Origin of the sequence: Streptomyces sp. NPDC092369 (assembly GCF_044755245.1) — a bacterium.
In the GTDB taxonomy this organism is placed as follows: domain Bacteria; phylum Actinomycetota; class Actinomycetes; order Streptomycetales; family Streptomycetaceae; genus Streptomyces.
Genome location: NZ_JBIVQP010000003.1, coordinates 1430147 through 1514520 on the forward strand (window position 1 = coordinate 1430147; position 84374 = coordinate 1514520).

Here is an 84374-nt window from a genome sequence, read left to right on the forward strand (position 1 = left end):
CCACGATACGGGCCCCGGTCGCCGCGAAGGGATGGCCGGTGGCCAGCGACGACCCGGCCACGTTCAGCCGGCTCCGGTCGACCGGCGCGAGACCCCGCTTCTCCCAGGCCGCGAGGGTCGCCAGCACCTGGGACGCGAACGCCTCGTGCACCTCGACGAGGTCGAAGTCCGCCATGGTCAGCCCCGCGCGCTCCAGCATCCGCGGGACCGCGTACGCCGGTGCCATCAGCAACCCGTCCTCGCCGCCCACGACATCGCCCGCCACGAAGTCCACGGCCGCCGTCTCATACGCCGTGAGATAGGCCAGCGGCTCCAGACCGCGCGCCCGCGCCCACTCCTCGGACGCCAGCAGCACGGTCGCCGCCCCGTCGGTCAGCGGGGTCGAATTGCCCGCGGTCATGGTCGGGTCGGGCGCGTCGAGGCCGAACACCGGCTTCAGGGACGCCAGTTTCTCCACCGTCGAGCCCGGCCGCAGATTCTGATCCCGCGCGAGCTCCCGGAAGGGGACCACCAGGTCCTGGAAGAAACCCCGTTCGTACGCCGCCGCCAGCCGCTGATGGCTGGTCGCCGCCAGCTCGTCCTGCGCCTCGCGCGCGACGCCCCACGCCCGTGCGGTCACCGCCGCGTGCTCGCCCATCGACAGGCCCGTGCGCGGCTCGGCGTTGCGCGGGATGTCGGGGACCAGATGGCTCGGGCGGATCCGGGACAGGGCCCGCAGCCGGGCGCCGGCCGACTTCGCGCGCCGGGTCTCCAGCAGGATCCGGCGCAGCGCGTCGTTGACACCGAGGGGCGCGTCGCTCGCGGTGTCGGCGCCGCCCGCGATCGCCGACTCGGTCTGCCCGAGGGTGATCTTGTTGGCGGCGGCGATCACCGCCTGCAGCCCGGTGCCGCAGGCCTGCTGGATGTCGTACGCGGGAGTGCGGGCGTCCAGCCGGGAGCCGAGGACCGTCTCGCGCGCGAGGTTGAAGTCCCGGGCGTGCTTGAGCACCGCGCCGGCCACGAACTCGCCGACGGCACCCGGCTCTTCGAGCCCGTACCGGTCGACCAGGGCGTCCACGGTCGCGGTCAGCATCTCCTGGTTCGACGCGGTGGCGTAGGGGCCGTCGGAGCGCGCGAACGGGATCCGGGCACCGCCGATGATCGCCACGCGGCGCGTCCGCGGGGGTGCGAAGGGCTGCGCGAGGGGCTGCTCAACGGGAGTCATCTCGACCGGTTCCTCACCTGTGACGTAGGCTTACCTACGGTAACATTACTCCAGAGTAAGCAGTGTGGACCTGAGCGTGGACGTGACAGTGGACCGAGTGCGGTCCCGAGTGGGGAGATGGACATGGCGGACCGCTATCTGAGCTTCACCGGCACCGCGCCCGGCCGCTTCCTGACCCGCCGCCTCGGGCTGCCGCAACCGGCTCCCCTACGACGCTGGTCCCCCGCGACCCCCACCCTGGCCGGCGGCCTGCGCCACCTCACGGCCGGAAAGTCCGACCTGGATCTCGAACCGGTCCTCGCCCGTACGGAGCCCGCGACCGGGGCCACCGACGAACCGGCCGCCGTCGTCCTGGACGCCACCGGGGTACGGGACATCGAGACCCTCGCCGAGGTGCACGCGGCCCTGCACCCCGTCGTCCGGTCGGTCGCGAGCAGCGGCCGAATCGTCGTGCTGGGCGCGCCCCTGGACGCCGGCGACCACCACCAGGCCGCCGTCCAGCAGGCGTTGGAGGGTTTCGTGCGCTCGCTCGGCAAGGAGATCGGGCGGGGCAGGACCGTGAACCTCGTCCGCCTCACCGACGCCTCCGCCGCCGAGTCGACCCTCCACTTCCTCCTCTCCCCCAGGTCCGCGTACGTCAGCGGCCAGGTGATCGCCGTCGACGCGCGCCCGGTGACCCAACCGGCGGACGCGCAGCGGCCGTTGGGCGGACGCACCGCACTGGTCACCGGCGGCGCGCGCGGGATCGGCGAGGCGGTCGCCGAGACGCTGGCCGAGAGCGGCGCCGAGGTCGTCGTCCTCGACGTGCCGCAGGCCGAGCGGGACGCGCGGCGCGTGGCCCAGCGGCTCGGCGGCAGCGCGCTTCTCCTCGACATCACGGCGCCGGACGCGGGCGAGCGGATCGCCGAGGCACTGCCCGACGGGCTTGACGTCCTCGTCCACAACGCGGGCATCACGCGGGACCGGCGACTGGTCAACATGCCCGCGGAGAGGTGGAGTTCGGTGCTCGACGTCAATCTGGCGAGCGTGCTGCGAACGACGGACGCGCTGCTCGCGGCGGGCACCCTGCGCGAGGGCGGCCGTATCGTCGCCACCGCGTCGATCGCAGGGCTCGCGGGCAACGCGGGCCAGACGAACTACGGCGCCAGCAAGGCGGGCATCGTCGGCCTGGTCCGCTCCCTCGCGCCGCGCGCGCTCGCCGAGCACGGGGTGACCGTCAACGCGGTCGCGCCGGGTTTCATCGAGACGAAGATGACGGCCGCCGTCCCCCTCTTCATCCGGGAGGCGGGTCGCCGCATGAACTCCCTCGCCCAGGGCGGCCTGCCCGTCGACGTCGCCCGGACCACGGCCTGGCTCGCCCACCCGGCCTCCGGCGCGGTCAACGGACAGGTCGTACGGGTCTGCGGCCAGAGCCTGTTGGGGGCGTGATGTCGGTCGTCCTCGCGCAATCCCCCGCGCTCGGTCCCCTGCTGGCCCGGGGTGCCCTGCTCTCCCCCTTCAAACGGCCGCGCCCGGACGCGGAGTTCCCCCACGACCGGCTCGTGCTGGCCGCCCCACGCATCGACTTCGCCCGGCTCGCGGCCTACGAGCGCGTGTGCGGCTTCGCGACCGGCGACGACGCGCTCCCTCTCACGTATCCGCACGTACTCGGCTTCCCCCTGGCCATGCGCCTGATGAGCCGCCGGGACTTCCCGCTGCCGCTGCTCGGCCTCGTCCACACGTCGATCGACATCACCCGCCCCGGACCCCTCCCTGCCACCGGTGAGTACGAACTCGGCGTCCGCGTCGAGGGGTTGGCCCCCCACCGCCGCGGTACCGAGGCGACGGTGGTGACGGAGTTGCGGGGTGGCGGGGCGTTGGTGTGGGAGTCGCGGAGCACGTATCTGGCCCGGCACCGGCCCTCGGGAGAAGCGGGGTTGGAGGGTTCGGCACCGGAGGGGGTGGAGTCGGCCCCCGGCCAGCCACACCACGCGCCGTTGCCCGCCGTCGCCGAGTGGCAGCTCGCCGGGGATGTCGGCCGCCGCTACGGAGCCGTCTCCGGTGACCGCAACCCGATCCACCTCCACCCGCTCACCGCCCGCCTGTTCGGCTTCCCTCGCGCCATCGCGCACGGCATGTGGACGGTGGCCCGGTGCCTGGCCGCGCACGGGACGCCGGACGCGGTACGGATGCGGGCCGAGTTCCGGGCGCCGGTGCTGTTGCCGGGGACGGTGACGTACGCGGCGGAGGGCGGGCGGTTCGAGTTGCGGGGCACCGAGGGGCGGGTGCACGTGTCGGGGACGGTGACGCCGCTCGGGCCGTGAGCGAACGGGACTACTGAGCCGTGGAGCCGGCCGGCGGCTGCCACGGCCGCCCCTCCATCAGGTTGCCCAGACCCGCCCACGCGAAGTTCATCAGCGTGGCCGCGGCCTGGCGGGCCGTGACGCCGGGGGTGGCGTTGGCCCAGGCGGCGAGGGACTCGGCGGCGCCGACGAGGGCCTCCGCGAGACCGGCGACCTCGCGTTCGGGCAGGTCCGGGTCGCGGTGCGCCTCGCGGGCGGCGACGACGATGAGCTGGGTGACGAAGACGACGATCTCCTCGCGCATCGCCGAGACCTCGGCCGCGAACGGCTCACCGTGGGTGCGGGCCTGCAGATGCAGCACCGACCAGCCGTCCGGGTTCTGCGCGGTGTGGGTGAAGAACGCCCGCAGCCCCTCCCAGAGTTGGCGGTCGGCGGGCAGCTCGCGCCGCACTCCGGCCCGTACCGCCTCCACCAGCGCCTTCGCCTCCCGGCGGATGCACGCGGTGAACAGGTCTTCCTTCGAGTTCAGGTAGAGATACACCAACGGTTTGGAGACGCCCGCCAGTTCGGCGATCTCGTCCATCGACGCGGCCATGTACCCGCGCTGCCCGAAGGTCCGAACGGCGGCGTCCAGCATCTGCTGCTCGCGGACCGCTCGCGGCATCCGCTTGGTCTTCACGGCACCCATGCATCACACACTAGTTGGCCGCGACGCCGGGCAACCCTCCCGCGCGCCCCACAACAAGACCTACGAGGTCTGCGGCGCCTGCCCCTGCGCCCCCTGCGCCGGCGCGGAGTCGTCCTCGACGTCCTCCTGGCTGCGGTTCGCGTCCAGGTTGGCCTTCATCCGGTCCACGCGCTGGACGACCTGGATGGAGGCGCGGTCCCGTTCCTTGCGCAGCACCACGAAACTGATCGGGGCCGAGACGAGCAGGGCGAGCAGGACGACCCACATGCCGTTGGACTCGCCGAGCCCGCGCGGGAAGACGCCGAAGTAGACGAGGCCCCAGACGACCACGAGGCAGCCCGCGAAGACTCCGAGGCGCATCAACGTGTAGCGGAACATCTCAATCCACTCTTCCGATTCGAACTGTCCGAACGTCCCAAAGGGGCACCATTCAGTGAAGCACGCCCCCGGGGCGATCTTGCAGGGGGTGGGGCTCCCGCTCAGACCCGCATCGGCTGCGGCGACTCCCGACGCGCCGGGTCCGGACCGTCGTACTCGCGGATGATCTCGTAGCGCGTGTTCCGCTCCACCGGCCGGAAGCCCGCGTCGCGGATCAGGTCCAGCAGGTCCTCGCGGGTCAGCTTGTTCGGCGTGCCGTAGTTGTCGGCGTCGTGCGTGATCTTGTACTCGACGACCGAGCCGTCCATGTCGTCCGCGCCGTGCTGGAGGGCGAGTTGGGCGGTCTGGACGCCGTGCATGACCCAGAAGACCTTGACGTGCGGGACGTTGTCGAAGAGCAGCCGCGACACCGCGAAGGTCTTCAGGGCCTCGGCACCGGTCGCCATCTGCGTCCGCGCCTGCAGCCGGTTCCGTACCTTCCCGTCCTTCATGTCCACGAAGTCGTGCTGGTAGCGCAGCGGGATGAAGACCTGGAAACCGCCGGTCTCGTCCTGGAGTTCACGCAGCCGCAGCACGTGGTCGACCCGGTGGCGCGGCTCCTCGATGTGGCCGTAGAGCATGGTGCACGGGGTCTTGAGCCCCTTCTCGTGCGCCAGCCGGTGGATCCGCGACCAGTCCTCCCAGTGCGTGCGGTGGTCCACGATGTGCTGGCGGACCTCCCAGTCGAAGATCTCCGCGCCGCCGCCGGTCAGGGACTCCAGGCCCGCGTCGATCAGCTCGTCGAGGATCTCGGAGGCCGACAGACCGCTGATCGTCTCGAAGTGGTGGATCTCCGTCGCCGTGAACGCCTTGAGCGACACCTCCGGCAGCGCGGCCTTCAACTCCCGCAGGGAGCGCGGGTAGTAGCGCCACGGCAGGTTCGGGTGCAGGCCGTTGACGATGTGCAGCTCGGTGAGGTTCTCGCCCTCCATCGACTTGGCGAGCTTCACCGCCTCCTCGATGCGCATCGTGTACGCGTCCTTCTCGCCCGGCTTGCGCTGGAAGGAGCAGTAGGCGCAGGACGCCGTGCACACGTTGGTCATGTTGAGGTGGCGGTTGACGTTGAAGTGGACGACATCGCCGTTCTTCCGCGTCCGCACCTCGTGCGCGAGGCCGCCCAGCCATGCCAGGTCGTCCGACTCGTACAGCGCGATGCCGTCCTCGCGGGACAGCCGCTCGCCGGAGCGGACCTTCTCCTCCAGCTCGCGCTTGAGCCCGACGTCCATACCCACACCTTTCTCGGAATCCCGAACCAACCGTACGCCCACCCCGATCACACCCTCGCTCACACCTCTTCGGGCAGCTCTCCGACCCGGTTCTCCCACTTGGTGGAGAGCACGATGGTGGTACGGGTGCGGGAGACGCCCTTGGTCCCGCTGAGCCGACGGATGGTCTTCTCCAGGCCGTCCACGTTGGTGGAGCGCACCTTGAGCATGAACGAGTCGTCGCCCGCGATGAACCAGCAGTCCTCGATCTCGGAGAGGTCCTTCAGCCGCCGGGCCACGTCCTCGTGGTCGGCCGCGTCGGACAGCGAGATGCCGATCAGCGCGATCACGCCGAGGCCGAGCGAGGCGGCGTCGACGGTGGCGCGGTAGCCGGTGATGACGCCGGCCGCCTCCAGCCGGTTGATGCGGTCGGTGACGCTGGGTCCCGACAGTCCGACGAGGCGCCCCAGCTCCGCGTACGAGGCCCGGCCGTTCTCCCTCAGGGCCTGGATGAGCTGCCTGTCCACCGCGTCCATGCGATCGAAGCCTTCCACTGAAAAGTTCCTGAAGTGATGAGAGGTACTGCCACGTGCGCGCCGCGGGTCGCTCAGCCGGTACGGCCCCCGCCGCCCAGCTCGCCTTCCCAACGGCGGTACAGCTCGTGTCCGACGCCCGCCGCGTCGAGCACCCGTCCGGCCACGAAGTCCACCAGATCCTGGATGTGGGTGGCGCCCGCGTAGAAGGCGGGCGAGGTGGGGACCACGACGGCGCCCAGGTCGTCCAGGGTCACCAGATGACGCAGGGTCTGCCCGCCGAGAGGAGTCTCCCGTACGGCGACGACGAGCCGCCTGCGCTCCTTCAGCGTGACGCTCGCCGCCCGCTGGAGCAGGTCCTTGGACAGCCCCAGCGCGACGCCGGCGACGCACGCGGTGGAGGCCGGCACGATGAGCATCCCCTTGACCGGGTACGAGCCCGAGGAGGGCCCGGCGGCGAGGTCCCCGGCGGGCCAGTACCGCACCGCGTCCAGATCGACCGCGAAGGTGTCCGGCTTCCCGTCGGCGCCACGCGCCAGCCATTCCCGCAGGTCGTCCCGCCAGTGCGCGTCCCGGAAGGCGATCTGGGTCTCGTCCAGGAGCGTGAGCCGCGAGGCCCGGCTGACCACCAGGTCGACGCTCTCGCCGGCCGCGAGGAGCGCGCGCAGCACGGACGCGGCATACGGGGTGCCGGAGGCGCCGGACACCCCTACGATCCAAGGCGTACGCGGCGCTTCTCCTGGCTTGGCTGGGTTCACACCCCCGAGCCTATCCGGCACCGCGGGCCGGGAACCGGCCAAGGGGGGTGGGGCGTTGTTCTGTGGGGACGAGCGGACCGTGGGGGTGCCATGTCCGGTACGGAGTCGGGGTGGTCGCGGGGCGACCGCGCGAAGACCGCGGCCAAGCTGATGGTGGGCTGGGTCGCGCTGTTGTGGCTGCTGGAAGTGGTGGACGTGGCGTCCGGCCACGCTCTCGACAGCCTCGGGATCGTGCCGCGCGAGCCCTCCCAGCTGATCGACGTCGTGCCGGCCGCGTTCATCCACTTCGGCTTCGCCCACGTGGCGGCGAACAGTGTGCCGCTGCTCGTCTTCGGCTTCCTCGCCGCACTGGGCGGCCTGCGCCGGTTCGCCGCGATCTGCGCGGTGATCATCGTGGCCGACGGCCTGGGCGTCTGGCTGGTGGCCCCGGCCCACACCAACACCGCGGGCGCCTCCGGCCTCATATTCGGCCTCTTCGGCTTCCTGCTGGTCACCGGCTTCGTGGAGCGCAAGCCCCTGGGTATCCTGGTCGGCCTCGTCATCGGCGCGATCTGGGGCACGTCGATCCTGCTGGGCCTGGCCCCGACCCAGTCGGGGGTCAGCTGGCAGGCGCACCTGATCGGGCTGGTGTCGGGGGTGGGCACGGCGTTCTGGCTGGGCCGCCGCACAGCGGGGAAGACGCTTCAGGTGCGCTGACGCGCCTTCGAGTCCACGGGACGGCGGGTTGTCGGGATCGTCAACTTGCCCAGCGGGGATTCGACGACGACGTCAGTGCCGTACGGGATGGTGTCGCGGCCCAGGTAGCCGTCGGGGCAGGGGTTCCACATGGTGACAGCGTGGCCCTTCAGCGGATCGAAGACCAGGTAGTGGGGAATTGCCCTCGACGATCTCCGTCCGAAAGCCCGGAAACAGATCCTCGAAGCGGGCGAGCTGTGCGTGCAGTCGGTCCACGCACCGGACCGTACCTATACCGTCAGCCCCCTGACCAGCAGATCCAGCAGCGCACACACGAACAGGGCGATCCCGATGAACCCGTTGACGCTGAAGAACGCCCTGTTCAGACGGGACAGGTCGTGCGGGCGCACGATCGAGTGCTCGTAGACGAAGGCGCCGGCGACGATCATCAAGCCGATCCAGAAGAACGCGCCGGCGTCGGTGGCGACGGCGTACCAGATGAGGAGGCCGGTCGTGAGGGCGTGGCAGACGCGGGCGCCGTGGATCGCGGCCGGGATGCCGAAGCGGGCCGGGACCGACATCACGCCGATCTCGCGGTCGGTCTCGACGTCCTGGCAGGCGTAGATCAGGTCGAAGCCGCCGATCCAGATGCCGACGGCGAGACCCAGGATCACCGCGTCCCAGGACCACTCGCCGGTGATCGCGAGCCAGCCGCCGATCGGGCCCATGGCCTGGGCGAGTCCGAGGATGGCCTGCGGGAAGTTCGTGAACCGCTTGCCGTAGGGGTAGATCACCATCGGCACGACCGCGATGGGGGCGAGGGCCAGGCACAGGGGGTTGAGGAGCGCGGCCGAGCCCAGGAAGACGACGACCGCGACCAGCGCGCCCGTCCACGCGTGCTTCACCGACATCGCACCGGTCACCAGCTCGCGGTGCGCCGTACGCGGGTTCCGGGCGTCGATCTCCCGGTCGATGATCCGGTTCACCGCCATCGCGAAGGTCCGCAGACCCACCATGCAGATGGTCACAAGGAGCAGCCGGCCCCAGTGGATGTTGCCGTCCATCTCGAACATCGCGGTGAGCGCGGCGATGTAGGCGAAGGGCAGGGCGAAGACCGAGTGCTCGATCATCACCAGCCGCAGAAAGGCCTTCGTGCGTCCTGGCTGCGGGATGGCTGCGGATGCGCTGCTCAAAGCCCGTACTCCTTCCACCGGCGGTCGACCGTCGCCGCCGTCTCGGGGTCGGACACCACCATCTCGGGCCAACCCCCGTCGCGCGTGTAGCCCTCCTCGGGCCACTTCCTGGTCGCGTCGATCCCCGCCTTGCCGCCCCAGAACTGCTGGTAGGAGGCGTGGTCGAGGTGGTCGACGGGGCCTTCCACGACCGAGAGGTCGCGGGCGTAGTCCGTGTTGCCGAGAGCTCGCCAGGCGACCTCGTGCAGGTCGTGGACGTCGCAGTCGGAGTCCACGACCACGATCAGCTTGGTCAGGGACATCATGTGGGCGCCCCAGACAGCGTGCATCACCTTTTGGGCGTGCTTGGGGTATTTCTTGTCGATCGAGACGATCGCACAGTTGTGGAAACCGCCCGCTTCCGGCAGGTGGTAGTCCACGATGTCCGGCACGATGATCTTGAGGAGGGGGAGGAAGAAGCGCTCCGTGGCGCGCCCCAGCGGTCCGTCCTCCGTCGGAGGGCGGCCTACGACGATCGACTGAAGGAGCGGGCGCTTCCGCATCGTCACGCAGTCGATCGTCAGCGCGGGGAAGGGTTCCTGCGGGGTGTAGAACCCGGTGTGGTCGCCGAACGGCCCCTCCGGCAGCATCTCCCCCGGCTCCAGCCAGCCCTCGATCACGACCTCCGCCTGCGCCGGCACCTGCAGCGGCACGGTCTTGCAGTCGACCATCTCGATCCGCTTGCCCGCGATGAACCCGGCGAAGAGGTACTCGTCGATGTCACCGGGCAGCGGGGCCGTGGAGGCGTACGTGACGGCCGGCGGGCAGCCGAAGGCGATCGCGACCGGCAGCCGCTCGCCGCGCCGGGCCGCCACCTGGTAGTGGTTGCGGCTGTCCTTGTGGATCTGCCAGTGCATGCCGATGGTGCGCTTGTCGTGGCGCTGGAGGCGGTACAGGCCGAGGTTGCGGATCCCGGACTCGGGGTCCTTGGTGTGGGTGAGCCCGAGGTTGAAGAAGGAGCCGCCGTCCTGCGGCCAGGTGAAGAGGGCGGGGAGCCGGTCGAGGTCCACGTCGTCCCCGGTCAGGACGGTTTCCTGCACCGGCGCGTCCTTCACCTTCTTCGGCGGTACGTGCGTCATCGCGCCGAGCTTCCCGAAGGCCTCGCGCACCCCGACGAACCCGTGCGGCAGTTCGGGCCGCAGCAGTCCGCCGATCCTGTCGCTGATCTCTCCGTACGACTTCAGCCCGAGCGCCTTCAGGAGGCGCCGGTCCGTCCCGAAGACGTTCATCGCGAGGGGCAGGTCGGAGCCCTTCACGTTCTCGAAGAGCAGGGCGGGGCCGCCCGCCTTCTGCACCCGGTCGACGATCTCCCCGACCTCCAGATACGGGTCGACCTCGACCTTGACGCGCTTGAGGTCACCCTCGCGTTCCAGTGCCCTGAGCAGGGAGCGAAGATCGTCGTAAGCCATGCGTCCCAGTATCGGCCACCCGCTACCCTGACCCCGTCACCGGGGCCGCCCCACCCGTAGGGAGAACGCTCGAACATGCTCAGGTATCTGCCCTTCCTGCTGGTCCTGGCGCTGTGGATCTACGCCTTCATCGACTGCCTGAACACGCCCGAGGACCAGGTGCGCAAGCCGCTGCCGAAGGTCGCGTGGGTGATCATCATTCTGCTCTTCGGCGAGGTCCTGGTCGGCCCGGTCGCCTGGCTGGTGGCCGGCAAGAAGCGCACCGCGCCGGGCGGCGCCGGACCCGGCCAGGGCCGCTGGGTGGCCCCGGACGACAACCCCGACTTCCTGAAGTCGCTCGGCGAGGACGACCACAAGAAGCTCGACGAGGACGACCGCAAGCAGGACTGACCGGCGACCGCGACCCACAGGTCGGCCGACCTACAGGTTGTACGCCGCCGAGCCCCTCGAAGCGGACAATGCGCCCCTGTGCCCGGACCGGTCGGAACCGGACACTTACCTCGCATGACGACAGCACCCGCCGACTCCACCGGCACCCTCGCCCCCGAATACGGTGACAAGGTCATCGCCGTCGAGACGGCGGGCTCCGAGCCGATCCCCGACGCCGAACGGCACGGCAGCCCGCTCCAGTTGCTGTGGACCTGGGCCTCCCCGAACATCGAGTTCGCGACGGTCTACATCGGCGTGATCGCGGTCCTCTTCTTCGGGCTGAGCTTCTGGCAGGCCACCGGCGCGATCGTGCTCGGCACCGCGCTCGGCGCGATCACGCAGGGGTACCTCTCCCTGGACGGGCCGCGGTTCGGCGTACCCCAGATGGTGATCGGCCGCTTCTCCTTCGGCTTCCGCGGCAACATCCTGCCGTCGGCGGCCAACGGTCTGGTCGCGGGCGTGGGCTGGTTCGCGGTGAACAGCGTGAGCGCGGCCTTCGCGCTCAACACCCTCACCGGACTGCGCCCGTTGCCCTCCCTCCTGCTCGTGGTCGTCGCCGAGATCCTGATCGGCTTCATCGGCCACAACTTCGTGCACACCTTCGAGAAGTACGCCTTCCCGGCGCTGGCCCTGATCTTCCTGCTCGCGGGCGTGTGGACCTTCAAGGACGCGGACCTCACCGGGGGCGGCACGGGCGGCGGCATCGGCGGCTTCCTGCTCGCGTTCAGCGCCGCCTGGGGCTACGCGGCCGGCTGGAACCCGTACGCCACCGACTACTCCCGCTACCTCCCGCGCACGGCGAACAAGCTGAAGACGGTCCTCTACCCGGCCGTCGGCCTCTTCGTCTCCGTCACCCTCGTCGCGGTGATCGGCGCGGCCTCGGCCACCCTGATCGCCCCGAAGGACGCCACCCCGACGGCCGCGTTCACCGGTCATCTCCCGGGCTGGCTCGGCGACTTGGTGCTGATCGCCATCATCCTCGGCGCGGTCTCGGCCAACGCCCTCAACGTCTACTCCGGTGCGATCTCCATCACCGCGCTGGGCCTGAACCTCCCGCCGTGGCTGAGCCGCAGCGTCCTGGTCGTGGTCTCCGGCATCGCCGGTACGGCGGCCGCGTGGGCGTCGCTGTCGGACGCGGGGGCGGCCTACGAGGCGTTCCTGCTGGTCATCGCCTACTGGGTGGCGCCCTGGCTGGGTGTGGTCCTGGTCGAGCGCCGACTGCGCGCCGGCACCCCGGACGCCGAACTGGCCCCCCGCCTGACCGACCGCTCCTTCACCAACTGGCCCGGTGTGGCAGCCCTGTTGATCGGCGTGGCGGTGTCCGTCCCGCTCTTCTCCAACCAGGAGGACTACGTCGGCTACGTACCGAAGCACTGGCCGTCCTTCGGTGACATCACGCCGGTCGTCGGCTTCGTACTGAGCGCGGCGGTGTACGCCGGGCTGTGCGCGGTGCTGCGGCGGCCGAAGTCTCAGACGGTGTCGGTCAGTTCGGCCTGATCCACGTACTCGACCCTGATGTGGCGGGCGTCCCACTCCCCGTACGCCTTCTTGAGGATCGGCTCGGCCTTGTCGGGGTCGTCCACCCCGACGACGACGAACCCCCGTTCGTCCGGGCCGACTTCGCGCAGATCGAAGGAGCCTTCCCAGCGCTTCATGTCGTCGACGATACGGTCGGAGAGATTGATCAGCCTCCCCTCGTTGACGTCGGTGTCGTGCAACCGGAGGGTCACCCCCTTCACGGCCGCCTCGCAGACCGCGGTGTCGAAGGCCTCGGACGGGATGCGCCAGATGTCGGCGGCGGAGCCGTCCTCGTCGACCGAGAGACCGGTGTAGACGGCGGCGTACCGCTTCTCCACGAGTTCGTCGACGTGCACGACGACCCGCATCAACGGCGTGCCGTCGTCCCGGTCCGGAAGGCTGTCGACGGGTCGGTCGCCCACGCACACGGTGAGGTCGCCGGTCTCCGGCGCCGTCGAGACCCGCAGCCCCTCGCCGCCGCAGGCCGCGACCGCGCCCAGCACCAGCACGGCGGCCACGCCCGCCCCCACACGATTCCTCATGCCCTGTCCCCCTCCGTCCGACTCCGTCCGGCTCGCCACTGTGACGCCGGACGGGGGCGGGAGGTTCAGACCTGCCGGAGGTCGGCGCGCAGCACCGGCGTGACCAGGGCCGTCGGGACCCGGACTCCGTCGGGATGGGTGTGCTCCCTCTTGGTGTTCACCCTTCATCGAGTGGTCTCCGTCGAGAAGGGGTGTGGCATGCGCGCGGTCGAGATCCAGGAGTACGGCGGTCCCGAGGTGTTGAAGACCGTCGAGGCGGACGCGCCCGGGCCCGGACACGGCCAGGTGAGCATCGATGTGGCGTACGCCGGCATCAACTTCGCCGACCTCAAGGCACGGGAGACGGGGTACCGGGTGCCGTCGCTGCCCTTCCGGCCGGGCATCGAGGTCTCCGGGCGGGTACGGGCGGTCGGCGCGGGTGTCACGGACCTCGCCGTCGGCCAGGAGGTGACGGCCCTGACCGAGGGCGGCGCCTACGCGGACGTGGCCGTCGCCAACGCGGTGACCGTCTTCCCGCTCCCGTCGGGCGTCGACCTGCGGACGGCGGCCACGCTCCCGACCGTGCTGCCGACGGCGTACGCCCTCGTGCACACGGTCGGCCGGCTCCAGCCCGGTGAGACGGTGCTCGTGCAGGGCGCGGCGGGCGGAATCGGCACGGTGGTGGGGCAGTTGGCGAGGGCGGCGGGCGCCGGAGCGGTGTACGGCGTGGTGTCGAGCGCGGCGAAGTCGGCGTACGCGCGGGAGTACGGCTACGACGAGGTGTTCGTCGGCGACTTCGAGGCGGCCGTGCGGGAGGCGACCGGCGGACGCGGGATCGACCTCGCGCTGGACCCCGTCGGCGGCGCCACTCTCCGCTCCTCCCTGGCCTCGCTCGCGGTCTTCGGCCGCCTGGTCTCCTTCGGCAACGCGGGCGGCGAGCCGGCCTGGACGGTCGGGCAGCCCGAGCTGTATCCACGCGGCCTTTCGGTCGCGGGTTTCTCGATCCTCACCCTCGCGCAGACCGACCCGGCGGCGCTGCGGGAGCTGACCGGGCGGGCCTTCGCGAAGGTGGCGGACGGGACGGTCGTGCTGCCGGTCACCGCCGAGTTCGGTCTGGAGGAGGCGGCGGAGGCGCACCGCCTGATGGGGACGCGGACCAGCACGGGCAAGCTGCTGCTGCGGGTGGCCGACTGAACACCCTCCACCCGAGGCCCGGTCAGCGCAGTCGCGAGGACGACAGGATCGACAGCAGGTGGGCCGGGACCATCACCCAGGTGATGACGGCGAGCGCGCCCAGGGCCCAGCGGGTGGGTTCGATGCCGTCGGTCAGGGTGTCCGCGACCGCCGCCACGAGCAGGACCAGGGACGCCTCGATGCCGTTGGTCACGCGGTGGATCTTGAAGGCGGCGGCGAGCCGGCGGACGGTCGCCACGCCCTCGGAGCGGGGGCGGGTGGACTCGTCGTCGACGACACCGAGACCGCGGCGGGCGCGGGCGACGTCCACCAGGTCGGTGGAGGCCTTCAGCAGCACGACACCCAGCGCGGTGGCGATGCCGATCGACAGCCAGCCGCCGACACCGGACTCGGCGGCGCGGTAACCGGCCCCGGCCATCAGCGCCGCGTCCGCCAGATACGCGCCGAGCCGGTCGACGTAGATGCCGGCCGCGCTGTTCTGCCCCTTCCAGCGGGCGACTTCACCGTCGACGCAGTCGAAGAGCAGGAACAACTGCATGAGAATCACGGCGAGTACGGCACCGGTCAGACCCGGGATCATCAGCGCGGCCCCGGAGGCCACCCCGCACACCACCATCGTCCAGGTCAGCTGGTCGGGCGTGACCGGCGTGCGCACCAGCTGCCGGGTGAACCGCAGCGAGACGCTCCGCATGTACAGCCGGCCCGCCCAGTGTTCGCCGTTGCGGCTAGCCAGCTTGGTCTGCGGCTGGCAGACCTCCCGCAGCTCCTCCAGCACCGGAGCAGCAACCATGACCGTTCCTCCACACCACACCAGGGGTTCAACTGCCGCACACGCGACGGTGATCGGCACAGGTTAGTCGCCCGCCGGGCCGTCGCCGGCCTCCGGCCCCCCGACCATGCCTACCCCCTGGACATTTCGCACCGAATTTTGGCAGCGTGACGCGACATGCCCCTCGACTTCCACGCCACCCACAGCACCTTCTCCGACCCCGTCGAACTGGCCCACCTCTACGCCGACCTACCGCACGACCCCGCCGAACTCGCCCGCATATCCCGGGACTTGGTGATCCACCGCATGGAGGGCGACCTCTTCGCCCACACCCACCCCACCGACCGCCTGCACAACGACGCCGAGACCCGCTATGTCGACGACATCCTGCGGATCATCGTCGAGCGCGACAGTGCTCCCCTCGGCCAACGGCGCGCGCCCGGTGACCGGTTCGTCGGAACCTGCCGGGACTTCTCCCTCCTGCACTGCTCGTTCCTGCGGCACTTCGGCGTCCCCGCCCGCATCCGCTCCGGCTTCGCCGACTACTTCGACCCGAACGGCCCGAGCGCCTTCCACAACGACCACGTCGTCACCGAGTACTGGGACGAGCAGCGCGGCTGGCTACTGGCCGACGCCGAACTGGCCGACCCCTTCGTCACCGACCACTGGAAGATCGACTTCGACCCGATGGACGTGCCCCGCGACCGTTTCCTCGTCGCGGGCGAGGCATGGCAGGCGATCCGAAAGGGCAGGGCCGACCAGGAGACCTTCGGCCTCCACCCCCCGCACGAAGGCCCCTTCTGGGGCGAGTGGTTCGTCGCCGGCAACATCCGCCTCGACCTGGCCGCGCTCAACAAGGTGGAGACACTGCTGTGGGACGTATGGGGCGAGGAAGAAGAAGGCGGCAAACCTGGAGGTCAACTCCCGGAAGCCGCCCGGCAGTTCTACGACCGTGTCGCCCCGGTCGTCAGCGGCGAGGTCTCCTTCACCGCCGCCCGCGACCTGTTCACCAAGGACGACACCCTGCGCACCCCCGACACGGTGATGTCGTACGCCCCGTTCAACGGCCCGAGCCGGGTCACCCTGCGTTGAACCGCCGTCGGGCCGCCGTCAGGCGACGGTCCGCAGCCCCCGCACCTCCCCGGCCCCCATCCCCCGCACCACCCGATGCGCGCAGGCCCCCGCCAGCAACTCCCCCAGCAGGTCGGGGTCGTCGATCTCCAGGCCGAGCAACGACTCGATGCGTTCCAGGCGTTGGTAGAGGGACTGGCGGCCGATGTGGAGGAGCGCTGCCGTGCGGGTCGGGGAGCAGCCGTGGCGGAGGTGGACCTCCAGGGTGCGGACGAGGTCGCTGGGATGGGCCGCCTCCCAGGCCAGGAGGGGGCCCAGGGTGTGCTGGACCAGGTGGGCGAGGCGGTCGCGGTTGGCGTCGACGCCGCCGCGGGTCAGCTCCCGTTCCAGGGCGAGCGCGCGGGCGGAGGTGACCAGCGGGCCGTCGGGCACGCCGGGCTCGGCGGCCGGCACGGTGAGGGCCAGCTCCAGCGTCGTACGGGCCGCGCGCAGCGTGTCGCTCCAGCGCAGCCAGCCGCTGCCGCCCGCGACCGCGTGCCCGACGGCGACGGTGAGCCCCGGTTCGGCGGCCGTGCGGAAGGCGTCCTGGACGGCGCGGATGGGGTCGCCGGCGCGGGTGTCGGGGAGGGCGAGCAGGGCCAGCACGTCACCGGGGAACGCGGCCCGCAGCGACCCCGCCCCGCCCAGCAGCCGTACGGCCCGGTCCACCGCCCCCACCTCGCGCGTCCCGTGCAGCGATACGCCGATCAGCCGCGCCCCCGGCCCCGGATGGAACCCGGCGAGCGCGGACCGCGCCTCCACCTCGGGCTGGTTCAGCGCGGCCCGGTCGGCCAGGTCGGCGAGCAGGGCCGCCGTATGGTCGTCGCCCCACGGGCGCAGCACCGACCGCCCGGACAGACCGCGCGCCACGATCGCCCGGTTGGCGGCCTCCGTGATGCGCACGAAGGGCACGACCCGGCGCATGGCCAGCAGGGGCAGGCCCAGGCGGCGGGCCTCGTCGGTCACCTCGGGCGGCATGCTCGGCAGGGAGCGGCCGATCTCCACCGCGAGCCCGGCCGCGCCGCGGGCGGCCACCTCACGGACGTAGCGCCGCCGGGTCTCCTCGTCGGCGTCCATCAGGCCGAAACCGTTGGTGAGCAGCAGTTCGCCGCCGTCCAGGAAGTTGGCGCCCTCGTAGACCTCACTCGAATGCACCCAGCGCACCGGGCGGTCCAGGGCGCTCTCGCCGGCCAGCAGCTCGGGCTCGGCGGCCCGTACGGGATCGAGGTCCAGGACCTCACGGAGGGTGAGTGCGGGCACGGGCTCCTCCAGGGGCGTGGACAGTTCGTCCGGGGGCGGGATGTCCGGAGAGTACTTTCCGCACGTTGCCCTCGTGTTTCGGCCACTGGAGAGTGAGAACCATGGAGCTCATGGATCAGGCACAGGCGCGGGCCTGGCTCGCCACCGCCGTCGAGGAGGCCCGCGCGGGCCTCGCCGAGGGCGGCATCCCGATCGGCGCCGCGCTCTACGGAGCCGACGGCACCCTTCTCGGACGCGGCCACAACCTGCGCGTCCAGGACGACGACCCCTCGATGCACGCGGAGACGGCGGCCTTCCGGGCGGCGGGCCGGCAGCGGTCGTACCGGAACACCACCATGGTCACGACCCTCTCGCCGTGCTGGTACTGCAGCGGTCTGGTCCGCCAGTTCGGCATCTCGCGGGTCGTGGTCGGCGAGGCGGCCACCTTCCACGGCGGCCATGACTGGCTGGCCGAGCACGGCGTGGAGATCGTCGTCCTCGACGACACCGAGTGCGTCTCGCTGATGCGCGACTTCATCAAGGACAACCCGGAACTCTGGAACGAGGACATCGGTGAGTGACACCTCCGCCCCGCGCATCCCGACCATCGACCTGCGCCCCTGGCTCGACGGCGACGAGCGGACCCGCAAGGACATCGCCCGTACCGTCGACGACGCGCTCCAGACCGCCGGGTTCCTGCTGGTCACCGGGCATGGCGTGGATCCCGGTCTGCGGTCCCGGATCCGGGAGGCCGCGCGGGCCTTCTTCGCCCTTCCCGTCGACGTCAAGGAGCCCTACTCCGCCAAGGTCGGCGGGCGGGGCTGGCTCGGGCCAGGGGCCGAGGCCAACGGGTACTCGGAGGGCACCGAGACCCCGCCGGACCTGAAGGAGTCGCTGACCTTCGCCACGCACCGGCCCTTTGCGGACCCGGTGGTCAACGCGGAGTGGTACGCGCCCAATGTGTGGCCGAGTGAGGTGCCGGGGTTGCGGGCGCTGTGCGAGGAGTACCTCGACCGGATGGGCGAGCTGGAGAAGCAGCTGCTGGTGCTGCTCGGCGACGCGCTCGGGCTCGAACCCGACTTCTTCTCCCGGCACATGGACCATCCGACGTACGGCTTCAACATCAACTGGTATCCGGGAGTGGAGGTCGTCGGGGAGCCGGAACCCGGGCAGTTCCGGATCGGGCCGCACACCGACTTCGGGACGGTGACGATCCTCGACCGGCAGGCGGGCAAGGGCGGCCTGCAGGTGTTCACCGACGAGGGCGGATGGGAGGACGCGCCGTTCGATCCCGAGGCGTTCACCATCAACATCGGTGATCTGATGGCCCGTTGGACCGGCGACCGGTGGCGTTCGGGCCGGCACCGCGTGCTGCCGCCGCCCGCGGACGCGCCGGCCGAGGAGCTGATGTCCCTCGTCTACTTCGGAGAGTGCACCCCGGGGACTCTGGTGGAGTCCGTGCCCGCGCCGGTGGGGCGGGTCGCGTACGAGGCCGTGGACTCGCACGTCTACCTGCGGGAGAAGCTGGACTCGATCACCGTCGACTGAGCCGGCGGGGTCCAGCGGGTGACCGGCCGCCACTTTTTGTGACCCAACGGTCACCATGCGATCTAGTCCGAACCAACTCACCCTCCTTACTCTTGAGTTGGGGACACCTCCGGGGGGAGCGGTGCGGTGGGCAGACGGTTGCACGGGCGTGGCGCGCTCTTCGACGCCGATCCGGCCGGTCTGGCTCCGCGGCTCGTGGGTCTGCGCCCGCACCAGCACCGCACCACGCCGTACGAACATCGGCGCGAGCTTCCCTTCGTCCTGCTCACCGGCGCCCGCGGCCTCGGCAAGACCGCGGTCCTGGACGAGTTACGGGCCGCCTACAAGGGGCACACCCCGGTCGCGCTGATCGACTGCGCGGCCGGCGAGTTCACGACGCCGTCGGGCGGGCGGCCCGCCGAGGCCTGGTCGCCGGTGTCGCAGGCGCTGCTGGTGATCGCGGAGCAGCTGGCCGAGCCGGTGACCGGTGCGGGCCGGATCGTCTTCCCGCGGCTGATGTCGGGTCTGGTCGCGGTGGCCGCCGGGGGCTGGAGCGACGCCGACTCGGAGCGGATCCGGCGCGAGGTGGAGCGGATCCTGCTGCTGAACGAGGGCGGGTCGTGGATCGCCGGGTTCGCCGGGCGGTGGGCGGGGCGGGTCGCCGCCAACGTGGTCGCCGCCGCGACCGGCACCGGGCCGCTGGTCTCCGCGTCCATCGAGGCGACCCTGGAGTCCATCTCCGACAGCTTCGTGCACCGGCGGCACGCCAAGGCCGCCACCTGGTACCGCGACTACCCGAACGCCTCCGGCAACGCCCGGCGCGGACTCATGCTGCTCTCCGGCCACTTCAGGGCCGGCGGCACCTCCCGCGAACACGCCGAGCGGCACCTCGTGCGCGCCCTGCTCGCCGACCTCACCGAGGCGTACGCCGGGATGCTGCCGCGGATGCAGCGCCTGGGCCGGCCGCTGGTGCTGCTCGACAACGCCCAGTCCGCGCCCGGTCCCGGGCTCACCGACGCCGTCCTGCGCGACCGCGCCGACGGCATCGCCGACCAGGTCGTCTTCATCGGTGCCCTGCGCGGCGACGGCCGCCCGGCCCTGCGCAACGCGGTGCGCAGGGCCCTGCCCGAGGTGACCCGGCGCAGCGGCTGGACGCCCGATCCGGCGGCCCCCACCTCGCGGGCCCTGCTGGTCGCGCTGCCGCCGCTCAGCCCCGACGACACCCTGCACATCGTCGGCGCGGCCTGCGCGGACCTCCCGGTGCCGCCCCAACTCCCGCACGCCACCCACCGCTTGACCGGCGGCAACCCGCTCGGCATCACGCTCCTCGCCGAGTCGGCCGCGCAGAACCTCCCCGAGGCCGCCTCCCTCGGCGAGCTGCTCACCGCGGACGTCCGCCCGCACGAGGAGAGCGACGGCGCGCCGACCTACCTGGAGCTGCTCGCCCGGCTCGTACCCGCCGACCGGCGCGAGGAGTTGACGGTGCTGGCCGCCGCCCACGACCACGACTCCGCGGTCGCCCTGGCCGAGGCCCTGCTCCCGGACGACTTCGGCCCGGCGGACATCCGCGCCCTGCAGACCCGCCTCGCCCGCGAGGGACTGCCCGAAGTGCCGGGCCAGTTCGTCGGCGACGCCTTCGTCCGCACCCTGCTGCTGCTCGCCCTGCACCACCGCGACGCGGACCACGGCCAGTGGCGTACGGCGCACGAGACGCTGATCGCGCACTACGCGCCGCCCGAGGACGGCGTCGACGGCGGGGACGACGGCGGTGACGATCCCGTCCGCGCCCGCTACCGGCTGCATCACGAACTCGCCCTGGGCGACGCCGAGTCGGCGGTCGCCTACCTGCGGGACACCTTCCCCTCCCTGCCCGCCGCGACCTGGCTGCGCTCCCTGCGCTTCATCGCCTCGGCGCCCTACTTCCACGCGCACGACGCCGAGGGCCACGACTTCACCGGCCGGCACGACCGCCGCGCCGACGTGGCCCTCGGCCGCACCGACGCCGGACACCCGCCGCCGGCCGGCGTGGACGGCGTACTGCATCTGCGGGTACGGCGGTTGCTGCACGCCGTGTGGCGGCTGACCGACCCGCTCGCCCTGCCCGACCCGAAGGTGGCCGATCGGCTGCGGTTCGAGCTGGAGCAGCTGTCCAACCTGCGCCCGGCGGGCAACGCGCTGCTGTGGCGGGCCTCGCGGGACTGGGCGCAGGACGCGGCGGCGGGCCGGGCCCTGCGGGTGCCGGACGACGACGAGGACGAGGCCGACGACGAGGGGGTGGCGTGATGGCCGGCGGAGGCTTCGGGACATGGCTGCGGGAAGGCGTGTGGGCGATTCCGCTGCGCCGCTATCTGGCCGTGGTGGTGAGCGCCGCAATGGTGGTGGGCCTGGTCCTCGCCGTCCGGGCGCTCACGCACGACGACCGGGCGTGCGCCCCGGGGGTGGTCCACCCGGAGGGCAGCGACGACTGCGTCGGTGTCTCGACGACGGCGTACGACTTCGGGCGGCCCCAACTCCGGGACGCGGTGCGGGCGATCGACCGGGAGAACGACTCGCTCAAGGCGGGCGCCTATGTCACCGTCGCCGTGATGCTGCCGTACACGGCGTCCACCCCGTCCACCCTGAGCGACATCCAACACGAGCTGCAGGGCGCCTACTTGGCGCAGTGGGAGGCCAATCACGCCGCCAACGGACAGTCCCCGTCGATCCGGTTGGTGCTCGCCAACCCGGGGGCGACCAGTGATCACTGGAAGCAGTTGGTGGACCAGCTGGAGCCGATGACGAGGAGTGCCGACCGGCTGCGGGCGGTCGCCGGGGTCGGCATGAGCACCGACAACAACAAGAAGGCCGTGGCGGAGTTGACCCGGCGGGGCATCCCGGTGGTCGGCTCGTCGATCACCGCGGACGACCTCGCGAACGGGCAGGGCGGCAAGGACCCGTTCCCCGGGCTGGCCCGGGTCTCCCCGACCAACACGGACGAGGCCCGCGCCCTCGCCTCCTTCGCCAAGGTCAGTGCCGGGCGGGCGCTGCTGGTGTACGACAAGCCGGGCGACCCCTACACCCGCACGCTCCAGGCCTCGTTCGCGAAGCTGATCAAGGGTTCGCCGTACGAACCACAGCCGTTCACCCCGCCCGCCGACCGCACCCAGGAGGGCACGACCGCCAACACCTTCCGGCAGATCACCCACCTCGTGTGCGACACCTCGAAGGAGACGGACACGATCCTGTTCGCCGGACGCCACACCCAGCTGCGGCAGTTCATCAACGCGCTGGGCGGACGCGGCTGCCAGGACCGGAAGTTCACGCTGCTGACCGGCGACGAGGGCTCCTACCTGACCGGCGAGAAGGCCCTGGACCGCGGTGCCCTCCGGCACAACCTCTCGGTCCGCTACACCTCCCTCGCGCACCCGGACGCCTGGGCGAAGGACCCCGTGAAGACGGGCGGTTCGGCGCGGGACGCCAAGGTGCTGAGCGATCTGCTGGCCAGGAGCGAGCGTGCGCCGGTCGGGCCGATCGGCTCGGTCGCCCTGGACGACGGCCAGTTGATCATCGGCTATGACGCCATGACCCTGGTGGTGCACGGCATCCGCGAGGCGACGCCGGACGGGCGGACAGCACCGCCGCTCGCGGACGTGGGCCTTCAGTGGCCGCAGGTCAAGGGCTCGCTACGGGTGAGCGGGGCGAGCGGCTGGATCTGCCTGGACGTGCACGGCAACCCGTACGACAAGGCCGTGCCGATCGTGGAACTCACGCCCGAGGGCGACTCACGCTTCGTCCGGATCGCCTGGCCCGAGGGCAAGCCTCCCGGCAAGGAGTGCCTGCCCCCGTCCTGACCGCTCCCCGGCTCACACCCCCGCGTACGAGTGCTTGCCGGAGACGAAGATGTTGACGCCGTAGTAGTTGAACAGCCAGCAGCCGAACGCGATCAGCGCGAGGTAGGCGGCCTTGCGGCCCTTCCAGCCGGCGGTGGCGCGGGCGTGCAGGTAGCAGGCGTAGGCGACCCATGTGATGAACGCCCAGGTCTCCTTCGGGTCCCAGCCCCAGTAGCGGCCCCACGCGGACTCGGCCCAGATCGCGCCCGCGATGATCGTGAACGTCCACAGCGGGAAGACGGCCGCGTTGACGCGGTAGGAGAACTTGTCCAGGGACGAGGACGCGGGCAGCCGCTCCATGACGGAGGTGGCGAAGGTGCCGGGCCTGCCGCCGTTCTCCAGCTTGGTCTCGTAGGAGTCCTTGAACAGGTAGAGGACCGTGCCGACCGCACCCACGTAGAAGACCGCGCCGCACAGGATCGCGGTCGAGACGTGGATGTACAGCCAGTACGAGTGAAGGGCGGGAACCAACTGGTCACTGGCGGTGTACAAGACAGTGACGGCGATGCCGAGATCGAGGAGGACCGTCGTGATCAGGAACAGGCCGAGCCAGCGGACGTTCTTCTTCAGCGCGAGCAGCGTGAGGTACACGGCGACGGCGACGGTGGAGAACGTGATGTTGAACTCGTACATGTTGCCCCACGGCGCCCGCTCCACCGAGGCCGCGCGGGCGATCACCCCGGCGAGCTGGATGAGGAACGCGAGCACGGTGAGCGACACGGCGATACGACCGTAGAGATCACCCTGCGCGTCCCCGCCGTGCGCCCCGGGCCCGTCCGGCACGTCCCGCGCACCCGCGGCGGAGCGTACGACGACGGTGGGCCTCTCCAGCACGGCGGTACCGCCGGCCTGCTGCACGGTCACGGCCGGGCGGCCCTTGGCGGCGGCCTTGGCCTCCGGCGTGAGCGCGGCGGCCGTGCGGCCGACCCGGCTGCGGCTGCCGAAGAGCCATTCGGCGATGTACGCGAAGAAGGCCAGGGTGTAGACGGCCATCGCGGAGTAGATCAGCGTGTTGCTGATGTTCGCGAGGTGTTCGTTGGTCGCGGTGGCCAACTCGGTTCCGGCGGCGAGAGTCACGTCTCAGCCCCTTCGGCAGGTACGGCTTCGGGTTCGGGGGTGGTGGGGTCTTGGTCTGCGGAGTCGGCGGCGGCACGGTCGCCGTCGCCGGACGCGGGTTCGGGCGGCCCCGGCGTCCGGTCGTACAGGATCCCGGCGAGGTCGCCGAGTTCCTCGGGCAGCTTGGCGGACTCGCTGCGGCCGAGGCCGGCCATCTCGACGACGGTGACGCCGTCGGGGCCCTGGGCCGCCCGCACCCAGACCCGGCGGCGCTGGATGAACAGGGAGGCGGCGAGGCCGAAGATCGCGGTGAGGGCGGCGGCGAGCGCCCAGTCGGTGCCGGGCTGCTGGACGACCTGGAAGTTGGCCCACTGCTTGGTGCCGGTGTAGGTGATCGACCCGGCGCCGTCCGGGAGTTGCATGGTCTCGCCGGGCTTCAGGTTCTCCCTGACCTGGGCGCCCTTGGCGTCCTTGAACTCCTTCACGTGCGACTTGTCGAGCTGGTACACGCTCTGCGGGATGCCGGAGTCGATGCCGAGGTCGCCGTGGTACGGCGTGAGGTTCAGCACCGGGTTCCTCAGCGCCGGGAAGGTCGAGGCGGTCTCGTTGCCCTTGGTGTAGGTGGGCAGGAAGAAGGCCGAGACGCCGAGCTGTTCGGTGACGCCCTTGGCGTTCTTGTAGCCGTCGAGGACCTTGATCACACCGGTGGAGGTGACGTTGGAGTCGAGCGGGAGCATGGCCACGGCGTCGTTGTAGACGACCTTGCCCTTGCCGTCGCGGACGGTGATGACGGGCGCGTAGCCGTGCGCGGTGAGGTAGACCTTCGCGTCCCCGATGGTCAGCGGTTCGTTGACCTTGACGAGGGTCTTCCGGTCCTTGCCGTAGGCGCCCTTGCTGTAGGTGATGGCCGCTTGATAGAGGCGCGGGGTGCCCTTGTTGGGGCCGGTGGCCTCGTAGGTGCCGGTGAACTTGTCCAGGTTGAAGCTGAACGGCACCAGGTCGTCGGAGCTGAAGAGGTTGCCGGACTTGAAGTCGTCGTAGGAGATGAGGGTGTTGGAGAAGCCGTCGCCCTCGACGACGAGTTTGTTGCCCTCGGACTTGAAGAGCTGGCCCCAGGCGAAGGCGGTCAGCATCACGATGAGGGCGACGTGGAAGGCGAGGTTGCCGACCTCGCGCAGATAGCCCTTCTCGGCGGCGACGGCGTCACCGGCGAGGTGGGCGCGGAAGCGGCGCTTCTTCAGCAGCGTGAGCGCGGCCTCGCGGACCTGCTCGGGCTCGGCCCCGGTGCGCCAGGTGGTGTAGGCGGGCAGCCGGGTCAGCCGCTTGGGCGCGCCCGGCGGCCGGCCGCGCAGCTGGCCGACGAACTGCCACGTGCGCGGGATGATGCAGCCGATGAGGGAGACGAACAGCAGGATGTAGATCGCGGAGAACCACACCGAGCTGTAGACGTGGAAGAGCCCGAGCTTGTCGTAGATCGGCGCGACGAAGGTGTGCGTCTTGCGGAAGTCGGCGACCTTCGTCTCGTCGATGCCGCTCTGCGGGATCAGCGAGCCGGGGATCGCGCCGAGCGACACCAGCAGGAGCAGCAGCAGCGCGACCCGCATCGAGGTGAGCTGGCGCCAGAACCAGCGGGCCCAGCCGATGACGCCGAGGGAGGGCAGGTTGGGCAGCTCCTCCTTGGGCGCGGTGGACAGCTGGGAGCCGGCGGCGCCGAGGTCCTCGTCGGGGCGCTCGGAGCTCGCGCCGGACCGGGTCTTGGAAGGCGTGCTCATCGATCAGATCCCCACAGTGAAGCCGGCGGACCAGGACTGCATGTCCTGCACGAGACTGTCCCAGACGCCGGTGACCAGCAGCAGACCGGTCACGATCATCATCGTGCCGCCGATCCGCAGCACCCAGACATAGTGGCGCTTGACCCAGCCGAAGGCACCGAGCGCCTTGCGGAAGGCGACCGCGGCGAGCACGAAGGGCACGCCGAGGCCGAGACAGTAGGCGACGGTCAGTATGGCGCCACGGCCGGCGCTCGACTGCTGCGAGGACAGCGCGAGCACGGAGGCGAGGGTCGGACCGATGCAGGGCGTCCAGCCGATGCCGAACAGCGCGCCGAGAACCGGGGCGCCGGCCAGACCGGCCACGGGCCGCCGGTGGAAGCGGAACTCGCGCTGGGTCATCCACGGCATCAGGCCCATGAAGAAGACGCCCATGAGGATCATGAGCGAGCCCAACACCTTCGACAGGACGCCCTTGTTGTCCTGGAGGGTGTCGCCGAAGTAGCCGAACAGGGCGCCGCTGGAGACGAACACGGCGGTGAAGCCGAGGACGAAGAGCGAGGCGCCGGCGACCATCCGGCCGCGTCTGGCCTCGGCGAGGTCGGTGCCGGTGACGCCGGTGACGTAGGACAGATAACCGGGGACCAGCGGCAGGACGCACGGCGAGAAGAAGGAGACGAGGCCACCGAGCAGGGCGACGGGCAGGGCGACCAGGAGGGCGCCGTTGAGGACCGTGCCGTTGTACCCGGTCGCGGCGAGCGTGGTGACCGCGCTCGCGCCCGAGGTGACCGCGCTCACGTCACTTCTCCGCGAGGACCGGGTCGATCATCTTGCGCAGCTTGTCCTCGCTGAGCGCGGCCAGCGAGCGGGCGGCGATCTTCCCTTCCCGGTCGAGGACGAGCGTGGAGGGAATGGCCTGCGGGTTGAGCGTGCCCTTCTTGAAGCGCAGCATCAGCTTGCCCGTCGGGTCGTACAGGCTGGGGAAGGTGACGCCCTGCTGCTTCTCGAAGGCGGCGGCGCTGGAGGTCTTGGTGTCCCGGGTGTTGATGCCGACGAACTGGACGCCCTGGGCCTTGAGGTCCTGGTAGACCTTCTCCAGGTTGGGCGCCTCGGCGCGGCAGGGGGCGCACCAGGAGCCCCACACGTTCAGTACGACGATCTTGCCCTTGTAGGAGGCGACGTCGAGCTGCTTGCCGTCGACGGTCTTGCCGGACAGGTCGGGCGCGGCGGCCCGCTTGCCCTGCTCGGCGGTGGAGATGCCGTCCTTGCCCATGACGAAGTTGGTGTCACCGCCTCCGCCGGAGGTGCCGCCGGAACCGCACGCGGACAGGGTCAGCGCGGCAGCTGCGGCCACAGCGCCGATCGCGGTGGCACGGCTACGGTTCGAGCACTGGGGGACGCGGCTGGCGGCACTCATGTGAAAAGTTTCGCATGCCCGTTCCGGGGATCTTGCCCGCCCCCCTCACAGGCGCCTTGCGGGCGGAAACCCGCATTTCAGGCGGCCTTGTGCGAGGCGGGGGTGCCCGAGGGGCTGGTGATGAAGTTCTTCCAGCCACCGGCCGGCGCCTGCCCGACGTCGAGGGTGCGCAACTGCTCAAGCACCTCGGGCTTCTGCACGTCCATCCAGTCGGCGAACTGCCGGAAGGAGACGAGCCGTACGTCCTCGCCCTTCTCCTTCTCCCGGGCGATGTGCTTGAAGGCCTCCTCGACGGCGTCCATGTAGATGCCGCCGTTCCACTGCTCGAAGTGGTTGCCGATGAAGAAGGGCGCGCGGTTGCTCTCGTAGGCCCGCCTGAAGCCCGATATGTACGCCTGCGCGGCCTGGGTGCGCCAGCCCGGGTAGTTGTAGGCGGGCGCGTTGGTGGAGTTGACGGACTGGTTGGCGAGCATGTTGTAGTCCATCGACAGGACCTCGAAGCTGTGCCCCGGGAACGGGACGGCCTGCAGCGGCAGGTCCCAGACGCCCTGCTTCTTCGTGGGCCAGACCTGCCGGCCGCCGGGCGAGGAGGCGTCGTAGCGCCAGCCGAGTTCCCTGGCGGTGGGCAGCAGGTTGTCCTGCCCGAGCAGACAGGGCGTACGACCGCCGACGAGCTCCTTCTCGTAGTCGAAGGGCAGGCTCGGCAGGTCGGTCCACCCGCTGTTGGTGCGCCACTCCTTCACGAACGACTTCGCCTGCTGGATCTCGCTCTTCCACTGCTGGGGCGTCCAGTTGCCGACGGTGCCGTTGCCGCCGCAGAAGTGGCCGTTGAAGTGGGTGCCGATCTCGTGCCCTTCGAGCCAGGCGCGCCGGACGTTGGTCAGCGTGGCCTTGATGTGCTCGTCGGTGAGGTAGCCGATGTCGGAGGCGCCCTGCGGGTTGTTCGGCGGGTTGTAGAGGCGCTTCTTCGACTCGGGCAGCAGATAGAGGCCGGACAGGAAGAAGGTCATGGAGGCGCCGTGCTGCTTCGCCAGGTCGAGGAAGCGCGGGAAGAGGCCGTTGCCGACCTCGCCGGCGCCGTCCCAGGAGAAGATCACGAACTGGGGCGGGGTCTGGCCGGGCTCCAACGGCTCGGGCTTTCCCGGCTGGTGGGGCTGCTTGCCGGTGAAGGAGGTCGAGCCGTCACCGAGGGGCCGGACCGGGTGTGTCGTCGGCTTTTTGCCGCCCCCGCTGCCGGAACCCGCGTTTCCGGAACCTCCTGCGTGGCTGGATCCGCCCGACCCCGTCAGGTTCCCGCACCCCGCGAGTCCGGCGGCGGCCACCGCGCCCGCACCGGCTCCGAGCACTCCCCGTCGCGTGAGATTCCGCATTGCTTCCCCATCCGTCGCGTCCTCTGTGGTCAACCTGTGAGAGGACGCGCCGGACGGGAAAGTTCGTCAGGAAAGTTCTGCGTTCGGAGACAAACGTCACGGAACCGTCTCGCCGCCGGGGGCTCGCCCCGGCGGCCGAGAGACCCGTTTCCGTCCCGATCGGGCGGATTGTCAGGCGCCGAAGGCCTTGCTCTTCCCCTTCACCGGCTTGGCGCCGGCGAGGAGATGGGCCGGGACGAGGTCGCGGGCCGGCTCGGTGTAGCCGACGGACACGATCTTGTCGCCCCGGTAGGTGAAGGTCGTCAGCGAGGCGAGCGTGCACTGCCGCTTGCGCGGGTCGTGCCACAACCGCCGCTTCTCGACGTACGACCGCACGGTCCAGATCGGCAGCTGATGGCTGACGACGACGGCCTCGTGCCCGCGCGCCCGGTCCTTGGCGGCGTCCAGCGCGCCCATCATCCGCACCACCTGGTCGACGTAGGGCTCACCCCACGACGGCCGGAACGGGTTGACGAGGTGCTTCCAGTTCTCGGGCTTCCGCAGCGCCCCGTCCCCGACCCCGAACGTCTTGCCTTGAAAAACGTTGTCGGCCTCGATGAGCCGCTCGTCGGTCGCGAGGTCGAGCCCGTGCGACTTGGCGATCGGCGTCGCCGTCTCCTGCGCCCGCTCCAACGGCGAGGCGACGACGTACGTCACATCGCGCGGCGCGAGATGCTCGGCGACCCGGTCGGCCATCTGCCGGCCGAGCTCGGACAGGTGGTACCCGGCCAGTCGCCCGTAGAGCACCCCGTCCGGGTTGGCGACCTCGCCGTGCCGCATCAGGTGTACGACGGTGAGGTCGTCGCCGGCCGTGTTGTTGCTGTCGCTCATGCTGAGGTGGCCTCCGCCGCCGCTCGGGCCGCCGCCGGGAGGGCGTCGGCGATGCGCTGCACGGCCCGCTCGTCGTGAGCCGTGGACACGAACCAGGACTCGAAGGACGAGGGCGGGAGATAGACGCCCTGCGCCAGCATCGAGTGGAAGAAGGCGGTGAAGCGGAAGGACTCCTGCGCCTTGGCGTCCTCGTAGTCGCGCACCGAACGGTCCACGAAGAAGACGGAGAACATGTTGGAGGCGTTCTGCACGCGGTGGGCAACGCCTTCCTTGCTGAGCGCCTCGGTCACGAGCGCCTGGATCTGCTCGGACACGGCGTCGACCTTGACGTAGGCCGCGTCGTCGAGGAGCCGCAGCTGCGCGAGGCCGGCCGCGGTGGCGACGGGATTACCGGAGAGGGTGCCGGCCTGGTAGACGGGCCCGGCGGGCGCGAGCCGCGCCATGACGTCCTCCCGCCCCCCGAAGGCGGCGGCGGGGAACCCACCGCCCATCACCTTCCCGAAGGTCATGAGGTCGGGCCGAACCCCGTCGATCCCGTACCACCCGCTCCGACTGGTGCGGAACCCGGTCATGACCTCGTCGGAGATGAACAGCGCGCCGTTCTTGGCGCACGCGTCCTTGAGCCCCTGGTTGAACCCGGGCTTCGGCGGGACCACGCCCATGTTGCCGGGCGAGGCTTCGGTGATCACACAGGCGATCTCGCCGGGGTGGCGGTGGAAGGCCTCGTTGACGGCTTCGAGATCGTTGTACGGCAGCACGATCGTGTCGGCGGCCTGGGCACCGGTGACGCCGGGAGTGTCGGGCAGGGCGAACGTGGCCACGCCACTCCCGGCCGAGGCGAGCAGCGAGTCGACGTGACCGTGATAACACCCGGCGAACTTGATCACCTTGGCCCGCTGGGTGAACCCGCGGGCGAGCCGGATGGCGCTCATGGTGGCCTCGGTCCCGCTGCTGACGAGCCGCACCTGCTCCACCGGCTCCACCCGGGCGACGATCTCCTCGGCGAGCGCGACCTCGCCCTCACCGGGCGTGCCGAAGGAGGTGCCGCGCGAGACGGCCTCCTGCACGGCGGCGATCACCTCGGGGTGCGAGTGCCCGAGGATCATCGGCCCCCAGGAGCACACGAGGTCGACGTACTCCCGCCCGTCCGCGTCCGTGAGGTACGGACCGGTACCGGACACCATGAACCGGGGCGTGCCGCCGACGGCGCGGAAGGCGCGCACCGGCGAGTTCACGCCGCCCGGCGTGACGACGGACGCACGGTCGAACAGGGCCTGCGAGACAGGCGCTTCGTATGAATAGGGCAGTTCGCTCATGACCTGCGACTTCTCCGACCTTCTCCGTCTTTCTCCGACTTCACGGACTCCGCTTGCCTGTGACCTCCTCAGGGTAGGCCAGGGGGCGTGGGGCCTCGGGGGCGCGCCCGCGCACCGCGGGCCGGTCCACCTGATCAACGATCCGCTCCCCCGCCCCTGGGCCACTATTCGGCCATCGGCAGGCCATGCCCCGACCATCGGCAGGCCACCGCCCCCGGGCGATCTGCGAGACTGGACCGTGATACACACAGCTCACAGAGGCCGTCGTGTACGGGGGCTGCGAAGATCCTGCGGACAGGTGTTTCAACGCACGTTTCGGCGAGCGGCCGTGGGGGAGGTCACTGACACGATGATCGGGTTGCGCGGCGGGGGCCACGCGTCCTAGAAAAGCAGTCGGGTGGAGATATGCATCGCGGTGGCGGACTGGGCGAGGGGACCGACGACCTGGGTCCTCGACGTGCCCGAGGGGGAAAGCACCGACGCGAGGCGGAGGATTCGAACGAAGCACGTCTGCCGGACGCACGTCAGGCACACAGTGAGCGCCTCAGGGCGGGGAGCAGGAATGGTGGTCGGGTGGGGGTGACGTACAAGTACTTCGGCGCGCCGGACGGTGCGACCGCGGCCCGTGTCCCGATCTCGATGCGCCCCGAGGAGCTGGGCGGCGACGAGCTCGGGATGAACGGCATGTTCACCAAGATCAAGCCGGAGACGATGGCGGCGATGGTCCTGACCGGCATCGAGGGCGTCCCCCTCCACAAGGTGCCGCCGCTGGAACTGGTCGTCCTCCACCCCGACTACGCCGTGGTCAAACTCCCCATGACGGTCGTCGACCCCCTGCGCGGCATAGGCGAGGAAGCGGTCGGCGCGGCGGCCTTCATCTGGTCGACGGTCCCGGACCGGGGCGGTCCGCGGGACGCGTTCAACGTCTACCAACTGCTGCACGAGTGGCAGGACTTCAGCCATCGGTTGCATGAGGCGGGGCATCAGCCGTACTGCCTGGTGTGGCCCTGACCGAGGGTTTCACGGTGTGCGGGCGGGGTTCTCGAACCCCGCCTTTGTCATGTGGTGAGCGCGGTGGCCGGCCCTGCGAAACCGGTTGGCGGACAACGGCGGCGCCTGCTAATTTCCCTGTGGCCGTGCGAGAGAACGAGGAGGTGGTACCCGTGATCACAGTATCGACGTGGGTGCTCTCCTCCGGGGTCACGGTCGGGCGATAGGTCGTCCGGGAGCGCCGTTTTGCGCACTCCCGAAAGGGCACGACCATGCATTTCGCTCTGCACTTCGCTTCCGCACGACGCCTCGAAGACGGCGTCCTGGAACGCGACTTCACCCTCGGCGAGATCCCCGGCACCCTATGGACACCTGCCTCCGCATCGGCATCCACACCGGCACCGTTGATCCTGCTCGGCCACCCCGGCGGACTGCCCAAGATGTACTCCCGCTTGGTGGCACGCGCCCGGCACTCCGCGGCCCAGGGCTACGCCTCGGCCACCATCGAACTCCCGGGAAGCGGTGACCGACCCCGCCTCCCCGCCGCCGAACAGGCCCGCGCCGACCTGCGCCGGGCGCTGCAGGCCGGCGACCCGGTGAGCGACGACATCGTGGACCGCCTCGTCCTGCCGCTGGTCGAACAGGCGGTCCCGGAATGGCGAACCACCCTGGACGCGCTGCTTGCACTGCCCGGCATCGGCGGCCCGGTCGGGTACTCGGGGGGAGTCATCGCCATCGGCACTCGGCTGGCGGTGGTGGAACCACGCATCTCGGCGGCGGTCCTCTTCGCGGGCAGTTTCGTACCGCGGCTCATCCTTGAGGAGGCCCGCCAGGTCACCATCCCGCTCCACGTCCTGCTCCAGTGGGACGACGAGGGGAACGACCGGCAACGGGCCCTGGACCTGTTCGACGCGTTCGGCTCGAAGGAGAAGACGTTGAACGCGAATATGGGCGGGCACACGGGCGTTCCGGGGTTCGCGGGGGATGCGGCGGCGGAGTTCTTCGGGCGGCATCTGAGCTAGGGGCGGACGGCCAGGCTGCCACTCATCGAGGCCGGGCCCCGGCTCCCCTCGATGAGTGGCAGTCCCCTACGGGTAGCCGACGCCTACTTCCGATCCCTGTATCCCTCTACCTGCTCGGCGATGTCCTCCAGAGCCTCCGCGCCGATGGCCTTCTCCAGGGAGTCGCCCACGAATTCTCGGGCTCGGGCCAGTCGTGCGGGGAGGCCGTGGTCCACCACGTACGCGAGGAGGATGCCGGGGTCTTCTCCTGCTCCGATGCGTGACAGCACGCGGTCCAGAGAGACGACGTACTCCTCCAAGTCCCGGAACAAATCGGTGAACCCCGTCAGCTCCACTGGGATGCTGTGACTCATGTCCGTCACCTTTTCACCATCGCCGGATCGCATCTCGTCGACGCCTCGGCATCATCGTCCGTCATCGGCTCGGCCGGTGATCTCCGGCCCGTCGCGGCTCCCCGACTTCCTCCGGGCCGTCCTGTGAAGCCCGTCGGCATCATCGGAGTCGGTGAGATCGGTCGGGCCCTCGTGACGGGTCTGGGCGAGGGGGAAGGCGAGGCGCCCGCGGTTTTCCTCTCGCCCCGCGGCGCCCGTACCGCCGCCGAACTGGCCGCGCGCTACGACGGCGTACACGTCTGCGCCGACAACCAACAAGTCGTCGACTCCTCCGAGTTGCTGATCATCGCCGTGCGGCGGCAGGACCGACACGAGGCGCTCGCCGGTCTGCGGGTGGGCGGGGACAAGGTCGTGGTCAATGTGATGGCGGGCGTCGGCAATGACGACCTGCGACGGACGCTGGCGGCCACCGACGCCGCCTTCGTACGGGCCATCCCCCTGCCCGCCGTACGCGAACGCCGTTCCGTCACGGTGACGTATCCCTCGCACCCGGCGGTGGACTCCCTGTTCGAGCACCTCGGTGGGGTTCTCCCCGTCGCGGACGAGGCGGCCTTCAACGTCCTCTCCGCGCTTACGGGGACCCTGACCACCCACTACTCGTATCTCGCCACGCTCACGTCATGGGCCGTCGATCACGGGATTCCCTCCGATGACGCGGACCGATACATCCGCGGTCTCTTCCAGGGAGTTGGTCGCTCCCTGAGCGATCCGACCCGTACCCTGCACCAACTCGCCGCCGACCACGAGACGCCGAAGGGAAGCAACGAACGTATTCGTACGACCTGGTTCGACCGGGCCAACGTCGACGCCCTCAACAGGGCTCTCGACGGCCTGCTGACCGACCTCGGCGGCCCCGACGACCCCGACGACCTCAACTAGGCAGGTTCCTCCGGGGTGTTTCCACCTGCGCCACCGGCAGGCCGCGGGTACGACGCCAAGCCGCCCGCGCCCGTGGGTGGTAGCGGCGTTCGAACGGGACCAGATGCCAGCCGAGCGCGATCGCGCGGCCCAGCAGCCACAGGGCGACGGCGCTTCGGCGGGACCAGCGGTAGCCGAGGCGTGCCCGGATCGTCGGCGGGTACATCCCGACGGTCAGCCAGATCATGGGGCGGGTCACCGGGACGCGCAGCACTTTCCACAGGGCGTCCGGCAGTCGGCGTAGGGTGGGAGGTTTCACTATGTGGCGGATGTCCAGGACCGCGCGGGTCGGCCAGTTGTCCTCAAGGACCTCGGCGCACATCCGGTCGAAGTAGGCACAGAAGTCGGGCCAGTTGGCGGGGGCGGGGCGGTCGCTGACGCCGTACAGGCGGTACCACTGGAGGCTCTCGGCGTAGAGCTGTTCCTTCTGTTCCGTCGTCAGAGGGCGGCCGAAGTACTGGCACACGAGCACCGGGATCATGACGAAGGTCGCGTGCGCCCAGAAGAAGGTGTCGGGGTCGAGTGCGTGGTAAGGGCGGCCGTGGCGGTCGACTCCCTTGACGCCTAGGTGGTAGTCGCGGACCTGGCGGGCGGTACGGGCCGCGTCCGGGCCGTCGTAGACCACCCCGGCGATCGGGTAGAGCGAGCGGAACAGCCGCTGCCAGCGCTCCTCGAAGAAGTGTGAGTGCTCCTGGACGCCCGCGCCGAGACCGGGGTGCATGTTCTGCATCGACCCGGCCCACAGGCTCAGCAGCAGGCTCCGCCAGTCGCTGAAGTACCGCCACACCAGCGACGACGGTCCCAGCGGCTCGGGTGGAGCGGGTGGAGGGGGTGAAACGGGTGGAACCGGCGGATCGAGCGGTTCGAGCGGATCGGGGATCACTGGAGGTGCCCGTGGTTCATCCGCCCAGCCTCTCGCGCACAACGGGCCCGCACAATGCGCCTGCCGGACCCGGACATGGAGACGCCAGGCCCTGTGGACCACGGAGACGCCGGGCCCCGTGGACCAGGACCCGGCACTCTCCTCACCCCCCGCCGCGCTCCGCGGTCACCCGCACCGCGTACCACCGGCCGCCCCCGCAACGGCGCACGGCACCTGGGCGGTACCCGTGCCCTCCATCCGGACGCCGAGGCCGGAGCCGGGGATCGTCAGGGCGATCCCCATCAGTACCGCCGCGGCCAGCAGGGCGGCCAGTGCCCCGGCCGTGGTCACGGACGGTCGCTCCGGGCGCACTCAGCTCGCCGTCCCGCCCGGCGTCTGCTTGATCCCGTCCACGACCGCGCGCTGCGTGATCGCGCTGGTGAAGATGACGGTGCCGGCCTTGAACTCGCTGTCCGCCAGCGGCTCGACCACCACGACGCGCTCGCCGAGCAGCCGCAGGCTCTTCTTGTCGAAGATCCACTCGGTGCGCTCGCCGGTGTTGTCCTGCCGTGCGATCGCGATCCCGTGGCGCCCCTCGGCGTCGACCGCGTCGTTCACCGCGACGACCCCCGGGATCTTGGCGGCGGCCTTGTAGAGGGTGGCGGCGACGTCCGCCGGCGGGTAGCTCTCGGTCAGCAGGTCGCCGATGGCGACGAACGCCGCCTGGTCGCGCGGGACTTCGTGGTCCCGGACGGCGTCCGACTCCTTGTAGATCCGCCGCAGCAGCACGTCGGGGTCGGTGGGCAGCTTGACCAGGGCGTCGTACGCACCGCTCAGCGGGACGTTGCTGTCCAGGGTGATGCCGTCCTTGCTCGTCTGGCCCGCTTCGATCAGCCAGCCCTTGCTCCCGTCCGGAGACACCCAGGTCTGCCGGTCGTGCAGTTCCTCGCTGACGATCGAGTCCTTGCCGTCGACGGACTTGGGGTAGGTGCTGGCCACCTTCGAGGCGATGTAGACGAACTGGTCGTCGTGCACCGCGGTTTCCGAGGTGTCGGCGGCGGCGAGCGAGATGCGGTCGAGCAGCGCGGGGGCGCCCTTGGCGTCGGCGGTGCCGATCGTGGTGGTCAGCGCGGGACCGGTGGCGAGGGGGATCTTGCCGTCACCGTTTCCGCCGGACAGGGCGATACCGCCGACGACCGCGCCGGCCACCGCGCAGGCCATGCCGGGCAGCAGGATCGCGCGGCGCAGGAACGGGTTGCGGCGCTGCGGGGTGGCCGTCGGGGCGGCGGGGTGGGCGCCGGCAGAGGTACGGAGGTCTTCGTGGATCTGGGCCATCATCTGCTCCTTGTGGAACTGGTGGCGGCCCGCCGGCAGATCCCGTTCGACGGAGGGCAGGAGGTCCTGGGTCTCCGTCCACTCAGCCGGGTGCGGCTGGGAGGGGCTGGCGTTCATCGGTTTCCTTCCTGTGCGGACCGGACCGCGTATCCGCGATCACCTGTTATCTGCCGGTTCGTGGAGACGGGTTCCCGATTCCTTCCGCTCTTTCTTCTCAGCTCGGCGTCCGCGAGCTTGCGCAGCTTGCCGCGGGCGCGGGACAGGCGGGAGCGGACGGTGCCGATCGGGATGCCGAGGGCGCGGGCCGCGTCGGCGTACTCCATGCCCTCCCACAGGCACAGCACCAGCACCTCGCGTTCGGGGCGTCTGAGGGAGCTGAGGGCGGTCAGCGTGGCGGTGATCCGGTGCCGGTCGTCCAGCCGCCCTGCGGTCTCCTCCGCATGGTCGGCGACCTGCGTCTCCCCCACGCCCGCCTCCGCGGCGGCGGTGGCCGCGGCCCGGTAGCGCCGGTTGCTGCGGTAGTGGGAGCGGGAGACGTTGGTCGCGATGCCCAGCAACCACGGCCGCAGGGAACCCCCTTCGGCCTCGATCGACGCGTGGCGCCGCCAAGCCTCCATGAATGTCGCCGACATGACGTCCTCGGCCACGGACCAGTCGGCGGTCAGCCGAAAGGCGTGGTTGTACACCGCGCGGGCACAGTCGTCGAAGAGTTCCGCGAAGGCGTCCGGATCTCCGGCCCGTATCCGGGTTCGCATATCTGAGGTCACGTTCTCAACTGACCGCCCAGAGCCCCGAGTTCCCGTGATGCGCGTCACACACGACTACGACGGCCACGGTTATCACGACGGCCACGACATTCACGACAGTCACGGTGGCCCCGCCGCCAACTCAGGCCGCTCCCAGCCACGTTGCCCCGGCCACTCCCAAACCTGTTGTCCCCGCCGCTCCCAACCCCGTTACCCCAGCCGCCCCGAACACCCGCCCCTTCACCCCGACCCGCTCATACACCCCGACCGCGCCCGCCCATCACCTCGTAAGACCCGTCGGTCCCCTCGTCCCGCCCGCCCATCACCTCGTAGGACCCGTCGGCCCCCCACCCACCGTGAACCCGATCACCGACCCCCCGCCCTCCCGCCGGTAGGCGAACGGTGCGCCCGCGTGGGCCATCGCCACCTCTCGGACGATGGAGAGGCCGAGGCCGGAGCCGGGGAGGGAGCGGGCGTCGGCGGCTCGGTAGAAGCGGTCGAAGATGCGGATGAGGTCGGCTTCCGCGACGCCCGGGCCGCGGTCGAGGATCTCGACGCGGACCGTGCCGGGGCGTGCGGGGCCGGCGACGTTGATCTCGATCGGTTCCGTGCCGTCGCGGTCGAACTTCGCCGCGTTCTCCGCGAGGTTGGAGATCGCGCGGGTCAGCGCGCCGGGGCGGCCGTCGGTCGTCGTGTCGCCGCTCGCGCGGACCGTGATCTCGCGGCCGGTGCGCCGCCGGGCCAGGACCGCGACGTCCTCGGCGATGTCGGCGAGGTCCACCCGCTGCGGCGGCTCCGTGTCGGACTGGCCGGCCGCGAGGTCGACGAGCTCGTTGACGAGGTCGGTCAGCTCGCGCGCCTCCTGGGAGAGGTCGGCAACGAGTTCGAGGCGGGTGGCGGGGGGCAGTTCGTCGATGCGGCGGAGCAGGGAGATGTTCGTACGGAGAGAGGTGAGGGGGGTGCGGAGTTCGTGGCCCGCGTCCTGGACCAGGCGGCGCTGGTCCTCCTCGGACTGGGCCAGGCGGCCCAGCATGCGGTCGAAGGCGCGGCCGAGGCGGCCCACCTCGTCGTATCCGGCGACGGGTACGACGATGCCGAGCCGGCGCGTACGGGCCACGTCCTCCGCGGCGGAGGTGAGGATGATCAGCCGGCGGGTGATGCGCCGGGCCAGCCACCAGCCGACCAGACCCGCGCCGGTCACCACCGCGGCCATCAGGATGAGCGTCCGCTGCTGCAACGCCCGCAACAGGTCCTCGGTGTCGCTGAACTCCTGCGCCACCTGCACCGCACCCCGCCCGGCGCCCAGCGAGACGGTCGCCACGCGGTAGACGTCGGCGCCGACGTCGACCTCCTTGTGCTCGGCGATCGTCCCGGCCGCCCGGTCGGCCGCGATCGCCCGGTCGGCGGCCGTGACCGGCAGCACCGGGCTGCCGGAGTCGACGACCGAACCGTCCGGCCCCAGCACCTGCACATCGGTCCGGGCCGGCCGCACGATGTCGTGCCCCGGCGCCGAGGAGGAGAAGTCGCCGGGGGTCATCGCCTGGTGGCGCACCTCGTCCCGCAGATCCTGCACGACCTGGTCGAACACCGACTCCTGGTCGACGCGCACCAGCCGCGCGGCGGCGCTGTAGGACAGCACACCGACCAGCACGGTGACGGCCGCGGTCACCGCCGCGAAGGACACCGCGAACGTGGTGCGCAGCGAGACCAGGCCGGGCCGCCGTCTGACCAGCAGGCGCCGCAGCCGCCCCACTCAGTCCTCCCGCAGCACGTAACCCACACCGCGCACCGTGTGGATCAGCGCCGGCGCCCCCGGGTCATCGAGCTTGCGGCGCAGGTAGCCGACGTACACGGCCAGGTTCTTGGAACCGGGCCCGAAGTCGTAGCCCCAGATCCGGTCGTAGATCGTGGAGTGGTCGAGGACGATCCCCGCGTTGCGGACCAGCAGCTCCAGCAGCTCGAACTCGGTCCGCGTCAGCTCCAGCTCACGCCCGCCCCGCCAGGCCCGCCGCGCCTGCATGTCCATCCGCAGCCCCGCCGCCTCGATCTGCCGGTCGGTGTGCTGCGGTTCCTTCGGTACGTCGACCAGGGCGCCGTTGCCCGAACCGGTCCGGCGCAGCAGCGCGCGCAGGCGGGCGAAGACCTCCTCGACGTCGAACGGCTTGACCACGTAGTCGTCGGCGCCCGCGTCGAGCCCGGCGATCCGGTCCGCGGTCTCGACGAGGGCGGTGAGCATGAGGATCGGGGTGCGGTCGCCCTCGGCGCGCAGCACCCGGCAGACCTGGAGGCCGTCGATGCCGGGCATCATCACGTCCAGCACCAGCACGTCCGGCGGGGTGCGGTGGGCCTGCGCCAGCGCCTCCACGCCGTCGGCGACCGCCGTGACCTGGTAGCCCTCCAGGCTCAGGGCGCGCTCCAGGGCGTGACGGATGGCGCGGTCGTCTTCGGCGAGCAGCACAGTTGGGGACACGCCGCCCAGTCTGCCAATGCCTCCGGCGGATCGGCGGCGTCTGTGGGTCTACGATCAGCCTTTTTACCCGGATCTCACCCTTGGGGAGCCGTCCTCCGGGGGTCGCCGCCCCCAGACCCCCGCGGTCTGCCTGGACGGCCTCGTCCTCAGACGCCGGACGGGCTGGGACGCGAGAGAGCCGCCAATTGATCTGCGAAGGGAACGACCTCGAAGTCGTCCGGCTTCGCCTTCGCCGCCGGCTTCGTCGCCGTCAGGCCCGTCATCAGCGCCGCCAGCTCATCCGCCGCCCGCTCGATCCGCTCCGGCAGGCCCTCCGCGCCCCAGTCCTCCGAGGCCGCGTAGACGCCGGTCGGGACGACCACCGCCCGCAGGTAGGCGAACAACGGGCGCAGCGCGTGCTCCAGGACCAGCGAGTGCCGCGCACTGCCGCCCGTCGCCGCGATCAGGACCGGCTTTCCGGCCAGCGCGTCCTTCTCCAGGACGTCGAAGAACGACTTGAACAGTCCGCTGTACGACGCCGAGAACACCGGCGTCACCACGATCAGCCCGTCCGCCTCCGTCACCGCGTCCAGCGCGGCGGCGAGTGAGCGCCCGGGAAAACCGTTGGTGAAGTTGTGCGCGATCTCGACAGCGAGGTCGCGCAGCTCCACCACCTGTATCTCCGCCGACGTACGGCCCGCCGTGGCCGCCGCCAGCCGGTCCGCCAGCAACCTCGTGGACGACGGCACACTCAGCCCCGCCGAGACGACTACGAGCTTCATGCCACGGTCTCCTTCTCCGTAGTCGGGTTCTGCGCGGCCGCGAGCAGGGACGCGTGCGTCGGCGCCTCCGGGACATCCGCCGGACGGCCCTTCGCGAACTCCTCGCGCAGCACCGGCACGACCTCCTCGCCGAGCAGGTCGAGCTGCTCCAGGACGGTCTTCAGCGGCAGCCCCGCGTGGTCCAGCAGGAACAGCTGGCGCTGGTAGTCACCGGCGTAGTCGCGGAAGGCGAGGGTCTTCTCGATGACCTCCTGCGGGGAGCCGACGGTCAGCGGGGTCTGGTCGGTGAAGTCCTCCAGGGAGGGCCCGTGGCCGTAGACCGGCGCGTTGTCGAAGTACGGGCGGAACTCACGCACCGCGTCCTGCGAGTTCTTCCGCATGAAGACCTGGCCGCCGAGGCCGACGATCGCCTGCTCGGGCGTGCCGTGCCCGTAGTGGGCGTACCGCGCCCGGTACAGCTCGACCATCCGCTTGGTGTGGTCGGCCGGCCAGAAGATGTTGTTGTGGAAGAAGCCGTCGCCGTAGTACGCGGCCTGCTCGGCGATCTCCGGCGAGCGGATCGAACCGTGCCAGACGAAGGGCGGTACGTCGTCCAGCGGGCGGGGCGTGGACGTGAAGCTCTGCAGGGGGGTGCGGAACTTGCCCTCCCAGTCCACGACGTCCTCGCGCCACAGCCGGTGCAGCAGGGCGTAGTTCTCGATGGCGAGGTTGATGCCCTGGCGGATGTCCTGGCCGAACCAGGGGTAGACCGGGCCGGTGTTGCCGCGGCCCATCATCAGGTCGACGCGGCCGTCGGCCAGCTGCTGGAGCATCGCGAAGTCCTCCGCGATCTTCACCGGGTCGTTCGTGGTGATGAGCGTGGTGGACGTGGAGAGGATCAGCTTCTCCGTCCGCGCGGCGATGAAGCCGAGCATCGTCGTCGGGGACGACGGCACGAAGGGCGGGTTGTGGTGCTCGCCGGTCGCGAAGACGTCGAGGCCGACCTCCTCGGCCTTCAGCGCGATGGCGACCATGGCCTTGATGCGCTCGCGCTCGGTCGGCGTCCGGCCCGTCGTCGGGTCGGGCGTGACGTCGCCGACGCTGAAGATCCCGAACTGCATGGTCGCTCATCCTCCATGTTGTTGACTGTTCAACTATACCTGGAGAACGGTCGGCCCCGTACGGCTATTCCCGTCAGTGTTCCGGGGTGGCGCCCTTCGGCGAACCGATCCCGACCGCGTTCTGGACGGACCTTCGCGAGGAGGATCCGATCGCACCGGACGCGCCGGTACCGACCGCCTGACGCCGGGACCGGGCAACGGCGCCGGGCAACGGGAGTGGGCAACTGGACCGGGCAGGGCGCCGGGGGCTCTCCTACCCTGCGACAGAACCCCCGCCCCACCCCGGCTCCCACCCCGGCTCCCGCCCCGTCCCCGCCAGCAACCGCTCGAACGCCGACGCCCCCTCCGCCGCCCGCACCGGCTCCCCGAAGACGCCCATCTTCTGAGCCGTCGGTGCCAGCTCGGCCACCGTCTCCGCCAGCTGGGCCACGATCGCGTCGTCGGCGTCCGCGTACTCCTGACCCGTCGCCCGCGCCAGATCCCACACATGCACGGTCAGATCGAGCAGCGCCATCGAGCCGACCAGCCGCGCGGGCATGTCCATCACGCCCGTGGTGCCCTCCTCGGCGCCGGGCGCGGACCAGGCCGCCACCAACCCGTCCGCCTCGCCCGCGAACCGCTCGCGCCAGTCCGGCCCCGCCCCGACCCGGTCGGGCGTCTCGCCGAAGTCCGACGCCTCCTTCGCGGCCAGCCGCTGGAACTGCACCATCACCTGGAAGAGGTGATTGACCAGGGCCTTCACGTCGTACTCCGCGCAGGGCGTGGGCGCGACGAGCGCCGCGTCGGAAATACCGGCCACCACCGGCACCGCCCGCTCACGCGCCATGGCCAGCAGCTCACCGATGCCGTACGCCGTCCCGCTGTGCGTCGTCCCGCTCTGACTCGTCCCGCTGTGCGCCGTCCCGCTCTGCCTCGTCCCGCTGTTCGTGTCCATACCTCGACCGTACGGACGCCCGGGCCGACCCTTCTTGAAGAAACGCGACGTACGATCCGGCCATGGCCGCCCCCCGCCGCCGCGACACCCGCGGGATCGTCGACCCCTCCGGGCTGCTGACCCGGGTGAGGTTCCGCCGTCACGAGCCCGCCGAGCCGCTGCGCCGGTACGTCGAGCGGTACTGGTTCATCGACTGGGACCTGCCCGCGCCCTACGCCTCCCACGTCGTCGCGCATCCCTCCGTCAACCTCACCTTCCAATGGGACGGCATCGACACGGAGGACACCCCGCCCTACGCGGAACTGACCGGCATCCCCCACGGCCTCTACACCAGGAAGATCACCGGCAAGGGGCGGGTGTGCGGGGTGAAGTTCCGGCCCGGCGGTTTCCGGCCGTACGTCCCCGAGCTGCCCGCCTCGCACTGGACGGGCCGCGCGCTCGACGCCCGGGACGTGTTCGCACAGGCCTCGCCGGACACCACCCGCGCCCTTGTGAGCCCCGCCGACGACACCGCCCGTATCGCCGCGCTCGACGCCTTCCTGATCCCCCTCCGCCCGGCCCCCGACCCCCAGGCCGACCTCGCCGTGGACCTCGTCGAACACGCCCGCACCGACCGCGCGATCCGCCGCGTGGACGACTACGCCCAGGCCGCGGGCCTCTCCGTACGGGCATTGCAGCGACTCTTCTCGGCGTACGTCGGTGTCGCCCCGAAGTGGGTCATCCTCCGCTACCGCATCCACGAGGCCCTCGAACTCGCCGGCACCCGCCACGAGGTCGACTGGGCCGCCCTCGCCGCCGACCTCGGCTACGCCGACCAGGCCCACCTGGTGCGGGACTTCACGGCGACGGTGGGCGTCCCGCCGAAGACGTACACACAGACGACGGACGCCCGACCGCCGACCTGATCGACACCCCAGACCCCGGACGCCAGGCCCCCGACTCAGTACCCCGCACCCCGCACCCCCTTACGGGACCAGCACCAACCGCCCACGCACCCCGCCCTCCGCGAGCCGGGCGTGCGCCTTGGCGGCCTCGGCCAGTGGGAACGTCTCGGCCACCCGCAGGGTCAGCGCCCCCGCGTCCACGAGCCCCACCAACTCCGCGAGCCGCGTCCCGTCGGCGGCCACCTCCACGGCCGTGGTCCGCACCCCGCGCACGGACGCCGGCTGCCCGCCGGGCCGGAAACCGACGTAGGTACCCCCGTCCCGCACCCATGCCAACGTCGTCTCACCGAGAATCGCCGCATCCAGTACGGCATCGAAGCTCGCGTCCTGGACGGACCCGCTCGTGAACTGCGCGGCACCCAGCCCCCGTACGAGCTCCTCGTCACCGGCACGCGCCAGCGCCGTCACCAACACCCCGCGCTGGGTGGCGAGTTGGACGGCGTACCCGCCGACCGCCCCCGCCGCTCCGGTGACCAGGAGGGACTGGCCCGCCGCCAACTCCAGCAGATCCAGGGCCTGTACGGCGGTCAGGCCGTTCAGCGGCAGGGTCGCCGCGTGCACGGCGTCGACCGTCACCGGCGCCTTCGCGGTCGCGTCGGCCGCCACGACGACGTACTCGGCATGGGCACCGAGCGGCCGCACAAAACCCGGCGCCAGAGCGACCACCTCATCACCGACGCTCCAAGCACCGGCACCGGCACCGGCACCACCGCCGTCGCCGACCGCGTCCACCGTCCCGGCCACATCCCAGCCGAGCCCGATCCGCTCCCCCTCGCCCCCGAAGAAACCGCCCCGCACGCCCTCGTCCACCTGGTTCAGCGAGGCCGCCGCCACCTTGATCCGCACCTGCCCCGCTCCCGGCGCGGGCACGTCCGTCTCCACGACCTGGACGGCCTCGGGCCCACCAAAGCTGTTCACCACTACTGCACGCATGACGACTGTCTCCCTGTATCCGCCGGTCAGCTGGGGTATCCCCGCGGCTGTCTGCAACCCTAGGAAGAGCTACTATCGATTCGTAAGTAGTTACCTGAAAGTGCCTACCTACCCCGGAAGTGAGCGAGAGCGCGCCATGCCGACCACGACCGCAGCCCAGCGACGCGAGCAGGAACGCGTCAAGTACGACGCGTTCATCCGGTCCTGCCCCACCAACCAGCTCCTGGACCGGCTCAGCGACAAGTGGGTCAGCCTCGTCGTCGCCGCCCTCTCGAACGGCCCCATGCGCTACAGCGACCTCGGTCGCAAACTCGCCGGCGTCAGCCCCAAGATGCTCACCCAGACACTCCGCTCACTGGAGCGCGACGGCATCCTCACCCGAACCGTCACCCCGTCCGTCCCGGTCCGCGTGGACTACGAACTCACCGAACTGGGCGCCAGCCTGGCCCAGTTGATGACCGCGGTGAAGGCATGGGCGGAGACCCACATCGAGGAAGTGCACGAGGCCCGGGACCGCTACGACGCCGAGGCGGAGAGCCAGCCTCAGAAGTAGTACTCGTCCCCGCTGTCCAGCACGAGCACCCGCTGCTGGTCATTGGCCCGGTTGTGGTCCACCGCGCCCCCGCTCCAGACGGTGTCCAACTCCAGCAGCACCTCGCTCGGCGCCCCCCGCAGCCGTACCCGCATGCTGATCTGCGCCCCGAGATCGTCCGCGGCCAGTGCCCCCACCCGGCACAGCACCACCCGCGGCCCGGACCGCGCGCACCCGCCCGGCAGCACCTGCCCGTTGGCGAGCGGCGCCGACCACCGCAGCCGCACGGTCGCGTCCGGCACGTCCGAGGGCCCGTGATTGCGCGGGGTGAACCGGACGTCGACCCGCCCACCGGCCATGGAAGCGACCCCGTGATAGGCGAGATCGGCCTCGGGCCCACCCCCCTCACCCACCGCACCGGCGGGCACGACCCCCACCCCGACCGCCACCAGAGCGGCCATCCCCACCGAGAGAACTCTGCGCATACCCACTCCTCGCTCGCCACGGACGTACGCATGTATCCCCCGCCACGCGGGCGGCAGGCGCCGTCCAACAGGTGACAGCGCCCATGCCAAGCTGGCGGGCATGCTGATCGTCCGTTCCGCGGCCCTCTTCGTCGTCGCCGCCGTCTTCGAGATCGGCGGCGCCTGGCTGGTCTGGCAGGGCGTCCGCGAACACCGCGGCTGGCTGTGGATCACCGGCGGCATCCTCGCCCTCGGCGCCTACGGCTTCGTGGCCACCTTCCAGCCCGACGCCCACTTCGGCCGCATCCTCGCGGCATACGGCGGCATCTTCGTGGCGGGCTCCCTGGCATGGGGCGCGGTGGCGGACGGTTACCGCCCGGACCGCTGGGACATCACGGGGGCCCTGGTGTGCCTGGCAGGGATGGCCGTAATCATGTGGGCCCCTAGAAATTAGGGGCAAGGGAGCCAACCTGCTCTTAGGAGCGCGAGCCCCGCACCAAGCCCCACCTATCCTGACGAGGCCACGCAACCGCACGCCCAAGGAGCAGCCCATGCCCACCGCAGCCCTGTCGACGGCATCCCGAATCGCGATCGTCACCGGCGCGAGCAGCGGCATCGGCGCGGCCACCGCCAGGCAACTCGCGGCGGCCGGCTACCGCGTAGTCCTCACCGCCCGCCGCAAGGACCGCATCGAGGCACTGGCCGAGGAGATCACCGCGGCGGGCCACGCGGCAACGGCGTACCAGCTCGACGTGACGGACCGAGCCGCGGTGGACGAGTTCGCGACGGCCTTCAAGACGATCGGCGTGCTCGTCAACAACGCCGGCGGAGCCCTCGGCGCGGACCCCGTCGCCACCGGCGACCCCGCCGACTGGCGCACGATGTACGAGACCAACGTCATCGGCACCCTGAACCTCACCCAGGCCCTGCTCCCCAAGCTCGTCGCGAGCGGCGACGGCACGGTGGTCGTGGTCTCCTCCACCGCGGGCCACGGCACCTACGAGGGCGGCGGTGGCTATGTCGCCGCCAAGCACGGTTCCCACGTCCTCGCCGAGACCCTGCGTCTGGAGATCGTCGGCCAGCCGGTGCGCGTCATCGAGATCGCGCCCGGCATGGTCCGCACGGACGAGTTCGCGCTGACCCGCTTCAACGGCGACGAGGAGCGCGCGGCGAAGGTCTACCAGGGCGTCGCCGAACCCCTCACCGCGGACGACGTGGCGGAGACGATCACCTGGGCGGTCACCCGCCCCAGCCACGTCAACGTCGACCTCCTGGTCCTGCGCCCCCGCGCCCAGGCCTCCAACACCAAGGTCCACCGGGAACTGTGACGCGGGGTGGGGGCCCCCCCCCCCCCGGGGGGGCCCCCCCCCCCCCCCGGGGGGGGGCCCGCCCCCCCCCCCCCCCCCCCCCCCCCCCCCCCCCCCCCCCACCCCCGCGCGCCCCCCCCCGCCACGTAACTTGCTACTGGGTTTTGGGCCCGCCGGGCGCCCGCGCCGCAAACACATCGTTCCCGTGGGGGGTGGGCGGGGGGGGGCCCCCCCCCCCGCGGGGGGCGCCACCGCGCAGTTCAGCCTTGAGTCGCCGGCCCCGGACCTCCGGCCACCGGACCTACGGACCACCGGACCTCCGGCTCGTCAGCCCTTCACACACACGACCTGCTTCAGCTTCGCGACGACCTCCACGAGGTCCCGCTGCTGCTCGATGACCTGCTCGATCGGCTTGTAGGCGCCCGGGATCTCGTCGACGACGCCGGAGTCCTTACGGCACTCCACGCCCCGCGTCTGCTCCTCCAGGTCCTTCGTCGAGAACCGCCGCTTGGCCGCCGTACGGCTCATGCGCCGACCGGCGCCGTGGGACGCCGAGTTGAAGGCCTTCTCGTTGCCGAGGCCCTTCACGATGTACGAACCGGTGCCCATGGAGCCGGGGATGATCCCGAACTCGCCGGAGCCGGCCCGGATCGCGCCCTTGCGGGTGACGAGCAGGTCCATGCCCTCGTAGCGCTCCTCCGCCACATAGTTGTGGTGCGCGCTGATCTCGGGCTCGAAGGTCGGCTTCGCCTTCCGGAACTCCTTGTGGATCACGTCCTTCAGGAGCGCCATCATGATCGAGCGGTTGCGCTTGGCGTACTCCTGCGCCCAGAACAGGTCGTTGCGGTACGCCGCCATCTGCGGGGTGTCCGCGACGAAGACGGCGAGGTCGCGGTCGACCAGGCCCTGGTTGTGCGGGAGCTTCTGGGCGATGCCGATGTGGTGCTCGGCCAGCTCCTTGCCGATGTTCCGGGAACCGGAGTGCAGCATCAGCCAGACAGAGCTGGTCGTATCAGTGCAAACTTCCACAAAGTGGTTGCCCGATCCGAGCGTCCCCATCTGCTTTCCCGCACGCTCGTGACGGAACTTGACCGTTTCGGCAATTCCGTCGAACCGTCCCCAGAACTCGTCCCATCCCGCCGTCGCGAACCCGTGAAAGCTCCCGGGCTTGACGGGATCGTCGTGCATCCCGCGCCCCACCGGAATCGCCTGCTCGATCTTCGACCGCAGCCGCGACAGGTCCCCCGGCAGGTCGTTCGCCGTCAGCGAGGTCCTCACCGCCGACATCCCGCACCCGATGTCCACCCCGACCGCCGCCGGGCACACGGCGCCGTGCATCGCGATGACCGAACCGACCGTCGCACCCTTGCCGTAGTGGACGTCCGGCATGACCGCGAGGCCCTTGATCCACGGGAGGGTCGCGACGTTGCGCAGCTGCTGGAGCGCGCCCTCCTCGACCGACGCGGGGTCGGCCCACATACGGATGGGAACCTTCGCCCCCGGCAGCTCTACGTACGACATCTCGTCCTCATTCCCCCGGAACAGCAACAAAAGTAAGTGAAAATCCCGAAACGCATTAGCGGCGCCAGGTGGGCCAAAAGAGACAACGAACCGGCGCCCACGGCCATGCGTGCGATAAACATTGTCTCCAGGGGACGCCCCGGTGCGGCAAGCGATTAACCAGCGGGGACACTGGAAGACCTGGCATGTCTACGGCCACCGGGCCGCCGTCGAGAGGAGCCCGTCCGTGCAGCGGAAGGCATACGTACCCGGCGCCGCCGCGCTACTCGCGGCGCTGCTGGCCGGCTGCACCGGTGGGTCCGGGGACACGGGTGCGACGGACGACCCGAAACCGGGTGATGACGGCGTCTCGACCGTCTCCGCCCAGCCGGGCCGGTACAACAGCCTCCCGGAGGCCTGCGGCGCGGTCAGCCAGGGCAACCTCGACTCGCTGCTGCCCGGCGCCAAGGAGATCACCGACGAGGACCAGCGGACCAAGGTCTACGAGGGCACGGCCACCCAGACCTTCGACACCGACCGCAAGGTGGGCTGCCGTTGGAAGGTCGAGTCCGCGAACGCGACCGACCACCTGCACGTCGACTTCGAGCGGGTCGTCTCCTACGACAACGCCGTGAGCGACGACACAAACGCGAAGGAGGTCTTCGCGGGGAAGGAGGTCGCCGCCGACCTCCCGGAGCCGGCCACCTCCAGCCCGGGCGCCGAGGACAGCGGGAGCGACACCCCCTCTCCCACGGCGAGTTCCTCCGCCACCACCGCCGGCGCCGACCCCTCGGACTCCGCCTCGGGCTCACCCTCCAGCTCCGTCACCCCCTCCGATCTCCAGCCCCGCGTCCTGGACGGCCCTGGCGACGAGGCGTACCTCGACGACGCGTTGAGCGGCTCCGCCTCCGCCGCCCAGCCGCGCACGGTGACTGTGGTGTTCCGCACGTCCAACGTCATCGTGACGATCGAGTACGAGGAGCAGCCGGCCGGTGGCGGCGCCACCCCGGACAGCAAGGAAATGCAGGACAAGGCCCGGAAACTGGCCTCTCAACTGGCCGACACCCTGAGCGGTTGACCCCCTGCGGGCACCTCCGCGTGCCCGTTCGCAAAGCGGATGAAGCCGAACCGCACAGCTTCTTCACCGACTACCGTGGCCCCTCGGACCCGATCCGACGGCAGGAACCACGAGCGTCATGAGTGAAGGAACCATGCAGCGACCAGCACAGCCAGTCCGACGGAACGAGCGAGACCGACGGGGGAAGCGGCGCCACCGCGTCCTTGTCGGCGCGGCCGCCCTCCCCGCACTGCTGCTCGCCGCCGGCTGCTCCTCCGACTCCGGCTCCGACTCCGGTGACGGCGGCAGCGGCAGCGCGGCCGGGGGGGACGCCTCGGCCTCCGCGAGCGCGGCACCGACCGTGCAGGCGGCGGCGTACAAGAAGCTGCCGGACTCCTGCGACGTACTGTCGAAGAAGACGTTGACCTCGCTCGTGCCCAAGGGCGTGAAGTCCGGCAAGGAGGGCGCGTCGAACGACACGGGGACGCGTGCGAGCTGCTCCTGGAACAGCCTGGACAGCAACGGCGTGAAGGGCTCGCAGTTCCGCTGGCTGAACGTCTCGCTGCTGCGCTTCGAGTCGGACGTCACGCGCGGCGAGGGCGACAAGCTGGCGCAGACGTACTACGAGAAGCAGATCAAGGACGCGCAGGCGACACCGGGCGCGAAGAACACGAAGACGCAGCCGGTGACCGGGATCGGTGACGCGGCGACGCTCGTGCGCTACGACCTGAAGAAGAAGGAAGGCGCCTTCAGGCAGCAGACGATCGTGACGCGCGTCGAGAACGTCGTCGTCACGCTCGACTACAACGGCGCGGGTCTGGCCGGCGAGAAGACACCGAACGCGGACACGCTCGCCAAGCTGGCGCAGAAGGCGGCCACGGAGGCGGTCGGCGCGGTGTCTGCGGCCAACGGCGAGGGCACGGGCACGGGATCGGGCTCCGGTTCAGATTCCGGTTCTGCAACGACGACCCCGGCTCCCTCCAAGTCCGCGTCCACCTCGGCCTCTCCGTCCACCGCGAAGTCCGCATCCCCGTCCAAGTCGGCTGCGAAGAAGAGCTGACGGGGGCCACCGGCAACCCGTGCGCCGCACACATGTGCCACTCTGTTGCGCGCAACAACACGCACTGGGAGGGGAGTACGGGTGGCCGCGCCACTGCAGCTGACTCGGATGCACCGCGTTCTCATCGGCGTGGTCGTGACCGGCGCCGTGATCATCGCCGGCATCGGCTTCGCCGGTTCGTACGCGGCGGTCCGCGAGTTGGCACTCAAGAAGGGCTTCGGGAACTTCGCGTACGTGTTCCCGATCGGCATCGACGCGGGCATCTGCGTCCTGCTCGCCCTCGACCTCCTGCTGACCTGGATCCGCATACCGTTCCCGCTGCTGCGCCAGACGGCGTGGCTGCTGACGGTCGCCACGATCGCCTTCAACGGCGCCGCGGCCTGGCCCGACCCGCTGGGCGTGGGCATGCACGCGGTGATCCCCGTGCTGTTCGTCGTCTCGGTCGAGGCGGCCCGGCACGCGATCGGCCGCATCGCCGACATCACGGCCGACAAGCACATGGAGGGCGTCCGCCTCACCCGCTGGCTGCTCTCCCCCATCCCCACCTTCCTCCTGTGGCGCCGCATGAAGCTGTGGGAACTGCGTTCCTACGAGCAGGTCATCAAGCTGGAGCAGGACCGTCTCGTCTACCAGGCCCGCCTCAACTCCCGCTTCGGCCGCGCCTGGCGCCGCAAGGCCCCGGTCGAGTCCCTGATGCCCCTGCGCCTGGCCCGCTACGGCGTCCCGCTCGCCGAGACCGCCCCGGCCGGCCTGGCCGCCGCGGGCATCGAGCCCGTACTCCTGCCCCCGGCCCCGCAGTTGGAGGCCGCACCGGAGCCGACGGCCCCGACGGTCGTGCAGAGCACCCAGCCACCGGTACGCGAGGAACTCCCCGCACCCGAGCAGCCGCAACAGCAGGCCTACGCCGACCAGGTCGCCCCCGAGGAGCAGAACCCCTGGCTCCACTCCCGCGACCCCCAGTCCATCGCCTACCAGGGCGGCTACGACCCCAACTTCGACCCGGACACCGCGGACGCCCAGTGGTACGAGGAGCAGCAGCAGGCCGAACAGTTCGACGTCCAGCAGCAGTTCCAGTCCCAGCAGCAGTACGACGAGCAGCGGCGCTTCGAGGAGCAGCAGCGCTTCCAGGAACGCCGTCGCTTCGAGCAGCAGACGATCCCTCAGCAGTACGAGGAGCAGCCTGCTCCGGAGCCCTCTCCGGAAGACACCGGCACCTTCCCGATCCCGGCCGGTCCGGGCCGCACCCGTGAGATGGGCGCGGGGGGCGGCTCGGAGCCCGGCGAGGACGACTACTACCTCATCTTCAAGAAGTCGATAGACGGCAGCTACCCGACCGGCGGCCAGTTCCGCGGTGACGTGGAGGCCACGTACGGCATCACGCTCCCGCAGCGCGAGGCCGAGCGCATGGTCAACCGCTTCACCAACCGCCACACGGCGGAACTCCAGGAAGACCACATCGCGTAAGCCGCGGATCTTCTACGTCGATGGGGCCCCGGTGCTGATCAGCACCGGGGCCCCATCGACGTAGAACCTGCCTACTCCCCGAGCAGGGCCCGTACCCGCTCCTGTCCCACCGCCAGCAGCAGCGTCGGCAGGCGCGGACCCGTGTCGCGGCTGACGAGGAGCTGGTAGAGGAGGGCGAAGAAGGTGCGCTGGGCGGTCTTGATCTCGGCGGGCAGTTCCTTGGGCCCGGCGTCGGCGGAGAAGCCGGCCTGGACCTTGGGGACGCCGTAGACGAGGTGCGAGAGGCCGTCGAGCGACCAGTGCGACTCAAGACCGTCGAGCAGCAGCCGCAGCGACTGCTGGGAGGCCTCGTCGAGGGACTTCAGCAGCTCGGCGTCGGGCTCGGCGCGCACGATGGTCCGCTGGTCGGCGGGGACGTGCGTGTTGATCCAGGCCTCGGCCTTGTCGAGCCGGGGGCGGACCTCGTCGAGGTCGGACAGCGGGTTGGCCGGGTCCAGCTCGCTGAGGATGCGCAGCGTCTGGTCCTGGTTGCCGGCGGTGATGTCGGCGACGGACGCGAGCGTGCGGTACGGCAGTGGCCGGGGGGTGGCCGGCAGCTCACCGCCCGCGGTGCCCACCGCGCGGGAGTGCGCGGCGAGGTCGGCGGGCAGCGCGGAGCCGTCGGCGACCTTCGCGTCCAGCTTGTCCCACTCGTCGTAGAGCCGCTGGATCTCCTGGTCGAAGGCGATCTTGAAGGACTGGTTGGGCCGGCGGCGGGCGTAGAGCCAGCGCAGGATCTGCGGCTCCATGATCTTCAGAGCGTCACCGGGGGTGGGCACCCCGCCCCTGGACGACGACATCTTCGCCATCCCGGAGATGCCGACGAACGCGTACATCGGCCCGATCGGCTGCTTGCCGCCGAAGATCCCGACGATCTGCCCGCCGACCTGGAACGAGGACCCGGGCGAGGAGTGGTCCACCCCGCTGGGCTCGAAGACGACACCCTCGTAGGCCCAGCGCATCGGCCAGTCGACCTTCCAGACCAGCTTGCCGCGGTTGAACTCGCTGAGCCGGACGGTCTCGGAGAAGCCGCAGGCGGTGCAGGTGTAGGTCAGCTCGGTGGTCTCGTCGTCATAGGCGGTGACGGTGGTGAGGTCCTTGCCGCAGTCGCCGCAGTAGGGCTTGTACGGGAAGTAGCCGGCGGAGCCGGAGGCCCCGTCGTCCTCGCTCGCCGCGCCGGAGCCCTCGGCGGCCTCCAACTCGGCCTCGTCGACCGCCTTCTGGGACTGCTTGGCCGGCGCCTTCTTGGTCCGGTACTGGTCGAGGATCGCGTCGATGTCGCCGCGGTGCTTCATGGCGTGCAGGATCTGCTCGCGGTACACCCCGGAGGTGTACTGCGCGGTCTGGCTGATCCCGTCGAACTCCACACCCAGCTCGGCCAGCGCCTCGACCATCGCGGCCTTGAAGTGCTCGGCCCAGTTCGGGTACGCGGACCCCTTCGGCGCGGGCACGGACGTCAGCGGCTTGCCGATGTGCTCGGCCCAGGACGTGTCGACCCCCGCCACGCCGTTCGGCACCTTGCGGTAGCGGTCGTAGTCGTCCCACGAGATCAGGTGCCGGACCTCATGGCCCCGGCGCCGGATCTCGTCGGCGACCAGGTGGGGGGTCATGACCTCACGCAGGTTGCCCAGATGGATGGGCCCGGAGGGCGAGAGCCCGGACGCGACGACGACCGGTTTGCCCGGGGCCCGACGCTCCGACTCCTCGATGACCTCATCCGCGAAACGGGAGACCCAGTCGGTGGTCTCGGTGCTCTGAGCCACGATCGGCACGTCCTTCTTTCTGGCGCGGGGTAGCCGTACGGTCAACGGCTGACACCTACATTGTCCCAGACCTGATAGGTGGCGCAGCCGACTATCAGGGGCGCGGGGCTGTATCGATATGCGGCTCCGCCGCGGGGCGCGACCAGCCCCCACCGGCCCGCGGCCAAAAAAACCGCTTCGCCCCCCATGGGATACTGACCGTGTCTACCAAACCCACGAGGAGAACGGCTCCCACCCCATGACCCCGGTCACGTCGCTCACGGATCTCGTCCACCAGCGCCTCGCGAACGCCCTCTCGGCCACCCTGCCGGAGGCGGACGCGGACGCGGACCCTCTGCTGCGACGTAGCGACCGCGCCGACTTCCAGGCGAACGGCATCCTCGCCCTGGCGAAGAAGGCCAAGGCCAACCCCCGGGAGCTGGCGACGCAGGTAGTCGCCCAGGTGGTAGCCGGCGACGTGATCAAGGACATCGAGGTCTCCGGCCCCGGCTTCCTGAACATCACGATCACCGACCAGGCGATCACCGAGAACCTCGCGGCGCGCTACGCGGACGAGGCCCGCCTGGGCGTGCCCCTGGCGGAGCACCCCGGCACCACCGTGATCGACTACGCCCAGCCGAACGTGGCGAAGGAGATGCACGTAGGCCACCTGCGCTCCGCGGTGATCGGCGACGCGCTCGTCCACCTCCTGGAGTTCACCGGCGAGTCGGTGGTGCGCAGGCACCACATCGGTGACTGGGGAACGCAGTTCGGCATGCTGATCCAGTATCTGGACGAGCACCCCGGCGAGTTGGACCACGGCGACGCGGAGATCAGCGGTGAGGAGGCGATGTCGAACCTCGACCGTCTCTACAAGGCCGCGCGCAAACTCTTCGACTCCGACGAGGAGTTCAAGACGAGGGCCCGGCGCAGGGTGGTCGACCTCCAGGCGGGCGAGCCGAAGACGCTGGCCGCGTGGCAGAAGTTCGTGGACGAGTCGAAGATCTACTTCTTCTCCGTCTTCGAGAAGCTGGACATGGAGATCCGGGACGCGGACATCGTCGGCGAGTCGGGTTACAACGACATGCTGGACGAGACGTGCCGGCTCCTTGAGGAGTCCGGGGTCGCGGAGATCTCGGACGGCGCGCTGTGCGTGTTCTTCGACGACATCAAGGGCCCGGACGGCAAGCGGACCCCGCTGATCGTGCGCAAGTCGGACGGCGGCTACGGCTACGCGGCGACGGACCTGTCGGCGATCAGGGACAGGGTCTTCAACCTGAAGGCGACGTCACTCCTCTACGTGGTCGACGTCCGCCAGTCCCTGCACTTCAAGATGGTCTTCGAGACCGCGCGGCGGGCCGGCTGGCTCAACGACGACGTGTCGGCGTACCAGTTGGCCTTCGGCACGATCCTCGGCAAGGACGGCAAGCCGTTCAAGACGCGTGAGGGCGTGTCGGTGAAGCTGGAGGACCTGCTGGACGAGGCGGTCCAGCGCGCCACGGCGGTCGTCCGGGACAAGGCGGAAAAGGTCGGCCTGACGGAACAGGAGATCATCGACAACGGCCGGTACGTGGGCATCGGCGCGGTGAAGTACGCCGACCTGTCGACGTCCGCCGTGCGGGACTACAAGTTCGACCTGGACCAGATGGTCTCGCTGAGCGGCGACACGTCCGTGTACCTCCAGTACGCGTACGCCCGCATCCAGTCCATCCTCCGCAAGGCGGGCGAGGCCCGTCCGGTGGCCCACCCGGAACTGGAACTGGCCCCCGCGGAGCGGGCGTTGGGCCTGCACCTGGACCAGTTCAGCGAGGTCGTGGCGGAAGCGGCCAAGGAGTACGCCCCGCACAAGCTGACGGCGTACCTCTACCAACTGGCGTCCGTCCTGACGACGTTCTACGACCAGTGCCACGTGCTGTCGCCCGACAACTCCCCGGAGGTCGTGGAGAACCGCCTGTTCCTGGTGGACCTCACGGCACGGACGCTGCAGCGGGGTATGGGCCTGCTGGGCATCAGGACGCCCGAGAAGCTCTGACCGTGGGCCGGTTCGGCGGGCGGCCCGGTCTGCCCGCCGAACCCCCCTGCGTGGTGTTCAGGGACCCGACGACTCACCCGAGCTGCCATAGGACCCGGCCGCCTGGCGCCGCAGCCGCCGTGCCTCCTCCCGCACCCGGCGCACCACATCCCCCGCCCCCGTCGAGTCGTCCAGGCCGCCCGCCAGCAGCTGCGCGGCGAGCGTGTCGAAGTAGTGGGCGGTGAGCAGGACCCGGTCTGCCAGGTCGTAGACGGAACCCGTGTTCGTCGGCAGGACGTTGACCTCGTCGAGGACCCGGTTGATCTGTTGGGTGATCTCGTCCCGGGCGCCCTGTGCCAGGCTCACCGCCCTGCTCGTCTGGGCGAGGATCGAGTGGCAGGAGCGGCGGAGCTCCTCGACGAGGCGGTGGTCGCGGGTGGGTCTGGAGGTGAAGCCGCCGTCGTTGAAGCCGCCTTGGTAGCCGCCCTGGACGACCCTGCCGACCGCCGCGCCGAGTTCGAAGGGCCGTAGGACGACCGCGCTGTTGGCGCCGAGCGCCGCCCGGAAGCAGGGGTGGACGTGGAACTCCGTCTCGTGGAACTGCGCGGGCAGGTCGTCACCCCCGGCGAACACCACGTCGTTGCCGCGCCGCACCCCGAGAAAGCCCACCGCGTAGAGGACGTCGATGACACCGGGGACCGTCAACGCGTCGGCGTACGCGGGGAACAGCCGGTGCAGTGACTCGGCCGCCGCCTCGAAGCGACTGCCGAGGACAGCCCGGGTCACCACGTACCCGGTGTTCTGGAACAACGGAAACAGATGCTTGAGGAAGGGGTGCGCGACCAGGTACTCCAGCGCCAGGTCCTTCAACTTCCAGTCGGAGAACTGACGGCCCGCCTGCACGACGTCCGCCTCCGTGATCCGGTCCCGGCCATGGATCAACGACGCCGTCTCCTGGCAGAGGTTGAGGAACTGGATCGCGTCCCGCGGACGCGGCAGACAGCGGCGGAAGAGATACGCGGCCGTCTCCTCCCCCTCCACCTCCGCCGGGAACAGCTCGCCCCACAGCACCTCGGCCGTCAGCTCCGCCCCGGCGGACGCCCGCGCCCGGGCCAACGCCAGGTCCCGCAGGGCCTGTTCGGTCCAGGTGATCCGCAGTTCGTCGCCGCGGAACTTGTCGCCCTCCCCGAAGTGCAGCGAGTCGTAGATGTCGGCGCGCAGGAACAGCAGGACCCGCACGGCAGGACCGTAGAGACTCGCCGCGTGCTTGGCCGCCAACAGCAGCCCGATGACCATGGAGTTGCTGTCCGTCTCGGCCGACCACACGAGCTCCAGCTGGTCGACCATGAGCAGCAGCGGTCCGTGCCCCTCGCCGTCGTCGAGAGCGCCACCGGCGGGGTCACCGCAGCCGAGGTCGGCGAAGGCCTGTGCCACGCCCTGCTCGACGACGTCCAACTGCCGCGTGGCCTGCGCCCCTTCGGACAGCGGCGACTGCCCGACATCCAGACCGGCCTTGAACCCGAACGCCTCCAGGGACAGCGAGGTCTGCAACCCCCTTGCCGCCTGCGCGAGCCGGTCCCCGAACCGTCCCTCCGCCGACTCGCCGTTCTGCTTCAGGAAGCGTGCCAGCGTCTTCACCGAGTCGGGCCGGTACCCGTGCGCGTCCTTGGCGTGCGCCACCAAGTGCCGTGCCGCGTACACGGCGAAGAGGTACCGCCAGATCAGCGCCTTCGCCGAGTCCCCGGGCAGCCCCTGCAACTCGAAGCGCCGGATCTCCTCACCTGCGGTCTCGTCCGGCGGGATGAGTTCGGTCCCGGCGTAGTGGCCGGCGCCGTCCGCCTTGAGCTGCATGCAGATGGCGCTCTTGCCGGACCCCTTGCGCCCGATGATCAGCATCTTGCGCCCACTGAGCGCGCCTCGGTACGCGGCGTTGGGCAGAAACCCACCGCGCAGCAACAGGCCGTCCGTCACGTCCCGTTCGGCATCCTCGCGCCCGAAGTGCAGCTGTTCGAGCAAGGGCCCGTCGGCCATGACATCTCCCGTCCCCCTCGGTCATCCGCACCTCCACGGTATCGGGACGGACGGGTGCGGTAGGTAGCCCCGCGGACAGACAAGCGGCGGACAGACAAGCAGCAGACAGACAAGCAGGGGAACTCCCGCTCAGCCCGCGCACGCGAACTCGCACCACACCACCTTGCCGGGTCCCCGTTCCCCCACGCCCCACTTGTCCGACAGCGCGGCGACGAGGAACAGCCCCCGACCGCCCTCGTCCGGCTCGTCGGCGACCCTCGGGACACCGGTCCCGCTGTCGTGCACCTCGACTCTGAGCACGTCACCGTCGTACCGCACACGCAGCAGGAAGCCGCGGCCGGGCGGGGCGCCGTGCAGGACGGCGTTGGTGGCCAGTTCACTGACGCACAGCACGAGGTCGTCTGCGCGAGCCCAGGCGGCGAGTCCCCAGTGGACCAGGGACCAGCGCGCGAAGTGCCGGGCGGCGGGCACGGAGCGGCGATGGCGGGCGTAGAACTGGTCGCGCTGGTAGGGGAGTTCGGTTGCGGCATTCACGGGACGAATGTCGCGCAGAGTCACTAGCGTGGATCACTGCGTCAACCCGTACAGATTTTTTGTACGGGTTCGTGCGAGGTCGTGTACGAGCACGCAGGGGGAGTTGACCAGCATGAACTCCAGGAAACTGCCACGGAAGAAGAACCTCTCGGCGATGAAGATGCTCGGCGCGCAGGTGGGTGCGGCTCGCCGTGCGGCGGGCTTAACGCAGCGTGAGTTGGCGGCTCTGTTGGGGGTCGACGAGGAGACGATCGCGTCCATCGAGCAGGGGCGGCGGGCGCTGAAACCGGATCTGGCGGCGCTGCTGGAGGAAATCCTGGACGCGAAGGGCATGTTGGTCATCGGTCTTGAGAACCTGCCGGAGATCGACCAGTTCCCGATGTGGGCCGAGTTGTACGTGCAGCACGAGCGCGAGGCCATCGCTCTGTCCTGGTACGACGCCTTGGTCGTGCCCGGCCTGCTCCAGACCCAGGCCTACGCCCGCGCGCTGTTGGGCAGTCGCGTCCCGCCGTACGACTCCGACGAGCTGGACTTGAAGATCGGGGCCCGTCTCGGACGCCAGGAGATCCTGGAACGCAAGGTCCCGCCAACACTGAGCTTCGTCATCTGGGAACCGGCACTCCTCATGCCGACCGGAGGACGCACAACTCACATGGCCCAGCTGCGGTTCCTGCGCGAGCAGTCCGAACTCCCCAGCCTGTCCTTGCAGATCCTGCCGCTGAATCGCACGTCTCATGCCGGAGACTCCGGTGCGTTCATCCTGTTGGAGACGCCCGACCACCAGCACCTCGCCTACGCCGAGTCGCAGCAGGGCAGCCAGTGGGTCTCCGACCCAAATCAGGTGTCCATCCTGGCGCGCAAGTATGCGATGCTGCGGACGCAGGCCCTCACCGTGGAGGACTCCAGGAGCCTGTTGGACCGTCTGCTAGGAGAACAATGAGCGCCGCACTTCAGTGGTTCAAGTCGTCCTACAGCACCAGCGAAGGCGGCGCCTGCGTCGAGGTCGCCACCTCCCCCCACGCCATCCACATCCGCGACTCCAAGAACCCCGCGGACACCGGCCCCACCCTCCAACTCACCCCCACCGCCTGGGCCGCCTTCACCGCAGGATGCACCCCGCGCTGACCGCCCCCGCATCCGCAGGACGCCCAGTCGCACGATTCGGCCAGAACCGAAACCATCGCGACTCCCGCCCGGCCGACGGACCATGGACAGAGCGACCGGATTGCCTACGCGGCGAACAGGTCCGGTCGTCACGGGGGAACGGGGGAACACGGCAGACCGGTGCACGAGCCTTCACGCGCCGGTCTGCCGGAACCCGTTGCGCGGTCCGGTGATCTCCGGGCCCGTTGTCAGTGGCCGGCTCTAAAGTCGGGGGCATGGCGACACTTCCCAACCCGCTGCCGAGGCTCGCGTCCCTCGGTCTCGAACTCCCGCCCGGCCGACTGGTCGACGAGACCGACGAAGGGCCGTGGCACGAGCCGCTGTTGTGGCTCGCGGACGAGCGGGCGATACCGGGCACCTGGTCCGCACTGCGGCGCACGGCACCGGCGGCCGGTCTGCTCCCGGTCGTCCTCGACCTGGGCGGCGGCCAGGGCGGGCCGGAGAAGTGGGAGTTGGCGCCCGACGAGATGTCCTACCCCGGAGACCACGACGCCGACGAGGTGCTGGAGGAACTCTGGGAGGAGTACACGCAGGAGGGCGACGAGTGGCCCGGCCTCGCCGAGGCACTCACCCCGACCGCCGATCCCGACGAGCGGGCGGCCGAGATCGCCGACTCCCTGGCGGACGGCGAGCCTGTGCTCGACGGCGAGCCCCTGGTCGGGGAACCGCACCTCGCCCTGGTACCGGCCCGCCGCAGCGCCGACATCCCGGCGGCCATCGGCTGGATGGGCCCCGCCAACCACGAGAGCGACACGGCCCGGCTCTGTGCCGTCCTCCGCTCCTGGGAGGACCGCTTCGGCATCCGGCTCGTCGCCCTCGGCTTCGCCTCGCTCCTCGTGTCGGTGGCGGCTCCGCCCACGACCCTCGAAGAGGCCGAGGAGATCGCCGCCGAACACTTCGCCTTCTGCCCGGACGACATTGACGACACCGGCAACCTCAAGACGTACGCCCAGTCGCTGATCGACCGGCCGACCTGGCACTTCTGGTGGGACTGAGCTGAGCCACCAGCCGGGTCGGCTCAGTTCAGCAGCGTCATCCCGTCCGGCGCCTCGATCCCGAACTCCTCCGCCAGCAACCGCCGTGCGTCCCCCTCGTCCGTCACCTCCCGCTTGCTCACCTCGCCGTCGGCCCGCGTCTCGGTCAACAGGCTTCCGTGGAGCAGGAGATGGCGCTCGGGGGTGACCCGCTGGACGAAGAGGCGCTGGGTGAAGGGCGAGCGCGGATTCGTGGCGATGTGCCAGTTGATGACCTCGAAGTCGACGTGCTCGAAGGGCTCCAGGGTGAAGGCGTACTGCGCCTGCCAGGCATCGACCACGTACGCCTGGAGAGCCCACAGCTCCAGCGGCCCCCGGTGCGGCACGTGGACGAACCGGTGCCGGCGCCCGGCGTCGTGCGACTCCACGCCGACCGCCAGCTGCACCGGCTCAAGCAGCGCCCCGATCGCCCCGAAGCCGACGTCGGCGAGGTACGGCTGCGGGTCGCCGGGCACCTCCACCAGCAAGGTCATGTGGGTGCGCGGCCGGTCCTGGAACCGGCTCGCGCCCACGACCACCCGCGCCGTGAGGCGGGTCACTCCGAAGCCCAGTGCCTCCAGTGCGGCGGCGAGCAGCGTGTTCTGCTCGTAGCAGTAGCCACCGCGCCGGCCGTGCAGCAACTTGGCCGTCAGGTCGGGCAGTTCGAGCGAGGGAGCGGTACGCCGCAGCGCGTCCAGGTTCTCGAACGGGATGCCCCGCATGTGCGCGAGATGGACACCCCGCAGCGTCGCCAGGTCGGCCCGCCGCTCCCCCTCCCACCCGATGTGCGAGAGGTACCGGTCAAGGTCGAAGGCGCCGCTGTCGGACATGTCCCCAGCCTACGGAACCACCCGCCGGAACCCGATCACGACTGCACGGCCGGCTCCAGCGCCTCCACCGCCGCGGCCGCCGCCGACGAGTCCTGGCCGTAGAAGATGTCGATGTCGACCTCTTCGCCGCCCATGGTCAGGGTGTCCCAGGCGCCGCTGAGGACGAGCATGCGCAGCGTCTTGGACTCCAGGGTCTGCAGCCGTTCCAGGATCGCCTCGTCGTCCGGCATGCCGGGCAGGCGCGGGGCGAGCCGGTCGCGGATGGCGCTCATGCGCTCCAGCAGGGTCGCCGTGTCCGCCTCGCGGTCCGGTTCCTCGGAGATGCCGTCGATGCCGTGGTCGATGATGTCCTTGATCGCCCAGGTGACACCCTGGTCGTCGGTGGTGACCATCGCCTTCCAGGCGCGGCTCTTGTGCCGGTACTGGAGCATCGACATGGCGGCTTCGTGCCGCAGGAAGTCCGCGTCCCGGAAGGGCCTCCCGTTCCAGGCGCCGTTGAGCGACCGAGCCAGCGAAATGGCGGACGCGAGACCGCTGTTGAGGCCGCGGCCGGGCCAGAAGTGGATGGAGTTGGCCGCGTCCCCGAGCAGGAACCCGTAGGTGCCCGGTGTGTTGGTGGTCGGCGGCAGCAACTCCGCGGAGAAGCGCGGCCGTTGCACCATGTCGAGCCGGAAGCTGGTGACCGCGCTCAGGTCCCCGTCCTCGACGGCGAACAGCCGCAGCCCCTCGTGCACGCGCTTCCACAGGGCCGACCCCTTGACCAGGGCGGGCAGGAACAGCGTGCCGTGGGTGGCGCACTGGAAGTCGCCGTGCTCGTCGCGGTTCATCAGACACGGCCGGGAGGCGATGCACTCCTCGAAGACCCGGCGGACCGGGTCGATGCCGATGACCTCGGTCAACTCGGTGTCCGTGAGCCGCATGTTGAGGAAGCCCTCGCCGCGCAGCGAGTTGAGCAGGAAGCGGTTCTGCGCGACCGTGAGCAGGATCGCCATCGGGTCGGACAGGCGCGACTTCACGCGCAGACCGAGGACGACGTCCCGCAGATGGACACCGTCGAGGGAGTAGATGGACTCGTCGGCCTTGCCGAACCGGGCGGCGAAGTGGTCCCGGGTGCGCGAGCGTCCGCCGTCGCAGATCGCGAGCACGTGCTGGGTGGCCAGGGCCTCCTGCTGCTCCGCCGGGTCGAACCGGGCGGGTATCAGGCGGATGCGGTCCCGCTTCTCGTTGGCCAGTTCGAGCAGCGTGTCCTCGATGTAGGCGATCCGCATGTTGCGCGGGTGGTGGTCGCCGACCGAGTCCGGGCCCGACGGCCACATCTCGGTGTAGTGGTCCGGGACGAAGAGCCGGTCCTGGACCTCCTGCGGCCAGGCGAGGTACTGCCGGCTCTGCACGGTCACCACCTGCTGGCGCCGTACGTTGCCCTCCTCCTGGCCCTTCCACACGACGGTACGGCCCTGCTTGCGCCACCGGCCCTCGTAGACGGTGACCTGGACCATGGCCCCGAGGAAGTGTTCGAGCAGGAGGGCCATGGACAGGCCGACCGGGCCGCCGCCGACGACGGTGACCCGCAGGACGGACCCGTCGTTCTCCTCCGGATGCGTCACGGCCCGGGGCAGGTTGAGCGCCATGAGAGTCTGCATGGCGTCCGCGACCTCGAAGCGGAACTCCTGGTCGCCGATGGTGATCGCGTCACCGGGCTGCAGCAGCCGGGACTCCACCTCCTCGCCGTTGACCAGCGTGCCGTTGCTGCTGCCGAGGTCCCGCAGCACGTATCCGGAGTCCTGGTCGAAGACGATCTCCGCGTGGAAACGGGAGACACTCAGGCTGGAGATGACCACGGTGTTGCCCGAGTTGCGCCCGAAAGTGACGCGGGTGTCGAGTACCGGGATGCGCTCTCCCGCCAGCAGACCTTCGAGTCCAACGAGCACCGGTGCCACGGCACTTCCTTCCAAGGGTGGATGACATCGATATCGCTGCGGAAACAGCAAAACCCCTACGGAACGGCGTGTGCAACCCCCTGGCCGCCCGCATGGCCTCGCGAGTATATGTTTGCGTGATCAAATACATCCACTCGGCGTCACCCAGTACGAACGCGAGGCCCCGCGGCCCGGTTCAACGGCCGCGCCTCAGTCTTTCCGGCCCACCGCTCCGTACACGTTGATGTCGTCGTCCGTGACGTCATTGATGTCCCGGTAGCGGATCTTCTCGATGTCGTCGAGCCCCTCGAAGAACACGGGGTCGACGGCCGGCGGAGCGGGCGCCGGACTCGGGTGCCACTGGTGGACGGGCAGCACGCCGGGCTCCTCCAGGGTGATGCCGGGCGTCTCGGTGAAGAACCGCTCGACCTCGTCCTTGGTGCGGAACACGAAGGTGAAACCGCGCTCGGTGTACGTCCGTCGGACCGCCCGCGTCGGCTCGGGATGCATCTCGTCGGTGAGGTGGCTGATCACCAGGTGACTCCCGGCCGGCAGCGCCGCCACCAGGTCCCGCACCAGCGGGTAGGCCTCCTCGGCCTCGATGAAGTGCAGGATCGCCACCAGCACGAGGGCGATCGGCTGGTCGAAGTCCAGCGTCTTGGCGGCCTGTTCGAGGATCAGGGCCGGTTCGCGCAGATCGGCGTCGACATAGTCCGTACGCCCCTCGGGCCCGCTGGTGAGCAGCGCCCGCGCGTGCGTCAGCACCACCGGGTCGTTGTCGACGTACACGACCCGCGCGCCCGGATCGATCCCCTGGGCGATCTGGTGGACGTTCTCCCCGGTGGGCAGACCGGTGCCGATGTCCAGGAACTGCCGTACGCCCCGCTCCTCGACCAGGTGGGTCACCGCGCGCCGCAGGAAGTCGCGGTTGTGCCGTACGTCGAGGTAGCCACGCGGGTTGGCGGCGAGCGCGGCGGCCGCGGCGGCGCGGTCCACCTCGTAGTTGTCCTTGCCACCGAGGAAGACGTCGTAGACGCGGGCCGAGTGCGCCTTCGTGGTGTCGATCCTCCTTCTCAGCTCCGCGGGGTCCTGGCTGAGGGCGTCACCGGGCATGAGAGTCTCCAGTTGTCCAACACGTTCACGGACGGTCAGCGGTCAACAACCTAACTCGGCACGCCACTTGATGGTGCCCAGCACCGAATCCCGGCGGATCCCGCCGGTCCCCGCCGTCTCCCGCGTCCCGTACCGCATCGCCGGGACATGACATCCCCGCAGGTCAGCACACGTCCCGCCGTGCGGGCGTCCCGAGTTGCCCGTGGATCATGGCGTCGGAGGCCGATCACCGCGCAGTCTGGAGTTCCGCCCAGCCGACTCCCCCCGGCTGGGCGTTCAAGCCCGAGCTCACCACCCAGGAGGCCCGTACCGCCATGTCCGTCCGAGCCCACCGCACCCACCGCCTCGCCGCCACCGCCCTCGTGCTCACCGCGTTCACCGCGCTCACGCTGACGGGCTGCCGGGACGGCGAGGGCATCCGGGACGAGGGCCCGGCCAAGTCCCGCTCGGCCGAGCAGTCCTCCACAGGGCTGGACCCGGCCCCGCACACGCGAGAGGCCGCCCGGTCGATGAACCGGACGGCCTCTGGGCGCTGAGCGGGGATCAGACGGCGGCGTACCCCTGAGCGACTTCCTTCGGGTTCGGGCCGTACTGGTTGGGGCCCGGGGTGGAGTCCGAGACGGTGAAGACCAGCAGGACGATGGCGCCGGCGAGCGGCACGAGTCCGATCAGGATCCACCAGCCGGAGCGGCCGGTGTCGTGCAGCCGGCGCACGGCGACGGCCAGGCTGGGGATCAGGACACCGAGGTAGAAGAGACCCGCGAGGCCGAGAAGCGCTCCCTGCTTGGAGGCGAGGGCGATCACCAGCAGCACGACGTAGATGATGCCGACGAACAGCGCGAAGTTCCAGTACTCCTTGCGGCGCGCACGCCCGCTGAACACCGCGTACTTCTTCAGCGCCTCGATGAACCAACTCATTGCGTCCCCCTGGGATCGACGTCCGTGCCGTCCGAAATGGATCAGGCCAGGCGCAGAAGGTATGGAGGGCGTTGACTTCACGTCAATTCGGTTGATCGGCGTCGTCGGGGGGACGGAACAGGGGGCTCAACCCGCCCGACCCCCACTTTGGTTGACCGATTTCAGGACAGATCCATCGACAGCCCCGCCCCCGACCCCGGCCCGACATCCACCGGCCCCCGGACCGAGTTCCCGCCGTGTCCCAACCGAGCACATACCGTTGCCGGTCGGTCACCGATTCGAGGCCGGGACGATCTCGATCCGTTGCTCAACGCAGCTTTCGCGCCACCTCGGTGGCCCAGTACGTGAGGATGTTCTGCGCCCCGGCCCGCTTGATACCGGTCAGCGCCTCCAGGATGGCCTGGTCACGATCGATCCAGCCCCTCTCGGCGGCGGCCTCGATCATCGAGTACTCACCGGAGATCTGGTACGCGGCCACGGGCACGTCCACGGAGTCCGCGACCCGGGCGAGGATGTCGAGGTAGGGCCCGGCCGGCTTGACCATCACCATGTCGGCCCCTTCCTCCAGGTCCAGGGCCAACTCCCGCATCGAGTCACGCACGTTGGCGGGATCCTGCTGATACGTCTTCCGGTCACCCTTCAAGGACGACCCGACGGCTTCCCGGAAGGGCCCGAAGAAGGCGGAGGCGTACTTCACGGTGTAGGCGAGGATCGCGACGTCCTCACGCCCGATCTGGTCGAGCGCATCCCGGATGACCCCGATCTGCCCGTCCATCATGCCGCTGGGGCCCACCACATGAGCCCCGGCATCGGCCTGCACCTGAGCCATCTCGGCGTACCGCTCAAGGGTGGCGTCGTTGTCGACGCGCCCTTCGGCATCGAGCACCCCGCAGTGCCCGTGATCGGTGGTCTCATCGAGACAGAGGTCGGACATCACGAGCAACTCGTCGCCGACCTCGGCCCGCACGTCCCGCAGAGCAACCTGCAGAATCCCGTTCGGATCGGTCCCCGCGGTCCCGAGAGCGTCCTTCTTGCTCTCCTCCGGCACGCCGAAGAGCATGATCCCGGAGATCCCCGCCTCGACGGCCTCGGCGGCGGCCTTCTTCAGACTGTCCCGAGTGTGCTGCACGACCCCGGGCATGGCCCCGATCGGCACGGGCTCACTGACCCCCTCCCGCACGAACGCCGGAAGAATGAAGTCCGCAGGATGCAACCGAGTCTCAGCGACCATCCGACGCATGACGGGCGTAGTACGCAACCGCCGAGGACGGGCACCGGGAAAAGAGCCGTACTTCGTCATAGCTCCTACGCTACGCCGGGCTCAGGAGCACCTTTGCCAACGCCCAGTCGCCATCCGCACCGAACTGCGGGCAACGCCACCACCCACCCCACCCGCCCCAGCTGCGGGCAGTCGTGCCGCTGGGGCGGCACGGCGCTGCTCGGCGCAGGCCCGCAGAATCCAGCCCGTCCGGCGTTTGAGGACGAGGCCCCTTGAGGGCCGATGGGGGTGTGGGGGCGCAGCCCCCACGGACGCGCGCCCCCACTCACCTCAAGTCGTCCGACGACGCCTGGCCCCGGGCCGCCTCTCACTGGGCCGGGTAACAGGGTCCCCGGCCTCCAAAGCAGCCGCCCGACGACGCAACCCGAACTCCGCCAGAGCCTCCGCCAGCTTGTGCACGGACGGCTCAGGAGCCATCACATCCACCCGCAGCCCATGCTCCTCGGCAGTCTTGGCCGTCGCCGGCCCAATACAGGCGATCACCGTCACGTTGTGCGGCTTACCGGCGATACCGACCAGATTCCGCACAGTGGACGAGGACGTGAAGAGAACGGCATCGAAGCCACCCCCCTTGATCGCCTCCCGAGTCTCCGCCGGCGGCGGCGACGCCCGCACAGTGCGATACGCGGTCACGTCATCCACCTCCCACCCAAGCTCGATCAGCCCGGCGACAAGCGTCTCGGTGGCGATATCGGCACGCGGCAGGAAAACACGGTCGATCGGATCGAAGACCGGGTCATAAGGAGGCCAGTCCTCGAGCAACCCGGCAGCGGACTGCTCCCCACTGGGCACCAGATCCGGCTTGACGCCAAAAGCGACCAGCGCCTTGGCCGTCTGCTCCCCCACCGCGGCGACCTTGATCCCCGCGAAGGCCCGGGCATCGAGCCCGTACTCCTCGAACTTCTCCCGCACCGCCTTCACCGCGTTGACCGACGTGAACGCGATCCACTCGTACCGCCCGGTGACGAGCCCCTTCACGGCCCGCTCCATCTGCTGCGGCGTCCGCGGCGGCTCGACGGCGATCGTCGGCACCTCGTACGGCACGGCCCCGTACGACCTCAACTGGTCGGAGAGCGAAGCCGCCTGCTCCTTCGTCCGCGGCACGAGCACCTTCCAGCCGAACATCGGCTTGGACTCGAACCACGACAACTGGTCGCGCTGCGCGGCGGCGGACCGCTCACCGACCACGGCTATCACCGGCCGCCCGCCTTCGGGCGAGGGCAGCGCCTTGGCCTGCTTCAGCGTCTGCGCGATCGTCCCGAGGGTCGCGGACCAGGTCCGCTGCCGGGTGGTCGTACCGGCGATCGTGACCGTCATCGGGGTGTCCGGCTTACGGCCTGCGGACACCAGTTCGCCGGCCGCGGCGCCGACGGAGTCGAGCGTCGTCGACACGACCACGGTCCCGTCGGAGGCACCCACCTCCGTCCAGCACCGGTCGGAGGCGCTGCGGGCGTCCACGAACCGGACGTCCGCGCCCTCGGCGTCGCGCAGCGGGACACCGGCGTACGCGGGTACGCCGACGGCCGTCGCGACACCCGGCACGACCTCGAACGGAACACCGGCCGCGGCGCAGGCGAGCATTTCGGAGGCGGCGTACGTATCAAGTCCGGGGTCCCCGGACACCGCACGTACGACCCGCCTGCCGCCCCGTGCGGCCTCCATGACAAGATGTGCGGCATCCCGTACCGCGGGGACCCCAGCGGTTGTTGACGCACTGTCAACAACCGTGAGCTGAGGCGTGCCCGTGCCCGGCGACGGGTCCGACGAAGGACCCCCGTCCGTGTGCACTTCGGCCACGCCTTGCCTGGCGTGCGTGCGTACCACGGCCAGCACTTCGTGCTCGGCCACCAGGACGTCCGCGTGCGTCAGCGCCTCTACGGCGCGCAGAGTCAGCAGTCCCGGATCCCCGGGTCCGGCACCAAGGAAGGTGACGTGCCCGTGTTCCGGACCGGCGGGAAGAGTGGTGGGGCTCACTTGGCTTGCTCCCCCATGAGACCGGCCGCGCCCTGGGCAAGCATCTCGGCGGCGAGTTCGCGACCCAGCGCCAGTGCTTGGTCGTGCGTCTCGGGCACGGGACCGGTGGTGGACAGCTGCACCGTACGCGAACCGTCGGTCGTGCCGACTATCCCGCGCAGGCGCATTTCCTTGACAATCTGCCCGTCGGCCAGAAGGTCGGCCAACGCACCCACGGGTGCGCTGCAGCCGGCCTCCAGGGCGGCGAGCAGTGACCGCTCGGCCGTCACGGCGACCCGGGTGAACGGGTCGTCGAGCTCGCCGAGCGTCGCGACGAGGTCCGCGTTGTCCGCGGCACACTCGATCGCCAGTGCTCCCTGGCCGGGAGCGGGCAAAACCGTGTCTATCGAGAGGAAGTCGGTCACCTCGTCGATGCGGCCGATCCGGGTGAGCCCGGCGGCGGCCAGTACGACGGCGTCGAGTTCGCCGTCGTGCACGTATCGGATCCGCGTGTCCACGTTCCCGCGGATCGGCACGGTGTCGATGTCCAGTCCATGGCTGCGCGCGTACGCGTTCAGCTGCGCCATGCGACGCGGCGAACCGGTGCCGATGCGGGCCCCGCGGGGCAGGTCGGTGAACTTCAGCGCGTCCCGGGCGACGAGCACGTCACGCGGGTCCTCGCGCTCGGGTACGGCGGCCAGGACCAGGTCCGCGGGCTGCGCGGTCGGCAGGTCCTTGAGCGAATGAACGGCGAAGTCGATCTCGCCGCGCAGCAGCGCGTCCCGCAGGGCGGTCACGAAGACTCCCGTGCCGCCGATCTGCGCGAGGTGCTCGCGGGAGGTGTCGCCGTAGGTCGTGATCTCCACGAGTTCGACGGGCCGTCCGGTCACCTGGCTCACGGCGTCCGCAACCTGCCCGGACTGGGCCAGGGCGAGTCTGCTTCGCCTGGTCCCGAGCCTCAGTGCCTTGTCAGTCATGCTGGCCCTCGGTTCTTGCTGTACTGGGGGTCGTCGTCGGCGCCTTCGTCGGCGCGCTCGGCCCGGGAGACGGAGGCCACCGTCTCCTGGTCGAGGTCGAACAGGGTGCGCAGCGCGTCCGCGTACCCGGCGCCGCCGGGCTCGGCCGCGAGCTGCTTGACCCGCACGGTGGGCGCGTGCAGCAGCTTGTCGACGACCCGTTTCACGGTCTGGTTGATCTCGGCGCGGTGCCGCTCGTCGAGCCCGGGCAGCCGCCCTTCGAGCCGGGCGACCTCGCTCGCGACCACGTCGGCGGCCATGGTGCGCAGCGCGACCACGGTCGGCGTGATGTGCGCGGCCCGCAGCGCGGCGCCGAACGCCTCGACCTCGTCCGAAACGATCCGCCGCACCTGGTCGACGTCGGCCGCCATCGGCGCGTCCGCGGAGGCCTCGGCGAGCGACTCGATGTCGACCAGTCGCACCCCGGCCAGCCGGTGCGCGCCCGCGTCGATGTCACGGGGCATCGCGAGGTCGAGCAGAAAGAGCACGGGCGCGGGCCGCGGCGGCTCGACGACCGGTTCGGGCTTACGACGTTCAGGGATCCGCCCGACCAGCGCCGCCGTGGCCGCGAGCGCCGCGATGGCGTCGGCGTCCTGGGCGGGGTCGAGCGAGAGCCCCTGCGGACCGGAACTCGTCTGCGGCCGAGGCGCGTTGTCCACCCAGGCGGCGTGCTGCTCCAACTCGGCGGCGGCCATCCCTACGACGGCGGCTTCCCCGAGCACGGAGAACCCGGCGGTGGCCGGCACGGCGGGAAGATCAACCGGCGCACCGGAAAGATCGAGCGGACACCCGTCCTCGGCACCGAGGCTGGTGGGCGGAAGTCCGGAGGCGGCGAAGGCACCGGCGGAACCGGCCTCACCGGATCCACCCGACAGGCCGGTCCCGGCGTCACCGGCCGACGGACCGAACTCGGCGGAGACACCCGGCAGTTGGGACTCGCCGACGGCACCGGACACGCGGTGGGTCGAGCCGGAGACGCCCGACGGGCCGGACTCGGCGGGCGCGCCTGGCAGGCCGGTCGTGGGGGACGTGACCGACGGGCCACTCGCGGCGGGCCCGGCCGACACGGTCGTACCCCCGGATCCGGTACTCGCGGCGTGGCCCGCGGCCGACGATCCACCGTCCGTCGCACCCGGCGCACCGGCGCCCGACACCTCGTCCGCACTGAAAGGCAGCTCAGCGCCCGGCACGGCCATGCGACCCGCCACCGCCTCGGCCACCGTCTCGGTGTCCAGGACCAGGCCCGTCGCGCCCGTGCAGGACACCGTGACGTCGGCACGTGTCAGCTCGTCCGGCACCGAGTCCATCGGTACCGCGCGGGCCAGCACGTCCAGGTCGGGGGCCTCGGTGAGGATCTGCGCGAGGCGCTCGGCGCGCTCGGCGGTGCGGTTGGCGATGACGATCTCGGCGACTCCGGCGCGCGCGAGCGTCGCCGCGGCCAGGGAGGACATCGAGCCCGCGCCGATCACCAGGGCCCGTTTGCCGCGGGCCCATTCGCCGACCGAGCCGCCGTCACCGCCGGCGGCCAGTTGCTCCAGGCCGAAGGTGACCAGGGACTGGCCGGCGCGGTCGATGCCGGTCTCGGAGTGGGCGCGCTTGCCGACCCGCAGGGCCTGCTGGAAGAGGTCGTTGAGCAGCCGGCCCGCGGTGTGCAGGTCCTGCGCCTTGGCCAGCGAGTCCTTCATCTGGCCGAGGATCTGGCCCTCGCCGACGACCATCGAGTCCAGGCCGCAGGCCACCGAGAACAGATGGTGGACGGCCCGGTCCTCGTAGTGCACGTAGAGATAAGGAGTGAGCTCCTCCAGGCCGACCCCGCTGTGCTGGGCCAGCAGCGTGGACAGCTCGGCGACCCCCGCGTGGAACTTGTCGACGTCGGCGTACAGCTCGATGCGGTTGCAGGTCGCGAGGACCGCGGCCTCGGTGGCCGGCTCGGCGGCGACGGTGTCCTGCAGCAGCTTGATCTGCGCGTCGGCGTGCAGCGTGGCCCGCTCCAGGACGCTGACCGGCGCGCTGCGATGGCTCAGCCCGACGACGAGGAGACTCATGCCGGCATCACGGCGGGGACGTCCCCGTCGGGCCCCTGCTTCGCGGACTGCTTGCCGCGGGTGGCGGCGACCGGTCCGGCCTCCTGGGCCGCGCGTTCCTCGCCGGCCTTGCGCTGCTCGTGGAAGGCGAGGATCTGCAGCTCGATGGAGAGGTCGACCTTGCGCACGTCGACGCCGTCCGGGACGGTCAGCACGGTCGGCGCGAAGTTCAGGATGGAGGTGACCCCGGCGGCCACGAGCCGGTCGCACACCGGCTGGGCGGCACCGGCGGGGGTGGCGATCACCCCGATGGACACGCCGTTGTCCTCGACGATCTTCTCCAGCTCGTCCGCGTGCTGCACCGGGATGCCCGCGACGGGCTTGCCGGCCATCGCCGGATCGGCGTCGATCAGCGCGGCGACCCGGAACCCGCGGGAGGCGAACCCGCCGTAGTTGGCGAGCGCGGCACCGAGATTTCCGATGCCGACGATCACTACCGGCCAGTCCTGGGTGAGGCCCAGTTCACGGGAGATCTGGTAGACGAGATACTCGACGTCGTAGCCGACACCGCGCGTTCCGTAGGAGCCCAGGTAGGAGAAATCCTTGCGCAGCTTCGCGGAGTTGACCCCCGCGGCGGCCGCCAGCTCCTCGGAGGAGACCGTGGGTACCGAGCGCTCCGACAGTGCGGTCAGCGCTCGGAGGTACAGCGGAAGCCTGGCGACGGTGGCCTCGGGAATCCCTCGGCTTCGGGTCGCCGGTCGGTGAGTTCGGCCAGTTGCCACGGTGCTCCTGCGGGTAGAGCGGGGCTGTAGGCGGTCACGCGAACCCAGACCGCCCCGTCGAAAGCAGGCTATGTCTTTGTGAACGCGTGCACAAAGATGGTGTCCGATTTGCCCGGCCAACGTGACCGGCGTCACGCGCTTCTCTCTTGGAGGCAAAACAGCACACGCTCCTCGCTAATCCCGCCCCCAAGACCCGTTCGCCGTCGATCCTAAGCGACTTCGCGGGGCCTTTGGACTACTCGGTCAGTGCCTTGCGCAAACGTTCCTCGTTCACACGCCAGAACGTGTGCTGCGCGCCGTCGATCAGGACCACCGGAATCTGCTCCCAGTACCGGTCGTGCAGCTCCGGATCGGCCTCGATGCTCTTCGCCTCCCACGGCACGCCGAGTTCGCCGCAGACCTTCTCGACCACCACCTGTGCGTCATCACACAGATGACAGCCCGGCTTGCGGACAAGCGTGACGAAACGGTCGCCGGGATCGGCCTTGCGCCGGAAGAGGGGACTCATGTCGGCCATTGTGACCCCTCTTTAACGGACCGGTCGCGGAGAGTTCACAGCCAGCAAACCTCTCGACTCCGAAGCCACCGAACAAACTGGCTATGCTCACGCCATGGCCGCTCTCGGATGGCTCACTCCCCGTAGGCGCTCCGCCACGGCACGCAGCGTGTTGGCAGGCGAGGCCTCGGCGGAGGCAGCCCGCAAGTCCTCGCAGGAAGCCCAGCACGCTGAAGACGCCACCGACGCCGATCTCGCGGTGGAGGAGCCGGAGTTCCCGGTGCTCGGCGACGACAAGGCCGCCGCCTTCTTCGACCTCGACAACACCGTCATGCAGGGCGCGTCGATCTTCCACTTCGGCCGGGGCCTGTACAAGCGGAAGTTCTTCGAGACCCGCGACCTCGCCAGGTTCGCCTGGCAGCAGGCCTGGTTCAGGCTGGCGGGCTCCGAGGACCCCGAGCACATGCAGGACGCCCGCGACTCGGCCCTGTCGATCGTCAAGGGCCACCGCGTCGCCGAGCTGCAGTCGATCGGCGAGGAGATCTACGACGAGTACATGGCCGAGCGCATCTGGCCCGGCACCCGCGCGCTCGCCCAGGCCCACCTGGACGCGGGCCAGAAGGTGTGGCTGGTCACGGCGGCCCCGGTGGAGATCGCCACGGTGATCGCCCGCCGCCTCGGCCTGACCGGCGCTCTCGGCACGGTCGCCGAATCGGTAGACGGTGTCTATACGGGCAAGCTGGTCGGCGAACCGCTGCACGGCCCCGCGAAGGCGGAGGCGGTCAGGGCGCTCGCGGCGGCGGAGGGCCTGGACCTGTCCCGCTGCGCCGCCTACAGCGACTCGCACAACGACATCCCGATGCTCTCTCTGGTCGGCCACCCCTACGCCATCAACCCGGACAGCAAGCTGCGCAAGCACGCCCGCAAGCTGGACTGGCGGCTGCGCGACTACCGCACGGCCCGCAGGGCGGCGAAGGTCGGCATCCCGGCGGCGGCCGGCGTCGGTGCGGTGGCGGGCGGCACGGCGGCGGCGATCGCATTGAGCCGCCGACGCCGGTAGCAGGGCAAACGCAGCCAATCCCCGGGTCTTACCCGCGTAACCCGCTGTCCAGTCACGTTGGCTGCACACGGCCACAACACGCCCCGTTCCCTGACTGAATATGAACGCATTCGATCAACAACCGGTCACTCTGCGGTACTTGATCGTGCGTCAATCGGTTACAGAAGCGACGTAATCGATGATTTGAGCAACTGGGTGTAGCAGTGCCTGCACGAAGCGTTATTCTCCTCAGACGCAAACCGGTACCCCTCCGTCGCTACGACGGGTGAACGGTCCCGCACTGCACGTGATGGAAGCTCTGCCTCTGGGAGTCCCGTGTACCCACACGTCGGGGTTGACGCCTCGGGCCTGGCTACGCTGCGCGCAACGGTCCAAGACCTGTTGCGCGGCTTCGTCCCCACCGCGTACGCCGTCCCCGCCCTTGCCGTAGCCACCACCCCCGTCGGCCCGTGCTACGCACTGGCCGACGGCACCGCCGCCGTCGGAAGACGAGGGCGGACCACCGGCGCCACCACCGCGCGCCGCCCGGCCGCGGACAGTGACAGCGCCCGCATGATGGACCTCGTCGAGCGCGCCCAGGCCGGCGAGGCCGACGCCTTCGGGCGCCTCTACGACCAGTACAGCGACACCGTGTACCGGTACATCTATTACCGGGTGGGCGGAAAGGCCACCGCCGAGGACCTCACCAGTGAGACGTTCCTGCGCGCCCTGCGGCGCATCGGGACCTTCACCTGGCAGGGCCGCGACTTCGGCGCATGGCTGGTGACCATCGCCCGCAACCTGGTCGCCGACCACTTCAAGTCCAGCCGTTTCCGACTTGAGGTCACGACCGGCGAGATGCTCGACGCCAACGAGGTCGCGCGCTCCCCCGAGGACTCCGTCCTGGAGTCCCTCTCCAATGCCGCCCTGCTCGACGCGGTGCGACGGCTCAACCCTCAGCAGCAGGAGTGCGTGACGCTCCGGTTCCTCCAGGGGCTGTCCGTCGCCGAGACCGCCCGCGTCATGGGCAAGAACGAGGGCGCGATCAAGACCCTCCAGTACCGGGCGGTGCGCACGCTCGCCCGGCTCCTGCCGGACGACGCACGCTGAGTGCGCCACTCTCCGCCACACCCAACTCACGTTCAGTGAAAGTCCGTTGACTTCCCGATCCGATCATCCGTCGTCCGTAACCCAAGTGCCACGCCGCTCGTTGTGCGGGATGCAGGCTCCCTGTGGTCACGTCCGGGCCAAAGCCCGATCACTCGATCGTGTGGAAGCGATCGAGATGGGCAACCGTCCGGATCCCAGGGGAGTCGACCGTCATGACGAGAGGAGGTGCCGCCAGTGATCGCGAACGTATCGGCGCACCGGCGGGCGAACGCCTTCGCCCAGGCCCTGGAGGAGCAGTCCGACAGGGACCCTGCGGCCGAGCAGTCCGAAGGACCGGCCCCGGCTCCGGCTGCTGCGGAACAGACCGAACAGGGCCGCCTGATGGCCCTCACGGAGTGTCTCGGCGACCTGCCGAGGCCGATGCTGGACCCCGAGGTGAAGGTCGTCCAGCGGGCTCAGCTGGTGGCCGCGTTCGAGGCCATGCTCCAGGAGGGCGCGGGAGGCGCGGCGACGGACCCATCGGTACCGGAGCAGCGTTCCCACCGGGCCCGGGGCGCGCACCGGGCGAGCCCGCTGGGAAAACTGCGGCCGAGATCGCGACTCACCAAGGGGCTCGCCGCCGGCGGGCTCAGTGTCGGTGTCGCGGCGAGCGCGTTCGGCGGAGTCGCCGCTGCCAGCTCGGACGCGCTGCCCGGTGACTCGCTCTACGGCCTCAAGCGAGGCATCGAGGACTTCAAGCTCAACTACCTCTCCGAGGGGGACGACGAGCGTGGAGTCGCCTATCTCGACCAGGCCTCCAACCGGCTGAGCGAGGCCCGTCGGCTGATGGAGCGCGACCGCGGTGGCCCCCTGGACCACGAGTCGCTGGGCGAGATCCGACGTGCCCTGTCGGGCATGCGGCACGACGCGGCCGAGGGCCACCGACTGCTGCACGAGGCGTACGAGCGCGACCCGGACAAACTGGGCCCCATCCAGGCCCTCGACGCCTTCTCGCGCTCGCACCGCGAGGCCTGGGGCGCCCTCCGCGACCGCCTGCCGGTCCAGCTCGGCGACGTCAGCGACGAGGTGTCCTCGGTCTTCGACGCCATAGACGAAGAGGTCGCCCCGCTGCAGTCCCTGCTCCCCAAGCCCCCGGCCAAGGGCAGCACCAGCAGCGGCGGCAACCGCCAGAGCTCCGGTACGGGGTCCGGGGGCACGTCGTCCGGCACCGACCGCTCGACGAAGCCGAGCACGGGCACCGGCACCTCCGAGGGCAGCCACTCGTCCACCCCCAGCAAGTCGGCCGAGACCGGCGACGACGGCCTGCTCGGCGGCAACACGGGCGGCCTCCTCGACCCACCGGGCTCCACGAGCAGCGCTTCCCCGTCCCCGTCCAAGTCCACCGGCACAGCCCCGGACGTGACGATCCCGCCCCTCCTCCCCGGCCTCCTCCCCGGCCTGGGAATCGACGGCGAAAACGCCAACTAGCTCCACGGCTCAACAGCTCGATGGGGGCGCCCTTCTCAGAAGGGCGCCCCCATCGACGTATCCGAAAGCCAGTGGCTCAGAAGAAAACCGACCGCCGCTGTACGAGCAACTTGTACAGCGTGTGCTGGATCTGTTCCCGTACCTGGTCCGTCAGGTTGAACATCAGCATCGGGTCCTCCGCCGCCTCCGGCGGGTAGCCGTCCGTGGGGATCGGTTCGCCGAACTGGATCGTCCACTTCGTGGGGAGCGGGATCGCGCCCAGCGGGCCCAGCCAGGGGAAGGTCGGCGTGATCGGGAAGTAGGGGAAGCCCAGGACCCGGGCGAGGGTCTTGGAGTTGCCGATCATCGGGTAGATCTCCTCCGCACCCACGATCGAGCACGGGACGATCGGGGTGCCCTGACGCAGGGCCGTCGAGACGAAGCCGCCGCGCCCGAAGCGCTGGAGTTTGTAGCGCTCGCCGAACGGCTTGCCGATGCCCTTGAAGCCCTCCGGCATCACACCGACCAACTCACCGCGGGCCAGCAGCCGTTCGGCGTCCTCGGCGCAGGCGAGGGTGTGACCGGCCTTGCGCGCCAGCTCGTTGACCACCGGGAGCATGAAGACCAGGTCCGCCGCGAGCAGCCGCAGATGACGGCTCGCCGGGTGGTTGTCGTGGACGGCGATCTGCATCATCACGCCGTCCAGCGGAATCGTCCCGGAGTGGTTGGCGACGATCAGCGCCCCGCCCTCGGCCGGGATGTTCTCGATGCCCTTGACCTCGACCCGGAAGTATTTCTCGTACACCGGGCGCAACGCCGGCATCAGGACCTGGTCGGTCAGCTCCTCGTCGTAACCGAAGTCGTCGACCTCGTAGTCGCCGGTGAGCCGGCGGCGCAGGAAGGACAGTCCGCTCGCGATCCGGCGCTCCAGATCGCCGACGTCCTGGGGTCCCTCGGGCGGCTGTTCCTCATGCGTCACAGGAACATCATCCTGCGCCGGCGCCCTGCTGGGCAGGGGCTGTACCTCGTGGACCAGCGCGGGTTCCGCGGTCTTGCCGCGCCGGCTCCCCGCGCTCCGACGCCGCGCCGGCCGCGATACGGCACCCGAGCGGGACCGGTCGTCGTCGAACGGAATGACCTTGGCATCAGCCATCGTTGATGCGCTCCTCAGTTGGCGCTCTGCGTCGGGGGTTGGCCGCCGCCCAGGGCGGGCAGCGCGGCGAGCCGGTCGACGGCCCCCGCGAGGGCCTCCGGGGGCAGGAGTCCGGGACCCTGGCTGCGCGCGAAGTCCGCGAAGGTCTCCGCCGTCGTGTACTTCGGCCGGAACCCGAGCGTCTCGCGCATCTGGTCCGTCGCCACGACCCGGCCGTGGGTCAACAGCCGGATCTGCTCGGGCGAGAAGTCCGTCATGCCCAGCGTACGCACCAGCGATCCGGCCCAGGTGACCGCCGGCAGCAGCAACGGCACCGTCGGCCGCCCCAGCCGCCGCGAGCACTGGGACAGCAACAGGACGCCGTCCCCGGCGATGTTGAAGGTCCCGCTGTTGAGCGTGCCCCGCGCCGGCTCATGCGAGCCGATCCGCAGCACCTCGATCACGTCGTCCTCGTGCACGAACTGCAGCCGCGGGTCGTAACCGAACACCGTCGGCAGCACCGGCAACGAGAAGTACGAGGTCAGCGGGGTGTCCGAGGTCGGCCCGAGGATGTTGGCGAACCGCAGCACGCACACCGCCACATCCGGCCGCCGCCGCGCGAACCCGCGCACGTACCCCTCGACCTCCACCGTGTCCTTGGCGAAGCCGCCGCTGGGCAGCGACTTGGGCGGGGTCGTCTCGGTGAACACGGCCGGATCCCGGGGCGCCGACCCGTAGACGTTCGTACTGGACTTCACCACCAGCCGCTTCACCGTCGGCGACTTCTGACAGGCACCGAGCAGCTGCATCGTGCCGATGACGTTGGTCTCCTTGACCGTGGTCCGGCTGCCACTGCCCAGCGCCATCGCCGTCACATCGAGGTGTACGACGGTGTCGGCGCCCGTCTCGGCCAGGACCCGCGCGATGCCGGGCTGCCGTATGTCGGCCTGGATGAAGTCGGCGCCCCCGAGATGGTGCTCGGGCGGGACCGCGTCCACGGCGATGACCCGGTCCACCTGTGGGTCACGCTGGATCCGTCGTACGAACCGGCCCCCGAGCCTGCGGGCCACCCCGGTCACGAGCACGACCTTCCCCAAGATCAGCGCCTTCCTTCCAGCCGTCGACGAGCCCTGTCGGCTGCCGCGTTCCCCATGTCGGCCAACTTAGCGGGTCGGTGTTGCGCTGTGATGACCGCCCGCCGCCCGAAGTGGCGGTATCCAGACGGCATGACAAACGCCTGTGGCCCCCCACCGGATGCGGTGGGGGGCCACAGAAACACGCTCTACGGCGTCGCTTACTTCTTGTTGCGACGCTGAACGCGCGTGCGCTTGAGCAGCTTGCGGTGCTTCTTCTTAGCCATCCGCTTGCGCCGCTTCTTGATAACAGAGCCCACGACTACCCTCGCTCACTTCTCATCACTCGGTGCTGGGCGCCATGGGCCCATACGACCTACAAGGGGCCAGCCTACCCGCCCGAGCGCTGAGGTCGTAATTGAGGGTCTTCCGGGAGGTCCGGAAGCCGCCGTCAGGCTGTCTCCACCCCCACATAGCTCTCGCGGAGGTACTCGTGCACCGCTTGCTCCGGTACACGGAACGAACGTCCGACCCGGATCGCGGGCAGATGACCGCTGTGCACCAGCCGGTACACGGTCATCTTCGACACTCGCATCACCGAGGCGACTTCCGCCACGGTAAGGAACTGAACCTCGTTCAGAGGCCTCTCGCCAGCTGCAGCCATGACACACCTGAACCTTCCGCACTCGACGGTCACCGGCTTCCCCTTCCGGTGACTCTTCGTCGTTGCGTGCTCACTCCCCAATGTAGGGGCGTGTGATGCGAGTGGGGAAGAGGTGCACCCATCGGCGGCCTACTGTGACAGACACGCTCGATTGAGTACGTAGCGGGTAAGCGGCCGGTAGTAATCAGACCGCACAGCGTCATCAAGTGGAACGACGACGGACACGGACCCCTCTGCCTCTCCGACGAAGAGCGCGGGGTCGTCGGTATCCCCCAGCCCCATCGCCTCGAACCCCAGCTGACCTGCTCCGCAGACCCATCCGTGGTCCCCGACGACCAGCTCGGGAAGAGGGCCGCCGGCCTCCGCCGCCGCGGCCAGAACGGTCCGAACCGGGAGCGGTGAGTGCGTGTGTGCGCCGGTCGCACAACCGGGGCGAGTGGGGCCGGGTTCGCGGACGAGCGCGACTCCTCGTACGTAGTCAAGGTTGTACGTGCGTAGACCGAACCGGGTCGTTATGTCGACACAGCGACCATGCGCCGGTGTGAGAACGGTACATCCCGCCGCCGACAGCGCGTCCGCAAGCGCGGCGTAGAAGCCGAGGAGCCGATGGGGGTGGCCGGTGCCGAACAGCACGGGGGCGCCACGCTCAGCAGCCGCGCCCAGTCGTTCCGCGAAGGCATCCAGAGCGGTCAGAGTCCGCTCCGGATCAATCACATCATGGCCTGAGGTGTGCTGCGGATCGGCCGAAACCCCACACTTGTCCGCCATCAACTGGATCACGTCCCGCTGCCGCCAGGTCCGTTCAGGATCGATCCCGATCATCACCCGAGGGTCCCGCGCGGCGAAGAGCCGATAGCTGCGCAGGCTCTCCTCCCGCGAGGTGGCCACCGTCCCGGCCAGACGGGCGGCCAGCAGATGGGCGCGCAGGGCTCCGGTGCTCAACACGAGTGCGATGGTGACGGACGGGGGTGCGCGGCGCGGCGGGAACGGCGGGAACACCGCACGGTTGGCCTAGAGACCGGTGCCGTTCCCGGTGACAGAACGGTGACAGACGGCACCACAACCAACGCACGGGGCCCTGGGTCTCACTGTGCATGGACGGCAACGACCAACCGATCCATGCAAGTTGACCAAGCATCACCACAACCGGGGGAACACCATGAACACGAAGCTGTCCCGTCGCGTCACAACGGCCGCCGCACTCACCGTCCTGGCGGTCGGAGGCGCCATCGCCGGCACCTCGCCGGCCTCCGCGGCGACCGTGAAGCCGGTCGCCGCCAAGTCGGCGGCCGCGGCCTACAACGGCGTCTGCGGCACCGGGTACAAGGTCATCGACTCCACGCCGGTGGGCAACTCCGGCACGACCTACCTGACCTGGAACGAGGCCAAGGGCAAGAACTGCGCCGTGACCATCCGCAACACCGCGGGCGCCAAGCTCTACATGGAGGTCAGGCTGACGGCCCTGGAGAGCGAGGAAGGCGACGCCGTGGATGCCGGCCAGTACACGAGCTATGCCGGCCCGGTCTACGTCAACGGCCGCGGCTACTGCGTCTCGTGGATCGGCACCATCGGCAGCGCCACCTCCAGCGACTGGGGCCACTGCAGCTGACACCGCCAAGGGATGCCGCTGACACCCACCCAACTGCGGGCAGTCGTGCCGCTGGGGCGGCACGGGTGGGCGCAGCGGCACCCCGCAAGCGCGGGCAAGCGAAACCCCGCTACGCCGGCCGCGCCCACCTCAGCAACCCCAACGCCCCTTCGCGCCAACGCCCTTACGCCAACAACCCCCGCAACGGATAGACCGCCCGCCGAGTGGCCAACACAGCCTGATCCAACCGATCCGCAGGGTCGTATCCCGCGTCCCACTCGGCAAAGGCCACCGGCCACCGCCCATCGGTCATCCGCCCAGGCCCCAACTGCCGCGTCCGAGCGAACACTTCCTGCCGCCAACTCTCCGGCACAAGCGTCTCCGGCAAGATCTCCCGCCCCGCGGCAATGGCCACCAGATGCGTCCAGGACCGCGGCACCACCTCCACCACGGCGTACCCCCCGCCCCCCAACGCGACCCACTTCCCGTCGGCGTACGCATGCGCCAGCTCATGACACGCCACCTGGACAGCCCGCTGCGCGTCCAGCGAAACGGCCAGATGCGCCAGCGGATCCTCAAAATGCGTATCGGCCCCGTGCTGCGTCACCAACACCTGCGGCCGGAAGTCGGCAATCAACTCCGGCACGACAGCGTGAAACGCCCGCAACCACCCCGCATCCCCGGTCCCCGCAGGCAACGCGACATTCACAGCCGCCCCCTCCCCCGCCCCGGACCCCGTCTCCTCCGGCCACCCGGTCTGGGGAAACAGCGTCCGCGGATGCTCATGCAGGGAGATCGTCAAAACCCGCGGATCCTCCCAGAACGCGGCCTGCACCCCGTCCCCGTGATGCACGTCCACATCGATGTACGCGACCCGCTCGGCACCGAGCTCCAGCAGCCGCGCGATGGCAAGCGAGGCGTCGTTGTAGATGCAGAACCCCGACGCGCCCCCGGGCATCGCATGATGCAACCCACCCGCGAAGTTCACGGCGTGCATCGCGTCCCCGCCCCACACGGCCTCCGCGGCCCCCACCGACTGCCCGGCGATCAGCGCGGACACCTCGTGCATCCCCGCGAAGGCCGGATCATCGATCGTCCCGAGCCCGTACGCCCCATCCGCGGCCCCCGGATCCGCCGAAGCCGCCTTCACGGCCTCGACGTAGTCCTCCCGGTGCACCAACCGCAGCGTCGACTCCCCGGCCGGCTTCGCCGCGACCACGTCGACGTCCTTGTCGAGCCCGAAGGCGTCGACGAGTCGCCTGGTCAGGGCGAGCCGGATCGGGTCCATCGGATGGTCCCGACCGAAGTCATAGCCCGTTACTGCCTCGTCCCACATCAGCTGTGCGCGGCCGCTCATGCCCGCCACCGTATCGGTCCTGTTGAGGAGCGAACGACTTGGCGTACACCAGTGTCACCAGCACCAACACCATCGGCACGAGCATCGCCCCGCGATAGCTCCACGCGTCCCCCAACGCCCCCACGAGCGGCGAACCAATAAGAAATCCCACGTAGTTGAAGACATTGAGCCGCGCGATCGCCGCGTCCGACGCCCCCGGGAACATGCGCCCGGCCGCCGCGAACGTCTGCGGCACCAGCACACACAACCCCAGCCCCAGCAGCGTGAACCCGAGCATCCCGACCCACGGCCCCGGCGCCAGCGCCACCACGGCGAACCCACCCGCCGCCACCAACGCCCCCACCCGCACGACCACCACGGCCCCGAACCGCCGCACCCCGAAGTCCCCGAGCGCCCGCCCCAGCAGCGTGGTCACCATGTACACGTTGTACGGCACGGTCGCGAGCTGCTCCGAACTCCCCAGCACGTCCTGCAGATACTTCGCACTCCAGTTGGAGACGGTCGAGTCCCCGATATAGGCGAAGGTCATCACCAGACACAACGGCAGCAGCATCTTGAAGACGACACCACCACCGGCCCCCTTCGCCGCCGCGTCCGCCTCCGCCGCCGAGCCGCCACCCTCGCCGCCGTCCCCGTCGACGTACCACCGACTCCCCACCAGCGCGGCCGGCAACAGCACGGCCACGACCGGCAGATACGAGACCCACAGCGCGAGATGCCAGTGCGCCCCCACCCACGCCAGCGAGGCCCCCACGATCCCGCCCAGGCTGTACACGGCATGGAAACTGAGCATGATGCTGCGCCCGTACGCCCGCTGCAGACTCACCCCGAGCATGTTCATCGAGGCGTCCAGCGCACCCACGGCCAGCCCGAACGCGACGAGCGCGATGCCCAGTTCGACCTTGGAGTCCCCGGCCCCGACGCCGAGCAGCGCCAGCATCACCACGGGCTGGGACCACCGCAGCAGCAGACTGGGCGGGACCCGTTTCACCAACTGCTCCGTCGTCACACTCCCGACGCCGGCCAGGATCGGCACGGCGGCCAGGAAGGCGGGCAGCAGCGCGTCGGAAACCCCGTACCGGTCCTGAATGGCCGGGATCCGGGTCACGAGAAGGGCGAAGACGGCGCCCTGGGCGAAGAAGCTCAACGCCAAAGAGGCCCTACCGCGCCGCAGCACATCTGTCATGGCGGCGAGCGTAGGGCCCCAGGCTACCTGTGGGTAGATCCAGCCAAAGATGAATTTCCTTCAGCTTTACCCATGTGTCCTCTTACGAGCGTCAGGCGGCGACGGCGACCTCGACCGGGACCTGGAGGCCCACGTCCTGGCTCGCGGTGTCGGCCTCGGCTTCAAATGCAGATTCAGCTGCAGATTCAGCTTCAGGGGCAGATTCAGCGGCGACCATCTCCGCCATCGGCCCGGCGGCCAGCGCACCACTGACGAGGAAGGTCAGCACCATCACGCCGGCCATGACCACCGTCCCCAGCCACACCATGGTGTCCACCGGGATGGTGTACGCCCCCACGACCCGCGCCACACACTCGGCGAGCAGCGCCACGCCCCACACCACCGAGAACGTCCGCTCCTTGCGCAGGAAGTCCGCCGAGGCGGCCGCCCGACCGGACGCCAGCCGCTGCCAGGCAGCCTCCTTGGCCCGGTCGCCCTTGATCAGGAAGGGCTTCATACCGGCGGTCATCATCGGCCGGCCCAGGGCCACCGAGACCAGAATCCCGATCCCGATCGTGCTGCTGACCGCACTGTCCTTGGCGAGCATCAGCCGCGGGTCACCGGCGACGAAGCTCAGCACCAGGGAGACCACGTTGACGACGAGGATGAGCCCGGCCAGCCCGTTCGTCCGCCGCTCCCTCACCAGGCTCCAGACCGTCCGCAGGGCCGGAACCACACTGCTCCAGGCCAGCGCCGCGAAGGTGCTCATCCCGAAGGCGTCCTTGAACAGGTAGTACGAACCGAGAGGGACCGCCACATCCACGACCAGCGGACCGAAGGTGCTCTGCTTGCTCGTCTTCGTCGTCATGCCCTCAGCTTGGCCGCCGGGCGGGGTCCCCCAGTAGAAACGATCGTCCGGAGCTCGGCATGACAAATGTCAGTCCACCAACGGTCGGTCAGTCCAGCAGCTCGACCAACTCGCCCATGTCCGCGAAGAGTTTGCCGGCGCCCGCAAGCTTCTCCCCCGACGTCATGGCGGTGAACCCGAGCACATCCATCCCGGCCGCGACCCCCGCCTGCACCCCGAGCGGAGAGTCCTCGACGACCACACACCGCCCGGGCGAGACGCCCATCCGCTCCGCCGCATACAGAAACAGATCCGGATCGGGCTTCCCCCGCCCCACATCCTGAGCACTGAAGATCCGAGCCTCGTCGAACCACCGGTCCAGCCCGGTCGTCCGATGCCCCACCCGAATCCGCTCATGACTCCCCGAGGAGGCCACGCAGTACGGCACCCCGCCCTCAGCAAGCTTCGCGAGCACGCCCTCAACCCCAGGCACCGGCCGCAACTCCCGCTCGAACGCGGCGAACACCCGCGCATGAAAGACATCATCGAAGTCAGCCGGCAACGACTCCCCGGTCCGCTCCGCCACCAGTTCGTGGACCCGGTGCATGGCGGAGCCCATGTAGTCACGGAGCGAGTCCTCGTACGACGTCGGATACCCGAGCTCGGTCAGGTACGCGGCGAGAAGCCGGTTGGAGATGGGCTCACTGTCGACGAGGACGCCGTCGTTGTCGAAGATGACGAGGTCATAGCGCATGCAACCAACCCTAGATGTGGACCGTAAACGCAGAAAACCCCCGTACCGAATAAACGGTACGGGGGTTTCCTCAACAATTGTTCGGCGGTGTCCTACTCTCCCACAGGGTCCCCCCTGCAGTACCATCGGCGCTGTAAGGCTTAGCTTCCGGGTTCGGAATGTAACCGGGC

The 84374-nt window shown here is 70.2% G+C and carries 84 protein-coding genes and 1 rRNA gene (1 of these 85 cut by a window edge); 30 read left to right on the top strand and 55 right to left on the bottom strand.

Going from position 1 to position 84374, the window contains the following annotated elements:
- Window positions 1–1204: the 5' portion of an acetyl-CoA C-acetyltransferase gene (locus ACIQI8_RS23475; protein ID WP_402353732.1), read on the bottom strand. The gene continues 107 nt to the left of window position 1, outside the view; the window shows 1204 of its 1311 coding nt (coding positions 1–1204); the start codon lies at window positions 1202–1204; its stop codon lies beyond the left edge, outside the window.
- Window positions 1205–1327: 123 nt separating this feature from the next.
- On the opposite strand from ACIQI8_RS23475, the gene ACIQI8_RS23480 reads away from it, so the two are divergent.
- Both ACIQI8_RS23480 and ACIQI8_RS23485 read left to right on the top strand, forming a co-directional pair.
- On the top strand, window positions 1328–2632 hold the full coding sequence (locus ACIQI8_RS23480) for a 3-oxoacyl-ACP reductase (protein ID WP_402353735.1): 1305 nt from the start codon (window positions 1328–1330) through the stop codon (window positions 2630–2632).
- Window positions 2632–3507, top strand: a complete 876-nt coding sequence (locus ACIQI8_RS23485; RefSeq protein WP_402353737.1) for a MaoC family dehydratase — start codon at window positions 2632–2634, stop codon at window positions 3505–3507. Before ACIQI8_RS23480 ends, ACIQI8_RS23485 begins: the two co-directional genes overlap by 1 nt.
- A 10-nt stretch (window positions 3508–3517) precedes the next feature.
- Here ACIQI8_RS23485 and ACIQI8_RS23490 read toward each other — a convergent pair whose 3' ends face one another.
- From ACIQI8_RS23490 to ACIQI8_RS23510, 5 genes are all read right to left on the bottom strand, one after another.
- Window positions 3518–4174: a TetR/AcrR family transcriptional regulator gene (locus ACIQI8_RS23490; RefSeq protein ID WP_402353740.1), complete on the bottom strand. Its 657-nt coding sequence runs from the start codon at window positions 4172–4174 to the stop codon at window positions 3518–3520.
- Window positions 4175–4234: 60 nt separating this feature from the next.
- Window positions 4235–4552 (bottom strand): DUF4229 domain-containing protein, encoded by a 318-nt coding sequence (locus tag ACIQI8_RS23495; protein ID WP_402353743.1) that lies wholly within the window; start codon window positions 4550–4552, stop codon window positions 4235–4237.
- A gap of 101 nt (window positions 4553–4653) precedes the next feature.
- Window positions 4654–5817, bottom strand: a complete 1164-nt coding sequence (gene mqnE, locus ACIQI8_RS23500) for an aminofutalosine synthase MqnE (protein WP_402353746.1) — start codon at window positions 5815–5817, stop codon at window positions 4654–4656.
- A gap of 59 nt (window positions 5818–5876) precedes the next feature.
- A complete protein-coding gene (locus ACIQI8_RS23505) occupies window positions 5877–6332 on the bottom strand; it encodes an Lrp/AsnC family transcriptional regulator (protein WP_401714442.1) in 456 nt (151 codons plus the stop codon).
- Window positions 6333–6403: 71 nt separating this feature from the next.
- Entirely contained in the window at window positions 6404–7087 is a 684-nt protein-coding gene (locus ACIQI8_RS23510) for a UbiX family flavin prenyltransferase (RefSeq protein ID WP_402353749.1), read from the bottom strand.
- A gap of 90 nt (window positions 7088–7177) precedes the next feature.
- Here ACIQI8_RS23510 and ACIQI8_RS23515 point away from each other — a divergent pair, with 90 nt between their 5' ends.
- Window positions 7178–7783: a rhomboid family intramembrane serine protease gene (locus tag ACIQI8_RS23515; RefSeq protein WP_402353752.1), complete on the top strand. Its 606-nt coding sequence runs from the start codon at window positions 7178–7180 to the stop codon at window positions 7781–7783.
- On the opposite strand, the gene ACIQI8_RS23520 is transcribed toward ACIQI8_RS23515, so the two are convergent.
- From ACIQI8_RS23520 to ACIQI8_RS23530, 3 genes are all read right to left on the bottom strand, one after another.
- Window positions 7771–7914, bottom strand: coding sequence for a hypothetical protein (locus ACIQI8_RS23520; protein ID WP_402353755.1), 144 nt, complete (start codon window positions 7912–7914; stop codon window positions 7771–7773). The genes ACIQI8_RS23515 and ACIQI8_RS23520 overlap by 13 nt on opposite strands.
- 138 nt (window positions 7915–8052) lie before the next feature.
- Window positions 8053–8955, bottom strand: coding sequence for a menaquinone biosynthesis prenyltransferase MqnP (gene mqnP, locus ACIQI8_RS23525; protein ID WP_402353758.1), 903 nt, complete (start codon window positions 8953–8955; stop codon window positions 8053–8055).
- Entirely contained in the window at window positions 8952–10403 is a 1452-nt protein-coding gene (locus ACIQI8_RS23530; protein ID WP_402353761.1) for a menaquinone biosynthesis decarboxylase, read from the bottom strand. Before ACIQI8_RS23530 ends, mqnP begins: the two co-directional genes overlap by 4 nt.
- A gap of 75 nt (window positions 10404–10478) precedes the next feature.
- Between ACIQI8_RS23530 and ACIQI8_RS23535 the strand changes: the two genes are divergently transcribed.
- On the top strand, window positions 10479–10793 hold the full coding sequence (locus ACIQI8_RS23535) for a PLD nuclease N-terminal domain-containing protein (protein WP_402353764.1): 315 nt from the start codon (window positions 10479–10481) through the stop codon (window positions 10791–10793).
- A 114-nt stretch (window positions 10794–10907) separates the two neighbouring features.
- Complete coding sequence (locus tag ACIQI8_RS23540; RefSeq protein WP_402353767.1) at window positions 10908–12329, top strand: purine-cytosine permease family protein; 1422 nt, start codon at window positions 10908–10910, stop codon at window positions 12327–12329.
- Here the strand turns inward: ACIQI8_RS23540 and ACIQI8_RS23545 are convergent.
- On the bottom strand, window positions 12302–12892 hold the full coding sequence (locus ACIQI8_RS23545; protein ID WP_402353770.1) for a hypothetical protein: 591 nt from the start codon (window positions 12890–12892) through the stop codon (window positions 12302–12304). The genes ACIQI8_RS23540 and ACIQI8_RS23545 overlap by 28 nt on opposite strands.
- A gap of 198 nt (window positions 12893–13090) precedes the next feature.
- On the opposite strand from ACIQI8_RS23545, the gene ACIQI8_RS23550 reads away from it, so the two are divergent.
- On the top strand, window positions 13091–14065 hold the full coding sequence (locus ACIQI8_RS23550) for a zinc-binding alcohol dehydrogenase family protein (RefSeq protein ID WP_402353773.1): 975 nt from the start codon (window positions 13091–13093) through the stop codon (window positions 14063–14065).
- Window positions 14066–14087: 22 nt separating this feature from the next.
- Here ACIQI8_RS23550 and ACIQI8_RS23555 read toward each other — a convergent pair whose 3' ends face one another.
- Window positions 14088–14855 carry a CDP-alcohol phosphatidyltransferase family protein gene (locus tag ACIQI8_RS23555; protein WP_402353776.1) on the bottom strand — a complete coding sequence of 256 codons (768 nt, stop codon included), beginning with the start codon at window positions 14853–14855 and terminating at the stop codon, window positions 14088–14090.
- A gap of 156 nt (window positions 14856–15011) precedes the next feature.
- Between ACIQI8_RS23555 and ACIQI8_RS23560 the strand changes: the two genes are divergently transcribed.
- Window positions 15012–15926: a transglutaminase-like domain-containing protein gene (locus ACIQI8_RS23560; RefSeq protein ID WP_402353779.1), complete on the top strand. Its 915-nt coding sequence runs from the start codon at window positions 15012–15014 to the stop codon at window positions 15924–15926.
- Window positions 15927–15944: 18 nt separating this feature from the next.
- Here the strand turns inward: ACIQI8_RS23560 and ACIQI8_RS23565 are convergent, their stop codons facing one another.
- The gene (locus ACIQI8_RS23565) at window positions 15945–17204 is read right to left on the bottom strand and encodes a PucR family transcriptional regulator (RefSeq protein ID WP_402353782.1); all 1260 of its coding nucleotides are present in this window, start codon (window positions 17202–17204) and stop codon (window positions 15945–15947) included.
- 101 nt (window positions 17205–17305) lie between these two features.
- Between ACIQI8_RS23565 and ACIQI8_RS23570 the strand changes: the two genes are divergently transcribed.
- From ACIQI8_RS23570 to ACIQI8_RS23585, 4 genes are all read left to right on the top strand, one after another.
- Window positions 17306–17764, top strand: coding sequence for a nucleoside deaminase (locus ACIQI8_RS23570; protein WP_402353784.1), 459 nt, complete (start codon window positions 17306–17308; stop codon window positions 17762–17764).
- Window positions 17757–18731 carry an isopenicillin N synthase family dioxygenase gene (locus ACIQI8_RS23575; protein WP_402353787.1) on the top strand — a complete coding sequence of 325 codons (975 nt, stop codon included), beginning with the start codon at window positions 17757–17759 and terminating at the stop codon, window positions 18729–18731. Before ACIQI8_RS23570 ends, ACIQI8_RS23575 begins: the two co-directional genes overlap by 8 nt.
- 126 nt (window positions 18732–18857) lie before the next feature.
- Window positions 18858–20993, top strand: a complete 2136-nt coding sequence (locus ACIQI8_RS23580; RefSeq protein ID WP_402353789.1) for a hypothetical protein — start codon at window positions 18858–18860, stop codon at window positions 20991–20993.
- Entirely contained in the window at window positions 20993–22540 is a 1548-nt protein-coding gene (locus ACIQI8_RS23585) for a hypothetical protein (protein ID WP_402353791.1), read from the top strand. The genes ACIQI8_RS23580 and ACIQI8_RS23585 overlap by 1 nt, the downstream gene beginning before the upstream one ends.
- 12 nt (window positions 22541–22552) lie before the next feature.
- Here ACIQI8_RS23585 and ccsB read toward each other — a convergent pair whose 3' ends face one another.
- From ccsB to hemL, 7 genes are all read right to left on the bottom strand, one after another.
- Complete coding sequence (gene ccsB / locus ACIQI8_RS23590) at window positions 22553–23656, bottom strand: c-type cytochrome biogenesis protein CcsB (protein WP_402353794.1); 1104 nt, start codon at window positions 23654–23656, stop codon at window positions 22553–22555.
- Window positions 23653–25407: a cytochrome c biogenesis protein ResB gene (locus tag ACIQI8_RS23595; protein WP_402353797.1), complete on the bottom strand. Its 1755-nt coding sequence runs from the start codon at window positions 25405–25407 to the stop codon at window positions 23653–23655. Before ACIQI8_RS23595 ends, ccsB begins: the two co-directional genes overlap by 4 nt.
- A gap of 3 nt (window positions 25408–25410) precedes the next feature.
- Window positions 25411–26202, bottom strand: coding sequence for a cytochrome c biogenesis CcdA family protein (locus ACIQI8_RS23600; RefSeq protein ID WP_402353799.1), 792 nt, complete (start codon window positions 26200–26202; stop codon window positions 25411–25413).
- A 1-nt stretch (window position 26203) separates the two neighbouring features.
- Window positions 26204–26821: a TlpA family protein disulfide reductase gene (locus ACIQI8_RS23605; protein WP_402353802.1), complete on the bottom strand. Its 618-nt coding sequence runs from the start codon at window positions 26819–26821 to the stop codon at window positions 26204–26206.
- Window positions 26822–26898: 77 nt separating this feature from the next.
- Entirely contained in the window at window positions 26899–28191 is a 1293-nt protein-coding gene (locus ACIQI8_RS23610) for a hypothetical protein (RefSeq protein WP_402353805.1), read from the bottom strand.
- 171 nt (window positions 28192–28362) lie between these two features.
- Window positions 28363–29061 carry a histidine phosphatase family protein gene (locus ACIQI8_RS23615; RefSeq protein WP_402353808.1) on the bottom strand — a complete coding sequence of 233 codons (699 nt, stop codon included), beginning with the start codon at window positions 29059–29061 and terminating at the stop codon, window positions 28363–28365.
- Window positions 29058–30377 (bottom strand): glutamate-1-semialdehyde 2,1-aminomutase, encoded by a 1320-nt coding sequence (gene hemL / locus ACIQI8_RS23620; protein WP_402353811.1) that lies wholly within the window; start codon window positions 30375–30377, stop codon window positions 29058–29060. Before hemL ends, ACIQI8_RS23615 begins: the two co-directional genes overlap by 4 nt.
- Before the next feature lie 573 nt (window positions 30378–30950).
- Here hemL and ACIQI8_RS23625 point away from each other — a divergent pair.
- Together ACIQI8_RS23625 and ACIQI8_RS23630 are read left to right on the top strand one after the other, a co-directional pair.
- Window positions 30951–31388 (top strand): hypothetical protein, encoded by a 438-nt coding sequence (locus ACIQI8_RS23625; RefSeq protein WP_003974483.1) that lies wholly within the window; start codon window positions 30951–30953, stop codon window positions 31386–31388.
- Between the two features lie 251 nt (window positions 31389–31639).
- Complete coding sequence (locus ACIQI8_RS23630; RefSeq protein ID WP_402353814.1) at window positions 31640–32389, top strand: alpha/beta hydrolase; 750 nt, start codon at window positions 31640–31642, stop codon at window positions 32387–32389.
- An 83-nt stretch (window positions 32390–32472) separates the two neighbouring features.
- Here ACIQI8_RS23630 and ACIQI8_RS23635 read toward each other — a convergent pair whose 3' ends face one another.
- Window positions 32473–32742, bottom strand: a complete 270-nt coding sequence (locus ACIQI8_RS23635) for a hypothetical protein (RefSeq protein ID WP_402353817.1) — start codon at window positions 32740–32742, stop codon at window positions 32473–32475.
- A gap of 123 nt (window positions 32743–32865) precedes the next feature.
- On the opposite strand from ACIQI8_RS23635, the gene ACIQI8_RS23640 reads away from it, so the two are divergent.
- Complete coding sequence (locus ACIQI8_RS23640; RefSeq protein ID WP_402353820.1) at window positions 32866–33660, top strand: NAD(P)-binding domain-containing protein; 795 nt, start codon at window positions 32866–32868, stop codon at window positions 33658–33660.
- On the opposite strand, the gene ACIQI8_RS23645 is transcribed toward ACIQI8_RS23640, so the two are convergent.
- The 9 genes from ACIQI8_RS23645 to ACIQI8_RS23685 all read right to left on the bottom strand — a co-directional run bounded on the left by ACIQI8_RS23645 (window position 33653) and on the right by ACIQI8_RS23685 (window position 41799).
- Window positions 33653–34489, bottom strand: a complete 837-nt coding sequence (locus ACIQI8_RS23645; protein ID WP_402354148.1) for an oxygenase MpaB family protein — start codon at window positions 34487–34489, stop codon at window positions 33653–33655. The two genes, ACIQI8_RS23640 and ACIQI8_RS23645, sit on opposite strands and share 8 nt — an antisense overlap.
- Window positions 34490–34747: 258 nt before the next feature.
- Complete coding sequence (locus ACIQI8_RS23650; protein ID WP_402353823.1) at window positions 34748–34912, bottom strand: hypothetical protein; 165 nt, start codon at window positions 34910–34912, stop codon at window positions 34748–34750.
- 21 nt (window positions 34913–34933) lie between these two features.
- Window positions 34934–36013, bottom strand: coding sequence for a CU044_5270 family protein (locus tag ACIQI8_RS23655; RefSeq protein WP_402353826.1), 1080 nt, complete (start codon window positions 36011–36013; stop codon window positions 34934–34936).
- Complete coding sequence (locus ACIQI8_RS23660; protein ID WP_402353829.1) at window positions 36010–36651, bottom strand: RNA polymerase sigma factor; 642 nt, start codon at window positions 36649–36651, stop codon at window positions 36010–36012. Before ACIQI8_RS23660 ends, ACIQI8_RS23655 begins: the two co-directional genes overlap by 4 nt.
- 313 nt (window positions 36652–36964) lie before the next feature.
- Window positions 36965–38395 carry an ATP-binding protein gene (locus ACIQI8_RS23665; protein WP_402353832.1) on the bottom strand — a complete coding sequence of 477 codons (1431 nt, stop codon included), beginning with the start codon at window positions 38393–38395 and terminating at the stop codon, window positions 36965–36967.
- A complete protein-coding gene (locus ACIQI8_RS23670) occupies window positions 38396–39100 on the bottom strand; it encodes a response regulator transcription factor (RefSeq protein WP_402354151.1) in 705 nt (234 codons plus the stop codon).
- Window positions 39101–39258: 158 nt separating this feature from the next.
- On the bottom strand, window positions 39259–39873 hold the full coding sequence (locus ACIQI8_RS23675; RefSeq protein WP_402353835.1) for an FMN reductase: 615 nt from the start codon (window positions 39871–39873) through the stop codon (window positions 39259–39261).
- Complete coding sequence (locus ACIQI8_RS23680; protein WP_402353838.1) at window positions 39870–40973, bottom strand: LLM class flavin-dependent oxidoreductase; 1104 nt, start codon at window positions 40971–40973, stop codon at window positions 39870–39872. Before ACIQI8_RS23680 ends, ACIQI8_RS23675 begins: the two co-directional genes overlap by 4 nt.
- A 253-nt stretch (window positions 40974–41226) precedes the next feature.
- Complete coding sequence (locus tag ACIQI8_RS23685; RefSeq protein ID WP_402354154.1) at window positions 41227–41799, bottom strand: TIGR03086 family metal-binding protein; 573 nt, start codon at window positions 41797–41799, stop codon at window positions 41227–41229.
- 170 nt (window positions 41800–41969) lie between these two features.
- Here ACIQI8_RS23685 and ACIQI8_RS23690 point away from each other — a divergent pair, with 170 nt between their 5' ends.
- Complete coding sequence (locus tag ACIQI8_RS23690; protein ID WP_402353841.1) at window positions 41970–42812, top strand: DUF6597 domain-containing transcriptional factor; 843 nt, start codon at window positions 41970–41972, stop codon at window positions 42810–42812.
- Between the two features lie 60 nt (window positions 42813–42872).
- Here the strand turns inward: ACIQI8_RS23690 and ACIQI8_RS23695 are convergent, their stop codons facing one another.
- Window positions 42873–43784 (bottom strand): NADP-dependent oxidoreductase, encoded by a 912-nt coding sequence (locus ACIQI8_RS23695; RefSeq protein WP_402353844.1) that lies wholly within the window; start codon window positions 43782–43784, stop codon window positions 42873–42875.
- 136 nt (window positions 43785–43920) lie between these two features.
- On the opposite strand from ACIQI8_RS23695, the gene ACIQI8_RS23700 reads away from it, so the two are divergent.
- On the top strand, window positions 43921–44337 hold the full coding sequence (locus ACIQI8_RS23700; protein ID WP_402353847.1) for a winged helix-turn-helix transcriptional regulator: 417 nt from the start codon (window positions 43921–43923) through the stop codon (window positions 44335–44337).
- Here ACIQI8_RS23700 and ACIQI8_RS23705 read toward each other — a convergent pair.
- A complete protein-coding gene (locus ACIQI8_RS23705) occupies window positions 44328–44801 on the bottom strand; it encodes a hypothetical protein (protein WP_402353850.1) in 474 nt (157 codons plus the stop codon). The two genes, ACIQI8_RS23700 and ACIQI8_RS23705, sit on opposite strands and share 10 nt — an antisense overlap.
- Before the next feature lie 100 nt (window positions 44802–44901).
- Between ACIQI8_RS23705 and ACIQI8_RS23710 the strand changes: the two genes are divergently transcribed.
- Both ACIQI8_RS23710 and ACIQI8_RS23715 read left to right on the top strand, forming a co-directional pair.
- Complete coding sequence (locus ACIQI8_RS23710; RefSeq protein WP_402353853.1) at window positions 44902–45234, top strand: YnfA family protein; 333 nt, start codon at window positions 44902–44904, stop codon at window positions 45232–45234.
- A gap of 97 nt (window positions 45235–45331) precedes the next feature.
- Window positions 45332–46108, top strand: coding sequence for an SDR family NAD(P)-dependent oxidoreductase (locus tag ACIQI8_RS23715; protein WP_402353856.1), 777 nt, complete (start codon window positions 45332–45334; stop codon window positions 46106–46108).
- A 306-nt stretch (window positions 46109–46414) separates the two neighbouring features.
- Here the strand turns inward: ACIQI8_RS23715 and ACIQI8_RS23720 are convergent, their stop codons facing one another.
- A complete protein-coding gene (locus ACIQI8_RS23720) occupies window positions 46415–47608 on the bottom strand; it encodes an RtcB family protein (RefSeq protein WP_402353859.1) in 1194 nt (397 codons plus the stop codon).
- A gap of 226 nt (window positions 47609–47834) precedes the next feature.
- On the opposite strand from ACIQI8_RS23720, the gene ACIQI8_RS23725 reads away from it, so the two are divergent.
- The 3 genes from ACIQI8_RS23725 (at window position 47835) to ACIQI8_RS23735 (ending at window position 51168) form a co-directional block, all read left to right on the top strand.
- Window positions 47835–48665 carry a DUF3558 domain-containing protein gene (locus tag ACIQI8_RS23725; RefSeq protein WP_402353862.1) on the top strand — a complete coding sequence of 277 codons (831 nt, stop codon included), beginning with the start codon at window positions 47835–47837 and terminating at the stop codon, window positions 48663–48665.
- 133 nt (window positions 48666–48798) lie between these two features.
- Window positions 48799–49704 (top strand): DUF3558 family protein, encoded by a 906-nt coding sequence (locus ACIQI8_RS23730; protein WP_402353865.1) that lies wholly within the window; start codon window positions 48799–48801, stop codon window positions 49702–49704.
- Between the two features lie 108 nt (window positions 49705–49812).
- Window positions 49813–51168: a DUF2637 domain-containing protein gene (locus ACIQI8_RS23735; RefSeq protein ID WP_402354157.1), complete on the top strand. Its 1356-nt coding sequence runs from the start codon at window positions 49813–49815 to the stop codon at window positions 51166–51168.
- 71 nt (window positions 51169–51239) lie between these two features.
- On the opposite strand, the gene lysS is transcribed toward ACIQI8_RS23735, so the two are convergent.
- Window positions 51240–52979, bottom strand: a complete 1740-nt coding sequence (lysS, locus tag ACIQI8_RS23740; protein ID WP_402353868.1) for a lysine--tRNA ligase — start codon at window positions 52977–52979, stop codon at window positions 51240–51242.
- 229 nt (window positions 52980–53208) lie between these two features.
- Here lysS and argS point away from each other — a divergent pair, with 229 nt between their 5' ends.
- Window positions 53209–54981, top strand: coding sequence for an arginine--tRNA ligase (gene argS / locus ACIQI8_RS23745; protein ID WP_402353871.1), 1773 nt, complete (start codon window positions 53209–53211; stop codon window positions 54979–54981).
- Window positions 54982–55038: 57 nt separating this feature from the next.
- Here argS and ACIQI8_RS23750 read toward each other — a convergent pair whose 3' ends face one another.
- Window positions 55039–56991: a P-loop ATPase, Sll1717 family gene (locus tag ACIQI8_RS23750; protein ID WP_402353874.1), complete on the bottom strand. Its 1953-nt coding sequence runs from the start codon at window positions 56989–56991 to the stop codon at window positions 55039–55041.
- Between the two features lie 129 nt (window positions 56992–57120).
- The gene (locus ACIQI8_RS23755; protein WP_402353877.1) at window positions 57121–57525 is read right to left on the bottom strand and encodes an ATP-binding protein; all 405 of its coding nucleotides are present in this window, start codon (window positions 57523–57525) and stop codon (window positions 57121–57123) included.
- Window positions 57526–57637: 112 nt separating this feature from the next.
- Here ACIQI8_RS23755 and ACIQI8_RS23760 point away from each other — a divergent pair, with 112 nt between their 5' ends.
- The 3 genes from ACIQI8_RS23760 to ACIQI8_RS23770 all read left to right on the top strand — a co-directional run bounded on the left by ACIQI8_RS23760 (window position 57638) and on the right by ACIQI8_RS23770 (window position 59684).
- Window positions 57638–58465: a Scr1 family TA system antitoxin-like transcriptional regulator gene (locus ACIQI8_RS23760; protein ID WP_402353880.1), complete on the top strand. Its 828-nt coding sequence runs from the start codon at window positions 57638–57640 to the stop codon at window positions 58463–58465.
- Window positions 58462–58650 carry a DUF397 domain-containing protein gene (locus tag ACIQI8_RS23765; RefSeq protein WP_402353883.1) on the top strand — a complete coding sequence of 63 codons (189 nt, stop codon included), beginning with the start codon at window positions 58462–58464 and terminating at the stop codon, window positions 58648–58650. The genes ACIQI8_RS23760 and ACIQI8_RS23765 overlap by 4 nt, the downstream gene beginning before the upstream one ends.
- A 254-nt stretch (window positions 58651–58904) precedes the next feature.
- A complete protein-coding gene (locus tag ACIQI8_RS23770; protein ID WP_402353886.1) occupies window positions 58905–59684 on the top strand; it encodes a DUF4253 domain-containing protein in 780 nt (259 codons plus the stop codon).
- Window positions 59685–59707: 23 nt separating this feature from the next.
- Here the strand turns inward: ACIQI8_RS23770 and ACIQI8_RS23775 are convergent, their stop codons facing one another.
- The 3 genes from ACIQI8_RS23775 to ACIQI8_RS23785 all read right to left on the bottom strand — a co-directional run bounded on the left by ACIQI8_RS23775 (window position 59708) and on the right by ACIQI8_RS23785 (window position 63561).
- On the bottom strand, window positions 59708–60532 hold the full coding sequence (locus ACIQI8_RS23775; RefSeq protein ID WP_402353889.1) for an arylamine N-acetyltransferase: 825 nt from the start codon (window positions 60530–60532) through the stop codon (window positions 59708–59710).
- Window positions 60533–60567: 35 nt separating this feature from the next.
- Complete coding sequence (locus tag ACIQI8_RS23780; protein ID WP_402353892.1) at window positions 60568–62469, bottom strand: FHA domain-containing protein; 1902 nt, start codon at window positions 62467–62469, stop codon at window positions 60568–60570.
- Between the two features lie 189 nt (window positions 62470–62658).
- On the bottom strand, window positions 62659–63561 hold the full coding sequence (locus tag ACIQI8_RS23785; RefSeq protein ID WP_402353895.1) for an SAM-dependent methyltransferase: 903 nt from the start codon (window positions 63559–63561) through the stop codon (window positions 62659–62661).
- 209 nt (window positions 63562–63770) lie between these two features.
- Here ACIQI8_RS23785 and ACIQI8_RS23790 point away from each other — a divergent pair, with 209 nt between their 5' ends.
- Window positions 63771–64097: a hypothetical protein gene (locus tag ACIQI8_RS23790; protein WP_402353898.1), complete on the top strand. Its 327-nt coding sequence runs from the start codon at window positions 63771–63773 to the stop codon at window positions 64095–64097.
- 7 nt (window positions 64098–64104) lie between these two features.
- Here ACIQI8_RS23790 and ACIQI8_RS23795 read toward each other — a convergent pair whose 3' ends face one another.
- The 7 genes from ACIQI8_RS23795 to ACIQI8_RS23825 all read right to left on the bottom strand — a co-directional run bounded on the left by ACIQI8_RS23795 (window position 64105) and on the right by ACIQI8_RS23825 (window position 72050).
- Window positions 64105–64479 carry a DUF805 domain-containing protein gene (locus ACIQI8_RS23795; protein WP_402353901.1) on the bottom strand — a complete coding sequence of 125 codons (375 nt, stop codon included), beginning with the start codon at window positions 64477–64479 and terminating at the stop codon, window positions 64105–64107.
- 307 nt (window positions 64480–64786) lie between these two features.
- On the bottom strand, window positions 64787–65779 hold the full coding sequence (gene hemB / locus ACIQI8_RS23800; protein ID WP_402353904.1) for a porphobilinogen synthase: 993 nt from the start codon (window positions 65777–65779) through the stop codon (window positions 64787–64789).
- A gap of 249 nt (window positions 65780–66028) precedes the next feature.
- Window positions 66029–67732, bottom strand: coding sequence for a bifunctional uroporphyrinogen-III C-methyltransferase/uroporphyrinogen-III synthase (locus ACIQI8_RS23805; protein WP_123998540.1), 1704 nt, complete (start codon window positions 67730–67732; stop codon window positions 66029–66031).
- Window positions 67729–68688, bottom strand: coding sequence for a hydroxymethylbilane synthase (gene hemC / locus ACIQI8_RS23810; RefSeq protein ID WP_402353907.1), 960 nt, complete (start codon window positions 68686–68688; stop codon window positions 67729–67731). Before hemC ends, ACIQI8_RS23805 begins: the two co-directional genes overlap by 4 nt.
- Window positions 68685–70772, bottom strand: coding sequence for a glutamyl-tRNA reductase (locus ACIQI8_RS23815; protein WP_402353910.1), 2088 nt, complete (start codon window positions 70770–70772; stop codon window positions 68685–68687). The genes hemC and ACIQI8_RS23815 overlap by 4 nt, the downstream gene beginning before the upstream one ends.
- A complete protein-coding gene (locus ACIQI8_RS23820) occupies window positions 70769–71533 on the bottom strand; it encodes a redox-sensing transcriptional repressor Rex (RefSeq protein ID WP_402353913.1) in 765 nt (254 codons plus the stop codon). Before ACIQI8_RS23820 ends, ACIQI8_RS23815 begins: the two co-directional genes overlap by 4 nt.
- A gap of 235 nt (window positions 71534–71768) precedes the next feature.
- A complete protein-coding gene (locus ACIQI8_RS23825; RefSeq protein ID WP_402353916.1) occupies window positions 71769–72050 on the bottom strand; it encodes a glutaredoxin family protein in 282 nt (93 codons plus the stop codon).
- 94 nt (window positions 72051–72144) lie between these two features.
- On the opposite strand from ACIQI8_RS23825, the gene ACIQI8_RS23830 reads away from it, so the two are divergent.
- From ACIQI8_RS23830 to ACIQI8_RS23840, 3 genes are all read left to right on the top strand, one after another.
- The gene (locus ACIQI8_RS23830; RefSeq protein WP_402353919.1) at window positions 72145–73089 is read left to right on the top strand and encodes an HAD family hydrolase; all 945 of its coding nucleotides are present in this window, start codon (window positions 72145–72147) and stop codon (window positions 73087–73089) included.
- Between the two features lie 315 nt (window positions 73090–73404).
- Entirely contained in the window at window positions 73405–74178 is a 774-nt protein-coding gene (locus ACIQI8_RS23835) for an ECF subfamily RNA polymerase sigma factor, BldN family (protein WP_402353922.1), read from the top strand.
- 234 nt (window positions 74179–74412) lie between these two features.
- Window positions 74413–75645 (top strand): DUF5667 domain-containing protein, encoded by a 1233-nt coding sequence (locus ACIQI8_RS23840; RefSeq protein ID WP_402353925.1) that lies wholly within the window; start codon window positions 74413–74415, stop codon window positions 75643–75645.
- A 76-nt stretch (window positions 75646–75721) separates the two neighbouring features.
- Here ACIQI8_RS23840 and ACIQI8_RS23845 read toward each other — a convergent pair whose 3' ends face one another.
- From ACIQI8_RS23845 to ACIQI8_RS23865, 5 genes are all read right to left on the bottom strand, one after another.
- A complete protein-coding gene (locus ACIQI8_RS23845; protein WP_402353928.1) occupies window positions 75722–76777 on the bottom strand; it encodes a lysophospholipid acyltransferase family protein in 1056 nt (351 codons plus the stop codon).
- A gap of 14 nt (window positions 76778–76791) precedes the next feature.
- A complete protein-coding gene (locus tag ACIQI8_RS23850) occupies window positions 76792–77853 on the bottom strand; it encodes an NAD-dependent epimerase/dehydratase family protein (RefSeq protein ID WP_402353931.1) in 1062 nt (353 codons plus the stop codon).
- Between the two features lie 197 nt (window positions 77854–78050).
- Window positions 78051–78149 (bottom strand): 30S ribosomal protein bS22, encoded by a 99-nt coding sequence (locus tag ACIQI8_RS23855; RefSeq protein ID WP_003948845.1) that lies wholly within the window; start codon window positions 78147–78149, stop codon window positions 78051–78053.
- A gap of 131 nt (window positions 78150–78280) precedes the next feature.
- Window positions 78281–78493 carry a helix-turn-helix domain-containing protein gene (locus ACIQI8_RS23860; protein WP_004984898.1) on the bottom strand — a complete coding sequence of 71 codons (213 nt, stop codon included), beginning with the start codon at window positions 78491–78493 and terminating at the stop codon, window positions 78281–78283.
- A 129-nt stretch (window positions 78494–78622) separates the two neighbouring features.
- Complete coding sequence (locus ACIQI8_RS23865) at window positions 78623–79438, bottom strand: phosphatase (protein ID WP_402353934.1); 816 nt, start codon at window positions 79436–79438, stop codon at window positions 78623–78625.
- 214 nt (window positions 79439–79652) lie between these two features.
- On the opposite strand from ACIQI8_RS23865, the gene ACIQI8_RS23870 reads away from it, so the two are divergent.
- Window positions 79653–80102, top strand: a complete 450-nt coding sequence (locus tag ACIQI8_RS23870) for a spore-associated protein A (RefSeq protein ID WP_402353936.1) — start codon at window positions 79653–79655, stop codon at window positions 80100–80102.
- Between the two features lie 163 nt (window positions 80103–80265).
- Here the strand turns inward: ACIQI8_RS23870 and ACIQI8_RS23875 are convergent, their stop codons facing one another.
- The 5 genes from ACIQI8_RS23875 to rrf all read right to left on the bottom strand — a co-directional run.
- On the bottom strand, window positions 80266–81438 hold the full coding sequence (locus ACIQI8_RS23875) for an acetoin utilization protein AcuC (RefSeq protein ID WP_402353939.1): 1173 nt from the start codon (window positions 81436–81438) through the stop codon (window positions 80266–80268).
- On the bottom strand, window positions 81389–82624 hold the full coding sequence (locus tag ACIQI8_RS23880) for an MFS transporter (RefSeq protein ID WP_402353942.1): 1236 nt from the start codon (window positions 82622–82624) through the stop codon (window positions 81389–81391). The genes ACIQI8_RS23875 and ACIQI8_RS23880 overlap by 50 nt, the downstream gene beginning before the upstream one ends.
- 91 nt (window positions 82625–82715) lie before the next feature.
- Window positions 82716–83471: a VC0807 family protein gene (locus ACIQI8_RS23885; protein WP_402353945.1), complete on the bottom strand. Its 756-nt coding sequence runs from the start codon at window positions 83469–83471 to the stop codon at window positions 82716–82718.
- A gap of 88 nt (window positions 83472–83559) precedes the next feature.
- The gene (locus ACIQI8_RS23890) at window positions 83560–84204 is read right to left on the bottom strand and encodes an HAD family hydrolase (protein ID WP_402353948.1); all 645 of its coding nucleotides are present in this window, start codon (window positions 84202–84204) and stop codon (window positions 83560–83562) included.
- Window positions 84205–84283: 79 nt separating this feature from the next.
- Window positions 84284–84374: ribosomal RNA gene (gene rrf / locus ACIQI8_RS23895) — 5S ribosomal RNA — on the bottom strand; the annotation flags it as partial.

What these genes read in the sequence shown, in the direction of transcription:
- ACIQI8_RS23875 (WP_402353939.1), bottom strand. Translation starts at nt 81,438, where the DNA reads ATGAGCGGCCGCGCACAGCTGATGTGGGACGAGGCAGTAACGGGCTAT.
- ACIQI8_RS23705 (WP_402353850.1), bottom strand. Translation starts at nt 44,801, where the DNA reads ATGCGCAGAGTTCTCTCGGTGGGGATGGCCGCTCTGGTGGCGGTCGGG.
- ACIQI8_RS23735 (WP_402354157.1), top strand. Translation starts at nt 49,813, where the DNA reads ATGCACCGCGTTCTCATCGGCGTGGTCGTGACCGGCGCCGTGATCATC.
- ACIQI8_RS23540 (WP_402353767.1), top strand. Translation starts at nt 10,908, where the DNA reads ATGACGACAGCACCCGCCGACTCCACCGGCACCCTCGCCCCCGAATAC.
- ACIQI8_RS23605 (WP_402353802.1), bottom strand. Translation starts at nt 26,821, where the DNA reads ATGAGTGCCGCCAGCCGCGTCCCCCAGTGCTCGAACCGTAGCCGTGCC.
- ACIQI8_RS23830 (WP_402353919.1), top strand. Translation starts at nt 72,145, where the DNA reads ATGGCCGCTCTCGGATGGCTCACTCCCCGTAGGCGCTCCGCCACGGCA.
- ACIQI8_RS23785 (WP_402353895.1), bottom strand. Translation starts at nt 63,561, where the DNA reads ATGCCCGGTGACGCCCTCAGCCAGGACCCCGCGGAGCTGAGAAGGAGG.
- ACIQI8_RS23480 (WP_402353735.1), top strand. Translation starts at nt 1,328, where the DNA reads ATGGCGGACCGCTATCTGAGCTTCACCGGCACCGCGCCCGGCCGCTTC.
- ACIQI8_RS23530 (WP_402353761.1), bottom strand. Translation starts at nt 10,403, where the DNA reads ATGGCTTACGACGATCTTCGCTCCCTGCTCAGGGCACTGGAACGCGAG.
- ACIQI8_RS23880 (WP_402353942.1), bottom strand. Translation starts at nt 82,624, where the DNA reads ATGACAGATGTGCTGCGGCGCGGTAGGGCCTCTTTGGCGTTGAGCTTC.
- ACIQI8_RS23570 (WP_402353784.1), top strand. Translation starts at nt 17,306, where the DNA reads ATGGAGCTCATGGATCAGGCACAGGCGCGGGCCTGGCTCGCCACCGCC.
- ACIQI8_RS23765 (WP_402353883.1), top strand. Translation starts at nt 58,462, where the DNA reads ATGAGCGCCGCACTTCAGTGGTTCAAGTCGTCCTACAGCACCAGCGAA.
- ACIQI8_RS23610 (WP_402353805.1), bottom strand. Translation starts at nt 28,191, where the DNA reads ATGCGGAATCTCACGCGACGGGGAGTGCTCGGAGCCGGTGCGGGCGCG.
- ACIQI8_RS23505 (WP_401714442.1), bottom strand. Translation starts at nt 6,332, where the DNA reads ATGGACGCGGTGGACAGGCAGCTCATCCAGGCCCTGAGGGAGAACGGC.
- ACIQI8_RS23695 (WP_402353844.1), bottom strand. Translation starts at nt 43,784, where the DNA reads ATGCGTGCAGTAGTGGTGAACAGCTTTGGTGGGCCCGAGGCCGTCCAG.
- ACIQI8_RS23560 (WP_402353779.1), top strand. Translation starts at nt 15,012, where the DNA reads ATGCCCCTCGACTTCCACGCCACCCACAGCACCTTCTCCGACCCCGTC.
- ACIQI8_RS23635 (WP_402353817.1), bottom strand. Translation starts at nt 32,742, where the DNA reads ATGAGTCACAGCATCCCAGTGGAGCTGACGGGGTTCACCGATTTGTTC.
- ACIQI8_RS23825 (WP_402353916.1), bottom strand. Translation starts at nt 72,050, where the DNA reads ATGGCCGACATGAGTCCCCTCTTCCGGCGCAAGGCCGATCCCGGCGAC.
- hemB (WP_402353904.1), bottom strand. Translation starts at nt 65,779, where the DNA reads ATGACGAAGTACGGCTCTTTTCCCGGTGCCCGTCCTCGGCGGTTGCGT.
- ACIQI8_RS23495 (WP_402353743.1), bottom strand. Translation starts at nt 4,552, where the DNA reads ATGTTCCGCTACACGTTGATGCGCCTCGGAGTCTTCGCGGGCTGCCTC.
- ACIQI8_RS23550 (WP_402353773.1), top strand. Translation starts at nt 13,091, where the DNA reads ATGCGCGCGGTCGAGATCCAGGAGTACGGCGGTCCCGAGGTGTTGAAG.
- ACIQI8_RS23520 (WP_402353755.1), bottom strand. Translation starts at nt 7,914, where the DNA reads ATGTGGAACCCCTGCCCCGACGGCTACCTGGGCCGCGACACCATCCCG.
- ACIQI8_RS23870 (WP_402353936.1), top strand. Translation starts at nt 79,653, where the DNA reads ATGAACACGAAGCTGTCCCGTCGCGTCACAACGGCCGCCGCACTCACC.
- ACIQI8_RS23595 (WP_402353797.1), bottom strand. Translation starts at nt 25,407, where the DNA reads ATGAGCACGCCTTCCAAGACCCGGTCCGGCGCGAGCTCCGAGCGCCCC.
- ACIQI8_RS23700 (WP_402353847.1), top strand. Translation starts at nt 43,921, where the DNA reads ATGCCGACCACGACCGCAGCCCAGCGACGCGAGCAGGAACGCGTCAAG.
- ACIQI8_RS23630 (WP_402353814.1), top strand. Translation starts at nt 31,640, where the DNA reads ATGCATTTCGCTCTGCACTTCGCTTCCGCACGACGCCTCGAAGACGGC.
- ACIQI8_RS23655 (WP_402353826.1), bottom strand. Translation starts at nt 36,013, where the DNA reads ATGAACGCCAGCCCCTCCCAGCCGCACCCGGCTGAGTGGACGGAGACC.
- ACIQI8_RS23585 (WP_402353791.1), top strand. Translation starts at nt 20,993, where the DNA reads ATGGCCGGCGGAGGCTTCGGGACATGGCTGCGGGAAGGCGTGTGGGCG.
- ACIQI8_RS23760 (WP_402353880.1), top strand. Translation starts at nt 57,638, where the DNA reads ATGAACTCCAGGAAACTGCCACGGAAGAAGAACCTCTCGGCGATGAAG.
- ACIQI8_RS23545 (WP_402353770.1), bottom strand. Translation starts at nt 12,892, where the DNA reads ATGAGGAATCGTGTGGGGGCGGGCGTGGCCGCCGTGCTGGTGCTGGGC.
- ACIQI8_RS23815 (WP_402353910.1), bottom strand. Translation starts at nt 70,772, where the DNA reads ATGAGTCTCCTCGTCGTCGGGCTGAGCCATCGCAGCGCGCCGGTCAGC.
- ACIQI8_RS23750 (WP_402353874.1), bottom strand. Translation starts at nt 56,991, where the DNA reads ATGGCCGACGGGCCCTTGCTCGAACAGCTGCACTTCGGGCGCGAGGAT.
- ACIQI8_RS23720 (WP_402353859.1), bottom strand. Translation starts at nt 47,608, where the DNA reads ATGTCGTACGTAGAGCTGCCGGGGGCGAAGGTTCCCATCCGTATGTGG.
- ACIQI8_RS23615 (WP_402353808.1), bottom strand. Translation starts at nt 29,061, where the DNA reads ATGAGCGACAGCAACAACACGGCCGGCGACGACCTCACCGTCGTACAC.
- ACIQI8_RS23715 (WP_402353856.1), top strand. Translation starts at nt 45,332, where the DNA reads ATGCCCACCGCAGCCCTGTCGACGGCATCCCGAATCGCGATCGTCACC.
- ACIQI8_RS23775 (WP_402353889.1), bottom strand. Translation starts at nt 60,532, where the DNA reads ATGTCCGACAGCGGCGCCTTCGACCTTGACCGGTACCTCTCGCACATC.
- ACIQI8_RS23845 (WP_402353928.1), bottom strand. Translation starts at nt 76,777, where the DNA reads ATGGCTGATGCCAAGGTCATTCCGTTCGACGACGACCGGTCCCGCTCG.
- ACIQI8_RS23675 (WP_402353835.1), bottom strand. Translation starts at nt 39,873, where the DNA reads ATGAAGCTCGTAGTCGTCTCGGCGGGGCTGAGTGTGCCGTCGTCCACG.
- argS (WP_402353871.1), top strand. Translation starts at nt 53,209, where the DNA reads ATGACCCCGGTCACGTCGCTCACGGATCTCGTCCACCAGCGCCTCGCG.
- ACIQI8_RS23685 (WP_402354154.1), bottom strand. Translation starts at nt 41,799, where the DNA reads ATGGCGCGTGAGCGGGCGGTGCCGGTGGTGGCCGGTATTTCCGACGCG.
- ACIQI8_RS23660 (WP_402353829.1), bottom strand. Translation starts at nt 36,651, where the DNA reads ATGCGAACCCGGATACGGGCCGGAGATCCGGACGCCTTCGCGGAACTC.
- ACIQI8_RS23890 (WP_402353948.1), bottom strand. Translation starts at nt 84,204, where the DNA reads ATGCGCTATGACCTCGTCATCTTCGACAACGACGGCGTCCTCGTCGAC.
- ACIQI8_RS23790 (WP_402353898.1), top strand. Translation starts at nt 63,771, where the DNA reads ATGGCGTCGGAGGCCGATCACCGCGCAGTCTGGAGTTCCGCCCAGCCG.
- ACIQI8_RS23535 (WP_402353764.1), top strand. Translation starts at nt 10,479, where the DNA reads ATGCTCAGGTATCTGCCCTTCCTGCTGGTCCTGGCGCTGTGGATCTAC.
- ACIQI8_RS23515 (WP_402353752.1), top strand. Translation starts at nt 7,178, where the DNA reads ATGTCCGGTACGGAGTCGGGGTGGTCGCGGGGCGACCGCGCGAAGACC.
- ACIQI8_RS23860 (WP_004984898.1), bottom strand. Translation starts at nt 78,493, where the DNA reads ATGGCTGCAGCTGGCGAGAGGCCTCTGAACGAGGTTCAGTTCCTTACC.
- ACIQI8_RS23730 (WP_402353865.1), top strand. Translation starts at nt 48,799, where the DNA reads ATGCAGCGACCAGCACAGCCAGTCCGACGGAACGAGCGAGACCGACGG.
- ACIQI8_RS23490 (WP_402353740.1), bottom strand. Translation starts at nt 4,174, where the DNA reads ATGGGTGCCGTGAAGACCAAGCGGATGCCGCGAGCGGTCCGCGAGCAG.
- hemL (WP_402353811.1), bottom strand. Translation starts at nt 30,377, where the DNA reads ATGAGCGAACTGCCCTATTCATACGAAGCGCCTGTCTCGCAGGCCCTG.
- ACIQI8_RS23680 (WP_402353838.1), bottom strand. Translation starts at nt 40,973, where the DNA reads ATGCAGTTCGGGATCTTCAGCGTCGGCGACGTCACGCCCGACCCGACG.
- mqnE (WP_402353746.1), bottom strand. Translation starts at nt 5,817, where the DNA reads ATGGACGTCGGGCTCAAGCGCGAGCTGGAGGAGAAGGTCCGCTCCGGC.
- ACIQI8_RS23710 (WP_402353853.1), top strand. Translation starts at nt 44,902, where the DNA reads ATGCTGATCGTCCGTTCCGCGGCCCTCTTCGTCGTCGCCGCCGTCTTC.
- ACIQI8_RS23795 (WP_402353901.1), bottom strand. Translation starts at nt 64,479, where the DNA reads ATGAGTTGGTTCATCGAGGCGCTGAAGAAGTACGCGGTGTTCAGCGGG.
- ACIQI8_RS23485 (WP_402353737.1), top strand. Translation starts at nt 2,632, where the DNA reads ATGTCGGTCGTCCTCGCGCAATCCCCCGCGCTCGGTCCCCTGCTGGCC.
- ACIQI8_RS23770 (WP_402353886.1), top strand. Translation starts at nt 58,905, where the DNA reads ATGGCGACACTTCCCAACCCGCTGCCGAGGCTCGCGTCCCTCGGTCTC.
- ACIQI8_RS23690 (WP_402353841.1), top strand. Translation starts at nt 41,970, where the DNA reads ATGGCCGCCCCCCGCCGCCGCGACACCCGCGGGATCGTCGACCCCTCC.
- ACIQI8_RS23555 (WP_402353776.1), bottom strand. Translation starts at nt 14,855, where the DNA reads ATGGTTGCTGCTCCGGTGCTGGAGGAGCTGCGGGAGGTCTGCCAGCCG.
- ACIQI8_RS23885 (WP_402353945.1), bottom strand. Translation starts at nt 83,471, where the DNA reads ATGACGACGAAGACGAGCAAGCAGAGCACCTTCGGTCCGCTGGTCGTG.
- hemC (WP_402353907.1), bottom strand. Translation starts at nt 68,688, where the DNA reads ATGACTGACAAGGCACTGAGGCTCGGGACCAGGCGAAGCAGACTCGCC.